Source organism: Acuticoccus yangtzensis, from assembly GCF_001927245.1.
In the GTDB taxonomy this organism is placed as follows: Bacteria; Pseudomonadota; Alphaproteobacteria; order Rhizobiales; family Amorphaceae; genus Acuticoccus; species Acuticoccus yangtzensis.
Genome location: NZ_MJUX01000002.1, coordinates 345,625 through 458,368 on the forward strand (window position 1 = coordinate 345,625; position 112,744 = coordinate 458,368).

107 protein-coding genes (2 of these 107 running past the window's edge) are annotated in these 112,744 nt (G+C 69.0%); 64 read left to right on the forward strand and 43 right to left on the reverse strand.

What is annotated here, in order from left to right; genetic code table 11:
• Positions 1–936 carry the start of a cadherin-like domain-containing protein gene (locus BIX52_RS07745; RefSeq protein WP_139312732.1) on the reverse strand. Its footprint begins 3,900 nt before the window's first position, so 936 of the gene's 4,836 nt are visible here — the first part of the coding sequence; its start codon is at positions 934–936; its stop codon lies off the left edge, out of view.
• A gap of 469 nt (positions 937–1,405) precedes the next feature.
• Between BIX52_RS07745 and BIX52_RS07750 the strand changes: the two genes are divergently transcribed.
• Both BIX52_RS07750 and queF read left to right on the forward strand, forming a co-directional pair.
• Positions 1,406–1,807 (forward strand): acyl-CoA thioesterase, encoded by a 402-nt coding sequence (locus tag BIX52_RS07750; protein ID WP_083550703.1) that lies wholly within the window; start codon positions 1,406–1,408, stop codon positions 1,805–1,807.
• Between the two features lie 27 nt (positions 1,808–1,834).
• On the forward strand, positions 1,835–2,302 hold the full coding sequence (gene queF / locus BIX52_RS07755; RefSeq protein ID WP_075220464.1) for a preQ(1) synthase: 468 nt from the start codon (positions 1,835–1,837) through the stop codon (positions 2,300–2,302).
• A 340-nt stretch (positions 2,303–2,642) separates the two neighbouring features.
• Here the strand turns inward: queF and BIX52_RS07760 are convergent, their stop codons facing one another.
• The 7 genes from BIX52_RS07760 to BIX52_RS07790 form a co-directional block, all read right to left on the reverse strand.
• A complete protein-coding gene (locus BIX52_RS07760) occupies positions 2,643–3,473 on the reverse strand; it encodes an ABC transporter ATP-binding protein (protein WP_075220465.1) in 831 nt (276 codons plus the stop codon).
• Complete coding sequence (locus BIX52_RS07765) at positions 3,470–4,306, reverse strand: ABC transporter ATP-binding protein (RefSeq protein WP_075220466.1); 837 nt, start codon at positions 4,304–4,306, stop codon at positions 3,470–3,472. Before BIX52_RS07765 ends, BIX52_RS07760 begins: the two co-directional genes overlap by 4 nt.
• Before the next feature lie 4 nt (positions 4,307–4,310).
• Entirely contained in the window at positions 4,311–5,228 is a 918-nt protein-coding gene (locus BIX52_RS07770; protein ID WP_075220467.1) for an ABC transporter permease subunit, read from the reverse strand.
• A gap of 13 nt (positions 5,229–5,241) precedes the next feature.
• A complete protein-coding gene (locus BIX52_RS07775; protein ID WP_075220468.1) occupies positions 5,242–6,249 on the reverse strand; it encodes an ABC transporter permease subunit in 1,008 nt (335 codons plus the stop codon).
• A 42-nt stretch (positions 6,250–6,291) separates the two neighbouring features.
• The gene (locus tag BIX52_RS07780; RefSeq protein WP_075220469.1) at positions 6,292–7,887 is read right to left on the reverse strand and encodes an ABC transporter substrate-binding protein; all 1,596 of its coding nucleotides are present in this window, start codon (positions 7,885–7,887) and stop codon (positions 6,292–6,294) included.
• Between the two features lie 197 nt (positions 7,888–8,084).
• A complete protein-coding gene (gene glgX, locus BIX52_RS07785; protein ID WP_075220766.1) occupies positions 8,085–10,286 on the reverse strand; it encodes a glycogen debranching protein GlgX in 2,202 nt (733 codons plus the stop codon).
• A 305-nt stretch (positions 10,287–10,591) separates the two neighbouring features.
• The gene (locus BIX52_RS07790; RefSeq protein ID WP_139312733.1) at positions 10,592–11,935 is read right to left on the reverse strand and encodes a calcium-binding protein; all 1,344 of its coding nucleotides are present in this window, start codon (positions 11,933–11,935) and stop codon (positions 10,592–10,594) included.
• A 25-nt stretch (positions 11,936–11,960) separates the two neighbouring features.
• On the opposite strand from BIX52_RS07790, the gene BIX52_RS07795 reads away from it, so the two are divergent.
• Together BIX52_RS07795 and BIX52_RS07800 are read left to right on the forward strand one after the other, a co-directional pair.
• Positions 11,961–12,326 (forward strand): hypothetical protein, encoded by a 366-nt coding sequence (locus BIX52_RS07795; RefSeq protein WP_139312734.1) that lies wholly within the window; start codon positions 11,961–11,963, stop codon positions 12,324–12,326.
• A gap of 529 nt (positions 12,327–12,855) precedes the next feature.
• On the forward strand, positions 12,856–13,128 hold the full coding sequence (locus tag BIX52_RS07800; RefSeq protein WP_075220472.1) for a hypothetical protein: 273 nt from the start codon (positions 12,856–12,858) through the stop codon (positions 13,126–13,128).
• A 96-nt stretch (positions 13,129–13,224) separates the two neighbouring features.
• Here BIX52_RS07800 and BIX52_RS07805 read toward each other — a convergent pair whose 3' ends face one another.
• The 3 genes from BIX52_RS07805 to BIX52_RS07815 form a co-directional block, all read right to left on the reverse strand.
• On the reverse strand, positions 13,225–15,084 hold the full coding sequence (locus tag BIX52_RS07805; protein WP_075220473.1) for a TRAP transporter permease: 1,860 nt from the start codon (positions 15,082–15,084) through the stop codon (positions 13,225–13,227).
• Between the two features lie 5 nt (positions 15,085–15,089).
• On the reverse strand, positions 15,090–16,064 hold the full coding sequence (locus BIX52_RS07810; RefSeq protein ID WP_075220474.1) for a TAXI family TRAP transporter solute-binding subunit: 975 nt from the start codon (positions 16,062–16,064) through the stop codon (positions 15,090–15,092).
• A 109-nt stretch (positions 16,065–16,173) separates the two neighbouring features.
• Complete coding sequence (locus BIX52_RS07815) at positions 16,174–17,400, reverse strand: CaiB/BaiF CoA transferase family protein (RefSeq protein WP_075220475.1); 1,227 nt, start codon at positions 17,398–17,400, stop codon at positions 16,174–16,176.
• A 271-nt stretch (positions 17,401–17,671) separates the two neighbouring features.
• Here BIX52_RS07815 and BIX52_RS07820 point away from each other — a divergent pair, with 271 nt between their 5' ends.
• The 14 genes from BIX52_RS07820 (at position 17,672) to BIX52_RS07885 (ending at position 31,182) form a co-directional block, all read left to right on the forward strand.
• On the forward strand, positions 17,672–18,883 hold the full coding sequence (locus BIX52_RS07820; protein ID WP_075220476.1) for an ABC transporter substrate-binding protein: 1,212 nt from the start codon (positions 17,672–17,674) through the stop codon (positions 18,881–18,883).
• A gap of 87 nt (positions 18,884–18,970) precedes the next feature.
• A complete protein-coding gene (locus BIX52_RS07825; RefSeq protein WP_075220477.1) occupies positions 18,971–19,747 on the forward strand; it encodes an SDR family NAD(P)-dependent oxidoreductase in 777 nt (258 codons plus the stop codon).
• Between the two features lie 9 nt (positions 19,748–19,756).
• On the forward strand, positions 19,757–20,713 hold the full coding sequence (locus BIX52_RS07830; RefSeq protein ID WP_075220478.1) for an NAD(P)-dependent oxidoreductase: 957 nt from the start codon (positions 19,757–19,759) through the stop codon (positions 20,711–20,713).
• Positions 20,710–21,612: a branched-chain amino acid ABC transporter permease gene (locus BIX52_RS07835; RefSeq protein WP_075220479.1), complete on the forward strand. Its 903-nt coding sequence runs from the start codon at positions 20,710–20,712 to the stop codon at positions 21,610–21,612. The genes BIX52_RS07830 and BIX52_RS07835 overlap by 4 nt, the downstream gene beginning before the upstream one ends.
• Positions 21,605–22,582 (forward strand): branched-chain amino acid ABC transporter permease, encoded by a 978-nt coding sequence (locus BIX52_RS07840; RefSeq protein WP_075220480.1) that lies wholly within the window; start codon positions 21,605–21,607, stop codon positions 22,580–22,582. The genes BIX52_RS07835 and BIX52_RS07840 overlap by 8 nt, the downstream gene beginning before the upstream one ends.
• On the forward strand, positions 22,579–23,397 hold the full coding sequence (locus BIX52_RS07845; RefSeq protein ID WP_075220481.1) for an ABC transporter ATP-binding protein: 819 nt from the start codon (positions 22,579–22,581) through the stop codon (positions 23,395–23,397). Before BIX52_RS07840 ends, BIX52_RS07845 begins: the two co-directional genes overlap by 4 nt.
• Entirely contained in the window at positions 23,390–24,124 is a 735-nt protein-coding gene (locus BIX52_RS07850; RefSeq protein WP_075220482.1) for an ABC transporter ATP-binding protein, read from the forward strand. The genes BIX52_RS07845 and BIX52_RS07850 overlap by 8 nt, the downstream gene beginning before the upstream one ends.
• 5 nt (positions 24,125–24,129) lie before the next feature.
• The gene (locus BIX52_RS07855) at positions 24,130–24,990 is read left to right on the forward strand and encodes an N-acyl homoserine lactonase family protein (protein ID WP_075220483.1); all 861 of its coding nucleotides are present in this window, start codon (positions 24,130–24,132) and stop codon (positions 24,988–24,990) included.
• Positions 24,991–25,059: 69 nt separating this feature from the next.
• Positions 25,060–25,695, forward strand: coding sequence for a GntR family transcriptional regulator (locus BIX52_RS07860; protein ID WP_075220767.1), 636 nt, complete (start codon positions 25,060–25,062; stop codon positions 25,693–25,695).
• Between the two features lie 79 nt (positions 25,696–25,774).
• The gene (locus BIX52_RS07865) at positions 25,775–26,353 is read left to right on the forward strand and encodes a cysteine hydrolase family protein (RefSeq protein ID WP_075220484.1); all 579 of its coding nucleotides are present in this window, start codon (positions 25,775–25,777) and stop codon (positions 26,351–26,353) included.
• A 212-nt stretch (positions 26,354–26,565) separates the two neighbouring features.
• Complete coding sequence (locus BIX52_RS07870; protein ID WP_075220485.1) at positions 26,566–27,786, forward strand: FAS1-like dehydratase domain-containing protein; 1,221 nt, start codon at positions 26,566–26,568, stop codon at positions 27,784–27,786.
• Between the two features lie 15 nt (positions 27,787–27,801).
• Positions 27,802–29,010 carry a CaiB/BaiF CoA transferase family protein gene (locus BIX52_RS07875; protein ID WP_075220486.1) on the forward strand — a complete coding sequence of 403 codons (1,209 nt, stop codon included), beginning with the start codon at positions 27,802–27,804 and terminating at the stop codon, positions 29,008–29,010.
• Positions 29,007–30,200 (forward strand): CaiB/BaiF CoA transferase family protein, encoded by a 1,194-nt coding sequence (locus BIX52_RS07880; RefSeq protein WP_075220487.1) that lies wholly within the window; start codon positions 29,007–29,009, stop codon positions 30,198–30,200. The genes BIX52_RS07875 and BIX52_RS07880 overlap by 4 nt, the downstream gene beginning before the upstream one ends.
• 106 nt (positions 30,201–30,306) lie before the next feature.
• Positions 30,307–31,182, forward strand: coding sequence for an HTD2 family dehydratase (locus BIX52_RS07885; protein WP_075220488.1), 876 nt, complete (start codon positions 30,307–30,309; stop codon positions 31,180–31,182).
• 90 nt (positions 31,183–31,272) lie between these two features.
• Here BIX52_RS07885 and BIX52_RS07890 read toward each other — a convergent pair whose 3' ends face one another.
• Together BIX52_RS07890 and BIX52_RS07895 are read right to left on the reverse strand one after the other, a co-directional pair.
• On the reverse strand, positions 31,273–31,998 hold the full coding sequence (locus BIX52_RS07890; protein ID WP_245803150.1) for a histidine utilization transcriptional repressor HutC: 726 nt from the start codon (positions 31,996–31,998) through the stop codon (positions 31,273–31,275).
• Between the two features lie 44 nt (positions 31,999–32,042).
• Complete coding sequence (locus BIX52_RS07895; protein ID WP_108676458.1) at positions 32,043–33,407, reverse strand: formimidoylglutamate deiminase; 1,365 nt, start codon at positions 33,405–33,407, stop codon at positions 32,043–32,045.
• Between the two features lie 51 nt (positions 33,408–33,458).
• On the opposite strand from BIX52_RS07895, the gene hutI reads away from it, so the two are divergent.
• Genes hutI through hutU form a run of 3 tightly spaced genes read left to right on the forward strand, consistent with a single transcriptional unit; the run spans position 33,459 to position 37,975 of the window.
• Positions 33,459–34,691 (forward strand): imidazolonepropionase, encoded by a 1,233-nt coding sequence (gene hutI, locus BIX52_RS07900; protein ID WP_075220769.1) that lies wholly within the window; start codon positions 33,459–33,461, stop codon positions 34,689–34,691.
• Positions 34,691–36,244 (forward strand): histidine ammonia-lyase, encoded by a 1,554-nt coding sequence (gene hutH / locus BIX52_RS07905; protein WP_075220490.1) that lies wholly within the window; start codon positions 34,691–34,693, stop codon positions 36,242–36,244. The genes hutI and hutH overlap by 1 nt, the downstream gene beginning before the upstream one ends.
• A 42-nt stretch (positions 36,245–36,286) precedes the next feature.
• Entirely contained in the window at positions 36,287–37,975 is a 1,689-nt protein-coding gene (hutU, locus tag BIX52_RS07910; protein ID WP_075220491.1) for a urocanate hydratase, read from the forward strand.
• An 18-nt stretch (positions 37,976–37,993) separates the two neighbouring features.
• On the opposite strand, the gene BIX52_RS07915 is transcribed toward hutU, so the two are convergent.
• Positions 37,994–39,004 (reverse strand): diaminopropionate ammonia-lyase, encoded by a 1,011-nt coding sequence (locus BIX52_RS07915; protein WP_075220492.1) that lies wholly within the window; start codon positions 39,002–39,004, stop codon positions 37,994–37,996.
• A 273-nt stretch (positions 39,005–39,277) separates the two neighbouring features.
• Here BIX52_RS07915 and BIX52_RS07920 point away from each other — a divergent pair, with 273 nt between their 5' ends.
• Genes BIX52_RS07920 through BIX52_RS07930 form a run of 3 tightly spaced genes read left to right on the forward strand, consistent with a single transcriptional unit; the run spans position 39,278 to position 41,978 of the window.
• Entirely contained in the window at positions 39,278–40,132 is an 855-nt protein-coding gene (locus BIX52_RS07920) for a transketolase (RefSeq protein ID WP_075220493.1), read from the forward strand.
• Between the two features lie 11 nt (positions 40,133–40,143).
• The gene (locus BIX52_RS07925; protein WP_075220770.1) at positions 40,144–41,166 is read left to right on the forward strand and encodes a transketolase family protein; all 1,023 of its coding nucleotides are present in this window, start codon (positions 40,144–40,146) and stop codon (positions 41,164–41,166) included.
• A 59-nt stretch (positions 41,167–41,225) separates the two neighbouring features.
• Positions 41,226–41,978, forward strand: coding sequence for an SDR family NAD(P)-dependent oxidoreductase (locus BIX52_RS07930; protein WP_075220494.1), 753 nt, complete (start codon positions 41,226–41,228; stop codon positions 41,976–41,978).
• A gap of 13 nt (positions 41,979–41,991) precedes the next feature.
• Here the strand turns inward: BIX52_RS07930 and BIX52_RS07935 are convergent, their stop codons facing one another.
• From BIX52_RS07935 to uxuA, 4 genes are all read right to left on the reverse strand, one after another.
• A complete protein-coding gene (locus tag BIX52_RS07935; protein WP_075220495.1) occupies positions 41,992–42,996 on the reverse strand; it encodes a LysR family transcriptional regulator in 1,005 nt (334 codons plus the stop codon).
• A gap of 130 nt (positions 42,997–43,126) precedes the next feature.
• Positions 43,127–44,110, reverse strand: a complete 984-nt coding sequence (locus tag BIX52_RS07940; RefSeq protein WP_075220496.1) for a DMT family transporter — start codon at positions 44,108–44,110, stop codon at positions 43,127–43,129.
• A gap of 199 nt (positions 44,111–44,309) precedes the next feature.
• Positions 44,310–45,773 carry a mannitol dehydrogenase family protein gene (locus tag BIX52_RS07945; RefSeq protein ID WP_075220497.1) on the reverse strand — a complete coding sequence of 488 codons (1,464 nt, stop codon included), beginning with the start codon at positions 45,771–45,773 and terminating at the stop codon, positions 44,310–44,312.
• On the reverse strand, positions 45,770–46,978 hold the full coding sequence (uxuA, locus tag BIX52_RS07950) for a mannonate dehydratase (protein WP_075220498.1): 1,209 nt from the start codon (positions 46,976–46,978) through the stop codon (positions 45,770–45,772). Before uxuA ends, BIX52_RS07945 begins: the two co-directional genes overlap by 4 nt.
• Before the next feature lie 99 nt (positions 46,979–47,077).
• Here uxuA and BIX52_RS07955 point away from each other — a divergent pair, with 99 nt between their 5' ends.
• From BIX52_RS07955 to BIX52_RS07995, 9 genes are all read left to right on the forward strand, one after another.
• The gene (locus BIX52_RS07955) at positions 47,078–47,827 is read left to right on the forward strand and encodes a GntR family transcriptional regulator (protein ID WP_075220499.1); all 750 of its coding nucleotides are present in this window, start codon (positions 47,078–47,080) and stop codon (positions 47,825–47,827) included.
• Positions 47,824–48,801: a TRAP transporter substrate-binding protein gene (locus BIX52_RS07960; RefSeq protein WP_075220500.1), complete on the forward strand. Its 978-nt coding sequence runs from the start codon at positions 47,824–47,826 to the stop codon at positions 48,799–48,801. The genes BIX52_RS07955 and BIX52_RS07960 overlap by 4 nt, the downstream gene beginning before the upstream one ends.
• Positions 48,802–48,889: 88 nt before the next feature.
• The gene (locus tag BIX52_RS07965; protein ID WP_075220501.1) at positions 48,890–49,399 is read left to right on the forward strand and encodes a TRAP transporter small permease; all 510 of its coding nucleotides are present in this window, start codon (positions 48,890–48,892) and stop codon (positions 49,397–49,399) included.
• Entirely contained in the window at positions 49,399–50,676 is a 1,278-nt protein-coding gene (locus BIX52_RS07970; RefSeq protein WP_075220502.1) for a TRAP transporter large permease, read from the forward strand. The genes BIX52_RS07965 and BIX52_RS07970 overlap by 1 nt, the downstream gene beginning before the upstream one ends.
• 11 nt (positions 50,677–50,687) lie before the next feature.
• The gene (locus tag BIX52_RS07975) at positions 50,688–51,731 is read left to right on the forward strand and encodes an L-idonate 5-dehydrogenase (RefSeq protein WP_075220503.1); all 1,044 of its coding nucleotides are present in this window, start codon (positions 50,688–50,690) and stop codon (positions 51,729–51,731) included.
• Positions 51,732–51,977: 246 nt separating this feature from the next.
• Positions 51,978–52,964, forward strand: coding sequence for a TAXI family TRAP transporter solute-binding subunit (locus tag BIX52_RS07980; RefSeq protein WP_075220504.1), 987 nt, complete (start codon positions 51,978–51,980; stop codon positions 52,962–52,964).
• Positions 52,965–53,286: 322 nt separating this feature from the next.
• The gene (locus BIX52_RS07985; RefSeq protein WP_245803151.1) at positions 53,287–55,587 is read left to right on the forward strand and encodes a TRAP transporter permease; all 2,301 of its coding nucleotides are present in this window, start codon (positions 53,287–53,289) and stop codon (positions 55,585–55,587) included.
• A complete protein-coding gene (locus BIX52_RS07990; protein ID WP_075220772.1) occupies positions 55,584–55,991 on the forward strand; it encodes a DUF1850 domain-containing protein in 408 nt (135 codons plus the stop codon). The genes BIX52_RS07985 and BIX52_RS07990 overlap by 4 nt, the downstream gene beginning before the upstream one ends.
• Before the next feature lie 357 nt (positions 55,992–56,348).
• Positions 56,349–57,029: a gamma-glutamylcyclotransferase gene (locus BIX52_RS07995; protein ID WP_075220505.1), complete on the forward strand. Its 681-nt coding sequence runs from the start codon at positions 56,349–56,351 to the stop codon at positions 57,027–57,029.
• Positions 57,030–57,328: 299 nt separating this feature from the next.
• On the opposite strand, the gene BIX52_RS08000 is transcribed toward BIX52_RS07995, so the two are convergent.
• The 8 genes from BIX52_RS08000 to BIX52_RS08035 all read right to left on the reverse strand — a co-directional run bounded on the left by BIX52_RS08000 (position 57,329) and on the right by BIX52_RS08035 (position 67,288).
• A complete protein-coding gene (locus tag BIX52_RS08000; protein ID WP_075220506.1) occupies positions 57,329–58,495 on the reverse strand; it encodes a M20 aminoacylase family protein in 1,167 nt (388 codons plus the stop codon).
• Position 58,496: 1 nt separating this feature from the next.
• A complete protein-coding gene (locus BIX52_RS08005) occupies positions 58,497–58,973 on the reverse strand; it encodes an L-2-amino-thiazoline-4-carboxylic acid hydrolase (RefSeq protein ID WP_075220773.1) in 477 nt (158 codons plus the stop codon).
• Between the two features lie 83 nt (positions 58,974–59,056).
• On the reverse strand, positions 59,057–60,358 hold the full coding sequence (locus BIX52_RS08010; protein WP_108676484.1) for an NAD(P)/FAD-dependent oxidoreductase: 1,302 nt from the start codon (positions 60,356–60,358) through the stop codon (positions 59,057–59,059).
• Positions 60,355–61,983 (reverse strand): aminotransferase class V-fold PLP-dependent enzyme, encoded by a 1,629-nt coding sequence (locus BIX52_RS08015; RefSeq protein WP_075220508.1) that lies wholly within the window; start codon positions 61,981–61,983, stop codon positions 60,355–60,357. Before BIX52_RS08015 ends, BIX52_RS08010 begins: the two co-directional genes overlap by 4 nt.
• Positions 61,984–61,991: 8 nt before the next feature.
• The gene (locus BIX52_RS08020; RefSeq protein ID WP_075220509.1) at positions 61,992–63,629 is read right to left on the reverse strand and encodes an ABC transporter ATP-binding protein; all 1,638 of its coding nucleotides are present in this window, start codon (positions 63,627–63,629) and stop codon (positions 61,992–61,994) included.
• Positions 63,626–64,504: an ABC transporter permease gene (locus BIX52_RS08025; protein ID WP_075220510.1), complete on the reverse strand. Its 879-nt coding sequence runs from the start codon at positions 64,502–64,504 to the stop codon at positions 63,626–63,628. The genes BIX52_RS08020 and BIX52_RS08025 overlap by 4 nt, the downstream gene beginning before the upstream one ends.
• Entirely contained in the window at positions 64,501–65,490 is a 990-nt protein-coding gene (locus BIX52_RS08030; protein WP_075220511.1) for an ABC transporter permease, read from the reverse strand. The genes BIX52_RS08025 and BIX52_RS08030 overlap by 4 nt, the downstream gene beginning before the upstream one ends.
• Before the next feature lie 208 nt (positions 65,491–65,698).
• The gene (locus BIX52_RS08035; protein ID WP_075220512.1) at positions 65,699–67,288 is read right to left on the reverse strand and encodes an ABC transporter substrate-binding protein; all 1,590 of its coding nucleotides are present in this window, start codon (positions 67,286–67,288) and stop codon (positions 65,699–65,701) included.
• Between the two features lie 205 nt (positions 67,289–67,493).
• Between BIX52_RS08035 and BIX52_RS08040 the strand changes: the two genes are divergently transcribed.
• The 3 genes from BIX52_RS08040 (at position 67,494) to BIX52_RS08050 (ending at position 69,748) form a co-directional block, all read left to right on the forward strand.
• Positions 67,494–68,243 carry an SDR family oxidoreductase gene (locus BIX52_RS08040; RefSeq protein WP_075220513.1) on the forward strand — a complete coding sequence of 250 codons (750 nt, stop codon included), beginning with the start codon at positions 67,494–67,496 and terminating at the stop codon, positions 68,241–68,243.
• 126 nt (positions 68,244–68,369) lie between these two features.
• Positions 68,370–69,239 carry a VOC family protein gene (locus BIX52_RS08045; protein WP_075220514.1) on the forward strand — a complete coding sequence of 290 codons (870 nt, stop codon included), beginning with the start codon at positions 68,370–68,372 and terminating at the stop codon, positions 69,237–69,239.
• Complete coding sequence (locus BIX52_RS08050) at positions 69,236–69,748, forward strand: Lrp/AsnC family transcriptional regulator (RefSeq protein WP_075220515.1); 513 nt, start codon at positions 69,236–69,238, stop codon at positions 69,746–69,748. The genes BIX52_RS08045 and BIX52_RS08050 overlap by 4 nt, the downstream gene beginning before the upstream one ends.
• Before the next feature lie 89 nt (positions 69,749–69,837).
• Here BIX52_RS08050 and BIX52_RS08055 read toward each other — a convergent pair whose 3' ends face one another.
• Together BIX52_RS08055 and BIX52_RS08060 are read right to left on the reverse strand one after the other, a co-directional pair.
• Positions 69,838–70,914 (reverse strand): serine hydrolase domain-containing protein, encoded by a 1,077-nt coding sequence (locus BIX52_RS08055; protein WP_211098161.1) that lies wholly within the window; start codon positions 70,912–70,914, stop codon positions 69,838–69,840.
• 153 nt (positions 70,915–71,067) lie between these two features.
• Entirely contained in the window at positions 71,068–71,313 is a 246-nt protein-coding gene (locus BIX52_RS08060) for a hypothetical protein (protein WP_139312735.1), read from the reverse strand.
• 458 nt (positions 71,314–71,771) lie between these two features.
• On the opposite strand from BIX52_RS08060, the gene BIX52_RS08065 reads away from it, so the two are divergent.
• Positions 71,772–72,704: a VOC family protein gene (locus tag BIX52_RS08065; protein WP_075220517.1), complete on the forward strand. Its 933-nt coding sequence runs from the start codon at positions 71,772–71,774 to the stop codon at positions 72,702–72,704.
• A complete protein-coding gene (locus tag BIX52_RS08070; protein ID WP_075220518.1) occupies positions 72,701–73,381 on the forward strand; it encodes an alpha/beta hydrolase in 681 nt (226 codons plus the stop codon). The genes BIX52_RS08065 and BIX52_RS08070 overlap by 4 nt, the downstream gene beginning before the upstream one ends.
• Positions 73,382–73,447: 66 nt before the next feature.
• On the opposite strand, the gene BIX52_RS08075 is transcribed toward BIX52_RS08070, so the two are convergent.
• Positions 73,448–74,338 (reverse strand): LysR family transcriptional regulator, encoded by an 891-nt coding sequence (locus BIX52_RS08075; protein WP_083660117.1) that lies wholly within the window; start codon positions 74,336–74,338, stop codon positions 73,448–73,450.
• 211 nt (positions 74,339–74,549) lie between these two features.
• Between BIX52_RS08075 and BIX52_RS08080 the strand changes: the two genes are divergently transcribed.
• Positions 74,550–75,518, forward strand: coding sequence for an alpha/beta hydrolase (locus BIX52_RS08080; protein WP_139312736.1), 969 nt, complete (start codon positions 74,550–74,552; stop codon positions 75,516–75,518).
• Between the two features lie 90 nt (positions 75,519–75,608).
• Here BIX52_RS08080 and BIX52_RS08085 read toward each other — a convergent pair whose 3' ends face one another.
• Positions 75,609–76,919, reverse strand: a complete 1,311-nt coding sequence (locus BIX52_RS08085; protein ID WP_075220520.1) for a calcium-binding protein — start codon at positions 76,917–76,919, stop codon at positions 75,609–75,611.
• Between the two features lie 329 nt (positions 76,920–77,248).
• Here BIX52_RS08085 and BIX52_RS08090 point away from each other — a divergent pair, with 329 nt between their 5' ends.
• From BIX52_RS08090 to BIX52_RS08110, 5 genes are all read left to right on the forward strand, one after another.
• Complete coding sequence (locus tag BIX52_RS08090) at positions 77,249–77,461, forward strand: hypothetical protein (RefSeq protein WP_075220521.1); 213 nt, start codon at positions 77,249–77,251, stop codon at positions 77,459–77,461.
• Between the two features lie 141 nt (positions 77,462–77,602).
• Positions 77,603–78,643, forward strand: coding sequence for a cyclase family protein (locus BIX52_RS08095; RefSeq protein ID WP_075220522.1), 1,041 nt, complete (start codon positions 77,603–77,605; stop codon positions 78,641–78,643).
• 11 nt (positions 78,644–78,654) lie between these two features.
• Positions 78,655–79,995, forward strand: a complete 1,341-nt coding sequence (locus BIX52_RS08100; RefSeq protein WP_075220523.1) for an acyclic terpene utilization AtuA family protein — start codon at positions 78,655–78,657, stop codon at positions 79,993–79,995.
• Between the two features lie 12 nt (positions 79,996–80,007).
• Positions 80,008–80,319, forward strand: a complete 312-nt coding sequence (locus tag BIX52_RS08105) for an AtuA-related protein (RefSeq protein ID WP_075220524.1) — start codon at positions 80,008–80,010, stop codon at positions 80,317–80,319.
• A gap of 115 nt (positions 80,320–80,434) precedes the next feature.
• Positions 80,435–82,117: a BCCT family transporter gene (locus BIX52_RS08110; RefSeq protein ID WP_083660118.1), complete on the forward strand. Its 1,683-nt coding sequence runs from the start codon at positions 80,435–80,437 to the stop codon at positions 82,115–82,117.
• 34 nt (positions 82,118–82,151) lie between these two features.
• Here the strand turns inward: BIX52_RS08110 and BIX52_RS08115 are convergent, their stop codons facing one another.
• Positions 82,152–82,982 carry a sulfotransferase family 2 domain-containing protein gene (locus BIX52_RS08115; RefSeq protein WP_075220525.1) on the reverse strand — a complete coding sequence of 277 codons (831 nt, stop codon included), beginning with the start codon at positions 82,980–82,982 and terminating at the stop codon, positions 82,152–82,154.
• A 127-nt stretch (positions 82,983–83,109) separates the two neighbouring features.
• Here BIX52_RS08115 and BIX52_RS08120 point away from each other — a divergent pair, with 127 nt between their 5' ends.
• Positions 83,110–83,640, forward strand: a complete 531-nt coding sequence (locus tag BIX52_RS08120; RefSeq protein WP_075220526.1) for a hypothetical protein — start codon at positions 83,110–83,112, stop codon at positions 83,638–83,640.
• Positions 83,641–83,726: 86 nt separating this feature from the next.
• On the opposite strand, the gene BIX52_RS08125 is transcribed toward BIX52_RS08120, so the two are convergent.
• Both BIX52_RS08125 and BIX52_RS08130 read right to left on the reverse strand, forming a co-directional pair.
• A complete protein-coding gene (locus BIX52_RS08125) occupies positions 83,727–83,990 on the reverse strand; it encodes a BQ00720 family protein (RefSeq protein WP_075220527.1) in 264 nt (87 codons plus the stop codon).
• A 5-nt stretch (positions 83,991–83,995) separates the two neighbouring features.
• Positions 83,996–84,445, reverse strand: coding sequence for an Hsp20 family protein (locus BIX52_RS08130; RefSeq protein ID WP_075220528.1), 450 nt, complete (start codon positions 84,443–84,445; stop codon positions 83,996–83,998).
• 322 nt (positions 84,446–84,767) lie between these two features.
• Between BIX52_RS08130 and rplS the strand changes: the two genes are divergently transcribed.
• Positions 84,768–85,145: a 50S ribosomal protein L19 gene (rplS, locus tag BIX52_RS08135; RefSeq protein WP_075220776.1), complete on the forward strand. Its 378-nt coding sequence runs from the start codon at positions 84,768–84,770 to the stop codon at positions 85,143–85,145.
• Positions 85,146–85,519: 374 nt separating this feature from the next.
• Positions 85,520–86,047 (forward strand): thermonuclease family protein, encoded by a 528-nt coding sequence (locus BIX52_RS08140; RefSeq protein WP_139312737.1) that lies wholly within the window; start codon positions 85,520–85,522, stop codon positions 86,045–86,047.
• Between the two features lie 124 nt (positions 86,048–86,171).
• Here the strand turns inward: BIX52_RS08140 and dapF are convergent, their stop codons facing one another.
• Both dapF and BIX52_RS08150 read right to left on the reverse strand, forming a co-directional pair.
• A complete protein-coding gene (gene dapF / locus BIX52_RS08145) occupies positions 86,172–87,038 on the reverse strand; it encodes a diaminopimelate epimerase (protein ID WP_083660139.1) in 867 nt (288 codons plus the stop codon).
• Between the two features lie 26 nt (positions 87,039–87,064).
• Positions 87,065–87,712 carry a L,D-transpeptidase family protein gene (locus tag BIX52_RS08150; RefSeq protein WP_139312738.1) on the reverse strand — a complete coding sequence of 216 codons (648 nt, stop codon included), beginning with the start codon at positions 87,710–87,712 and terminating at the stop codon, positions 87,065–87,067.
• Positions 87,713–87,842: 130 nt separating this feature from the next.
• Between BIX52_RS08150 and BIX52_RS08155 the strand changes: the two genes are divergently transcribed.
• Both BIX52_RS08155 and BIX52_RS08160 read left to right on the forward strand, forming a co-directional pair.
• Positions 87,843–88,541: a response regulator transcription factor gene (locus BIX52_RS08155; protein WP_075220532.1), complete on the forward strand. Its 699-nt coding sequence runs from the start codon at positions 87,843–87,845 to the stop codon at positions 88,539–88,541.
• A 44-nt stretch (positions 88,542–88,585) separates the two neighbouring features.
• Positions 88,586–89,005 (forward strand): Crp/Fnr family transcriptional regulator, encoded by a 420-nt coding sequence (locus tag BIX52_RS08160; RefSeq protein WP_157956217.1) that lies wholly within the window; start codon positions 88,586–88,588, stop codon positions 89,003–89,005.
• A 68-nt stretch (positions 89,006–89,073) separates the two neighbouring features.
• On the opposite strand, the gene BIX52_RS08165 is transcribed toward BIX52_RS08160, so the two are convergent.
• Complete coding sequence (locus tag BIX52_RS08165) at positions 89,074–91,008, reverse strand: diguanylate cyclase domain-containing protein (RefSeq protein WP_075220534.1); 1,935 nt, start codon at positions 91,006–91,008, stop codon at positions 89,074–89,076.
• Positions 91,009–91,472: 464 nt separating this feature from the next.
• Here BIX52_RS08165 and BIX52_RS08170 point away from each other — a divergent pair, with 464 nt between their 5' ends.
• Together BIX52_RS08170 and BIX52_RS08175 are read left to right on the forward strand one after the other, a co-directional pair.
• Positions 91,473–93,314 (forward strand): type I secretion system permease/ATPase, encoded by a 1,842-nt coding sequence (locus tag BIX52_RS08170; protein WP_075220535.1) that lies wholly within the window; start codon positions 91,473–91,475, stop codon positions 93,312–93,314.
• A 22-nt stretch (positions 93,315–93,336) separates the two neighbouring features.
• Entirely contained in the window at positions 93,337–94,671 is a 1,335-nt protein-coding gene (locus BIX52_RS08175) for an HlyD family type I secretion periplasmic adaptor subunit (protein ID WP_075220536.1), read from the forward strand.
• Between the two features lie 95 nt (positions 94,672–94,766).
• Here BIX52_RS08175 and BIX52_RS08180 read toward each other — a convergent pair whose 3' ends face one another.
• The 4 genes from BIX52_RS08180 to BIX52_RS08195 all read right to left on the reverse strand — a co-directional run bounded on the left by BIX52_RS08180 (position 94,767) and on the right by BIX52_RS08195 (position 99,551).
• Positions 94,767–96,578 (reverse strand): monovalent cation:proton antiporter-2 (CPA2) family protein, encoded by a 1,812-nt coding sequence (locus BIX52_RS08180; protein ID WP_075220537.1) that lies wholly within the window; start codon positions 96,576–96,578, stop codon positions 94,767–94,769.
• Positions 96,579–96,690: 112 nt separating this feature from the next.
• Positions 96,691–97,701, reverse strand: a complete 1,011-nt coding sequence (locus BIX52_RS08185) for a patatin-like phospholipase family protein (protein ID WP_075220538.1) — start codon at positions 97,699–97,701, stop codon at positions 96,691–96,693.
• Positions 97,702–97,742: 41 nt separating this feature from the next.
• Entirely contained in the window at positions 97,743–98,693 is a 951-nt protein-coding gene (locus BIX52_RS08190) for an endonuclease/exonuclease/phosphatase family protein (RefSeq protein WP_075220539.1), read from the reverse strand.
• Between the two features lie 81 nt (positions 98,694–98,774).
• Positions 98,775–99,551, reverse strand: a complete 777-nt coding sequence (locus BIX52_RS08195; protein WP_075220540.1) for a 3-hydroxybutyrate dehydrogenase — start codon at positions 99,549–99,551, stop codon at positions 98,775–98,777.
• A gap of 339 nt (positions 99,552–99,890) precedes the next feature.
• On the opposite strand from BIX52_RS08195, the gene ispG reads away from it, so the two are divergent.
• The 3 genes from ispG (at position 99,891) to BIX52_RS08210 (ending at position 101,910) form a co-directional block, all read left to right on the forward strand.
• Positions 99,891–101,138 (forward strand): flavodoxin-dependent (E)-4-hydroxy-3-methylbut-2-enyl-diphosphate synthase, encoded by a 1,248-nt coding sequence (ispG, locus tag BIX52_RS08200; protein WP_075220541.1) that lies wholly within the window; start codon positions 99,891–99,893, stop codon positions 101,136–101,138.
• A gap of 112 nt (positions 101,139–101,250) precedes the next feature.
• Positions 101,251–101,541, forward strand: a complete 291-nt coding sequence (locus BIX52_RS08205; RefSeq protein ID WP_075220542.1) for a 4a-hydroxytetrahydrobiopterin dehydratase — start codon at positions 101,251–101,253, stop codon at positions 101,539–101,541.
• A gap of 3 nt (positions 101,542–101,544) precedes the next feature.
• Positions 101,545–101,910, forward strand: a complete 366-nt coding sequence (locus tag BIX52_RS08210) for a YkvA family protein (protein WP_075220543.1) — start codon at positions 101,545–101,547, stop codon at positions 101,908–101,910.
• Positions 101,911–101,983: 73 nt separating this feature from the next.
• Here BIX52_RS08210 and BIX52_RS08215 read toward each other — a convergent pair whose 3' ends face one another.
• Positions 101,984–102,166, reverse strand: coding sequence for a DUF1127 domain-containing protein (locus tag BIX52_RS08215; RefSeq protein ID WP_075220777.1), 183 nt, complete (start codon positions 102,164–102,166; stop codon positions 101,984–101,986).
• A gap of 150 nt (positions 102,167–102,316) precedes the next feature.
• Between BIX52_RS08215 and BIX52_RS08220 the strand changes: the two genes are divergently transcribed.
• The 6 genes from BIX52_RS08220 to rplT all read left to right on the forward strand — a co-directional run bounded on the left by BIX52_RS08220 (position 102,317) and on the right by rplT (position 106,662).
• Positions 102,317–103,222 carry a LysR family transcriptional regulator gene (locus tag BIX52_RS08220; RefSeq protein WP_075220544.1) on the forward strand — a complete coding sequence of 302 codons (906 nt, stop codon included), beginning with the start codon at positions 102,317–102,319 and terminating at the stop codon, positions 103,220–103,222.
• Between the two features lie 381 nt (positions 103,223–103,603).
• On the forward strand, positions 103,604–104,104 hold the full coding sequence (locus tag BIX52_RS08225) for an invasion associated locus B family protein (RefSeq protein ID WP_075220545.1): 501 nt from the start codon (positions 103,604–103,606) through the stop codon (positions 104,102–104,104).
• 14 nt (positions 104,105–104,118) lie between these two features.
• Complete coding sequence (gene rlmN / locus BIX52_RS08230; protein WP_083660119.1) at positions 104,119–105,351, forward strand: dual-specificity RNA methyltransferase RlmN; 1,233 nt, start codon at positions 104,119–104,121, stop codon at positions 105,349–105,351.
• Between the two features lie 2 nt (positions 105,352–105,353).
• Positions 105,354–105,827 carry a hypothetical protein gene (locus BIX52_RS08235; protein WP_075220546.1) on the forward strand — a complete coding sequence of 158 codons (474 nt, stop codon included), beginning with the start codon at positions 105,354–105,356 and terminating at the stop codon, positions 105,825–105,827.
• A gap of 238 nt (positions 105,828–106,065) precedes the next feature.
• Positions 106,066–106,272, forward strand: a complete 207-nt coding sequence (gene rpmI / locus BIX52_RS08240) for a 50S ribosomal protein L35 (protein WP_075220547.1) — start codon at positions 106,066–106,068, stop codon at positions 106,270–106,272.
• 6 nt (positions 106,273–106,278) lie between these two features.
• Complete coding sequence (rplT, locus tag BIX52_RS08245; protein ID WP_075220548.1) at positions 106,279–106,662, forward strand: 50S ribosomal protein L20; 384 nt, start codon at positions 106,279–106,281, stop codon at positions 106,660–106,662.
• Positions 106,663–106,840: 178 nt separating this feature from the next.
• Here the strand turns inward: rplT and BIX52_RS08250 are convergent, their stop codons facing one another.
• Together BIX52_RS08250 and BIX52_RS08255 are read right to left on the reverse strand one after the other, a co-directional pair.
• A complete protein-coding gene (locus BIX52_RS08250; RefSeq protein ID WP_075220779.1) occupies positions 106,841–107,518 on the reverse strand; it encodes an SDR family NAD(P)-dependent oxidoreductase in 678 nt (225 codons plus the stop codon).
• A gap of 35 nt (positions 107,519–107,553) precedes the next feature.
• Positions 107,554–108,216 carry a sterol desaturase family protein gene (locus BIX52_RS08255; RefSeq protein ID WP_075220549.1) on the reverse strand — a complete coding sequence of 221 codons (663 nt, stop codon included), beginning with the start codon at positions 108,214–108,216 and terminating at the stop codon, positions 107,554–107,556.
• 223 nt (positions 108,217–108,439) lie between these two features.
• Between BIX52_RS08255 and pheS the strand changes: the two genes are divergently transcribed.
• The 4 genes from pheS to BIX52_RS08275 form a co-directional block, all read left to right on the forward strand.
• Positions 108,440–109,540: a phenylalanine--tRNA ligase subunit alpha gene (gene pheS, locus BIX52_RS08260; protein WP_075220550.1), complete on the forward strand. Its 1,101-nt coding sequence runs from the start codon at positions 108,440–108,442 to the stop codon at positions 109,538–109,540.
• A gap of 77 nt (positions 109,541–109,617) precedes the next feature.
• Positions 109,618–110,127 (forward strand): DUF922 domain-containing protein, encoded by a 510-nt coding sequence (locus BIX52_RS08265; RefSeq protein ID WP_157956218.1) that lies wholly within the window; start codon positions 109,618–109,620, stop codon positions 110,125–110,127.
• A gap of 36 nt (positions 110,128–110,163) precedes the next feature.
• On the forward strand, positions 110,164–112,560 hold the full coding sequence (gene pheT / locus BIX52_RS08270; protein WP_075220552.1) for a phenylalanine--tRNA ligase subunit beta: 2,397 nt from the start codon (positions 110,164–110,166) through the stop codon (positions 112,558–112,560).
• A 105-nt stretch (positions 112,561–112,665) separates the two neighbouring features.
• A protein-coding gene (locus tag BIX52_RS08275; protein ID WP_075220553.1) for a YggT family protein crosses the window boundary here: on the forward strand, positions 112,666–112,744 show its 5' portion. It continues 212 nt past the right edge of the window; 79 of the gene's 291 nt are visible here — the first part of the coding sequence; the start codon lies at positions 112,666–112,668; its stop codon lies off the right edge, out of view.

Sequence of the window (112,744 nt, forward strand, 5' to 3'; positions counted from 1 at the left end):
CTCCACGGCGACCAGCGTATCGTCGACCTCCGTCAGCACCGGCAGATCGTTCACGGCCCCAATCGGGAGCATGCCCTGCCAGTCCGGGTGCGTGGTCGTGTATTCGCCGTCGCTGGCGCTGACGCCGAAGAAGCGGGTATTGCGTGTCCCGCCCGCGGTCGGATCACCGCTTTCGTTAAAGAAGGTGATGGACTGCAGGAAGGCCTCATAGTCCGCGACCGAGTACTCGCCCGAGAGGGTGAGCGTGGTCCCGTTATAGGTCGGGTCGTAGGTGAAGACGATGTCGCCCTCGGCCGGCTGAACCGACATGCCGCTGGTGTCGTAGCCGAAGGTGTCCCCGGCCGGGGCGTGGCCGATGTTGGTGACGGTGAGCGAAGTCAGCGTCGTACTATCCGGATCGGTCAGCGTGAAATCGGCGAAGAGCGGGACGGGGGCGCCACCCTCCTGATAGCCCGGTACGTGGATATTGCCGGTGGTGTTGGTGATGACCGGGCCAGGGTCGACGACCTGGACCGCAATGACCACCGGCGCGTCGTCGACCGCATCGTTTGTCGAGTTGCCGTCCGTATCCACCACTTCCAGATTGAGGTTGCGGGTCGGAACCTCGTCCGTCGTCGCCGTGAACTCCAAGGCTTCGATGAGGGATTCGACGGTGGAGAGCGCGACGCCGGAATCGAGGTCGAAGGTCACGACCGTGGCGACTTGGCTCACGGTCCCGATCGTGCCGCCGTTGTAGACGATGTCCCCGCCCACCAGCGCGAAGAGGCTGTCAGCCGCGAAGGCGAGACTATCGCCGCCCGACACGCCGTAGACGACCAGTCTGTCGATCGAGGCTGTCCCGTCGAGGGTCAGTGTGACGTCGCTGTCGAGCCGGGTTGCGAAGCCGATGGGGGCGTTGAGCGTTTCGACGACGTCGGACAATTGGGGACCGGGCACGGGATCGACCTCACGAATTCGCGTTCTACGGGAAAAAACCAGCCCTCGGGGACCTGGCCGCGGCGACCGCCGGCGTTCGGGGATGACTCGTGAGATTCGCTAGCAAAATCCGACCAATGCACACGAACGTGAAGGTTAGATCCTATCAAGCTTGGCGAGCCGAACACATTTTTGTTCCAAAATTTCTCGCAATGTGGCGGACTTCAGGCGCCGCCCTTTGGCATTTCGGCAACACTTGCCATGATGTGAGACAGTCCCTCGCAGAGTTTTACGCCTCGACATCGCGCTTTACGTGTAGGGGCGACGTGTTGACTGGCGAGGCACACGCCATCTCTCGCGGACCAGCGAAAGGCAGATCGGCGCGCATGCCCGTTGCTCTGCGCCCGGCGGCGGCTAGGATCACGTTCGACACTTTCCGCCTCGCGCACCACGCCGACAGGCCCTCGAAGGCCCGACCCTCATGGACACGATGACCGAAACGCCGCCGCCCGGCTCGCCCGCCATCCGCACCATCGCCATGCCTGCCGACACCAATCCGGCGGGCGACATCTTCGGCGGCTGGCTGATGAGCCAGATGGACCTTGCGGCCGGCAATATCGCCGCGCTGACCGCGCGCGGGCGCACCGCGACCGTCGCCGTGGAGGCGATGAAGTTCCATCGTTCGGTGAAGGTGGGGGACGAGGTGTCGCTGTTCGCGGACCTGATGACGGTGGGGCGCACGTCGATGAAGATCCGCGTGGAAGCGTGGCGCCGCAGCCGCGACAGTGACGACAGCGAGCGCGTGACGGAGGCGACCTTCACCTTCGTGGCGCTGGATTCGGAAGGGCGCGCGCGCCCGGTCTATAACCAGCCGCGCGGCAAGGCGGAGTGACGCGCCCCGCGAGCGACGAGGTGTTCCGTGAGTGACGAGACGATCTATTCCGGCCTGACGCAGCTCGGCCGGGCGACGGCGCTGCCGCAGAGCCCCGAGGAGGCGGTGCTGGAGCGCGTCGCCAACCCCCAGGCGGGTGTGCGCTACACGGTGCGCTTCACGCAGCCGGAGTTCACCTCGCTGTGCCCGATGACAGGACAGCCGGACTTCGCGCATCTGGTGATCGACTACGTTCCGGCGGCGTGGCTGGTGGAGAGCAAATCGCTGAAGCTCTATCTCGGCGCCTTCCGCAACCACGGCGCCTTCCACGAGGACTGCACGGTGTCGATCGGCCTCAAGCTTGCGGAGCTCTTGCAGCCGGAATGGCTGCGGATCGGCGGCTACTGGTATCCGCGCGGCGGCATGCCGATCGACGTCTTCTACCAGACCGGCCCGGCTCCGGCCGACATCTGGATCCCCGACCAGGGCGTCCCGACCTACCGCGGCCGCGGCTGACGGAGGGACGGCCGACAGCGGAGCAGCGGCGTTCGCGGCTCTGGATCGCTGGATCGCTGGATCGCTGGATCGCGAGTCATCGGTCGGAGGGTGGCGGGGTCAAGGTTCCGCCCGGACCCGCGCACAGGCCGCCCTCTCGGGGGCGGGCGAGCACGGGGAGGACGGGGCCTTGACGCCGTCGCCCTCCGGCCCAGCCTTGATGCAGGTGTTCAGAGGGAGAGTGCTCTTCGCACTCTCACCTGAACGCCTGCCCGCTGGCGAAGCGGAGGGAGCGCGAGGGGGGAACACCCTCGCTGAGGCGCTTCCGCAAGCGGGTCGCTCCGGCCTTCAATGAGGCGGACTACCCCGCCGCCTTCGCCGCCAACCGCGCGCGGATCGAATCCACGTCGGCTCGCGGCGTCGCGGCGAAGAGGGTCTTCGTGTAGCTGTGCTCGGGGCCGGCGAAGATGGCGTCGCGGGAGCGGTGCTCGACGACCTCGCCGTAGTACATCACCATCACCTCGTCGGCGATGTAGCGCACGACCGACAGATCGTGGCTGACGAACACGTAGGTGAGGCCGAACTCGTCCTGCAGATCGCGCAGCAGGTTCAGGATCTGCGCCTGCACGGAGAGGTCCAGGGCGGACACCGGCTCGTCCAGCACCAGGAGTTGGGGGTTGAGGATCAGCGCCCGCGCGATGGCGATACGCTGCCGCTGCCCGCCGGAAAACATGTGCGGATAGCGATTATAGTGCACCGCCGACAGCCCCACCTTCACCAGCATGTCCATCGCGAGCTGGCGGCATTCGGCGGCGGACTTGGTCGTGTTCAGCACCAGCGGCTCGGTGATGATATTGCCCACCTTCTGGCGCGGGTTCAGCGAGCCGTAGGGGTTCTGGAACACCATCTGCACCTTGCGACGCTGCTCGGCGGTGACGCGCCCGGCGGTGATGTCGATCGGCATCCCGTCGATGGCGAGGGTGCCGGAGGTCGGCGGGTCGATCATCGCGATGATGCGCGCCAGGGTGGACTTGCCGCAGCCGCTCTCGCCGACGATGGCGAGAGTCTTGCCGCGCTCCAGGGTCAGGTCGATCCCCTTCAGCGCGTGCACGACGCGCGAGCGCCCGAACAGACCGCCGCCGACGTGATAGTCGCGCGTGACGCCGCGCACCTCGAGTGCCGGGACGCTCACGGCGCCACCTCCTCGCGGTAGTCGGCCACGGTCGGCAGGCGCACCCCGGTCGCGTTTTCGGGCAGCGCCGACAGGAGGGCGCGGGTGTAGGCGTTGCTCGGCCGCTCGAACAGGGTGAGCACGTCCGCCTCCTCCATCTTCTTGCCGTTATACTGCACGATCACGCGGTCCGCGGTCTCCGCCACCACGCCCATGTCGTGGGTGATGAGGATGAGCCCCATCCCCCGCTCGGCCTGCAGGCGCATGAGGAGGCTCAGGATCTGCTTCTGGATCGTCACGTCGAGCGCCGTGGTCGGCTCGTCGGCGATGAGGAGTTTCGGCTCGCAGGCGATGGCGATGGCGATCATCACCCGCTGGCACTGGCCGCCGGACATCTGGTGCGGGAACGACTTCAGCCGTTGGGCGGGCTCGGGGATGCCGACCGCCTCGAACAGCTCGATCGCCCGCTTGCGGCGCGCCCGTCCGCGAAGGGCGAGGTGCGTCGTAAGCACCTCCTCGATCTGAAATCCGACGGTGAAGCAGGGGTTGAGGCTCGCCACCGGCTCCTGGAAGATCATCGCGATCTCCTTGCCGATGATCGCCCGCCGCTCCCTCGCCCCCAGCGCCATCAGGTCGCGGCCCTCGAAGCGCATCGCGTCGGCGGTGACGGTTGCGGTCGGCGGCAACAGGCCCATCACGGCCAGCATGGCGACCGACTTGCCGGACCCCGACTCGCCGACGATGGCGAGCACCTCGCCCGCCTCCACCCGGTAGGACGCCCCGTCCAGCGCCTTGAAGGGGCCGGTGGAGGTGTCGAAGCTGACGGAGAGGTTCTCGATCTCGAGCAGCGCCATCGGCTCAGCTCCGCTTCAGCTTGGGGTCGAGCGCATCACGCAGCCCGTCGCCGACGAGGTTGATGGCGAGCACCGTGACGAGGATGGCGAGGCCCGGAAAGGTCACCACCCACCAGGCGCGCAGGATGAACTCGCGCGCCTCGGCCAGCATGGTCCCCCATTCGGGCGTCGGCGGCTGCGCGCCCATGCCGAGGAAGCCGAGCGCGGCCGCATCCAGAATGGCGTTGGAGAAGGACAGCGTCGCCTGGACGATCAGCGGCGCCAGGCAGTTGGGCAGCACCGTCTTGAACATCAGCCGGAGCCGCCCCGCCCCGACCACGCGCGCCGAGGTCACGTACTCGCGCCGCAGCTCCGAGATCACCGCCGCGCGCGTCAGCCGGGCGAAATGGGGCTGCAACACCAGGGCGATGGCGATCATCGCGTTGACGAGGCCGGGCCCCAGGATCGCCACCAGCACCAACGCCAGGAGCAGCGACGGGAAGGACAGGATGACGTCCATGATGCGCATCAGGAACACGTCGACCCAGCCGCGGAAGAAGCCGGCGACGAGGCCGATCAGCACCCCGCCGGTGACCGCGATGGACACCACCACCACGCCGACGAAAAGCGAGAAGCGGGCGCCGTGGATCAGCCGCGAAAGGATATCGCGGCCGAGCGCGTCGGTGCCGAGGAGGAAGGTGGTGGTTCCGCCGTCGGCCCAGAAGGGCGGCGTCAGGAGAGCGTCGCGGTACTGGTGATTGGGCGGATGGGGCGCGATGGCGGGCGCCAAAAGCGCCATCACCACCAGCGCGATGAAGAGCACGAGCCCCGCCACCGCGCCCTTGTTCTGCGCGAAATAGTGCCAGAACTCGGCCAGCACCTTGCCGCGCACGCTCCACGAGGAGAGCTGAACCTCGGCCTCCGCTCTGAGACGGTCGGTCATGGGGTCCCTTTCGTCACTGGTGGCGGATGCGCGGGTTGATCAACCCGTAGAGCAGGTCGACCACGAGGTTCACCAGCATGACGATGCCGGCGATCAGCACCAGCCCGCCCTGCACCACCGTGTAGTCGCGGCGCGAAATCGAATCGATCATCCACTTCCCGATCCCCGGCCACGAGAAGATCGACTCCGTCAGAATCGCCCCCGCAAAGAGGACGCCCACCTGGAGGCCGATGGTGGTGATCACCGGGATCATCGCGTTCCTCAGCGCATGCAGGCCGATCACCCGGCGCGGCGACATGCCCTTGGCGCGGGCGGTGCGCACATAGTCTTCCGCCAGCACCTCCAGCATCGCCGAGCGCGTCTGCCGGGCGATGACGGCGAGCGGTATGGTGCCGAGAACGATCGTCGGCAAGATGAGGTGCGAGACGGCCGACTTGAACGCCCCCGGTTCGCCCGACAACAGCGCGTCGATGGTCATGAACCCGGTGACGGACGGGAAGAAGTACATCAGCGAGATGCGGCCCGACACCGGCGTCCACCCGAGCACGCCCGAGAACAGGATGATGAGGAGCAGCCCCCACCAGAAGATCGGCATGGAGTAGCCGGTCAGCGCGACGCCCATCGCCGCCTGGTCGAAGACCGAGCCGCGCTTCACCGCCGCCAGGATGCCGGCCGGAATACCGATCGCGATGGCGAAGATCATCGCGAAGATGGAAAGCTCCAGCGTGGCCGGGAAGAGGTTGAGGAAGTCGTCCAGCACCGGACGCTTGGTGGAGAAGGAGACGCCGAAGTCGCCCTGCAGCATGTTGCCGACGTAGACGAGATATTGCTCCCAGATCGGCCTGTCGAAGCCGAACTGCACCATGAGCTGCTGGTAGCGTTCGGGCTGCACGCCGCGTTCACCCGCCAGCATCAGCACCGGGTCGCCCGGCAACGCGCGCGGGAAGAGGAAGGCCACCAGCGTGATGCCGATGAATGTCGGAATGATGAGGCCGAGCCGGCCGGCAATGAACTTCAGCATATGCCGAGGGTCGGGGGGCGGCGCACCGCCCCCCTCACCTGATTATTGGGCGAGGCTCACGCCGTCGAACCAGTGGCCGCCGAGCGGATCCATCACGTAGCCCTCCACCTTCGCGCTCATCGGCATGAAGACGACGGAGTGGGCGATGGTGGCCCAGGGCGCCTGCTCCTTGAAGATCACCTGCGCCTCTTCGTAGAGCTTCGCGCGCTCGGACTGCTCGGACAGTACCTTGGCTTCCTGGATCAGCGTGTTGAACTCCTCGTTGCACCACTGCGCGCGGTTGGCACCGCCGACGCCGTCACAGCCCAGCAGCACCGCGAGGAAGTTGTCCGGGTCGCCGTTGTCGCCGGTCCAGCCGAGCAGCACCGCTCCGTCCCGGTCCACCGCCTTCGAGCGGTCGAGGTACTCGCCCCACTCGTAGGAGACGATCTCGACGTCGACGCCGATCTCGGCGAAGTCGGACTGGATCACCTCGGCCATGCGGCGGGCGTTGGGGTTGTAGGGACGCTGCACCGGCATCGCCCAGATCTTCATGGAAAGGTCGGTGACGCCCGCTTCCTCCAGCATCGCCTTGGCGGCTTCGGGGTCGTGCGGGTCGTCCTCGATGGCGTCGTTATAGGACCACATCGTCGGCGGGATCGGGTTCTTGGCCGCCTCGCCCGCACCCTGGAACACGGTGTCGAGGATCGCCTGCTTGTCGATCGCCATGTTGAGGGCCTTGCGGACCTTCGGGTTGTCGAACGGCGCCTGCTGCGTGTTGTAGGCGAGGTAGCCGACGTTGAGGCCCTGCTGCTCCATCACGTTCAGGCTGTCGTTGGCCTGAAGCGCCTCGATGTCGGCCGGCGCCGGATAGGGGATCACGTGGCACTCGCCCGCTTCCAGCTTCTGGCGGCGCACGGCGGGGTCGATGGTGATGGCGAAGACGAGGTTCTTGATCGGCTGCTCGCCGCCCCAATAATCCGGGAAGGCCTGGTAGCGGATCACCGCGTCCTGCTGATAGCCGACGAACTGGAACGGCCCGGTGCCGATCGGCTGCTGGTTCAGCGCGGTCTGGTTGCCCGCCTCGGTCAGCGTGTCCGCATATTCGGCGGACATGATGGAGGCGAAATCCATCGCCATGTTGGCGATGAACGGCGCTTCCGGCCGGTTCAGCACGAACTTCACGGTATAATCGTCGACCTTGTCGATGCTCTTGATGAGGTCCGGCATCGACATGCCGTTGAAATATTCCCAGGAAATGCCGGGGGTGTACTCATACCAGGGGTCTTCCTGGTCCATCTGCCGGTTGAACGTGAAGAGCACGTCGTCCGCGTTGAACTCGCGCGTGGGCGTGAAATAATCGGTGGTGTGGAAGGCGACGCCCTGGCGCAGGTGGAAGGTGTATTCGGTGCCGTCGTCGGACACCTCCCAGCTCTCGGCGAGGCCCGGCTGCACTTCGGACGTGCCGCGCTTGAACTCGACGAGGCGGTTATAGATCGGCTTGGACGAGGCGTCGAAAGTGGTGCCGGCGGTGTAGGGCGCCGGGTCGAACCCTTCGGGCGAGCCCTCCGAGCAGTAGACGAGCGTCTGGCCGAAGGCCGTTCCGGACAAGAGGCAGGCGAGGGCCGTCGTTGCAAGTAGGGTTTTCGCTTGGCGCATTCTCAAGTCCCTCAATAAATGGCTCTTCCGCCCGTCAATGTGCGGTGCGGTGAAAGCGCAGAGGAACGGGATTCTTCGTGTAATGCAACAGTCAATCGAAAGCGCCCCGGCTGCGGCGAGACCACGCACCCGCGGCGCCGAGGCAGACACCGCACCACAAGCGGCGTCCGCCCCTCTCACACAGATGTGACCGTGTTCTATTCGAACGGCGACCGCATCGGGTCCAACCGTGTCAGCGCGTCCGCCACATGCTCGAACGAGCGGTCGGCCTCACCGCCGGACCGCGCCCCGCCCTCCGGCCGCAGCATCAAAAGCAGCAGCGAATGGGCCGTCACATCGTAGACCTGGCCGATGGCAAGGCGCGGCATGTCCGTCAGCTCCGGCCGGTTGGTGTCGACGAGGCAGACCCATTCCTTCCCGCCCGGCGCGTCCGGCAAGGTGAAGCGGACCACGTCCTCGTGCGCGTTCAGGATCAAGAGCAGCGTCGCATCCGTGCCGGGGCGGCGGATGCCCGTCTCCCGCGCCCTCCCGTCCAGCATCACGCCGAAGCAGCGCGCGCTGGCGTCGGCCCAATGCTCCTCGCCCATCTCGGTCCCGGAGGGCGTCATCCACGCCACGTCCTTCACGCCGAGCTCCGGGTCCTCCTGGCCGGTGAGGAAGCGCCCGCGCCGCAGCATCGGCAGCGCCTTGCGGATGGCGATCAGCCGCTGCGTGAACCGGGCGAGGTCCCAGCCCTCGGCGACCGCGCCTTCCCAGTCGAGCCACGAGGTCTCGTTGTCCTGGCAGTAGGCGTTGTTGTTGCCGCCTTGGGTCCGCGCGATCTCGTCGCCCGCGAGCAGCATCGGCGTCCCGCGTGACAGGATCAGCGTCGCCAGCAGGTTGCGCATCTGGCGGAAGCGCACGTCGTTGATGGCCGGATCGTCCGTCGGCCCCTCGACGCCGAAATTGCGCGACAGGTTGTGGCTGTGCCCGTCGCGATTGTCCTCGCCGTTCGCCTCGTTGTGCTTCTCGTCGTAGGAGACGAGATCGGCCAGCGTGAAGCCGTCGTGCGCGGTGATGAAGTTGACCGAGGCCCACGGCTTGCGGCCGCGCTTGTTGAACTTGTCGGCCGAGCCGGTCAGCCGCGCCGCGAGCTCGGGGATCTGCCCCTCGTCGCCCTTCCAGAAGGCGCGCACGGTGTCGCGGAACCGGTCGTTCCATTCCGCCCAGCCGGGCGCGAAGTTGCCGACCTGATAGCCGCCCGGCCCGCAGTCCCACGGCTCGGCGATCAGCTTCACCCCGGCCAGCAGCGGGTCCTGCCCCACCGCGTCGATGAAGCGACCCTCCTCCTCGAACCCGTGCGGCTCGCGCGCCAGAATGGTCGCAAGGTCGAAGCGGAAGCCGTCCACCCGCATCTCCAGCGCCCAATAGCGCAGCGAATCCATGACGAGCTGCAGCACGCGCCCGTTGGACAGGTTCACCGTGTTCCCGGTGCCGGTATCGTTGATGTAGTAGCGCTTGTTGTCGGGCAGCAGGCGATAATAGCTCGCGTTGTCGATGCCCTTGAAGGACAGCGTCGGCCCCTTCTCGTTGCCTTCCGGCGTGTGGTTGTAGACCACGTCCAGCACCACCTCGAGCCCGGCGCCGTGCAGCCGCGCCACCATCTCCTTGAACTCGGAGAAGGCGAAATCGGGCGAGGAGGCATAGCGCCGCTCGGGCGCGAAGAAGGCGAGCGTGTTGTAGCCCCAGTAGTTCGTCAGCCCCTTCTCGGTCAGGTAGCTGTCGTCCACGAAGGCGTGAACCGGCAGCAGCTCGATCGCCGTCACGCCGAGGCCCTGCGCATGGGCGATCGCCGCGGGCGTCGCGAGGCCCGAATAGGTGCCGCGCAGCGCTTCCGGAACACCGGTGTGGCGCTGCGTGAACCCTTTCACATGCGTCTCGTAAAGGACCGTATGCTCGAACGGGATGCGCGGCTGGCGGTCGCCGCCCCAGGTGAAGGCCGGGTCGATCACCCGCGCCTTCACCATGAAGGGCGCCGAATCGCGCTCGTCGAACGTCGTATCGTCGCCCGATTCCATCACGTAGCCGAACAGCGCCGGGTCCCATGTCAGCGTGCCGACGAGCTGCTTGGCATAGGGGTCCAGCAGCAGCTTGTTGGGGTTGAAGCGGTGGCCGTTCTGAGGCTCGTAGGGGCCGTGCACGCGGTAGCCGTAGACCGTGCCGGGGCGGGCGTCCGGCAGGTAGCCGTGCCACACCTCGTCGGTGAATTCCGGCAGGGTGATGCGCTCCAGCTCCACCTCGCCGCTGGCGTCGAACAGGCACAGCTCCACCTTCGTGGCGTTGGCCGAGAATATGGCGAAGTTGACGCCGAGACCGTCCCACGTGGCGCCGAGCGGCACCGGCCGCCCCTCGCGCAGCAGCGGCCCGCCATCGCGTGATGCGGGCGCCGTCGCGGCACCTGCTCGGGCCGCGCCGTCCGTGCCCGCCGTCCCGCCGCTGTTCTTTCCGATTTGAGCGTCCACCGCGAATGATCCAATGCTGAAGCGGTGGGCGTCATGCCGGTCACCGCAGGAGCGAAAACTCGTAACGGTGGCAGCGCGTTCCGATCCGCGCCCCGCCGCCCGGCGACACGCAATGTGCGCGACATCGGGCGGCCAGACCAGCCCCGCGTCCCGCGCCGATCAGGTCCGGCCGGGGGACGCGGCGTCCGCCCGGCCGGGTCCGATCAGATGTTGAAGGTGCGAACCGTCCCGTCGGCACGGACGATGTTGATCGTCTCGATCGTGTCGACATAAAGGTTCAACCCGGTCAGCGTACCGGCCGTGAAGCCGAGCGACTCGCCGAGCGCCAGCTCGTTCTCGACCGACGCCTGAAGACCCGCCGGAGAATCGTCGCTGAAGCGCAGCTCCAGCGTATCGCTGCCGTTGCCGCCATGGATGAAGTCGCCGGCAAGGCTCGACACCGACGTCACGTCATAGATGATCGTGTCGTTGTCATCGCCGCCGAAGATCTGCACGACGCCGCCGCCGTGACCGGCCGTCAGCGTGTCGTTGCCCGACCCGCCATCGACCAGACCACTACCGCCGAGGGTTATGGTGTCGTTGCCGGTGCCGCCGTCGATCAGCACCGCGTCACCGTCCACTGTGATCGTATCGTCTCCGGTCTCGCCGTAGATGTTCGTCGCGTTGCCGCCGACGGTGATCGTATCGGCGTCATCGCCCGCGCTGATCACCCCGGCGACGTTGCCGCCGACGGTGAGGCTGTCCATGCCCGTGCCGAGGGTCACCGCACCGCTATCGCCGCCGATCGTCACCGTATCGTTGCCGGAACCACCGTCGATCGCGCCGGCGATGCCTGCGACGTTCAAGGTATCGTCACCCGTCCCCAGCAGCACCGAGCCCGCGTTCCCCTCGAAGGTCACGGAGTCGTTGCCGTCCTCGATGTTGACGTCGGCGACCGTTGCGCCGGCCCGCACGACGACGGTGTCGTCGGAGTTGACACCGCCCCAGATGAGGCCGACCGTGGCGCCGTCGTCGATCTCCATGAACGAGGTTCCGGCGCCGTTATAATCGAGCACCGCCAGATTGGCGCCGCCCGTGACGAACGTCGAATTCTCGGCGTCCATGATGGTCACGTTGGCGGCATCGGCGTCGACGATGTTGTTATAGGGCGACGTGGTGGCGTCGAAGCTGTAGGTGGTCCACGACCCGTTCCCGTAGTCCAACGTGATGCGCTGCGCGTCGCCCAGCGAGATGCCGAGCGTCGTCAGCGTGGACGGTCGGGCAGAGTTCGTGTCCGCCACGTTGAGCTCGTCGACGAGGTTTTGCAGCGTCGCCGCGTCCAGCGTCGTCGTGTCGATGATGAGCGCGTCGGACGCGGCCTGACCCGTGCCGCTGGCCGCGGCGCCGGACCCTGCGTTGCTGGTCGAGGTGCTGACGGCCTGCTGAACCACCGGCGCCTCGGTCGTGAGCTTCGGTGTGTCGGCAGAGCGGTAGTCCGCCGAAATGCCGAACAGGGTCAGCATGTTCTGCTGCGCGTTATAGAGCGTGCTCGCCATGTCGTCGATCATGGCGATGCGTTGATCGAGCGCGTTGATGGTCGCCTCGCTGACCTGCGGAGCGACGACCGTCGTCGCCGTCGAGCTGTCCGCCGTCGCCGCCGAGGAGGCTGGCTCCGACGATGCGCCGGGAGATGTGATCGAGGCCGTGGCGGTCGACGTCGACGGCTCGAGCACCGTGGTTATCCCCGAAAGGTCCGACGAGAGCCCCGACAGCTCGGTCGTAACGTTCTGGAGCAAGCTGCCCCCGGTGACGGCGGTTGCGACGCTGGTCGTGGCGTTCGCCGCCGCGACGGAGCCCCGCCGGATGGCGTTCGTGCTCCGCTCGTTCACCGCGGACGTCGCAGTCCCCGCCGCCAAAGCCTTCAGCGCCGTCACATTGCGCGATGCGGTGGCCTTATAGGCGACCATCGACGCTCGGACGTTCATCAAATTCACGGACACAGGCATACTCCACACGGTTCATCGCTCGGACTTCGTGGTGCAACAAGCCGGAACCTCGTCCTTGGGTTGCTGCCGGAACGCGGCAAGCTGCTATCCGGCGTGGGCCGGGTCATGCATGCGCCGCTGCACCAGAACGCCTTATGCCCGAGCGCCGCACCGCGGTCGGGTACGCAAAGGGATGGCCCGGCCGCTCCTGCGAGCGTTCCCCCTCCTTTCGGATCGGGGACACGAGCCGGAAGTGCGCCCGCCGCGCCGCCCGGCCGGGTGCACCGTCATTGCGGGACGACCATCGCCGCAACGCCGCAACGTGGCGGACCGGCGGCGTGGAGGCGCGGCCGGATCCGCTGATCCGCAGCGTGGCGGCGCGGCCACGCTCGTCCGCCGCATGCGCAACGCGGATTGACCTCCCGCCGCCCAACCCCACCTTGCCGCCAAGGCCGAAATACAGAGGGCCGGGCCGAACGGGACGGACAAGGAGAGGAGCGGGCGTGGAAGAATTTCTTCAGGTGCTGGGGACGATCGGGCTCGTCTTCCTGGTGGTGGTCGGCGCGCTGGCCGGGCTGATCGCCTCGGGCGCCGAGGGCGGGCGCAACAAGGTCCGCAACGTGGCCATCGGCATCGTCGGCGCGGTGGTGCTGCCCTTCATCGTCGCGCTGCTGGCGACCGGCGTGCTCGCCGCCGGCGGCCTTCTCTTGATGATCGTGATCGCCCTCATCGGCGCCGCGGTCGTCCTTGCCGTCGCACGCATGCTGTTCCGCTGAGCCGCGGCGGCGCCCCTCAAGGCGCCCGCCACCCCGTTAAACGAGCCCACACCGCCGCCGGGCCGCTCATACGAGCCGCACCCGGCGGCGGGTGGCTCATGCCAGCCGCACCCGGCGGCGGGTGCCGAGCGTCCGCGCCATGACGAGAAGCGCCAGGCCCGCGAACGGCGCCACCGGATTCGGCCAAACCGCAAGACCGATCGCCGACAGGTAAAGCACGAGGTCGACCGCCCGCGCGCCCGTCAGCCGCGCCCCCGAAAGCACACCCGGTATCGCCGCCACCAGCACCAGGCCGGACGCCACCGCATCGGCCACCGCAACAGGCCCGCCGCGCATCGTCATGCCGGGATAGAGGAGCAGCATGAACGGCACCACGTAGGTGACCGCGCCGAGCCGCACCGCCTCCATCGCCGTCGCCAGCCAGCCCGTGTTGGCGATCCCCGCCCCGACGAACACCGCCACGCACACAGGCGGCGTGATCACCGAGATCGTCGCGAAATAGAACACGAAGAGATGCGCCGCCAGCGGGTCGATGCCGATGCGGATCATCGCCGGGGCCAGCACCGCCGCCACCAGCACATAGGCCGCCGTGGTCGGCAGCCCCATGCCCATGACGAGGCACACCAGCGCCACGATCAGCGCCACCAGCACCGCCGAGTCCCCCGCCAGCGACACGATCATCGACGACAAGGTGACGCCGATCCCGGTGAGGTTGATCATCGCCACCAGGATCTGCGCCCCGGCGAGCAGCACGCCGATGATGACGAGGCCCTTGCCCGCGTCGGTGAAGCCGGCCAGCACGCGCCGCGCCATCTCGCGCGGCGGCAGGCGCATCGCCTGCGTCGCCACGAAGGCGATCAGCAGCCCGGCGATGCCGTAGAACGCCGCCGTGGTGATCGACCGGCCGATCAGGATGCCGCCGATCAGCCCGCCCAGCGCCGCCACGATCGGCAGCACCCTGCGCGGCGCGCCGATCGTCCCCCACGCCGGCAGCTCGTCGGCCGGAACCAGCGCCAGGTCCCGCTTCACGGCGACGATGTGGACCGTGACGAACACCGAGAGATAGAAGAGCAGCGCCGGGATCAGCGCCGCCAGCATCACCGTCACGTAGGAGACGCCGAGGATTTCGGCCATCACGAAGGCGGCGGCGCCCATGATCGGCGGGGCGATCTGCCCGCCGGTCGACGCGACCGCCTCCACCGCCGCCGCGAAGGGCCGCGGATAGCCGAGACGGATCATCATCGGGATGGTGAAGTTGCCCGTGGTGGCGACGTTGGCGACCGCCGAGCCGGAAATCATCCCGAAGAGGCCCGACGCGATGGTAGCGATCTTCGCCGCGCCGCCCGGCTGGCGTCCGCCCAGGCGCATGGCGAGGTCCATGAAGGTCTGCCCGCCGCCGGTGTGAAGCAGCAGCGCGCCGAAGAGGACGAAGGTGGCGACCACCGTCGCCGCCACCCCCGTCAGCATGCCCCACACGCCGAGGTCGCCCAGAAACAGCGTCTCGGTGACGAAGGCGGTGTCGAAACCGCGGTGGCCGAGCGGGGCCGGCAGCAGGTGGCCGAAGAGCGCGTAGCCGAGCCCCGCCGCCACCATCGCCGGGAAGACGATGCCCACCGTGCGCCGCCCGAACTCCAGCACCGCCACAACGAGGCCGAGCGTCAACGCCTTGTCGAGCGTGGTCGCCCACGGGAGCGCGGCCATGATCGTCTCGTAATTGACGACGATGTAGCCCGCCGCGGCCATCGTGAGGCCGACGAGGCAAAGGTCGATCGCGACGCCGAGAGGGCGCCACGGCTTGCCCTCCCCCAGCGGATAAAGCGCCGCCCCCAGGGCGATCACCAGCGCCAGAAATACGGCACGCTGGATCATCCCCTCATAGGGGCCGGCCGCGGCGGTGTAGAAGACGAAGGCCCCGACCAGGAGGGCAAGGCCCGTCTGCACGCGCTCCAGAGTCATCCCGTCTACTCGGCTTTGAGCTTCGCCGGGATCGCGATCCCAGCCTCCTCATAGTAGCGCGCCGCCCCCGGATGCAGCGGGATGGTGCCATATTGCATCGTCAACGCGCCGAGATCGGCGTCCTTCAGGGTGGAGAGGGCGGCCGCCTGCGCGTCCACGTTCTCCATCACCGTCTTGACGATCTGGTAGGCCACCTCGTCGTCCATCGTCGACGGCGCGCCGACACCGACGCCGAAGCTCCACGTGGTGTAGGCGGGCACCCCGTCCGACGCGCCGGCGGGAACGTCGACCACGGAAATGTCCGGCATGTCGGCGCGGATCTTGTCGGCCTGCTCGGGCGTCAGCCCCAGAATCGCGATGTCGGTGAAGGTGGCGATGTCCATGGTCGACGCGTCGACCTTGTTGCCGGTGCCGGACTTCACGTAGCCCGCGAGGCGGTTGTCCTTGATCGCGTCGGCCATGTCGGTGGTGGAGCCGCGCACATAGTCGGCGGTGAGGCCGAGCGTGTCGAACACGGCTTCCGTCGTGGTCTCGGTGGCCGAACCGCGGATGCCGGGGTTGAAGCGCATCCCCTTCAGCCCCTCCAGCGAGGTGACGCCGCTGTCGGTGCGCACCACCACGTTCTGCGGCGCGCCGGTGTAGATCCACAAGAGCCGCAGGTCCTGCGCCCGGCCCTCGAACTCGTGCGTTCCGGCGAAGGCGTGCTGGGCGACGTTGGAGGTGATGATGCCGAGGTCCATCTGGCCGCGCTCCATGCGGCGGATGTTGTCGACCGCGGCGCCCGTTTCCACCACGTTGGCGCGGATCCCGTCCGTCTTCTCGTTCAGAAGCTGGCCGACGGCGACGATGTAGCCATAATGGCTCGACGAGGCCGAGGTGGAGCCGAACAACAGGTTCGCCTCCTGCGCGGCGGCCGGTTCGGCGGCCCCCATGGCCACCACAGCGGCACCGGCGATGATCGTCAGGACGTTCTTTTTCATAGGTCCCTCCCCTTCATTTTTGTTGTCGTTTCAGCCGCGGAGGACGTTGCCTCGCGAAGGCCGGGGTGGTCGCCGCAGCATTCCGCGGCAACCCTTGCGTAGGCGGCTCTTATTGCGCCGCCTTCATGGGCCGCGCCCACAGCTCCGCGCCGGGGTCGGCGACGCGCGCCGCACCGCTGGCGACCAGTCGCGCGGCCTCCGCCTCACCATAGCCGAGGCGGCTCAGGATCGCGCGGGTATGTTCGCCCAGAAGCGGCGGCGGCAGGCCGGGCTCGGCCTCGCCCGCCGCAGCGGGAAGCGGCAGATCGGGCGCCGCGAAGTCGTAACCCGCGAAGGCGAAATCGGTAAATTTGGGCGGCGTCGTGGCCTGCGGCGCGCTCAGCACGCGGTCGGCGGACAGCACCTCGGTGTAGCCCGCCCCGGCGGCCGACAGGCGGGCGGCCAGCGCATCGTAGCTGAGGGCCGCGACGGCGGCGCGCACGGTGGCCTCCACCTCCTCGCGGCGGCGGCGGCGCTGGCGCAGCGTCGCCAGCTCGGGATCCTCCGTCAGCCCCGCCGCGCGCACGAAGCGCGCCCAATGGTCGTCGGTCAGCATCACGAGGTAGATCCACCGCCCGTCCGCCGTCTCGTAGGCGCCGTAGCCGGGGATCGAGAATTCCGGCGACGGCTCCGTCTCCGGCCGGCCCAGAAGCTGCGATTTCAGCTGCACGCCGACGAGATCGCGCGCCGCCACGTGGAGCCCCGTCTCGTAGAGGCCGAGTTCCAGGTTGCGGCGGCCGGGTTCGTCGTTCCCCGCCAGGAGCGCACCCAGGATGGCGATCACCGCGTAAGACCCGGCGAACTGGTCGTGATAGGACGGGCCGAGCCGCGACGGGCGCCCGTCGATCCGGTTGGAGTACATCACCCCCGTCGCCGCCTCGGCGATCGGGTTGGAGGCGGGCTCGTCGGCGAGCGGCCCTTCGCCATAGCCTTTGATGTGGCAGTAGACGACTGCCGGGTTGGCCGCCGCCGCCCGCTCGTAGGTGAGGCCGAGCCGCCGCGCCGCACCGGGCGACATGTTGTGCAGCACGATGTCGGCGCCGGCGAGAAGCCGGTCCAAAATCGCCTGTCCCTCGTCGTTGCGCAGGTCCAGGCACAGGCTTTCCTTGCCGCGGCTATAGGCGATGTATGTGCCGCTGGGGCCGCCGCGCACCAGCCCCCGCGTGGTGTCGCCGCCGGGCGCTTCGATCTTGATGACGGTGGCGCCGAGCTGGCTGAGGATGTGCGCGGCGAACGGCGCGGCGATCATGCTGCCGAGTTCGACCACGGTGCGGCCGGCGAGGATTCCAGGCGCCATGGAGCGTCTCCTATTCGTTTCGCATAAAATGCATTATCCAAAATCCGACGCAAGCGTTTCTGTTGGAGCAGCACCCGTCATCGCACTCAGAAACCGCACTCCCCGCCATCTGCGCCCATGTTGATCGCCTAAATCGGGTGGACCGCTCCGACCGGCGGCTCCGCCAACCACCGTGCCACCTCCACTCACAGATGCATGATGCATTATTTGGTTGACGGGAGCCGCGAACCGCCGATAGCCTGGCGGAAAATAAAACTGGGAGGATTTGACCATGGGACTGCGAAGCGGAACACCACTGCGGCTGTCAGCCGCCATGATCGCCCTGATCACCGGCACGAACCTCGCCGCCGCTCAGGACCCCGGCATCGACACGGCCAACAAGACCGTCACCGTCGGCGCCTTCACCCCCATCACCGGGCCGGTCCCGTTCTACGCCATCCTCACCCACGCGGCGGACGCCTTCTACCGCAACCTCAACGAAAACGGCGGCATCGACGGCTGGACCGTCAACTACGTCACCAAGGACGACGGCTACGAGCCCGCCCGCAGCGTCGCCGTCACCCGCCAGATGGTGGACGATGACGGCATCTTCGCCCTCTCCGCCGCCGTCGGCACCGCCACCAACGTCGCCGTCATCCCCTACGCCAAGGAGGCCGGGCTGCCGATGATCAGCCCCATCGGCGGCGCCAGCCAGTTCTTCGCCGAGCCGAACATCTTCCCGCTCCTGCCCGACTATGGCTGGTCCGCCGCCTCCAACGTGGACTACGCCGTCAACGACCTCGGCCTGCAGAAAGTCGCCCTCCTGTGGGAGAACGACGAGCTCGGCCGCTCCGCCAAACGCGGCTTCGACGCGGTGATGGCCGACCTCAAGCTCGAGCCGGCCGCCTCCGTCTCCTTCGACGTGAAGACCACCAACTTCGCCCCGCAGATCCGCCGCATCGCCAACTCCGGCGCCGAGGCGGTGATCCTGTTCGGCTCCAACGCCAACCTCGCCGCGGCGCTGAAGGCGGCCGACCTGCAGGGCGTCGAAACCACCTGGTTCGCGCCCTTCTTCGCGGCCGATCCGTCCACCTACCGCCTCGCGGGCGATCTGCTGGACGGCGTCTACTTCTCCTCCTGGCTGATGCCCGTCGCCGCCGACGACCCCAACGTCGCCGCCTACCGCGAGTCCATCGCCGAACATTATCCGGACGATCCGGTCGGCGTGTTCGGCCTCAACGGGTGGAGCAACGCCGCCCTCTTCGCCGCGGGCTTCAAGGCGCTGCTCGACAGCGGCAACGAGCTGACGCGCGAGAACCTCGTCGCCGCCATGGACACCCTCTCCGACGCCGCCGTCGGCGGGGCGCGCGGCGTCTCCTTCAAACCGGGCGACCACCGCGGCACCCGGCAGGAAGGCATCATCCAGGCGAAAGACGCCGACTTCGTGCTCGTGAAGGACTTCCGCCCCTACCCGGCCGTGGTCTTCGACGCCCCCGCCGACTGAGCGCGCACCGCCGCAAAGCGCCCACCTTTGCGAACCCGTCCATCGGCGCCCCTTCTGCGGGGCGCCACCACACTTGCGGAGTCCCCCATGACGCTCCACCCCTTGAGCGCGCCCCCGCGCCTCGAAGGACAGGTCGCGCTCGTTACCGGCGCGGCCGGCGGCATCGGCCGCGCCACGGCACTGACCCTGGCCGAAGCCGGCGCCACCGTGATCGCCACCGACATCGTCGACACCGCCGACTATGGTGCCGCCGGATCGGGCGCCCCCAACGCCGGCGGCACCATCCACTACCGCCGCTACGACGTCACCTCCGCCGCCGAGACCGAGGCGCTGATCGCCGACGTCAGCGAGACGCACGGCGGCATCGACATCCTCATCCTGTGCGCCGGCACCATCTCCCACCGCCCGCTCACCGAGGCGAGCGACGACGAGTGGCAGGCCATGCTCGCCGTCAACCTCTTCGGCGTCGTCAACCCGGTGCGCGCCGTGTTCCCGAAGATGCAGGCGCGCGGCTACGGCAAGATCGTCGCCCTCGGCTCCATCGCCGCCAAGATCGGCGGCGTCGCGTCCGGCCCCGCCTACGTCGCCGCCAAGTCCGCCGTCCACGGCCTCATGAAGTGGGTCGCCAAGGCGGGCGCGTCCTCCGGCGTCTATGCCAGCGTCGTCGCCCCCGGCCCGGTGGAAACGCCGATGTGGCAGACCGTCACCCAGCGCGCCGCCCCCTCCGCCAACGGCAACGTGCCCCTCGGCCGCTACGGCCAGCCCGAAGACATCGCCCAGGCGATCCTCTTCCTCTCCTCCCCGCAATCCAACTGGATCACCGGCACCGTTCTCGACGTGAACGGCGGCATGTTGATGGACTGAGGTGCGATCATGACCACCCCGACGAGCCCCACCCCGAACACCCCCCTCGCGATCGGCTTCATCGGCCTCGGCGTCATGGGCGGGCCGATGTGCCGCAACGTCGCCACCAAACACCCCGGACCCGTCACCGCCTTCGACCTGTCGGCCGACGCCCTCGCCGCGCTGTCGGACACCAAGGCCGCGCCCGCCGGCAGCATCGAAGACCTCGCCGCCGCGGCGGACGTCATCTTCCTGTCGCTCCCCGGCGGGCCGCAGGTGGAGGCCGTCGCGCTCGGCCCCGTCGCCGCCGCCGCGCGTGCCGGTGCGATCGTGGTCGACCTCTCCACCACCACCGTCGCCGCCGCGCGCACCGTCGCCGCCGGCCTCGCCGAACGCGGCGTCCTCTTCGCCGACGCCCCGGTCGCGCGCACCAGAGAGGCGGCGCAGAAGGGCGCCCTCTCCATCATGGTCGGCGCGTCGCCCGCCGTGTTCGAGACGATCTCCCCGCTGCTCGCCTACATGGCGACCGACATCACCCACGGCGGCGACGTCGGCGCAGGCCAGGTGCTGAAGCTCGTCAACAATATGCTGGTGTTCCAGAACACCGTGGCCGTCGCCGAGATGATGGTGCTGGCCGAGCGCGCCGGCGTCTCCGGCGCGGTCATGCTGGAAGCGGTCTCCAAAGGCTCCGGCGACAGCTTCGTCCTGCGCAACCACGCCGCCAAGGCGATGCTGCCGCGCGACTTCCCGGCCCGCTCCTTCCCGCCCGAGTACGTGCTGAAGGACATCTCCTACGTGTTCGACCTCGCGGCCGGCACCGGGACCGCCCTCCCCTCCGCCGCCGCCGCCCGCCGCTACTACGAAGCCGCCGCCGCCACCGACCTTTCCGGCCGCTACTTCCCCGGCGTCATCCGCCTCGTCGAAAACGACACCTTCGCGGACACAGCGCCACCATCAGAGGCGCCCAACTCAGAGGCGGCGGAATGAACGCCGTCCTCGACAGCCTCGCCTTCGACCTCTTCCCGCTCGTCTGGTCGGGCATCGTCACCGGCTGCCTCTATGCGCTGGGCGCGCTCGGCCTCGTGATGATCTTCAAATGCTCGCGCGTGGTGAACTTCAGTCACGGCAACGTCGCGGGGTTCGCTGCCTTCCTCGTCTACGGCTTCACGTCGGGGCTGCTGCTGGCCGTCTCCTGGGGCGTCGCGGTGCTGCTGGCGGCGGTCTTCATCGTCGCCATCGCCTTCCTCACCTACGCGCTGATCTCGCCCCTCATCCAGACGTCGGACCTCACCGCCACCATCGCCACGCTCGGCGTCGGCCTCATCGTCCAGGGCGCGACGCTGCTCCTGTTCGGGGCCGACATCGTCAGCCTGGACCTGCCGGTGCCGCGCTTCGCCACCTCCGTGCTCGGCCTTCGGATCACCGGCTACGACCTCACCGTGCTTTCGGTCGCCGTCGTCACCATCGGCGCGCTGTTCCTCGTCATCGACTTCACCAAACTCGGCATCGCCTTCCGCGCCATCTCGTCGAACGCCTTCGCGGCGGAGGTCTGCGGCCTCAACCTCGCCCGCGTACAGGTGTTCGCATGGTCGGTCGCGGCGGGGCTCGGCGTCATCGGCGCGCTTCTCATCGTGCCCACCACCTTCCTCAGCGCCACCACCGTCGCCGCCTTCATGCTGCAGGCATTCGCCGCGGCGGTGATCGGCGGGTTCGCCAGCCTTCCGGGCAGTCTGATCGGCGGAATCCTGATCGGCATCCTCATGAACCTCTTCACCTTCTACGTGTCGCCGGAATACGCCTCCACCTTCCTGCTCGTCGTCATCCTGGCGGCGCTCAACGTGTTCCCGAACGGCATCCTGGCGCCGGTGCGGGGCAGCCGTGTCTGACGCGCTCGCCTCCCCCGCCGCCGCCCTCCCGGTGCCGCCCGGCCGCGTCCTCGCGCGCGGCGCCACGGTGCTCCTGGTGATGGGCCTCGCCGCCCTCCCCTTCGCGGTGCAGGGCTCGTGGATCTACGCCCTCGGCATCACCTTCGCCAACGCCGTCGCCGTGCTCTCGGTCAGCGTCCTCGTGCGCTATGGCGGCGAGGTGTCCATCGGCCACGGCTTCTTCGCAGCGGTCGGCGCCTACACGGTGGCCATCATGGAGCAGCGCCTCGGCGTGTCGCTCCTCGTGTCGCTGCCCGTCGGCGTGGCGCTCGGCGTCGTCAGCGGCATCGCCTTCGCCTGGCCGTCGCGCAACATCTCCGGCATCTACCTCGCCGTCTCCACCATGGCGCTCGCCCTCGCTCTGCCGGAGCTGATCAACAACGCCGCCTCCTTCACCGGCGGCTACCAGGGGCTCTACGTCGCCGAGCCGCTCGTCCCCGGCCTCTCCATGAGCCTGCAGCGCTACTACGTGCCGCTCGCCGCCCTCGTGCTGGTCGCGCTGGCGCTCGGCCAGTTCCGCCGCTCGCGCCAGGGTATGGCGATGCTCCTGGTGCGCACCCACCCCGCCGCAGCCGACGCCTTCGGCACGCCGCGCGTGTGGGCCCGCGTCGCCGTCATGGGGATCAGCTGCGGTGTCGCCGCGCTCGCCGGGTGCGTGCTCGCCTTCGCCAGCTCCACCGTGTCGCCCAGCGGCTTCACCTTGTGGACGTCCATCTTCTTCCTCGTCGGCTCGGTGGTCAGCGTCTACGGCCTCAGCCTGCCGCGCGCCCTCGTCGGCGGTGCCTTCCTCACCCTGGTGCCGCAGCTTCTGTCGGCGTCCGGAGCGTGGATCCCGGTGATGTACGGCGTCGCGCTGCTGGCGGTCATTCTCGCCGGCCACTTCCTGCCGCGCCTGTCCGCCCGCATTCGCCGACAGGGAGGGACCGCATGAGCCTCGCCAGCATCGCGCCAGCCAGCGTCACCCCCGCCGGCACCAACCCAGCACCGGCGCTGACCGGCCAGGGCGTCGCCCTCGCCTTCGGCGGCATCAAGGTGCTCCAGGGGCTCGACGTCACCTTCCGCGCCGGCGAAATCACCGGCCTCATCGGCCCCAACGGCGCCGGCAAGACCAGCCTCTTCAACTGCCTCACCGGCGCCTACCGGCCGACCGGCGGCACCATCCACTACGGCACCGCGCCGCTGGACGGCCTCTCCCCCGCCGAGCGCGCCCGCAAAGGCATCGTCCGCTCGTTCCAGACCGTCGCCTTGTGCCCCGACCTCACCGTCGCCGAAAACGTCATGATGGGCCTCGCCCGCGACTACCGGGCCGGGTGGGCGAGCGCCTTCCTCCCCCTCGCCCGCGGCCGCCGCGAACGCGCCGCCATGATGGACGGCGCCATGGCCGCCCTCACCACGCTCGGCCTGGAGCGCACCGCGTCGGCCTATCCCGGCGCGCTTCCCCCCGGCACCCAGCGCCTCGTCGAGATCGCCCGCGCCATCGCCGGCAAGCCGTCCGTGCTGCTGCTCGACGAGCCCGCCGCCGGCCTCAACACCGCCGAAACGCGCGAACTCACCCGCGCGCTCCGCCGCCTCGCCGCGCCGGACCTCGTCATGGTCGTCGTCGAGCACGACATGGACCTCGTGATGTCGATCTGCGACCGCATCACCGTCCTCAACTTCGGCACCATCGTCGCATCCGGCGCGCCGGACGCCATCCGCCGCGACCCCGACGTTCAGCGCATCTACCTGGGGACCGAGGATGACTGATCTCCTGCGCATCGACCACCTGTCCGTGTTCTACGGCGCCGCCGCGCAGGCCGTGGAGGACGTCTCGTTCAGCGTCCCCGGCAACGCGGTGGTGGCGCTGCTGGGCGCCAACGGGGCGGGCAAGTCGTCCATCATGAAGGCGGTCGCGGGGCTCATCCCCGGTCGCGGCGCCATCACCTTCGACGGCGCGCGGATCGACGGCACCACCACCCGCGCCCGCGTCGCCCGCGGCATCGTCTACGTGCCGGAGGGACGCGCCGTCGTCGGGGACCTCACCGTGCGCGAAAACCTCGTCCTCGGCGGCTACACCGTGCCCGGTCCCGCCCGGCGCAGCCGCATGGAGATGGTGCTGGACCTCTTTCCCGAGATCGCCGGCAAAGCGAACGGCGGCGCCTGGCGCTTGTCGGGCGGAGAGCAGCAGATGCTCGCCATCGGCCGCGGGCTTATGGCCGGGCCGCGGCTCCTGCTGCTGGACGAGCCGTCCCTCGGCCTCGCCCCTCTCCTCGTGCGCCGGGTCTTCGACAGGCTCGCCACCATCCGCGCCGAGAGCGGCCTCGCCATCCTCCTGGTGGAGCAGAACCTTGCCATGACCATGCGCCTTGCCGACGAGATCCACTTCCTGCGCGGCGGCCGCCTGATCGGCCACAAACGCACCGACGAGCTGCGCGACGGTGCCGCCCGCCAGCATGCCGTCGACACCTTCCTGGGCGCGGCGGCGGCGGAGTGAGCACGATGACACACACCCAAAACGGCGATTGGGAGATCCACGCCATCCGCTACGCCGTCAACCCGACGCGCACCCGCGGCCAGAACTTCATCCTCGAAGCCAGCCCCGCCGAGCCGCTCACCCTGGACTTCTACTCCTGGGTGCTCATGCGCGGCGACGAGGTGATCGTCGTCGATACCGGAATGGACCCCGCCAAGGCGGAGCACCACGGCCACACCATGCTGGTCAATCCGGTGGATGCGCTGCGTTCCCTCGGCGTCGACCCGGAGGCGGTCACCACCGTGATCCTCACCCACGCCCACTACGACCATACCGGCCACCTGAACGCCTTCCCCAACGCCCAATTCCACATGCAGGCCGAGGAGATGGCCTTCATCACCGGCCCGTTCATGGCCCGCCCCTGGTTCCGCCGCGCCTACGAGGTGGACGAGATCCTCACCCTGGTGGAGCTTCTCCACGCAGGACGCCTGACGCTCCACGGGCGCGAGGAGACGATTGCGGACGGAGTCACCGTCCACTGGGTCGGCGGCCACACGGCGGGGCAGGAGATCATCACCGTCGCCACCAGCCGCGGCACCGTCGTCCTAGCCTCCGACGCGCTGCATTATTACGAGGAATATGAGCGCGGCGTCCCCTTCGCCATCGTCGTCAGCTCGGCCGACATGATCGCCGCCCACGACACCATCCGCCGGCTGGCGGCGAGCGACGACCACGTGGTGCCCGCACACGACCCGCGCGTGGCCGAACTCTACCCCCCGTCGCGCCCCGACCTCGCCGGGCAGGTGATGCGGCTCGACCTGCCGCCCGCCCTCTCGCTCACGCCGTCATCCACCCCGGCGGCCCCCGGCAAAGGATGGGCCGCGTGATGATGCTCAATTGCGCAACCACGGTCCCTTCGGGCAATGACGATCATGCTTCAGAAGGACCAAGAACGCATGATGCATCAAACCAAGGAGGAGCGGGTCGCGGACTATCTGCGCGAGGGGATCATCTCCGGCCGCCTTCCGCGCGGGTCGAAGCTGAAGCAGGCCGAAATCGCGGCGGTGATCGGCACCAGCATCACCCCGGTGCGCGAGGCGATCAAACTCTTGGAGGCGGAGGGCTTCGTCCACGCCTCGTCCCACAAGGGCGCGATCGTCGCCGAATTCGACATCAACGCGACCGAAGAGATCGTCGACCTCAGGGTGATCATGGAGTGCCGCCTTGCGCTGAAGGCCATGGCGCGCCTGACCGAGGCGCAGATCGCCGAACTCGTCGCCCTGCAGAAGGAGCTGGAGGCGGCGACCGCGCGGGCCGACAAGGACGCGGTGCGCGGCATCAACTACCGCTTCCACGAGCTGATCTACATGGCCGCCGATCTGCCGATGACCTTGCGGTTCACCCGCACGCTCTGGGCCCGCTACCCGTTCGACCTCATCAACAAGGTGGAAAGCCGCATCGACCGCGCGTCGGACGAGCACCGGGCGATGCTCTCGGCCATCATCTCGCGCGACGAGGCGGCTCTCATCGCCGCGCTGCGCACCCACATCCGCGCCGGCTGGGAGGAGTTCAAGGCAAGCTACAAGCCCTGAGGGGCGCTTGCCGGCTCCATCCGGGCGCAGCGGCCACCACCGGCCGTCCCCTCTGCCGCCCCGATCTATGGAGCCTTCAATGACGACCAATTCGATCCTGCTCGTCATGGACATGATGAACGACCTCGTCCACCCGGAAGGAATGGGCGCGGCCACCTACGCCGTCCAATGCCGCGAGCGCGGCGTCTATGCCGCCACCGCCACCGCGATCGCCCGCGCCCGCGCCGCCGGGATCATGGTCGGCTACGTGCGCGTCGGCTTCTCGCCGTCCTATGCGGAGTGTCCGCCGGGCTCGCCGGTGTTCTCCAAGGCGCGTGACAACGGCGTCTTCACCCTCGGCACCTGGGGCACGGAGGTCTTCGCCGACTTCGCGCCGCAGGAGGGCGACCCCGACATCGTCAAGCACCGCGTCAGCCCGTTCTACGGCACCAAGCTGGAGCCGCTGCTGCGCGCGCGCTCCATCGGCCGGCTGATCCTCACGGGCGTCTCCACAAACGGCGTGGTGTCGGCGGCGGTGCGCGAGGGGCACGACCGGGACTACGCCTGCGTCATCCTCGAGGACTGCTGCGCCGGGGCGACCGCCGAAGAGCACGAACACGCGATGTCCGGCCTCAAACGCTACGCCACGGTGACCACCGCGGACGCATTCCCCACCTGATAATGCATCATTATTGCGGTCGGCGCGTACAAATCGACCGTTAGCCGGCCAAAACACGCCTGGTACGCCGAACGGACCCGTTGACCCGCCCTACAAAGAATGCATTCTATATCAAACGCTGAATTTCGGGACCGGACGCTCGGCAGGCGCACACGACGCCGCCGCCCGGCCCCCTCCCCCAGAACAAACCGCCTCTCACCCAGGAGCACGCCTTGAGCACCTTCGACACCATCGAAAAGCCGAAACACGACGTCGGCGGCGCCCCCGCCGAGGGCCTGATCACCGACGAGGCGATCGCCAAGGCGCGCGACATGATCGGCCTGCAGCTCCGCCCCGAGGGCCCCTACCTGCAGGACGCAACGCCCGACACACTGCGCAACTGGTGCAACGGCATCGGCGACCTCAACCCGCTCTACCGCGACCTCGAATATGGCCGCCTCAGCCGCTACGGGACCCAGCTCGCCCACCCCATGTTCCCGATGGCCTTCGGCTGGATCGGCCGCACCCGCTGGGGCCTTCCCGGCGTCCACGGCTTCTACGCCGGCAACGACTGGGAACTCTTCCGCCACATCCGCCCCGGCGACCGCATCAGCGCCATCGAACGCGTCGTCGGCGTCGAAGTGAAGGAGTCGAAGTTCTCCGGCCGGCTCGTGCTGCAATATGTCGAGGCGAGCTACACCAACCAGCGCGGCGAACTCGTCGCCCGCGCGCTCGGCACCTGCACCCGGCACGAGCGCAAGGCCGCCCGCGATGCCGGCAAGTACAAGGACATCAAGACCCACGAATACACGCCCGAAGACTACGACAAGATCGATGAGGCGATCATGCGCGAGGATGAGCGCATGCGCGGCGCCAACGTGCGCTACTTCGAGGACGTGACCGAGGGCGAGACGCTGGACCCCATCGTGCGCGGGCCGCTGTCTCTGATGGACACCATGGGCTTCCTCGTCGGCTGCGGGCGCGGCCACACCCACGGCGTCGTCTTCAAGGCGGCGATGAAACACCCCGGCCACTTCTTCCGTAACCCGGAAGCGGGCGGCGGCATCGAGTACACCGGCATCGGCCACCACCGCGAATCGACCGCCAAAGAGGTCGGCGTCCCCGGCGTCTACGACTACGGCCCGCAGCGGTCGTCGTGGATGGCCTCGCTGGTGACCAACTGGATGGGCGACGCCGCCTTCCTGAAGCGCGTGCGCACCGAGATGCGCCGATTCAACACCATGGGCGACTGTACCTGGTGCAAGGGCAAGGTGGTGAAGAAGTACATCAAGGACCGCCACGCCCTCGTCGACCTCGAAATCTGGGGCGAGAACCAGCGCGGCGAGATCACCACGCCGGGCCTTGCCACCGTGGTGCTGCCGTCGCGCGATCCCAGCATCCCCGTCCACTTCGACGGGTCGGGCCTCGACCTCGACCTTCCCGTCGTGCGCTGAACCCGAGGACCCGCCATGACGACCGATGATACGAACGGCCCCCTCCACGGCCTCAAGGTGGTCGAGCACGCGCGCGGTGTCGCCGCGGCCTATGCGGGGCGGCTGCTGGCGGCGATGGGCGCCGAGGTCGTCATGGTGGAGCCGCCGGAGGGCACACCGCTGCGCCGCGAACCACCCTTCCTCGACACCGAGGAGGAGTGGAGCGCGCTCTTCACCTACCTCGCGGCGGGCAAGGACAGCGTCGTCGCCGACCTCGCCAGCGCTTCCGGCCACGCCACGCTGACGGCCCTCCTCGACGCGGCCGACATCTTCATCGACGACACGCCGCTTGCCGAACGGGATGCCCTGCGGCTCGGTGCGGCGACCTTGGCGGCGGCGCATCCGCGGCTGATCCACACCTCGGTGCTCCCCTTCGGCGCCACCGGCCCGAAGGCGGGGTGGGCCGGCGAGGAGATCAACCTCATCCACGCGTCCGGCGAGGGCTACCTCCTCCCCAACGGCCTCACCGCGGACCTCTTCCCGGACCGCCCACCGCTGAAGATCGCAGGACATTTTGCTGAGATGCAGGGCGGCGTCACCGCCGTCTTCGCCGTCCTCTCCGCGCTCTGGGCGGGCGGCGGTGCGGGCGCCACCGGCGGCGGGCGCACCGTCGACGTCTCGGTGCAGGACGCCAACGTCGCCATCGGCGCCTTCGCCGTGCAGCGGTACGGCGACGGGTCGATCGAGCACCGCCACGAGCGCAAGTTCCGCTACGGCGGCGTGATCGAATGCGCCGACGGCTACGTCGAACTCCTCACGCTGGAAGAGCGGCAATGGGACGGCCTCGTCGAGCTGATGGGCCGTCCCGCCTGGGCGAGCGACCCGGCGATGGCGAGCGCCGCCGCCCGCAGCGCCGCCGGGGAGACGATCAACGCCCACATCCGCGCCTTCGCGGCGGGCGAGCGCGCGGCCGACCTCGTCGCACGGGCACAGCGCCTCGGCGTGCCGATGGCGCCCTACAACACGCCGGACGGCGTCCTCGCCGACCCGCACGTGGCCGCCCGCGGCCTGTTCGCTCCGGTCGACGTCCCCGGCGTCGGCGCACTGCCGATCCAGGCCGCGCCCTTCCGCTTCGGCCCCGCCCCGCTCGCCGCGCCGCACGGTCCGCCGGAGCTCGGCGCCGCCACCTCCCGCCTCGCGGCCACCGCCATCGCCGCAGCAGACGCACGAAAGGTCACCGCATGAGGCCGCTCGAAGGCATCCGCATCGCCGATTTCACGGTTCACGCGGCCGGCCCCTTCTCCACCCACATGCTCGCCATGATGGGCGCCGAATGCATCAAGATCGAGACCGCGCTCAGGCCCGACATCTTCCGCAAGCCGCACACGGTCTACGGCCGCGCCGGGGCGGCCACGTTCGACCAGGTGTCGGCGGGCAAGCTCTCCGTGCGCCTCAACCTCAAGACCGCCGAAGGGATCCTCCTCGCCAAGCGCCTCGTCGCGGTGTCGGACGTCGCCGCCGAAAGTTTTCGCGCCGGCGTCATGGAGCGCCTCGGCCTCGGCTACGACGCGCTGAAGGCCGTGAAGAACGACATCGTCATGGTGTCCATCTCCTCCTCCGGCCAGACCGGCCCCGACTCCCATTTCGCCGGCTACGCCCCGCTGTTCGGCGCATGGGGCGGCCTCGGCTTCATGAGCGGCTATCCGGACGGCCCGCCGCTGGAAATGCGGCACGTGATGGACCATTCGGTCGGCATGAACGCCGCCGCCGCGACGGTGGCCGCGCTGCACCAGCGCCGCCGCACCGGGCGCGGCGCCCATGTGGACGTCGCAGCGCGCGAGGTCGCCTCCTCGCTGATCGGCGAGGCGATGATGGCCGCCGCCGCCGGGGTCGAGCCCGCCCGCCTCGGCAACGATGACCACCGCCGCGCCCCGCACGGTGTCTATGCCACGGTGGAGGCGGACCGCTGGCTCACAGTCTCCGTCGGCAGCCAGGCCGAGTGGCACGGCCTCCTCAGCGTCATCGGCCGGACCGACCTCCTTCGCGCCCCGCAATACGAGACCGGCGCCGACCGCCACGCCAACCGCGAGGCGCTCGGCCGCCTCGTCGCCGCATGGGCCGCCACGCAGGAGGCGGGCGCCGCGGCGGAGGCCCTGCAACGCGCTGGCGTTCCCGCCCACGTCTCGGTCACCGCGAGCGAGATCGCCGCCGACCCGCACATGCGCGCCCGCGGCGCCATCGTCGACGTGACCGAGACCGGCGGCACGGTGCGCGCGGCGGTGGGTCGCCCCGCCCGCTTCTCGTCCGCCGACGCGCCCGCCTTCGCCCGCGGCACCCCCGGCCTCGGCGAGCACGAGGACTACGTCTATGGCGAGCTCCTCGGCCTCGGCCGCGCGGCGATCGACGATCTCGTCGCCCGCCAGATCATCCACTGAGGCGCATCCCGCGCCCGATCGCACGCCAAGCCTCCAAGAACGCAGCAATTTCGCGCCCTCTCCCGTCCGGTGGAGCGCGAAGGGCTCCAAGCGACAGGTACGAACCGTGACCGCCACACTCTCCGACACCGCCGACCATAGCGACGCCATCGGCCGCACCCAGTCCCGCACCGAAATCATCGCTCCGGCCAAGGTGGACGCGCTGGCGGCCACGCTGGACCTTCCGCCGGTCGCCCTCCCCGGCGCCTCTCTGCCGCCCGGCTGGCACTGGATGTTCTTCAACCCCTTCGTGCGCCGCAGCGAGATCGGCGCCGACGGCCACCCCAAACGCGGCGGCTTCCTGCCGGACGTCGCGTTGCCGCGCCGGATGTGGGCCGGCGGACGCCTGACCTTCCACGCGCCCTTGCCGGTCGGCGCCATGGCGACCCGCGACAGCACCATCATGGACGTCGTCACCAAGGACGGGCGCAGCGGCCGGCTCGTCTTCGTGACGGTGCGGCACATCGTCAGTGCGGACGGCGTGGTCGCGATCGAGGAGCAGCAGGACATCGTCTACCGCGAGGCGGCGGCCCCCGGCACATCGGCCCCCAAGCCCGCCCCGGCTCCCAAACCCGCCCCGGCTCCCGAAGGCGCCGCCTGGTCCGAGGAAATCACCCCCGACCCCGTCCTTCTCTTCCGCTACTCGGCGCTGACCTCCAACGGCCACCGCATCCACTACGACAAGCCCTATGCGACCGGCGAGGAGGGCTACCCCGACCTCATCGTCCATGGTCCGCTGATCGCGACGCTCCTCCAGGGCCTCGCGGCGCGCGCGATGCCGGACCGCCGCCTCGCCACCTTCGCCTTCCGCGGCATGTCGCCCCTTTTCGCAGGCGCCCCCTTCCACATCGAGGCGGCGGCGGAGGGGGACGGCCTCGCGCTGTGGGCACGCGGCCCCGAATGCGGCCTCGGCATGAAGGCCGAGGCGACCTTCGCGGCCTGACCCTGCGCGGCCTGAGCCTGCCCGGCGCGGCCGGGCCGACGCACCGGCCTCGAAGGATCGCGTTCCGGCCGGGACGCTCTCCCAGCAGGCTCAAATCGTCAGGCGCATTCGGTAGCCGGGTGCGAAGACGGTGCGCACCACGGTGATCGCGCTGTCACCCAGGCGCGTCACGCGATCTTCCACGAACACCGGCGTGCCGGCCGCGCATCCGAGCCGCGCGGCCTCCTCCGCCGTGGCCGCGCCCGCCGAAAGGCCGATCTCCCCGGTGCTGAAGGGGACATTGCGCACCAGCCACTCGTTGACGCTGACGGCGCTGAAATCCGTCGTCGCCGCGGCCGGGACGGCGGCGAGGGACACCCAGCGGTCCTCGAGCGCGAAGGGCGCGGCATCGCTGAGGTGCAGGCTCGTCACATGCAGCGCCTCGGCCCCTGCGGCAAGGCCAAGGCTCGCCGCCACCGCGTCCGGCGGCTCTTGCGCCCGCTGTTCCAAAACGTGATGGCCGTAGCGCGCCCCGCGCCGCTCCACCAGATGCCGCACCACCGGAATGCCGATGCTGGCGCGGCTCTCAGGCAGGTGGCGCACGCGCGTCCCGGCGCGGCGCTTGCGCTCCAGAATCCCCTGGTCGGCCAGCGCCCTCAACGCGCGGTTCACCGTGTTGCGCGAGCAGCCGAACTCTGCGGCGAGCTCCGCCTCGCTGGGGATGATGCCGCCGAGGCGCCACTCCCCGTCCGCGATGCGGCGCGTCACCTCCGCCACGACCGCCGTCCACGTGCGCAACCCTGTCCCCGGCGCATCGTCCGCGATCGCGTCCGCCACCGCGGCTACCTTTCGGCCGCCGTGCGAAGGGCCGGGCTGGCGCATCACGCGTCCGCCAGCAGCCGCCGCACGGTCGCCGCGTAGCGCGCCGTCACCGCCGCGCGGGCGATGTGCCGACCGCCAGTGACCACCTTACGCCCCGCGCTCCACACGCCGTCGATCCGGTCGCCCCGCGCGAACACGAACGCGTCGAGGATCATGTCGCGCGCCACGCCGACGAGGTCCGGCGCCCCGGCGTCCAGCGCCACGAAGTCGGCCCAGGCGCCGGGGCGGATGGCGCCGGTGCGCCGCCCCGCCGCCTGCGCCCCGCCGGCCAGCGCGCCCTCATACAGAACGCGCCCCGTGGTTCGCTCGCGCGTCGCCACCACCGCCCGCGCCCGGTCGCGCAGCCGCTGGCTATATTCCAGCGTGCGCAGTTCCTCGGCCACCGCGATGCGGATGTTGGAATCGGTGCCGACACCGAACCGCCCGCCCGCCGCGAGGTAGCGCGCCCCGTCGAAGATGCCGTCGCCGAGGCTGGATTCCGTCACCGGGCACAGCCCCGCCACCGCGCCGGACGCGGCCAGCGCCTCGGTCTCGTCCGGCGTCATCTGCGTGGAGTGGATGAGGCACCACCGCGCGTCCGCACCCAGCCGGTCCAGGGTCAGCGTGATCGGCCGCGCCCCGTAGGCTGCCTCGACCTCCTCCACCTCGGCCACCTGCTCGGCCACGTGCATGTGAACCGGCGCATCCGGCCGCAGCGCCGCCATCGCCGCGATCGTCTCCGGCGGAACCGCCCGCAGCGAGTGTGCCGAGAGGCCGATCCGCGCATCGCCCAGCGGCGCCAATGCGGTCTCCGCGCCCTCCAGCAGCGCCCCGTAGGCGTCGAAGTCGTTGCCGAAGCGCTGCTGGCCGCCCGTGAGAGCCCGCCCGTCGCACCCGCCATGCTGATAGAGCACCGGAATCAGCGTCAGACCGATCCCCGTCGTCGCCGCCGACGCCGCGACCCGCTCCGACATCTCGGCGAGGTTCTCATACGCCGCACCGCCCGGCGCGTGGTGCAGATAGTGGAACTCGCACACCGAGGCGAAACCGCCCTCCAGCATCTCCACCTGCGCGAAGGCGGTGATCGCCTCCACGTCGTCCGGCGTCAGCGCGTCCAGAAAGCGGTACATCAGCTTGCGCCAGGTCCAGAAGGAGTCGCTGGCGGACGGGCCGCGCGCCTCCGTCAGCCCCGCCATCGCCCGTTGAAAGGCGTGGCTATGGAGGTTCGCCACGGCCGGGAGCAGCACGTCCACCCGTTCCGCCCCCCCGGACGCTTCGGCACCCGGCGCGACCCCGGCGATCCGCCCGTCCGCGCCGATCGTCACGGCCACGTTCCCGGCCCACCCGTCCGGCAACAAGGCCGTCTCGGCAAACAACTCTGTCACGGCGGTGCTCTCCCCCCTTGCGCGGCGAATATGTTTACACATAATGACGTTATATCCGCGCAAATCAATCCGGGACTTGCCGTGACCAGACAGCTTTTCACCCACCTCACCCTGGCCACCATGGCCCCCGGCGCGCCCGACTATGGCCTCACCCCGGACGCCGTCATCGCCGTTGAGGAGGGCCGCATCGCCTTCGCCGGCCCGCGCGCCGCCCTCCCCGCCTCCCTGGCGAACGCTCCGGCGACGGACTGCGGCGGCCGTCTCGCCACCCCCGCCCTCATCGACTGCCACACCCACGTCGTCTTCGGCGGCGACCGCGCGCGCGAGTTCGAGATGAGGTTGAAGGGCGCCACTTATCAGGAGATCTCGGCGGCGGGCGGCGGCATTGTCTCCACCGTCACCGCCACCCGCGCCCTCTCGGTGGACGACCTCGTCGCCGCCGCCCTGCCGCGGGTCGACGCATTGATCGCCGAGGGTGTCGCCGCCATCGAGATCAAGTCCGGCTACGGCCTCACGGTGGAGGACGAGGTGAAGATGCTGGCCGCCGCCGCCCGCATCGGCGAGGTGCGCCAGGTGCGCGTCCACAAGAGCTTCCTCGGCGCCCACGCCGTGCCGGCTGACTATGCCGGCGCCAAGGATGCCTACATCGACGAGGTCTGCATCCCCGCCCTCACCGCGGCGCACGAGGCGGGGCTCGTCGACAGCGTCGACGGGTTCTGCGAAGGCATCGCCTTCTCACGCGCCCAGATCGCCCGCGTGTTCGACCATGCCGCCGCGCTCGGCCTCCCCGTGCGCCTCCATGCCGAGCAGTTGTCCGACCTCGGCGGCGCCGCCCTCGCCGCGTCCTATGGCGCGCTGTCTGCAGACCACCTGGAATATCTGAGCGCGGACGGGATCGCCGCCATGGCCGCGGCCGGCACCGTCGCCGTGCTCCTTCCCGGCGCCTTCTACACGCTGCACGAAACGCGCAAGCCGCCGGTGGACGCGCTGCGCGAAGCGGGCGTCCCCATCGCCGTCGCCACCGACTGCAACCCCGGCACCAGCCCGATGACCTCGCTGCTGCTCGCCATGAACATGTCCGCCACCCTCTTCGGACTGACGCCGGAGGAGGCGCTCGCCGGGGCCACCCGCAACGCCGCCACCGCCCTCGGCCTGACCGACTGCGGCACACTGGAGGCGGGCAAGCGCGCCGACATCGCGCTGTGGAACATCGCCCACCCGGCCGAGCTCACCTACCGCATCGGCTTCAACCCGCTTCACCGCCGCATCTTCGGGGGCCTTTGATGACCACGCTCACCCTGACCCCCGGCGCGGCTACCCTCGCCGATCTCGAGGCCGTCTACCGGGGCGGCGCCGCCATCCGCCTCGACGTCGCCGCCGACGAGGCGATCGCCGCCGCCGCCCGCGCCATCGCCGAGGCCGCCGCCGGCAGCGAGGCGATCTACGGCGTCAACACCGGCTTCGGCAAACTCGCCCACGTGCGCATCGCCCCGGACCAGACCGAGACGCTGCAGCGCAACCTCATCCTCTCCCACTGCGCCGGCGTCGGCGAGGCGATGCCCGTCCCCATCCTGCGGCTGATGATGGCGCTGAAGCTCCTCTCCCTCGGCCGCGGCGCATCCGGCGTGCGGCTGGACGTCGTGCGGCTCATCGAGGCGATGCTGGACCGCGGCGTCCATCCCGTCGTTCCGTGCCAGGGTTCCGTCGGCGCGTCCGGCGACCTCGCCCCCCTCGCCCACATGACGGCGGTGATGATCGGCGAAGGCACCGCCGTCTTCGCCGGTGAGGCGATGCCCGGCGCCGACGCGCTCGCCGCCGCCGGTCTCACGCCGATCACCCTCGGCCCCAAGGAGGGCCTCGCCCTCATCAACGGTACGCAGTTCTCCACCGCCTACGCGCTGGCCGGGCTGTTCGAGGCGTGGCGCCTCGCCGAAGCCGCCCTCGTCACCTCGGCGATGACGACCGACGCCATCATGGGCTCCACCGCGCCGCTTCTGCCCGAGATCCACGACCTGCGCGGCCACCCCGGCCAGATCGAGGCCGCCGCGGCGATCCGCGATCTGATGGCCGGGTCCGCCATCCGCGAGAGCCACCGCGACGGGGACCAGCGCGTGCAGGACCCCTATTGCATCCGCTGCCAGCCGCAGGTGACGGGCGCCTGCATGGACCTGCTGCGCCAGGCGGCGCGCACCCTCGTCATCGAGGCGAACGCGGCGACGGACAATCCGCTCGTCCTCGCCCACACCGGGCGGATCGTCTCCGGCGGCAACTTCCACGCCGAGCCGGTGGGCTTCGCCGCCGACCAGATCGCGCTCGCGGTGGCCGAGATCGGCGCCATCGCCCAGCGCCGCGTCGCGCTGATGGTCGACCCGGTTCTCTCCTTCAACCTGCCGCCCTTCCTGACGCCGGACCCCGGCCTCAACTCCGGCTTCATGATCGCCGAAGTCACCACCGCGGCGCTGATGAGCGAGAACAAGCACCTCGCCGCGCCCTGCACCATCGATTCCACGCCTACCAGCGCCAACCAGGAGGACCACGTGTCGATGGCCGCCCACGGCGCGCGTCGGCTGATGCGCATGGTGGACAACCTCACCCACATCCTCGGCGTCGAGCTTCTGTGCGCCGCGCAGGGAATCGAATTTCGCGCCCCGCTGACGACGAGCACGCCGCTGATGTCCGTCCTCGCCGCGCTGCGGACCGAGATTCCGGCGCTCAAGGCCGACCGCGTCCTCGCCCCGGACATGGCGCGCGCCGCCGCGCTCATCGCCGGGCGCTCGCTGCTGACGGACGCCGCCGTCGGCCCCCTCATCACCCTGGCCGACCGCCAGCCCCGCTGATCTTCAACGCACCAAACCCCGCGCGATGCCGGAGGAATCCCGATGACGAGCCGCCTCACCAACACCCGCTCCGTGCGCGCCCCGCGCGGGACCGAGATCACCGCCAAGAGCTGGCTGACCGAAGCGCCCATGCGCATGCTGATGAACAACCTCGATGCCGAGGTGGCCGAGAACCCGGCCGAACTCGTCGTCTATGGCGGCATCGGCCGGGCGGCGCGCACGTGGAACGACTTCGACCGCATCACCGCCGCGCTGCGCGACCTCGAAGCGGACGAGACGCTGCTCGTCCAGTCCGGCAAGCCGGTCGGCATCTTCCGCACCCACGCCGACGCGCCGCGGGTGCTGATCGCCAACTCCAACATCGTCCCGCACTGGGCCAATTGGGCGCATTTCAACGAGCTCGACCGCAAGGGGCTCATGATGTACGGCCAGATGACGGCCGGATCGTGGATCTATATCGGCGCCCAGGGCATCGTTCAGGGCACCTACGAGACCTTCGTGGAGGCCGGCCGCCAGCACTATGGCGGTGACCTCAAAGGCAAGTGGATCCTCACCGGCGGCCTCGGCGGCATGGGCGGCGCGCAGCCTCTGGCCGCCGTCATGGCCGGTGCCTGCTGCCTCGCCGTCGAGTGTGACGAAAGCCGGGCCGACTTCCGCATCCGCACCCGCTATTGCGACGAGAAGACCCATTCGCTGGACGACGCGCTGGCGATGATCGACCGCTGGACCAAGGCCGGCGAGGCGAAATCCGTCGCCCTGATCGGCAACGCCGCCGACGTCTTCCCCGAGCTCGTCGCCCGCATGAAGGCCGGGACGCTCCCCAACGGCCGGCCCGACATCGTGACCGACCAGACCTCCGCCCACGACCCCGTCCACGGCTACCTGCCGCAGGGCTGGACCGTGGCCGAGTGGCGCGCCAAGCAAGAGAGCGACCCCGCCGCCGTGGAGGCCGCCGCCCGCGCCTCGATGAAGGTCCACGTCGCCGCAATGGTGGACTTCTGGAACGCCGGTGTGCCGACGCTCGATTACGGCAACAACATCCGCCAGGTCGCCAAGGAAGAGGGGCTGGACAACGCCTTCGCCTTCCCCGGCTTCGTCCCGGCCTATATCCGCCCGCTCTTCTGCCGCGGCGTCGGCCCGTTCCGCTGGGCCGCGCTGTCGGGCGATCCGGAGGACATCTACCGCACCGACGCCAAGGTGAAGGATCTGCTGCCGGACAACGCCCACCTCCACAATTGGCTGGACATGGCGCGCGAGCGGATCAGCTTCCAAGGGCTTCCGGCGCGCATCTGCTGGGTCGGTCTCGGCGACCGCCACCGCCTCGGCCTCGCCTTCAACGAGATGGTGGCGAGCGGCGAACTGAAGGCGCCCGTCGTCATCGGCCGCGACCACCTCGATTCCGGCTCCGTCGCCTCGCCCAACCGCGAGACCGAGGCGATGAAGGACGGTTCGGACGCGGTGTCCGACTGGCCGCTTCTGAACGCGCTCCTCAACACCGCGTCAGGCGCCACATGGGTCAGTCTGCACCACGGCGGCGGCGTCGGCATGGGCTTCTCGCAGCACGCTGGCATGGTCATCTGCGCCGACGGCACGGCCGATGCCGCCCGCCGGCTGGAGCGCGTCCTGTGGAACGACCCCGCGACCGGCGTCATGCGCCATGCGGACGCGGGCTACGAGGAGGCGCGCGACTGCGCCATCGCCAACGGCCTGCGCCTTCCGGGCATCCTCTAACCGGCGGGAACGGGGGGCTCAGGCCCCCTCGGGCCCCTCCGACACGATGACGAGGCAGCGCGCGTCCGCAGGAAGCGCCATCGCCTTCAGCGCGGCAAGGCCCGCCGCGCCCGACGGCGTGGTCGGGATGCCGTGGCGCGCCAAGTCCTCCGCCGCCTCCGCCGCGCCCGCGTCGCTCACCGTCACGAAGTCGCTCGCGTCCTCGCGCAGCGTCTCGAACGCCAGCAGCGAGGCGTCCTTGCAGTCGAGCCGGCCCATGGTGGAGACCGGCCCGGCCGCATGCACCAGGTGCCCCGCCGCCATGCTCAGCTTCAGGCACGGCGCGGCTTCCGGCTCCACCACGATGATCTCGGGCGTCCCGCCCCAGTTGAGGCGCACATGCCGCGCCACCGCCGCCGCCAATCCTCCGACGCCCGCCTGAAGCAGGATGTGCGTCGGCCACGCCTCCATTTCGGCGAACGCGGCGCGGCACTCCTCCGCCAGCACCGTGTAGCCCTCCATGATCAGCGCCGGACGCTCCACATTGCCTTCCCACGACCCGTCGGCCAGCAGGATCCAGCCGTTGCGCTTCGCCTCTGCCGTCGCCGCGGCGATGCTGGCCTCATAGTCGCCCGGAACGCGTATCACGTCCGCGCCCTTGGCGTGAATACGCTTGGCGAACGCCTCCGGCACCGTATCCGACAGGACGATGACCGAGCGCGCCCCGAACAGCCCCGCCCCCGCCGCCACCGACAGGCCGTGGTTGCCCGCGCTGGCGGTGATGAACGTCGTCCCCGCCGCCACATGCCGCGCGGCCGGCGAGAAGAGGTCGGTGGTGCCCGCCTCGCCGGCGATGATCTGCGCCACCGCATAGGCCCCGCCCAGCGCCTTGAAGCTGCCGAGCCGCATGCGCCGGCTCTCGTCTTTGACGAAGATGTGCGCGGCCCCGGTCTCGGCCGCCAGCGCGTCGACCCGGCGCAGCGGCGTCGGCGCATAGACCGGGCAGGCCGACAGCAGCGCAAGCGGGCGGTCGGCAGATGCAATGAACATGGCGCCATCCTCGGCGTTTCGGCCTATCGCTCCGTGACCGGCGGCCGGGCAAAGGCGGCCCGACCGGCCTGTCACGCCCGCCCAATATGGCCGACGGGCCGCACAAGTACATGGCGCGCCGTCCCGTTCCTCATTTTCAGGCCTTTCCACGGCGCCGACCTGCGGCCCATCATCCTTTAGCCCACCTTCATAAGTCTTTTCGTTTCGTTGAAAGCCTGCCGCCACCTCGCATGCTAGGTCAGCCGCCACATGACAACTTCGAGGGGAACACCGATGCGGCCGGACGCACGCCTCGGCGCCATCGCCAACATGTCGCTGGAACGGCGGGCATGGAACATCCGCCACAAGGCGCTTCGCATGGGTGAGGTGCAGGGCCAGGGCTATATCGGCCAGGCCCTCGGCATCGCCGACGTGCTCGCCGCCAGCTATTTCCACGCGCTGGACTACCGGCCCGAAGATCCCGAGTGGGAGGGCCGCGACCGCTTCCTCCTGTCGATCGGCCACTACGCCATCGCCCTCTACGCGGTGCTCATGGAGGCCGGCATCCTCCCCGAGGAGGAGCTCGAAACCTACGGCATGGACGACAGCCGCATGCCGATGTCCGGCATGGCCTCCTACACGCCGGGGATGGAGATCACCGGCGGCTCGCTGGGCCAGGGCCTCGGCATCGCGGTCGGCATGGCGATGGGGCTGAAGCGCAAGGGGAACGGCGCCTTCGTCTACAACCTCATGTCGGACGGCGAGCTCGGCGAAGGCTCCACCTGGGAGGCGGCGATGTCGGCCGTGCAGCACGGCCTCGGCAACCTCATCAACCTCGTAGATTTCAACGACCAGCAGGCGGACGGCAAGTCCACCGCGGCACTCGCCCGCGTGCCGGAAGAGGCCAAGTGGGTGGCCTTCGGCTGGCACACTCAGCGGGTCGACGGCAACGACATGGCCGCCGTCGTCGGCGCCTTGGACAGGGCTCGCGCCGCCTCCGGGGACCGGCCGCGCGTCATCATCTTCGACACGACGATGTGCAAGGGCGTCGATTTCCTGGAAACGCGCGAGATCACCCACTTCGTGCGCGTGGAGCCGGACGAATGGGCCAAGGCGCGCGCCGTGCTGGACGAGGGCATGCCGCAGTGACCCTCGCCTCGATGAAGCGCAAATACGAGCCGCGGACACCGGCCGCCCGCGGCGACGGGCTGACCACGTCCGCCATGATCGCCTCCCTGGCGGCGGAGGGCTACGACACCGTAGCCGCCCCCTTCGGCCACGCTCTGGTCGACCTCGCCCGCAAAAACGAGCGTATCGTCGGCCTCTCGGCGGACCTCTCGAAATATACCGACCTGCACGTTTTCGCGCAGGCGATGCCGGACCGGTTCTACCAGATGGGGATGGCCGAGCAGGTGCTGATCTCCGCCGCCGCCGGGCTGGCGCGCGAGGGATTCCTTCCGTTCGCCACCACCTATGCCGTGTTCGCCTCGCGCCGCGCCTACGACTTCATCGCCATGGCCGTCGCCGAGGAGAACCTGCCGGTCAAGATCGTCTGCGCCCTGCCCGGCCTGACGACCGGCTACGGCCCCAGCCACCAGGCCACCGAAGACCTCGCGATCTTCCGCGGCCTTCCCAACATGACGATCATCGACCCCTGCTGCGCCGACGATATCGCCGGCATGGTGCCCGCCATGGCCGCGCACGACGGGCCGGTCTACGCCCGCCTGCTGCGCGGCAAGGTCCCGCGCGTTCTGACGCGCCACAAGCCGGACTACAAGTTCCAGCTCGGCAAGGCGCAGCTCATCCGCGAAGGGGGTGACGTCCTCATCGTCTCCACCGGCTTCATGACCATGCGCGCGCTGGACGCGGCCGAGGCGCTCGCCGCCGACAAGGTGGACGCCGCCGTGCTGCACGTGCCGACCGTGAAGCCGCTCGACACCGCCACGATCCTCGCCGAAGCCGGCAAGGGCGGGCGGCTGGTGGTGACGGCCGAGAACCACAGCATCGTCGGTGGCCTCGGCGAGGCCGTTGCGGCGACCTTGATGCGCAGCGGTGTCACGCCGCGCTTCCGCATGATCGCGCTGCCCGACGCCTTCCTCGAAGCCGGCGCGCTGCCGACGCTGCACGACATGTACGGACTGTCCGTGGCCAAGGTCGCCGAGCGGATCCGCGGCTGGCTCTGAGCCGCCGCAGGATCCGCACGCACCGCCACATTCGACCCGCAACAACAGGAGCTTGGGCCATGGGCCTGCTTGATGGGAAAACCGCCGTCATCACGGGTGCCGCCTCACCCCGTGGTCTCGGCAAGGCGACGGCGAAGCTGTTCGCCGAACACGGCGCCACCGTCGCCATACTCGACCTCGACCAGGACGCGGCACAGGCGGCCGCCGCCGATCTCGGCAACTCCCACCGCGGCCTCGCCTGCGACGTGACGGACAAGGCCGCCTGCGAGGCCGCCATCGCCACGCTTCATCAGGCCTGGGGACGGATCGACATTCTCGTCAACAACGCCGGCATCACCCAGCCCTTGAAGCTGATGGAGATCGCCCCCGAGAACTACGACGCGGTGCTCGACGTGAACCTGCGCGGCACGCTCTACATGTCGCAGTCTGCCGTTCCGTTCATGCGCGCCCGCCGGTCCGGCGCGGTGGTGAACCTGTCGTCGGTATCCGCCCAGCGCGGCGGCGGCATCTTCGGCGGGCCGCATTATTCGGCGGCGAAGGCGGGCATCCTCGGCCTGACGAAGGCGATGGCGCGCGAGCTGGCGCCGGACCGGGTGCGCGTCAACGCCATCTGCCCCGGCTTCATCGCCACCGACATCACAAGCGGCAAGCTGACCGACGCGATGAAGGCCGACATCCTCGCCGGCATCCCCATGGGCCGCGTCGGCGAGGCGGCGGACGTCGCCGGGTGCGCACTCTTCCTGGCCTCCGACCTCTCGGCCTATTGCACCGGAACCGAGGTCGATGTGAACGGCGGCTCGCTGATCCACTGAGCCACACGGCGCGTCAGTCGGGCGGCTCGACGAGGGGCTGCGTGACGCCTTGGAGCGTGACGGCCGGTGGTTCGGCCTGCTTGAAGGCGCAGCCCCGGCGCATCAGCAGCGCCCGCACCGTCGCCTCGTGCGCCGCGCACGCCTCGCCGATCCACGCCGCGAACCGTTTGACGATGCGCCGCGCATGGTGCCGCGGCGGGCACACCAGCCAATAGGCCGGGTATTGCACTGCGCCGAAGACGGGTGCGAAGGGCACCAGCTCGCCACGCTCCAGCTCGCCGAGGCACAGGTTGGCGCTGTCGAGGGCGATGCCGCCGCTCTGTTTGGCCATCTCGATCGACATGGACGAGCGGTCGAACAGGAAGGGGTAGGAGAGATCGCCGATGGCGATCCCGTTGCCCGCCAGCCAGATGTCCCAGCGGTAGAGCGACTTCACGCTGTCGATCAGCCGGGCATGGGCGAGCTGCTCCACGGGGTCGGCCGAAACGTCGCGAAGCCGCGCCAGATAGTCCGGGCTGCACAGGGGAAGCACGATGTCCCCCATGATCGGCGTGACGGAGAGGCCGGTCCAGTCGCCGTGACCGTAGCGCAGGTCGAAGTCGGTCGCCTCGGTGTCGAAATTGGTGAAGTCGGGCGTGGCGTCGATGCGGATGGCCCATTCGGCGTTGTCGGCCGAAAAGGCGGCGATGCGCGGCCCCAGCCAGCGCACGCCGAAGCTCGGCGTCACCCGCACGGTGAGGCTGCGCATGTGCCGCTGGCGCAGGATAGCGCTTCTCGCATTGCGCAACGCGCCGAAGGCTTGCGTCGTCGTTCGGAACAGGCGGTCACCGTCCGCGGTGAGGACGAGGCGGCGTTTCTCGCGCCGGAAGAGGCGGACGCCGAACTGTGTTTCGAGCGTCTTGAGCTGCTGGCTGACGGCGGAGGGCGAGACCGCCAGCTCGTGCGCCGCTAGGGTGACGGAGCCGAGCCGCGCCACCGCCTCGAAATGGTGCATGGCCTTGAGGTTGATGTCGTGCATCGCCGCCCCGCCTGCGCACCGTTCAGTTCAGCTACACGTTGAGTTTAGCTGATGCGATGCTGGCGGCCAAGCGACCGACCGCGCGGGTGTTGAGTTGAGCTTAACGGCCTCTTGAGGAAGGCTAATGAGGTCAGTCGCAGTCGTCGTGGTGGCGCGTCTCGGTCGCGCGGCAGCCGTAGCCGAGCCGGCGGAACAGGCTGACGCGCAGCGCGAAGGTATGACCCATGCGCGTCTTGGTGGAGAGCACCGGGGTGTTGAGGGAGACGTCCGTCGTCGCCTCGCGCTTCAGGATGTAGACGCCGGACGCGACGATGACGGCGACGCCGACATAGGTCTGCCAGGCCGGCCACTCGCCGAACAGGAGGGCGCCGAAGAGGATGCCCCAGATCATCTGCGAATATTGCATCGGCGCGACGAGGATGGCCGAGCCCCGCGCATAGGCCGAGACCATCAGCGTCATGCCGCAGAGGATGAGGACGGCGGTGAGGCCGAAGGCGGCGAGGTGGATCAGCTCCACGTCGACGTAGACGAAGGGGAGCGCGAAGGCGGTGACGGTGAGGTTGGTGAGCATCGGGTAGAGGACCATGACGACGACCTGCTCGTCGTTGGAGATCTTGCGCACGATGACGGCGTTGAGGGCCGCGGCGAAGGCGGCGCAGAGCGCGGCGACGTGGCCGCCGCTGATCGGGCTCGCCCCAGGCCGCAGCACGATGAGAACGCCGATGAGGCCGACGAGGACGGCGAGGCCGCGGCGCAGGCGGATGCGCTCCCCCAGCAGCGGCACGGCGAAGAGGGTGATGAGGAGCGGCGTGGCGAAGATGAAGGAGTAGGCTTCGGACAGCGGCAGAACCGCGAAGGCGTAGAAGGCGCAGCAGGCCGACAGCGTGCCGCTGACGCTGCGCAGCGCGACCCACCACGGGTGCACAGGGCGCAGGCTCTTGGGGGACGGATCGCCGATCAGGTAGAGCGTGATGACCGGGAAGCCGAGCAGCGCGCTGAAGAAGACGATCTGGATCGACGAGAAGGTGCCGCCGAGTTCTTTTACGATGACGTCGTGGGTGGAGTAGATCGCGTAGGCGGCGAGGCCGAGGAGCGCGGCGGCGCTGTCTTTCATGTCGTCCCGGTCCTTCGCTGGCGCACCTTTTCAGCCATGCGTCCGGGTGCGCGCCGTGTCCACCCGGTGGGGGGTGGATCGGCTGGGTTTGTTCCCCGCTAAGCGCGCCGGGGCGGAGCCGATGCAACACCGGAGGCGGGTGCCGCCGGTGGCCGGGGGTGGGGGCGCCGGGCAGAACCGGCGCGCCCTGTTGCTGTGGTCAGAGGTGCGCCGCCTCGTGGGCGATCGCGGCGGGCATCCCCTCGGCCAGCATTCGGGCGAGGCGCGACGTGACCGCGGCGCGGAAGTCCGCGCTGGCGGCGAGGTCGGCCGGAACAAGGCCGGGGAGCGCCAGGACGTGAGCGGCGATGCCTGCCGCGTCGCCCGACGGCGCGGCGAGGGCGGCCTCGCGCGGGTCGCGCAGGGCGTAGGCCTCTCCGTTGTCGTGGCGGCCCAGCGTGTAACGGAGCCAGGCGGCGGCGGCGAAGGCGAAGGCGTCCAGCGGTTGGCCGCGCCGCAGCGCCTCGGCGGCGGGAGCGAAGATGCGCTGCGGCATCTTCTCGGTCCCGTCCATGGCGATCTGATAGGTCTGGTGCGCCAGATGCGGGTTGGCGAACCGCGCCAGAAGCTCCTCCGCGTAGGCCGCGAGATCGACACCGGGGACCGGCGGCAAGATGGCCGCAGCGGCGCCGAGATGACGGCGGATCAGCGCGGTGAGGCCCGCGTCCTGCATCACGTCGCGCACGAAGGCGTGGCCGGCGAGGAAGCCGGAATAGGCCAGCATCGAATGCGCGCCGTTCAGCATCCGAAGCTTCATGTCCTCGTAGGGGCCGACGTCGGCGACGAAGATGGCGCCCGCCGCCTCCCAGGCCGGGCGGCCGGTGGGGAAGGTGTCCTCGATCACCCATTGGGTGAACGCTTCGGTCTCCACCGCGGCGGCGTCGTGCCGGCCGGTCAGCTCCTCAGCCAGCGCCAAGGTGGCCTCGGTGCGGGCGGGGGTGATGCGGTCGACCATGGTGGACGGGAAGGCGACCTCGGCGGCGATGAAGTCCGCCAGATCCGGCGCGGCGCGGCGGGCGAAGTCCACCAAGAGGCCCCGTACGACGCGGCCGTTGTGGGGGAGATTGTCGCAGCACAGGACGGTGAAGGGCGGCACACCGGCGGCGCGGCGGCGGCCGAGCGCCCAGACGAGAAGCCCCGCTACGCCGACGGGCGCGTCCGGCGCGGAGAGGTCGGCGGCGATGGCGGGGTGGGAGGGGTCCACCCCGCCGCTCGCCCGGTCGACGCCATAGCCCTTCTCGGTGACGGTGAGGCTGACGATGCGGGTCGACGGCGCCACGAGGGCGGCGAGCACCCGCTCACGGTCCGTCTTCAGCGCCAGCGCGGCGGCGAGCGCACCGACGATGCGGGCGCGGGTGCCCGCGGCACTGCGCTCGACGAGGGTGTAGAGACCGTTCTGCGGCGTCAGCTCCTCGGCGACGCTGGTCGAGCGCAGGCTGACGCCGGCGATGGCCCAATCGCCACCGGAGGCGGCCAGCGCATCGTCCGTCGCCACCGCCTGGTGCGCCTTGTGGAAGGCGCCGAGGCCGAGGTGGACGATGCCGACACCGTGCGCCGCGCGGTCGTACCCCGGCACGGCGACGGACGCGGGAAGGCCCGCGGCGGAGGTGAGCCGGGCCGTCATGCCGAAATGCGCGGCTGAAGCGCGCGCATCACGCCGCGCAGCTCGGCAAGGCCCTTCAGGCGGCCGATGGACGGGTAGCCCGGCTGCGCGCGGCGGCCGAGATCGTCCAGAATGTCCTGGCCGTGGTCGGGGCGGAAGGGGATCGACCAGTCGGCCCGGCCCGCCTTCTTGCGGCGCGCTTCTTCGGTCAGCACCGCCTCGATCAGCGCCACCATGTCGGTGTCGCCGCCGAGATGCTCGGCCTCGTAGAAGGAGCCGCGCATCGCAGGTGTTTCGCGCTTCACGTTGCGCAGGTGCAGGAAGTGAACACGGTCGCCGAGGCGTTCCATCATGCCCGGCAGGTCGTTGTCCGGCCGCGCGCCGAGCGAGCCGGAGCACAGCGTGATGCCGTTGGCGGGGCTCGGCACAGCGTCCATCACCGCCTTGTAGTGCGCCTCGGTGGACATGACGCGCGGCAGGCCGAGCAGCGGGAAGGGCGGATCGTCCGGGTGGCAGCAGAGGCGCAGGCCCAGCTCCTCGGCGGTCGGCACCACCTCGGCGAGGAAGTCGACCAGGTGGGCGCGCAGCGTCTCCTCCGGCATCGTCGCATATTCGGCGAGGTGGCCGCGCACGTCCTCCAGCGACATGGTCTCGGCCGCGCCCGGCAGGCCGAAGACCACGTTGCCTGTGAGCTGTTCGCGCGCCTCGTCCGACATGCCCGCGAAGCGTTCGGCGGCGGCGGCCTTCAGGTCGTCGTCGTAGTCGTCCACCGCGGCGGGGCGCTGGAGGATGTGGAGGTCGAACGCGGCGAAGTCGGTCAGGTCGAAGCGCATGCAGGTGGCGCCGGAGGGCAGGCGCCATGCGAGGTCGGTGCGCGTCCAGTCCAGCACCGGCATGAAATTGTAGCAGATCGTCTCGATGCCGGCTGCGGCGAGGTGGTGCATCGACTGCCGGTAGGCTTCGATGTGGGCGCGCCAGTCGCCCTGCTGCTTCTTGATGTCCTCGGAGACGGGCAGGCTCTCCACCACGTCCCAGGCGAGGCCGGAGGGCGCGCCGTCCACCATGGTGCCGATCTCGCGCTGGCGCTGGGCGATCTCCTCGGGGGTCCAGACGGTGCCGGTGGGGACGTGGTGCAGCGCGGAGACGACGCCCTCCACACCGGCCTGCAACACATCGTCGATGGACACGCGGTCGCGCGGCCCGAACCAGCGCCATGTCTGCTTCATCGTGAACTCCCGTTTGGCTCGGCGTCGTCTTACCAGCTATGCATCGTTGCCGACTAGTATGGAAGTATGGTAACGCCCGCCTCGTCTTGAGGAGAGGCGATGCTCGCCGACATTGGACCCTTCTGGGCGCTGGACCCCGCACTGCCGATCTCGCCGCAGATCCACCGGATCTTGCGCGAACGGGTGATCCTTGGGGACTTGCCGCCCGGCGATAAATTGTCCGAGACCGAAACCGCGGCGCACTACAAGGTGAGCCGCCAGCCGGTGCGTGAGGCGTTCATCAAGCTCGCCGAAGAAGGGTTGATGGAGATCCGCCCGCAGCGCGGGTCGATCGTCACCAAGATCGCCGTGACCGCGGTGCACGATGCGCGCTTCCTGCGCGAGGCGGTGGAGGCGGACATCGTGCGTCTCGTCGCCAGCCGCGCCGATCCCGCCCTGGTGCGCGAATTGCGGCAGCAGATCGGCCTGCAGCGCGAGGTGGCGGCGAGTGCGCCTGCGCGCTTCATCCATCTCGACGAGACGTTTCACCGCACCCTGGCGGAGGGTGCGGGAAAAGGCGGCGCCTGGCGCGTGATCCAGGGCCTGAAGGCGCAGATGGACCGGGTGCGCTATCTTGCCCTCGGCCAGTTTCCGCTGAACCGCCTTATTCATCAACACATTGCCATCGTCGATCAGATCGAGCGCGGCGATGTGGCGGGCGCGGAGGGGGCGATCCGCACCCATCTGCGCGAAGTGCTTCGGGACCTGCCGGAGATACTCCGCAGCCACCCGGAACTGTTCGACGGCGTGCCGGACGGGGCGTTCCCCGAGCCGGTCAATGCGCCCTATTCTGGAGGAGGAAATCCATGACGTTCAACACGACCCTGAAGAGCCTCGCCGCGGCGCTCGTCGCCGCCACGATGCTGACCGGCCCCGCGCTCGCGCAGGAGAAGACGCTCCAGCTCGGCCACCTCGCCAACGAGGACAACCCTTGGCACAAGGCATCGCTGAAGTTCGCCGAAGAGCTGTCGAGCCTGACCGACGGGCGGATCACCGTCGAGGTGTTCCCGAACGAGTCGCTGGGCAAGGAAATCGACCTCATCAACGGCATGCAGCTCGGCACCGTCGACATGACGATCACCGGCGAGTCGCTGCAGAACTGGGCGCCGATGGCCGCCCTTCTCGCCGTGCCCTACGCCTACCGCTCGATCGAGCACATGGACGAGGTGGCGAGCGGCGAGATCGGTGACGCAATCGAAGCGGAGATCATCGAGCGGGCGCAGATCCGGCCGATCGCCTATTTCGCCCGCGGCCCGCGCGAGCTGACGTCCAACCGCCCGATCACCACGCCGGCCGATCTGCAGGGCCTGAAGATGCGCGTTCCCAACGTGCCGCTCTTCGTGGACGTGTGGTCGGCGCTGGGCGCGCAGCCGGGCCCGATGGCGTTCTCCGAAGTGTTCACCTCGCTGCAGAACGGCACGATCGAGGCGCAGGAGAACCCGCTCGCCCTCATCCGCTCGGCGAGCTTCAACGAGGTGCAGAGCCACGTGAATCTGACGGACCACGTCCGCTCGTGGATCTACCTGACCATCTCCGAGCTGACCTGGAGCCAGTTGTCCGAGGAAGACCAGGCGGCGGTGATGGAAGCGGCGTCGCGCGCGCAGGAATATGAGCGCGGCCTGTTCGAGCAGTCGCTGGCCGACGACCGGGCCTACCTGGAAGAGCACGGCATGACCTTCGTCGAGGTCGACGGTGCGGCTTTCCAGGCGGCGGCGAAGGACGCGGTCCTCGCCAACGTCAACGACGAGATCAAGCCGATCGTCGAGCAGCTCTTCGGCGAATAAGACGGCCACCGCGCCGTGACGGCAGGCCGGCCTTCGGGCGGGCCTGCCGCGTCGGGCGCCCGCGTCCGCCCCGCTTCCGGGAGACACCATGAAGCTCATCTCTCACATCATCGGCGCGTTCGTCGCCGTGGCGCGGATCGGCGCCGGGCTCGCCTTCGTGGTGCTGATCGCCGCGGTGCTGTTGCAGGTGGCGGGCCGCCTGTCCGGCTCCGGCCCGGTCTGGACCGAGGAGTTGACGCGCTACGCCCTCCTCTACCTCGTCGCCTTCGGGGCAGGCCTCGCCTTCCGCTCCGGCGACCTCGTGAACGTGGACGTGATTTCGGAATCGCTGCCCGGCCGCCTGCCGTGGATCCTGCGCCTGTTCTCGGCCATCGCCACGGCCGGCCTCGCCGTCACGCTGCTCGCCGGGGCGTGGCGCTATACGATGATCGGGCGGATGCAGACCTCGCCCGCGCTCGGCATCCCCATGCACTACGTCCATTTCACCGTGTGGCTGCTTCTGGCGCTTTTGGCGCTGTTCGCGGTGCTGCGCATCGTCGGCATGCTGGCCGGCACCGAGACCGGCGCCCCGCGCGATGCCGCCGAGGACCTTTCCTGATGGACGTCGCCATTCTCTTCGCCGTGTTCATCGGCGGTCTCGTCGTCGGCATTCCGGTGGCGGTGACCCTCGGCCTCTCCTCGCTCGCTTATCTTCTCTATTCGGGCATGCCCGTCGTCGTCATGCCGCAGAAGATGTATGCGGGCATGGACGTCTTCGTGCTCCTCTCCATTCCGGGCTTCATCCTGGCCGGCAATCTGATGAACCGCGGCGGCATCACGCAGCGCATCATCCGCTTCGCCAATGCGCTGGTGGGGTGGATCCGCGGCGGCCTCGGCCTCACCAACATCGCCGCGTCGATGCTGTTCGGCGGCATCACCGGCACAGCGGTGGCCGATGCCGCGTCGATCGGCGGGGTGATGATCCCCGGCATGAAGAAGGCGGGCTATCCGGCGGACTTCTCCGCCGCGGTCACCGCCGCATCGTCCACGGTTGGGCCGATCATCCCGCCGTCGGTGCCGATGATCATCGTCGGCGCGCTGTCGGGCATCTCGGTCGGGCAGATGTTCCTGGCGGGCGCGGTGCCGGGCATCCTGATGGGCCTCGCCATGATGGTGACGTGCGCCATCATCTCGGTGCGCCGGAAGTTCCCGCATCAGCCGTGGCAGGGGATGGGCGAGGTCGCCCGCTCCTTCGGCGGCGCCGTGTGGGCGCTGGCGATGACCTTCCTCATCATCTACGGCCTCCTCTCCGGCTTCTCGACGCCGACCGAGACCGCCATCATCGCCTCGGTCTACGCCTTCGTGGTGGGCGCCTTCATCTACCGTGAGCTGCCGCTGAGGGAGGTGCCGAAGATCGTCATCGACAGCGCGGTTTCCGCGGCGGGCATCCTGGCGCTGGTGGGGTTCGCCAACGTGTTCGGGTGGATCCTGGTGTCCGAGCGCATCCCGCAGATGATCGCCGACGGGGTGCTGTCGATCACCGACAACAAGTTCATGGTGATCCTCCTCATCAACCTGCTCCTTCTCTTCGTGGGCATGTTCATGGAGACCATCGCGGCGCTGATCATCCTGTTCGTGCCGCTGCTCTCGCTCGCCACCGCGGTGGGCATCGAGCCGTTGCACTTCGCCACCTTCGCGGTGCTGAACCTCATGATCGGCCTCACCACCCCGCCGGTGGGGGTGTGCCTCTTCGTGTGTTCCAACATCGCGCGGCTTCCGCTGGCCCCGGTTGTCGTGGCAATCCTTCCCTTCCTTGTGACGAACATCCTCGTCCTGTTGGCGGTGTCCTACTTCCCGCCGCTGGCGACCTGGCTGCCGTCCGTCCTCACGCCGTAGGAGCGGCTTTCATGGAAACGCGCGTGTGCCGGCTGTACGGCCAGAACGATATCCGCATCGAGACCGAGGAGGTGGCGGGGCCGGGTCCCGGCGAGGCGCTGGTGGCGGTCGCCGCGGGCGGCATCTGCGGCTCGGACCTGCACTATTTCCAGGACGGCGGGTTCGGGCCGATCCGCGTGCGCGAGCCGATCATCCTCGGCCACGAGGCGTCGGGCGTGATCGTCGACGTGGGCGCCGGGGTGACCGGTCTCGCGGCGGGTGACCGGGTGGCGCTGAACCCCAGCCGCCCGTGCGGCGAATGCGTCTATTGCGAGGCGGGTCTGCCGATCCACTGCCTCGCCATGCGCTTCAACGGCTCGGCGATGCGCCTGCCGCACGAGCAGGGCCTCTTCCGCGACCGCATCGTGGTGGGCGCGGCGCAGTGCGTGAAGGTCGGCGGCGACGTGACGATGGCCGAGGCCGCATGTTCGGAGCCGCTGGCGGTGTGCCTGCACGCCCGGAGCAATGCCGGCGAGCTGGAAGGCAAGCGCGTTCTGGTGACGGGTGCGGGGCCGATCGGCGTCCTGTGCGCGGCGGTCGCGCGCGAGGCGGGCGCCAGCGAGGTCGTCGTGACGGACCTCCAGGACATCCCGCTACAAGCCGCCGCGGCGATGGGCGCGACGCGCACGATCAACGTCGCCCGCGACGGGGCGGAGATGGACACCTACGCGGCCGACAAGGGCACCTTCGACACCGTGTTCGAATGTTCGGCCGCGGCGCCCGCGGTGCGGACGGCGATCAGCTGCGTGCGTCCGCGCGGAACGATCGTCCAGGTCGGCGTGACGGGCGATCTGCCGATCCCGATCAACATGCTCGTCTCCAAGGAACTCCGCTATCAGGGCACGCAGCGCTTTCATGCCGAGTTCGCCCAGGCGGTGGAGATGATCTCGTCCCGGCGGATCGACCTTGCGCCGATGATTTCGTCCAGCGTGCCGCTCGAGGAGGCGACCGATGCGTTCGCGCTGGCGGGCAACCGCGCCAAGGCGGTGAAGGTGCATCTGACCTTCGCGGCCTGACCGGCTCGCGGCCGGGTTCGCCGGTCCCCGTCGCCGGGCGAGCGCTGGCGGCGGGGCCGCGCCCTTCACGCGGCGGCGGGGCGGCGGGTGATGGCCAATCTGTCGCAGCGTCGCGAGCCGGATTCGGCAATTTGCGAAAGCCGCGAACGCGATAGGCCGTGACAGAGGCCCGCCCATAGCTGATAGAATGTGGCAGAGAACACTTGAGCGGCCTGCACAAAGGCCCGATTGAGAGGACCCCAGGACATGCCCACCACGTCCACCCACCGCACGCTTCTGCGCCGTCCGCTGCGCACCGCGCTGGCCGCTGCCGCCGCGCTCGCCCTCGCCGGAACCGCCCTGCCCGCCAAGGCGCAGGACTTCATCGGCATCCTCACCGGCGGCACCTCCGGCGTCTATTATCCGATGGGCGTCGCCATCTCGAACATCTATGGCGAGACGATCGAAGGCTCGCGCCCCTCGGTGCAGTCGACCAAGGCGTCGGTCGAGAACCTGAACCTGTTGCAGCAGGGCCGCGGCGAACTCGCCTTCACGCTGGGTGACAGCCTGGCGCTCGCCTGGCAGGGCGATGCGGAAGCCGGCTTCCCGCGCAAGCTCGACAAGCTGCGCGGCCTCGCGGCGATCTACCCGAACTTCGTGCAGATCGTGGCGTCCGAGGAGTCGGGCATCACCTCGCTCGAGGACCTGAAGGGCAAGCGCCTGTCGGTCGGCGCACCGAAGTCGGGCACCGAGCTGAACGCGCGCAAGATCCTCGCCGCCGCGGGCATGAGCTACGACGATCTCGCCAAGGTGGAATATCTGCCCTTCGCCGAGTCGGTGGAGCTGATCAAGAACCGCCAGCTCGATGCGACGCTGCAGTCCGCGGGCCTCGGCGTGGCCTCGATCCGCGACCTCGCGACCTCGGTGCCGATCACCGTGGTGCCGGTTTCGGCCGAGGTCGTGGCCGCTGCGGGCTCGCCCTTCGTGGAGCAGACGATCCCCGCCGGGACCTATGACGGTCAGGACGAAGACGTGCCGACCGCTGCGGTGCTCAACTACCTCGTCACCCACGACGGCGTGTCCGACGATCTCGCCTATGCGATGACGAAGTCGATCTTCGAAAACCTGGACAAGCTGGTGGCGGCGCACGCCGCGGCCAAGGCGATCACGCTGGAAGGTGCGGCCGACGGCATGCCTCTGCCGCTGCATCCGGGCGCCGAGCGCTACCTGAAGGAAGCCGGCGTCATCGACTGACCCGGCCGCGCCGCCGCTCCGGCCACGGCCCTCGCCGGCCGCGGCCACGGCCCTCGCCGACCGAGGCCTGGGGCGGCATCGCTGACATTCAGCCGCCTGCGGCTGCGGGCGGCGCTCTCTCCCCCGCCCGCAACCCGCGGACAGCGTCACCGGCGATAAGGCGCCCACGGACGCGGGCGGCGTTCCGACCAACGAGCCGCCCGTTCTTGCGGGCGGCGTTTTATTCCAACATGCCGGCTGTTCGCGCGGTCGGCGCTTCCTGCGACATGTCGTCCGGCCAGCCGCGGCAGGCCGGCGCGCCCTTTTTGCGCAAGGTGTGGTGATGGACGAGCGGACCCCCCATCCTGAGATGGCCGGGCAGGCCGAACTGCAAAATCCCGAGCACGGCCTGCCGGAGAGTTTCGGCACCGGCTGGGCGGGGCACGTCCTGTTCTGGATCGCCGTCGCCTTCTCGCTGTTCCAGATCATCACCGCGTTCGGCGTCCCGCTGGACCGGCCGCTGCTGGACGGCGCGCTGGGTGTCGCGATCACGCCGATGCGCCTCGCCTGGGCGGGGCTGGCGCTGTGGGCCGCTTGGGCGGCGATCGGTGCCGCCAAGGGACGCAGTGCCGCCCGCGCGGCTGCGGCCATCCTCATCCTCGCCGCCGTCGCCGCGCTGATCGACGGGTTTTCCGGCACGCTGCCGAGCCAGGTGGTGCGGGCGCTGCACGTCGGCTTCCTCGGCCTCGTCGCCGGCGGCATGCTGGCCAACCACCGCGCGCGGACGGGTCCGGGGCGGTTCCTCGCCTGGGCCGCGGGGGCGGTGGCGTTCGGCGTCGGCCTCTATCAGTGGGCGTTCTACGAGCCGCTCTTGATCCGCGCGGGCTATCCGACCGAGCTCGACCTCGTGGTCGGGGCGGCGGCCATCGTCATCCTGTTCGCCTTCGTGTGGCGCATCATGGGGCCGGCGCTCGTCATCGTCGCGGGCCTGTTCCTCGCCTACTGCCTGTTCGGCCAATATCTGCCGGCACCGTTCAACCACCGCGGCTATCCGTTCGAGCAGGTGGTGGAGCACATGGCCTACGGCACCGAGGGCATCTACGGCGTCGCGACCTACGTCTCGGCGACCTACATCTTCCTCTTCATCCTCTTCGGCGCCTTCCTGGAGCGGGCGGGGATGATCCAGCTCTTCACCGACATCGCCATGGGGCTGTTCGGCGGGGCGCGCGGCGGCCCGGCCAAGGTGGCCGTCTTCTCCTCGGCGCTGATGGGCACGATCTCGGGCTCCGGCGTCGCCAACGTGGTGTCGACGGGGCAGTTCACCATCCCGCTGATGAAGCGGTTCGGCTATCGCGCGGCCTTCGCGGGCGGCGTTGAGTCCACCGCGTCGATGGGCGGGCAGATCATGCCGCCGGTGATGGGTGCGGTCGCCTTCATCATGGCCGAGACGCTGGACGTCGCCTACGTGGAGGTCGTCAAAGCGGCGATCATCCCGGCGGTGCTCTACTACGCGTCGGCCTTCCTGGCGGTGCATCTGGAGGCGGGCAAGCGCGGCCTTTCCGGCCTGCCGCGGACCGAGCTTCCCAGCGCCGGCCAGGCGGTGCGCGAGAAGTGGCACCTCATCCTGCCGCTGGCCGCTCTCGTCTATCTCCTCTTCGCGGGCTACACGCCGCTGTTCGCCGGCTCCATCGGCCTCGCCCTGACGGCGCTGCTGATTCTGGCCGGATCGGTGGCGCTCGGCATCACCGCGCAGGCGGTGCGGATCCTCTTCTGGGTCGCGGTCGGGCTGATGGCGGCGGCGGCGATGTGGCTCGGCGTCACCCTGGTGCTCGGCCTCGTCCTCGTCGTCGCGCTGATCTCCACGCTGACGCGCGGCGGGCGCGAGACGTTGACCGCCTGCCGCCAGGCGCTGGCGGACGGGGCGCGGCAGGCGCTGCCGGTGGGTCTCGCCTGCGCCTCCGTGGGCATCGTCATCGGCACCATGACGCTGACCGGCATCGGCACGATCTTCGGGAGCTGGGTGGTGTCGGTGGGTCAGGATTCGCTGATCCTGTCGCTGGTTCTGACGATGATCGTCAGCCTGCTTCTCGGCATGGGGATCCCGACGATCCCGAACTACATCATCACCTCGTCTCTGGCCGCGCCGGCGCTGCTCGAACTCGGCGTGCCGCTGATCGTCAGCCACATGTTCGTGTTCTATTTCGGCATCATGGCGGACCTGACGCCGCCGGTGGCGCTCGCGTGTTTCGCGGCCTCGCCCATCGCCAAGGAGAACGGCTTCAAGATCTCGCTGCAGGCGATGAAGATCGCGCTGCCGGGCTTCGTGATCCCCTACATGGCGGTCTATGACCCGGCGCTGATGATCCAGGCGACCGGCGGCGCGTCCGGTGTCGGCTTCTGGCTGGACGTCGTCTACATGCTGGTGAAGGCGGGGCTGGCGGTCGGCCTTTGGGGCGCGGCGGCGATCGGCTACTTGCGCGGGCCGATGGCGGGGTGGGAGCGTCTCCTCGCCGTCGCCGCAGCCGGGGCGCTGGTGGTGGCGAGCCCGGTGACGGACCCGATCGGGTTCGGCCTCGCGGCGCTCGTCATCGGCGTTCACTGGTGGCGCGTGCGCAGCGCCTCCGGGCCCGTTCCGGCCGCATGAGCCTATGCCTCGCCGCCGGGGCGTTGACGGTGTCGCTGATGGCGGACCGGGTGACGTTGGCGTGGATGCACTCGGTGGAGAAGATCCGCTGGGAGGAGACGTGGGCGCAGGAGCCGGGCGGTCTGCGGCTGGTTGAGGGCCGCGTGAAGGGATCCGGCGCGGGGATGGACCCGCCGCCCGAAGCGCATCTCAAGGACGGGTGGTGGCGCTGGGCGCCCGACGTTCCGCCGCTGGGCGAGGTGGTGCTGCGCCGCTCCGGCGCCACCGCGGACTGGGAGGTGTGCCCGGTTGCGGCGAAGGAGTCGGCCTCGGCGACGGGGTCGGCGGCGGCGTGCAGGGCGATCGGCGACCTCGTCCCGGCCGATGCGGATCCGGTGCGGCTGATCCCCTGCCCCGGCGATTGACCGCGCACGCGCGCGGCACCAGACTCTAAGACGCGGCCCGAACGGCGCACGTTCGCGGCCTTCGGAGCAGCTTTTTCGCGTTCGATCGAGCGCGGGGCTCTCGGTGCCGAGCGGAGGATCACGATGGACGGCAGGGACGACGCGCGACCGGCCGGCACAGGTGCCGCGCAGGCGGGTTCGGGACGCGCGAACAGGGTCGGCGAGACGGCGCGGGGAAATCCGTTCGGGCCTGATCCGGCGGCCCCTTCTGATCCGGCACCGTCTGATTCGGCAGCGTCTGCTCCGCCGCGGGCCGCTGTCGCGCACGCGCAAGAGCCGGACGCCAAGCAGGCGCTGGCCGACGCCGCAGAGGGCACGATGACGGCGCTCCCGGCGCTGACCCTCACGCGCGACCACCTCGCCCGCGTCCCTGCGCAGGCGGATGCGGACGGGGCGCGTCCCGTCCCGCTGCCGGACGAGGCGTTCTATGACGGTGTGGCGGCGGACATCCTGGGCGCGCTGCCGGAGGGGGCGCCGCTTTGGGTCTTCGCGATCGGTTCGCTGTTGTGGAATCCGCGGTTCGAGGTGGGTGAGACGCGTCCGGCCTTGGTGAAGGGCTGGCGGCGCGCCTTCTGCCTCGGCCCCACGCTGTGGCGGCGGGGCAATCCGGCGGCGCCGGGGCGGATGCTGTCGCTGGACCGCGGCGGCGAGTGCTGGGGCGTGGCGCTGGAGATGGCCTCGCCGGACCGTCACGCCGCACTGGTGGCGCTTCTGAAGACCGAGCCGCCGACGCCGCCCACGTGGGTGCGCGCGGAGACAGAGGCCGGCCCGGTGGACGCCATCGCCTTCACCGCCGACACCGCCTACGCGCTCTATTCGCCGGAGCCGCACGAGGACGAGTTGGCGGACATCCTCGCCCGCGCCTCCGGCTCGGTCGGAACGATGGCGGAATACGTCCTCTACACGGTGGAGGAACTGCACAAGGCCGGCGTCTACGACCCTTATCTGTGGCGCCTGCAGGAAAAGCTGGCCGAGCGCCTGGCGGAGGCGGGCGACTGATCCGGGCGACTGATCCGGGTGCTTAAACGCGGCGGATCATTTGGAGGACTGTGGCGGGGTCAAGCCTTCGACCGGACCCACGCGCAGGCCGCCTCTTGGGGGCGGGCGAGCATGGGGAGGATCGGGGGCTTGATGCCGCCGCAGTCCTCCGCAGCCTTAAAGCAGGTGTTCAGAGGGAAGGTGCTCTTCGCACCTTCACCTGAACGCCTGCCCGCTGGCGAAGCGGGGGGAGCGCGAGGGGGGAACGCCCTCGCTGAGGCGCTGCCCCCCGGCGCAACGCGGGCGCAGTCTTTCGCCGACTAAGCCGCCAAACGCTGGCGCACGAGGCTGGTCCAGTAGGAGCAGCCGTAGGCGATGGCGTCGTCGTTGAAGTCGTAGAGCGGGTGGTGAAGCCCGGCGGAGGGGCCGTTGCCGATGTTGATGAGAGCGCCGGGTACCGCGTTCAGCATGAAGGCGAAGTCTTCGCCGCCGAGGGTCTGGGGCATGTCGCGGAAGACGTTCTCGGCGCCGGCCACAGCCTCGGCGGCGTCGGCGGCGAGGCCGGTCTCGCGCTCGTGGTTCACGGTGACGGGGTAGTGGCGGGTGTAGTCCAGCGTGCCCACGGCGCCGAAAGCGGCGGCGATGTGGTCGACCATCGCGCCCAGCCGCTGCTCGATCATGTCGCGCACCTCTTCGCGGAGGGTACGCACGGTGCCGGTCATCTCCACCTTCTGCGGGATGACGTTGAAGGCGTTGCCGGCCTCGATGGTGCAGACGGAGACGACGGCGCTGTCGATCGGGTCGAGGTTGCGCGAGGTGAGCGTCTGCACGCCTTGCAGAAGCGCCCCGGCGATGGGCAGCGGGTCGATCGTCTCATTCGGCCGCGCCGCGTGGCCGCCGCGCCCGGCGATGGTGATCTTCAGCTCGTCCACCGACCCCATGATCGGGCCGGAATTGATGGTGAACTGGCCGATGGGAAGGTTCGGCCGGTTGTGCATGCCGTAGACCTCGTCGCACGGCCAGCGCGTGAACAGCCCGTCCTCGATCATCGCGCGGGCCCCCGCGCCGCCCTCCTCGGCGGGCTGGAAGATGACGATCACGGTGCCGTCGAAGGCGCGGCTTTCCGCCAAGTGGCGGGCAGCGCCGAGGAGCATGGTGGTGTGGCCGTCATGGCCGCAGGCGTGCATCTTGCCGGGCACCAGGGAGGCGTAGGGTTTGCCGGTCTCCTCCAGAATGGGGAGGGCGTCCATGTCGGCGCGCAGGCCGATCATGCGGCCCGCCCCGCCGTTGCGGCCGCGGATGACGCCGACCACGCCGGTGCGGCCGATGCCCTCGACCACCTCGTCCACGCCCGCCTTGCGCAGCGCCTCGGCGACGTTGGCGGCGGCGCGGTTCACCTCGTAGAGGAGTTCGGGGTTCTGGTGCATGTCGCGCCGGAAGGCGGTCAGCTCGGCGATGTCTTTCGCGACCCAGTTTTCGACCGGCATCTCAGGCGTCCTTCTTCATGCGGTAGCGAAAGTCGCAGTGGGAGGCGCCCTTCATGATGGTCTGGGTGCGGGTCATCTCGATGTCCGGGTTGTAGCCGATGCAGAAGTCGCCATCGCGATTGCACGACAGGAGGTGGCCGATGTCGCCGAGGCCCATGTCCCGGTACATTTCGGCGTAGCGGCAGCGCACGACGTTGAAGTCCATCTTGTCCTCGGACATTTCGATGGTTTCGATGCGCAGCGCATCCTCGCGGGTCCAGTTGGGCTGGATGGCGGCGAAGTCGGTGAGGTCGGGGGCATGGCCGAGTTCGGCGGCGAGCATCTGCCCCTGCTCGATGGCCGATTTGGAGCATGCGGCGCCGATGACGGCCTCCGCCTCGGCGCGGCCGGAGCGTTCGGTGACGATGTCGAGCACGTGTTTGAGGATCATCGCCTCGATGCGGCGGCGCAGGAGGATGGGCACGTCGTTGAGGCCCATGGTGGGCCCGGTGTCGTCGCCCATCCTGGCGGCGCCGCTCTCGGCGCCGGTGGGCGGGGCCTCGCCGGTGCGCGGTGTCTCGGTCATTCGTGATATTCCTGGTGGTCCTTGCGCTTCAGCCACGCGAGGTATGTGGGGGCGACGCGGCGCACGAGGCCGTGGGCAGCGAAGGGCTGCGGTTCCGTGACCGGCAGCGCCAGCTCGTCGACGGGCCGGCCGACGGCGGCGCGGGCGAGTTCGCGGCCGAGCGAGGTGCCGAGGGCGACGCCGCGCCCGTTGCAGCCGGCCCAGGCCCAGCCGTCCGGCCCCAGGCTGTGGACGCGCGGGAAGCGGTCCCAGTTCATGCCGATATAGCCGGACCAGACGTGCGTCATCCTCGGCACGCCGAGGTCGGGGAAGGCTTCGGCGAGGCTGCGGGCGGCCTTGGCGCGCACCCGCGCCTCGACATTGTGGGCGCCCATGACGGCGCCGCCGGTGATGATGCGGTTGCGCGCGTCGTAGCGGAAGAAGCGCAGGTCGCCTCTGGTGTCGGACACGGCCTCGCGGCCGGGCATGATCTTGCCGCGCAGATTATCGCCCACCGGCTCGGTCGCCATCTGCCAGGAGAGGACGGGCACGAGGGAGTGGGCGATGCGCGGGGCCAGGCCGGGCGCCAGCTCTCCCGTGTAGGCGTTGGTGGCGAGGATGAGGGCGCGGGCCTTCACGGTGCCCGACGCGGTGCGCACCACCCATGTGGCGCCTTCGCGGGCGAAGGACTGGACGGGCGACTGCTCGAAGATGGTCGCGCCCAGTCCCTCGGCGGCTTTGGCCATGCCGCGCGCGAGGGCCAGCGGATTGATGTGCCCGCCGGTGGGGTTGTACATGCCGCCGTACCAGAAGTCGGAGCCGAGGATCTCGGCCGTTTCGGCGGCGGTCTTCAGCGTGGCGGGGAAGCCGTAACGCTGCCACGCGGCAACGCGCTTTTCCGACAGCTTGACCCGGCCGGGGCTGTGGGCGGGCTGGAACCAGCCGTTCTGCTCGGCCTCGGCGTCCATGCCAAACTCGCGCACGAGGTCGAACAGCACGGAGGCGGAGTTGCCGATGAGCTGGACCATGCGCTCGCCCGCGGCGCCGTAGCGTTTCACCCAGACGTCAGGCTCGGCAGCGGTGAGGATGGGGATCACCTGGCCGTTGTTGCGGCCGGATGCGCCCCACCCTGCGGCCTTGCCCTCCACCACGGTCACGGCGTGACCGGCACGCGCCGCCTCGATCGCCGCCGACAGGCCGGTGAAGCCTGCCCCGATGATGACGAGGTCGGTCTCGTGCGTGCCCTTCAGCGGGGCGGTCGGTGTGCGTGCGGGGGCGGTGTCGGCCCAGAGCGAGGGGGGGAAGTCGACGGCCATCAGAGCGCCTCTTCCAGCGAGGGGCTGGCAGCCTCGTGGGGGAGCCAGAACCAGCGCAGCGCCTCCTCGTCGGCGGGGAGCGCGGCGGGCTCGGCTGCGGGCATCGTCGCGGCGGCATCGGCCAGGCGGTGCGCTTCGGCGAGGCAGCCGGCGAAGTCGGGCAGCGGGCAGGACAGCCGCGCGGCGCCGGACCACAGGGCCGAGAGCGCTTCGGGCGGCGCATCGTCCACCGGGGCCAGCGCCCGCCAGACACCGCCGGCGACGTCGAGCCGGTAGTGGGGCAACAGGTCGAAGCCACGCTCCGCGATGAAGCGAATCGCGGCGGCGATGGTGTCGACGTCCGCGTCCTCGAAGAACCAGTTCACGCCGAGGCGGGCCCAGCCGGGGCGGAAGGCGGTGTGGCCCTCGTGGACGGCGGCCTCGTGGCGGGCCGTGGTGGCTGCGTCGATGCACAGGAGGGCGTGGCCGTAGGGACCGGCGCAGGAGCAGCCGCCGCGGGCCTGGATGCCGAACAGGTCGTTGAGCAGCGCAACCACGTAGTTGTGGTGCAAGAGCCGCCCGCGCACGCGGATGTTGAACGAGAAGATGCCGAGCCGCGGCACATTGCGGGGGCCGAGAAGCTCGACACCGGGGATCGCCCGCAGCGCGTCCTCCAGGCGGCGGGCGAGAGCGGTCTCGCGCTCCTCCACGGCGGCCTCGTCCATGTCGCGCTTGAGCTGCAGCACCATCCCGGCGCGGATGTTGTCGACGATGGCCGGTGTGCCGCCCTCCTCGCGGTGCTCCGCGTCGGTGACGTAGCGGTGGCCCTCGGCGGTGACGTAGCTGACCGTGCCGCCGCCGGTGAGGGTCGGGCGGGCGGTGGCGAACAGGCGCCGGTCGGCGATGAGGACGCCGGACGCGCCGGGGCCGCCCGGATATTTGTGCGGCGACAGGGCGGCGGCGTCGATCCGGTCGCCGGCGCCGGGCGCGGTCTCGGCGAGGCGCACGGGAACGTAGGGCGCGGCGGCGGCGAAGTCGGCCACGCACCAGCCGCCGAACTCGTGCATCAGCTTGGCGATGGCGCGCAAATCGGTGCGGATGCCGGTGACGTTGGACGCGGCGGAGAAGGCGCCGATCTTCAGCGCGGCGCCGCGGTGCGCCTCCAGCTTGCGGGCGAGGGTGGCGAGGCAGATGCCGCCCTCCGCGTCGAGCGGGACGCGCACAAGGGTGGCGCCGCTCTCGCGCCACGGCAGGTCGTTGGAGTGGTGCTCGTAGGGGCCGACGAAGACGACGGCCCCCTCGCCCAGCCCCTGCAAGGCGAAGGCGCGGACGAGCTTGTCCACCGCCCCGGTGGCGCCGGAGCCGGTGAAGATCACCGCATGCCCGGCCTCCGCGTCCACCGCCTCGCGCACGGCCTGGCGGGCCATCTCGCGAAGCTGCGTGGTGCGGCGCCCGGCGAAGGAGGTCTCGGTGTGGGTGTTGCCGTAGAAGGGCAGCACGTGGTCGCGGATCGCGTCCTCGATGAAGGAGAGGGCGCGGCCGGAGGCGACATAGTCGGCATAGAGCATCGCGCGCGGGCCGAAGGGGCCGGGGATGGCGGCCCCCTCACCGATCAGAGCGCGGCGGATATCATGGAAACTGACTGACATGACGGGTCTCAGGCGGCCTCGGTGGTGAGCACCGGCGGGGTCCAATGGCGTCCCGGAATCGAGGACAGGAGCTTTTGCGTGTAGGGATGCTGCGGGTTGGCGAAGACGTCGGCGGTGGCGCCCTGTTCGACGATCTCGCCGTTCTGCATGACGATGATGCGGTCGCAGAGCTGCGCAGCCACGCGCAGGTCGTGGGTGACGAAGAGCAGCGACAGGTTGAGCCGGTCGCGCAGCTCGGCGAGGAGCTTCAGCACCTGGGCCTGGACGCTGACGTCGAGCGCGGAGACCGGCTCGTCGGCGACGATGATCTTCGGCTCCATCGACAATGCGCGGGCGATGCCGATGCGCTGGCGCTGGCCGCCGGAGAATTCGTGCGGGAAGCGGGTGGCGGCGGCGGGCGACAGCTCGACGAGTTCGAGCAGGCGGCGCGCGTCGGCATGGGCCTTCTTGCGCGGCGTGCCGTGGACGATGGGCCCCTGGGCGATGAGGTCGACCACACGCTTGCGCGGGTTGAGCGAGGCCATCGGGTCCTGAAAGACCATCTGGATGTGCTTGCGCATGGCGCGCAGTTCGCGCGGCGAAGCGGCGAGGATGTCGGTGCCGTCCACCTCCACCTTGCCGGAGTCGCATTCGAGCAGCCGGGTGACGATGCGTGAGACGGTGGTCTTGCCGGACCCGCTTTCGCCGACGACGCCGAGCGTTTCGCCCTGGCGCAGCGTGAAGCTGAGGTCTTTGACGGCTGCGACGGCCTTGCGCTTGCCCGACAAGAGGCCGCCGCGCGCCGCGAAGGTCTTGCGCAGCCCTTCCGCCTTCAGCACCACGGGGGCGGAGGAGAGCGGCTTGGCGGGCGGCGGGATGAGCGCCGGAACCGCGCCGATGAGCGCCTTCGTGTAGGGGTGCTGCGGGTTGTTGAGGACCGTCTTGGCCGGCCCGTGCTCGACGAGCTGGCCCATCCTGAGGACGGCCACCTTGTCGGCGATCTCGGCCACCACGCCGAAATCGTGGGTGATGAAGAGGATACCGGCCTGCTCCTCCACCTGCAGCTCGCGGATGAGCTTCAGGATCTGGAGCTGCGTCGTCACGTCGAGCGCGGTGGTGGGCTCGTCGGCGATGATGAGCTTGGGCGACAGCAGCAGCGCCATGGCGATCATCACGCGCTGGCGCTGGCCGCCTGAAACCTGGTGCGGATAGGCGTTGTAGGCCGAGCGCGGGTCCGGGAGCTGGACGCGCTCCAGCATGTCGAGCGCGCGGGCGCGGCGGGCCTTGCGGCCGAGGCGGGTGTGCAGCCGCAGCACCTCGTCGAGCTGCCAGCCGACGGTCTTCTGCGGGTTCAGCGCCGTCATCGGCTCCTGGAAGATCATCGCGATGTCGCGACCGCGGATGTCCCGCATCTGGCGCGGCGTCTTCGCCAGAAGGTCCTCGCCCATGAAGCGGATGGAGCCGGCCGCCACATGGACGTGCGGCTCGGGCAAGAGGCGCATGACGGCGCCGGCCGAGAGCGACTTGCCGGACCCGGATTCGCCGACGAGGCAGACGATCTCGCCCGGTTCGACGGTGAGGTTCAGGTCTTCGAGCGCGAACGGCCGGTCGGCGCCCTTGGGCAGCGCGATGCGAAGGCCGGAAATGTCGAGAACGGGCTGGCTCATCGCTTTTTCTGCCTCGGGTTCAGGGCGTCGTTGAGGCCTTCGCCGAGCAACGAGAAGGACAGGACGGTGAGGACGATGGCGATACCGGGAATGACGGCGCAGTAAGGTGCGGTCCGAAGCACCGAGCGGCCCTGGCCGATCATGTTGCCCCAGCTCGCATAGTTCGGGTCGCCGAGGCCGAGGAAGGCGAGCGCGCTTTCCAGCAGGATCGCCAGCGCCATGATGACCGACGCGTAGACGACGATCGGCGGCAGCGCGTTGGGCATGATCTCGCGGAAGATGATCGACGTGTTGGAGACGCCGAGATTGCGCGCGGCGTCGACGAATTCGCGGCCCCGCAGCGCCATGAACTCGGCGCGCACCATGCGGGCGGGCGCGGTCCAGGAGACGATGCCGATGGCCACCGTGATCCACTCGATCTGCGAGCCCATGATGGCGACGAGAGTGAGGAGGAGCACGAAGTTCGGAATGGTCTGGAAGGCTTCGGTGACGCGCATCAGAACGTCGTCGACCCAGCCGCCGAAATAGCCGGCGATGGCGCCGATGAGGACGCCGATGCCGATGGCGACCAGCGTCGCCACCACGCCGATGAGGAGCGAGATGCGCGCGCCGTAGAAGATGCCGGACATCACGTCCCGGCCGAGCTGGTCGGTGCCGAGCGGGGTGGCCCAGTCGGTGAAGGGGGGCGTCAGCGGTGCGCCGGCGCGGCGCAGCGGGTCGCCGGGCTCGACGATCCCCGCCGTCAGCGCCAGGATGACGACGACGGTGAAGATGACGAGGCCGAGGAGCGCGGCGCGGTTGCGGCTGTAGCGGCGCCAGAAGACGACGAGGCGCGGCGGCTCGGCGGGCGCGAGTTCGGTGCTCTGCAGGCTCATGCGAGTTCGATCCGGCTGTCGAGGCGGGCGTAGAGGAGGTCGGTGAGGAAGTTCACGACGACGACGATGATGGAGCAGAGGAAGATGATGCCCATCAGCGTGTTCATGTCGCGCTGAACCACCGACTGCGAGGCGAGCTGACCGAGGCCCGGCAGGGTGAAGATGGTCTCCACCACCACCGACCCGCCGAGCACGGTGGAGAATTGCAGGCCGAGAAGGGTGACCACCGGCAGCAGCGCGTTGCGCATGATGTGGTGGACCATGAGCCGGGTTTCGCCCGCGCCCTTGGCCTTGGCGGTGCGCACATAGTCGAGGTCGGCGACCTCCAGCACGGAGGCGCGCATCAGGCGCAGGTAGAACGAGAGGTAGATGAGCGACAGCGCCGCCGTGGGCATCACGAGGTGGAGCGCGACGTCAACATAGTGGTCCCAGCCGGTATAGAACCCGGCGACGGTCTTGATCCCGCCGACCGGCAGCCAGCCGAGCTTCACCGAGAAGAGGTAGATCATCAAAAGCGACAGGAAGAAGCTCGGCGTCGCGTAGAAGATGAGGCCGAGCGTGGAGATGACGTTGTCGGTCAGCGAGTAGACGCGGCGGGCGGCGATGGCGCCGAGCAGGATGCCGATGGAGAAGGCCAGGGTGAGCGAGGTCGCCATCAGGAGGAGGGTGACGCCGAGCCGCTCGAACAGGATGGCGGACACGGGCTGCTCGTAGACGAAGGACCAGCCGAGATCGAAGGTGATGAGCTTGCCCATGTAGGTGAGGAGTTGGACGTACACCGGCTGGTCCAGCCCATATTCGGCGCGCATCCGCTCGATATAGGCGGCATCCGCGCCGCCCATGTCGCCGACGAGGGCGTCCACGGTGTCGCCGGGGGCGAGCTTCAGGAGCAGGAAGGTGCCGACCATGATCAACAGGACCACCGGCACGGCCTGGAGCAGGCGGCGCAGCGCGTAGCCGAGGACCGGGGGAAAGGCTGGCTTCATCAATTCAGATCCAAAGAGACGGGCTGTGACGGTTCAGCGGCGTCCGACGCGGACGATACGGCGCAGGCGGCCGGGGCGGCGCGCATTGGGTGGCACGGCAAGGCGTGCGGCCCCAGGGCTGCACGAAGATCGCGCCGCGGCGGGCGGGCCCGGCGCGGCGGAGGCGAGGTGGCGGGGCGCACCGGACGGCATGCCCCGCCGTTAGGGCTTAGTCGTCGATCCAGAGATCGTACCAGCTGGAGGAGTTCCAGCGCGGCGTGTTGTGGTGGTTCTTCAGCACCTTGTTGGTGACCGAGATGAAGGGATGCTCGATCGCGAAGATCACCGGCAGCTCTTCCATCGAGAGGCGCTGGAGCTCGTGGTACATCTCGGCGCGCTTCTCCGGGTCGAGCTCGGAGGCGGCGGCGTCGATGAGCTGGTCGACCTCGTCGCTCTGCCAGCCGAACTGGTTGGTCCAGGGCGAGCCTTCCGGCTGACCGGAGCGCAGCCACACCGTGGTCGACACGGCCGGGTCCGACCGGAACTGGTGCCAGCCGTTGGCGGTGTCGAAGTCATGGTCGCGGTAGACGCCGGCGAGGAAGCCGGGCGCGTCGTTCTGGAGAATCTCCACGTCGATGTCGATCTCGGACATCGCCTGACGGAAATATTCGGCCCAGAGCTGCGTGTACTCGCCCCACGGCGCCGGACGGTGACGCAGGTGGAAGCGGAAGCCGTCCTCCTGCACCGGGTAGCCGGCCTCGTCGAGCATCGTCTTGGCGAGCTCGGGATCGTAGGGGTAGGTCGGCACGTCGTCGGTATAGTTGGCGCCGCCGGTGGACGGGATCAGGCCGCGGCCGGGCTTGGCGTAGCCGCGCATGATCGTCTCGATCGCGTAGTCGATGTCGAGGCCGTGGTAGATGGCCTTGCGCACGTCGAGGTCCGCGAGGATCGGGTTGCGGTGATTGAACTCGACCGTGGAGTGGGCGACGTTGTTCTCGTAACCCTTCGTGCCGACGTCGAAGCGGGGATCGTCACGCAGGCGGGCGATGTCGGCCAGCGAGATGCCGATGAACCCGGACTCGTGGACCTCGCCCGCCTCGATCGCCGCGGCGGCCGCCGAGGTGTCCTCGATGAAGCGCCAGACGATACGGTCGAGGTAGGGGTACTCTTCGCCGCGCCAATAGTCGTCGTTGCGCTCGGCGATCACGTACTGGCCGCGCTGATACTCGACGAACTTGAACGGGCCGGTGCCGACGGGCGCGGTGTTGTACTCGCTGCGCATGATGTCCGTGCCCTCGAAGAGGTGCTTGGGCACGGGGTGGCCGAGGTCCGGCATCGCCGCAACGAAGAGCTGAAGCGGCATCGGCTTGGAATATTTGAACACCGCGGTGTGCGGGTCCGGGCAGTCCACCGCCTCGAGGTTCGCCTGCAGCGACGAGGAGTAGTTGAGGAGCTTCTTCCACATCTCCATCGCCGTGAAGGAGACGTCGTCGCAGGTGAAGGGCTCGCCGTCGTGCCAGTTGACGCCTTCACGCAGCTTCAGCGTGATTTCGAGACCGTCTTCGGAGGACGACCACTCGGTGGCGAGCACCGGAACGTAGCCGTCATAGGACAGGTCGATCAGCGGCTCGATGATCTTGCCCGTGATATAGTAGACGCCGGTGGACGCCCGGAGCGCGGGGTTGAGGATCCGCTGCTCGCCCTTCATCTGTATGATGGCGGTGCCGCCGCGCTGAACGTCCTGCGCCATGGCGGCGCCGGCCGACAGCGCCCCCGCAGCGGCCAGGGCCAGGCCCAGATTTCGCACACTCGTCGTCATAAGTTTCGATTCTCCCGCTTGCTGCCGTCTGCGCGGCAAAGCGTCCCGATTTTAGGGGTGGCGTCGTCTTAGTGCAAAATAGCGCGGAGCCGCGCCGCTATGTCAATCCCCGTTCTATATACCGCGCTGGAATTGAAAGATTTTTCTAGGATCCGGTTCCCGCTTGGGATATGCATCCGGTAAAGCAAGAAGGATACCGGTTGCCATGTCTCTCGCGCCTCCCCTCGTGACACCGCGAACCGTCTGGATCACGGGGGCCGGCTCCGGCATCGGTGCCGCCATGGCGCGGGCCTTCGCCGCCGCCGGTGACAGGGTCGCCCTCACCGGCCGCAGCCGCGACTCCCTGGACGAGGTCGCCGCCTCGCTGCCGGACCCGTCCCGCACGCTGGTGATGCCGGGCGACGTGACCGACCGTGAGGGAATGGCGAAGACCGCCGCCGAGGTCGCCGCCTGGAGCAAAGGCCAGGGCGGCAACGGGATCGACGTCCTGTGCAACAATGCCGGCCTCAACATTCCGAAGCGCAGCTGGGCCGAGCTCGACTGGGAGAGCTGGGACCAGGTGATCGCGGTCAACGTCACCGGCGCGCTGAACGTGATCGCCGCGTGCCTGCCGGTGATGCGGGCGGAGGGCGGCGGGGTGATGATCCACACCTCGTCCTGGGCCGGGCGTTTCCATTCAGAGCGCGGCGGCGTCGCCTATGGCGCGTCAAAGCATGCGCTGAGCGACATCTCGGCCAGCCTGAACGATCAGGAGGGGCGGAACGGCATCCGCTCCACGGCGCTGTGCCCGGCCGAGGTGGCGACCCCCCTCCTCGCCAAGCGCCCCGGCTTCGACACCTCCACCCTGGCGGCGATGATCCAGCCCGAGGACATGGCCGCCACCGCGCTCTACGTCGCCGGGATGAACCCCGGCGTGGCGGTGCACGAGATCGTCCTCGCCCCCGTCCGCCGCTGAGCCGTGAGCCGCTGAACCCTCCGCCGCTCACCCGTCCGCCGCTGAAACGTCCGGCGGCGGGCCCTGGCCCCGGCGGACACCGCCCCACCGAACACCACCTGAACGATGCCTGATAAGGAGAGCCTCATGTCCGCCGCGTCCCATCCCGTGAAGGGCATCGACCATTGCTTCGCCTTGGTGAGCGACCTGGACGATTCGGTCCGCCGCTACGAGGCGCTGGGCTTCACCCTGTCGCCGCGCGGGCTGCATTCCGTCTCCAAGGGAACGGCCAACCACACCATCATGTTCCCGGACGATTATTTCGAGCTCCTGGGCGTGCTGCAGGCGACCGAGCTGAACGCGATGCGCCGGACGATGCTGGCCGAGAAGGGCGAGGGGCTGCACGCCATCGCCTGCCGGATCGACGATGCGGCGGCCGCGGCCGAGGCGCTGGGCGAACGCGGCATCGCCACCGAGGGGCTGGGCAGCTTCTCCCGCCCCGTCCCGCTGCCGGGCGGCGGCACCGGCGAGGCCGCCTTCTCCACCGTCGCCTTCACCGCGGACGAGGTGCCGCGCGGCATGGTCTTCATGTGCCAGCACAAGACGCCCGAAACGGTGTGGCTGCCGGAGCTTTTCAACCACCCCAACACCGCCAGCGGCCTCGCCGCCATCCTCACCGTGTCGGACGATCCGGCGGGCGACGCGGCGGGCTTTGCGCGGCTGTGGGCGGCGGGCGCGGTGTCGGAGGCGGACGGCATCTTCACCGTGGCGACCGGCGCGAATTCGGCCGACCTCCTGGTGATGGCGCCGGAGCGGATGGCCGCGCTCTATCCCGGCATCGACCTCAGCGGCACGGCCAAGGGCGCCTTCACTTCCATGCGGCTGAAGGTGGGCGACATCGGCGCCGCGGCGGGTTGCCTCGCCGCGGCCGGCGTCATGGCGCATCAGACCGCGCTCGGCATCGCGGTGGACCCGGCGGACGCGTGCGGCCTCGTCGTGGAGTTCGCCGCGCCATGACGGAAACGCGGCCGCGCAAGACCGGCACCAAACCCGCCGAGACCATCACCTTCGACGAGATCGACCAGAAGATCCTGGCGATGTTGCAGGAGGACAGCGACGTGGCCGTCACCGTGATCGCCGAGGCGGTGGGGCTGTCGGCGACGCCCTGCTGGCGGCGCATCAAGCGCATGGAGGAGGCCGGGCTCATCAAGCGCCGCGTGGTGCTGGTGGACCAGGAGCGGGCCAACGTGCCGCTGACCGTCTTCATCGGCGTCAGCACCCCGCGGCACGAGACGGCCTGGCTGACGCGCTTCCGCGAGCTGATCGACGAGATCCCCGAGGTGCTGGAGGCCTACCGGCTGACGGGGACGGTGGACTATATCCTGAAGGTCGTCGTGCCGGACATGGCGAGCTACGACGCGGTCTACAAGAAGATGATCGACACGCTGGAATTCCGCATGGTGAATTCCATGATCTCGATGGAGGAACTGAAGTTCACCACCGCGGTGCCGACCAAGTATATCTGAAGGCGCCCCGGCCCGCCGGCGATGGATCGGGCGGGCGCCGACCGAACCGCCGCCCCCATCCCCGCCGACCTCGGGCCGGCGGCCTTGCCTCAGGCGTCCAGCGCCGGGATGATGTCGTCCTCCAAGAGGCGGTTCAAGTCACCGACGTGGCCGCCGGTGCGGGCCGGGCGCGTGGGATCTGAGGTCACGGCGACGGTCAGCTCCAGCGCCGGGACGATGTAGATCATCTGCCCGCCGAACCCCCGCGCATAGGCCGCCGCCGCACCGCCGAAATCCCGCAGGAACCAGCCGAGGCCGTAGGCGTCGCCCGAGAAGGGGGAGCGCGTGACGGGGGTCAGCGCGCGGCTGATCCACTCTTCCGACACCACGCGGCTGCCGTCCACCTCGCCGTTCAGCCGCACCATCTCGCCGATGCGGGCCATGGCGGCGGGGGTCAGCGCCATGTTGTTGCCGCCGAAATAGCGGCCCTGCGGGTCGCGGGTCCACGCGGGGATGGTGATCCCGAGCGGGTCGCCCAGCCAGTCACGCGCCAGGGCGAGGAGGCTCGCCCCGCCCGTCTCGGCCAGCACGGCGCCGAGGACGTGGTAAGTGCCGGTGGAATATTGGAACGCTTCGCCGGGGGCCGCCACCATCGGCCGGGTGAGCGCGAAGCGGACCCAGTCGGCGCTTTGCACCCACGGCCCGTAGTTCGGTCCGGACGTACCCTCGAGCCCGGCCTGCATGGTGAGGAGGTCGGCGACGGTGATGTCCTTCACCCGCGGGTCCGCCGCGTCCGGCACCAGGCCGGGGGCGAGTTCGCCGAGGGTGGCCTCGGTACCGGGGATGATCCCGCGGTCGACGGCGATGCCGGTCAACAGCGCCACGATGGACTTCGACACGGATTTGACGTTGGCCGCCCGGTCGAGCGGGGGACCGGCGAAGCGCCGGGCGAAACGGGTCTCGCCGCGGTGGACGATGGTGATCGAATGGAGCTGGTCGAGCGCGGCGCCCGCGGTGGCGACCGGGTCGAAGGGATCGGCCTCGTCGGCCCCGGCGGCAAATGCCGTGCCGGGAAGGGCGGCGGAGGCGAGCAGCGCGGCGAGGACGGAACGGCGGTCCGGTGCGGCCCGCGTCATGGCGCCGGTGGGGTGTGCGTCATCCGCGGCGGACGGGGCGGCGTGAATCATGTCGGACCTTCCAGTGAACGCGCAAAGGCTTGCCTCGTCATGTGGAACGACGGGCCGGGCGCGTCCACCGTCCGCGGTGGCGCCGTCATACCGCCAATCGCCGCAGGGTTCGGTGCCAGAGGGCGCGGTGCGGTGCGGTGCGACGCCGTGCGGTCAGACGATGATTCCCTCCGCCACCAGGTCGAGCACCGCCTTGGGGCCACGCGCGGGGCGGGCGGGCGGCGCCTCGCGGCGGACCACTTCGGCGGGTGCGGGCGCGGGTGCCACTGCCGCCCACCGCACCGGCTCTTTGCGGGCCCCCACCGCGACGGGCTCGAACTCCACGTCGACGATGGTGGTGCGCGCCGGACGCTCGATGGTACTCGCATTGTGCGGGTCGCGGGTCAGACTGCTCGTCACGCTGGGCATGTTCTTCGATCCCCATCCCGGTCCGAGGACGCACGCCATCCTGTCCGCACGCCGCATGGCGCGCCGATGACCCCGCCGCCGCAGCAGCGGGCAGCCCCCGAATTGTGTTGACGTTTCAGCCGCCGGCTTGGCGACCGATGTGTAACCTAAACTGAGCGACAAGCTGCGCCGATGCAATGGCCGGACGCGCGTTCGGCGCGGGCCGGCCTGTCCGGGTGGGCGTCCGGCCTATCCCAAAGGCGATGAAACGCGCCGAAACGTGCGGGAAACTGGCCCGAGGCTGACCATTAGGCTATGGTTTTGCGATGACGGATATGCCGCAACCCTGGGGTGTCGGGCGACCGCCGAGGATCGGTCCGGCATACCTCGGTATCTCTTGCGGCACGCGCGGCAGGCTTCGATGACTGACGCAGCGCAGCCCCGTGAGGCGGGACAGGCGGGAGACGATCATGAATGCGATAGCCGGGCTGCACCACGTGACGGCCATCTGCGGTGCGCCGCAGACCAACCTTGACTTTTATGTGCGTGCGCTGGGCCAGCGGCTTGTCAAGCGCACGGTGAATTTCGACGATCCGGGCACCTATCACTTCTACTATGGCGACCATGTGGGGACGCCGGGCACGATCCTGACCTTCTTCCCCTTCGCCAATGCCGGTGCCGGCCGCCCCGGTCCGGGCATGGCCTGCGCGGTGGCCTACGAGGTGTCGCCGGCCGGGTTCGACGCGGCGGCCGCACGGCTTGCGGCGCACCACGCCCCGGGCGCCGCCGTGGGGGAACGCTTCGGCCAGCGGGTCCTGTCGCTTGTGGACCCGGACGGGATGACGGTCGAAATCGTCGAAACCGGCGGGGCGGGCGGGGCGGGTGACGTGCCGCATTTCTTCCACTCGGTGACGCTTTGCCTCGCCGCGCCGGAGCCGACGGCGCGGTTGTTGACCGACGTCTTCGGCTACCGCGCCGCGGGCGAGGCGACGGAGGCGGACGGCGCGACGCGTCTGCGCTTCGTCAGCGGTGCGGAGGACGCCGAGCACGGCGCGGTGGTCGACCTCGAGGTTCCAGTGACGCGGCGGTCCGGAGTGTCGGGGGCGGGGACGATCCACCATGTCGCCTTCCGCGCCGGCACCGACGCGGAGCAGGTGGAATGGCAGCAGCGCATCGCCGCGGCGGGCTTCGACGTGACGCCGGTGATCGACCGGCAATATTTCAACGCGGTCTATTTCCGCGAGCCGGGGGGCGTGTTGTTCGAGATCGCCACCGACCCGCCGGGTTTCGCAACCGACGAGCCGGTGGAGACGCTGGGCGAGGCGCTGAAACTTCCCGCGCAGTACGAACCCCATCGCGCGCGCATCGAGGCGGTTCTGCCGCCGGTGACGGTGCCGGCATGAAGGCGGCGGCGGATCCGCACGCGGCCGGGCGCCTCGCCACCTTCGGCCCGGCGGCGGGGCGGGCGCGGCGCGCGGTGATCGGCCTCCACGGCCGCGGTGCCGGGGCGGACGACATGGGCGGTCTCGTTACCAGCCTCGGCTTCCCGGACATTGCAGTCTACGCCCCCGAGGCGGCGGGCCTCTCCTGGTGGCCGACGAGCTTTCTCGCCCCAGCGGATGCCATGGAGCCGTTCGTCCTGTCCGCCCTGGCGGCTGTGGACCGGGCCGTCGACGCGGCCACCGAGGACGGCTACGACCGCGCGCAGCTCACCCTGATCGGCTTCAGCCAAGGCGGGTGCCTGGCACTCGAATATACGGCGCGGCGTGGCGCGGTGGCCTCGGCCGTGTTCGGCCTCTCCGCCGGGCTGATCGGCACCGCCGATGCCGCCGGCCCGCCGGACGACGCGCTCTACGGCCACACGCCCAAGGCGTTCGACTACGAGGCCGACCTTTCCGGCCTGCCGATGCGCGTCAGCGTGCACGAGCGCGACCCGCACATTCCGCTGGCCCGCTCCCGCGAGAGTGTGCGGGTGCTGGAGCGGCTCGACGCCGAGGCGACGTTGCATGTCGCCCGCGGCGCCGGGCATGGGCTGACCGAAGCGGATGTGGCCGCCCTGCGCGCCGCCCTCAACGGCTGACGCACCCGCGTCGCGGCGGGCGGGTTGCGAGGCGAGGGGTGCGGATCCGCCCTCATCCCGGCGCCCTCAGTCCGGCGCGCCCGACACGGCGAGTTCCACGAAACGGCGCACGGCGGGGGCCGTCTCCTCCGTGCGCCATGCGAGAACGAGGTGGATCGAGGAAGCCGGCGCATCGGTGATCGTCAGGCAGCGCACCGCGGACGTGCATGCCGCGCGCGCCGCCTCGGGGACGATCGCGACGCCCATCCCGGCACCCACCAGCGCCATGATGGTGTGAAAATGAGGCGGCGCGTGGGTGAGACGGGGCATGAACCCCGCGGCCTCGCACATCGCGGTGATGCGGGCGTGGGTGAGTTGATCGGCGCAGGACGACTGCACGATGAGGTCCTCCCCCTCCACCGCCGCGAGGGGGGCCGCGGCCGCCTCCGCCAGCCGATGCCCCGCCGGAACCGCAAGAACGAACGCCTCTCGCGCCAGGAGATGATGGGCGACGCCCGTCCGATCCAGCGGCGGGCGGGTCACGGCGACGTCGACGCGGCGCTCGATGAGCGCCTGCTGCAGGGCCGCCAACCCCATCTCCTGAAGGTCCAGCACGACGCCCGGCCGCTCCGCCCGGAAGCGCTGCAGCAGAGCGGGCAACACCGAAAACGTCGCCGCATGGATGAAGCCGACGCAGACATGCCCCGTCGCCCCGGCGTGGAGCCGGCGCACCTCGGTGAGGGCCCGCTCCAGCTCGGCGGCGATGCGGTAGGCATGGCGCAAGAAGAGGTCGCCGGCGGGCGTGAGCGCCACCCGCCGCTGGGTCCGCTCCAGAAGCTGCACCTGCAACCGCTCCTCGAGCTGCATGATCTGCCGGCTGAGGGCGGGTTGGGCGATGTTGAGCTGCTCTGCGGCTTTGCCGAAATGCAGTGTCTCGGCGACTTGGATGAACGAGAGAATGAGACGGTTCTCGATCATATAAATGTCTTGGGCGACATAAAATTACCGCAAATAGAAATAGGCCAATTTGAAGTTGGACCGTACCATTTTTCCGATCGAAAACGATAGCGCGGCGCCGCGCCACGGCCACAGTTCGTTCCATTTGCAGCCGCGGCGCCACGGCGAAGGTGACGGCACGGGACGGGTGGGCCACAATGAGATATCAAGACGCGACCGCCGAGGAAATTTCGTGACGCTGCCAGTCGAGACGCGGGAGGCCGCCCCCGCCGGGGAGCATGCCCCTGCCCCGCTTCACCCGCAAATGGCCGACGCGCTGGCCCGCAATGCCGCTCTGCAGCCGCCGGGTCAGAGCCGCGACAGCTTGCCGGTCGCCGAGATCAGGCGGATCTTCGAGGAGGCGCGCGCGGTCTTCAACCAGCCGCAGGTGCCCGTCCAGTTGGTCGAAGAGCGCACGATCCTCACGCGCCACGGCGACATCCGCTGCAAGCTCTATCGGCCGGAGGGCGGCGGGGCGGACCTACCGCTCATCGTCTATGCCCACGGCGGCGGCTGGATGCTGGGCTCGGTCGACAGCCATGACGGACTGACCCGCCTCCTCTGCCGCGAGAGCGGGGCGGCGGTGCTGTCGGTGGATTATCCGCGCGCCCCCGAAACGCCGCCTCTGACGATGGTCGAGGTGCTGTGCGACGTGGCGGCGGCGGCCGTGGAGGATGCGCCCGCCGGGATCGTCCTGGCCGGAGATTCGGCAGGTGCGCACCTCGCGGTGTTGACCGCGCTGGCGCTGCCGCCGGCGACGCGGTCTTCCCTGAAGGGCGTCATCTCGTTCTACGGCGTCCTCAGCCGGCGGCTGGATCTGCCGTCCTTCGCCACCTATCGCGACGAGGCCTACGGTCTCAGCACCGAGCGGATGGGTTTTTATTGGGCGCAGCTTCTGACCCATCACGACGGTGATCCGGACCGTGTCGATCCGGCGCTGCAGGACCTGTCCGGATTGCCGCCGCTGCTTCTCGTCGCCGCCGAGTGCGATGTTCTGCGCGATACCACCACGCTCTTTGCCGAGCGAGCGGCGGCGGCGGGCGTACCTGTCACCGCCACGACGAAGACGGGCATGGCGCACGCCTTCCTGGCCTATGGCGGCATCGTCGAGGAAGCCGCCCGGACCGCCGCGGAGGCCGGGGCCTTCCTGCGGCGGCTTTGAGATGCGGCCGCCACGTGCGGCGGCCGACTCTTCAGATCGTACGATCGTCTCGGGTCAGACGATCTGCCCGGGTCAGACGATCTGCCCGGGTCAGACGATCTGAATGTCTTCGGCGGTGAGGTTCGGCGCACCGTCGAACGAGGCGATGAACACGGCAGCCTCCTCGCCGGACCCGTCGACATCGAGATAAAGACGGCCGGCGCCGGTCTGGTAGACGAGCGTCGCCTCGTCCGTCATCCCACCATTCGGGTTGACGTCGAGGAGGAAGGTCTCCCCGAGGATCACGTCGATCGGGTCGTCGTAGAGATCGGCGTCGACCAGCACCGTGTCGATGCCCTCCTGGAAATCGGAGACCACGTCCGGTGCGCCGGGGGCGTTCTGCGAGAAGATGAACGTGTCCGCACCGGCCCCGCCGAAGAGGAGGTCGATGCCGGCGCCACCGTCCAGCTCGTCATTGCCGCTGCCGCCTTCCAGCGTGTCGCGACCCTCGTCGCCGAACAGGAAGTCGCCGGCATTGCCGCCGAAGAGGTGGTCGCGATTGGTGCCGCCGCGCAAGAGGTCCGAACCCGCCTGGCCGAACAGCTCGTCGCCGCCTTTGCCGCCGAACAGCGTGTCGGATTCGCCGCCGCCCATAAGCGTGTCGGCGCCGCCGTTGCCGTTCAGCTCGTCGGTGCCGTAGCGGCCGCCCGTCAGCATGTCGTCGCCGCGTCCGCCGAGGATGCTGTCGTCGCCGTTGCCGCCGTCGATCATGTCGTCGCCGCCGCTGGCGTCGATGGTGTCGTCACCGCCGTTGCCCATGATCGTCTCGTCGGCACCACCGCCGACGACGTCGTCCGCATCGCCGGTGAGGTTCAGCGTGGTGACGTTCATGAGGGTGTCGTCGTCGCCCACCGTGTCGATCGCGCTGCCGACGATGAGATTGACGATCACGCCGCCGCCGCCGCCGATCGCGTCCTCGCGGCCGTAGTCGACGAAGGGCGCGTCCAGCGTATCGTCGCCGGCGTGGCCGATGACGGCGATGTCCGGGTCGGTGGTGGTGATGCTGTCGTCCAGAAGGGAACCGACGATCCCGGCCATGAAGGTGGTGTCGACGAAGTCCGCATCGCCGTGCGTATCGTTGACGATCCCGTTGTCGAGGTCGGCGTTGATATCGCCGTTGCCGCCTTCCAGGTCGTAGCGCAGGTAACCACGGTTGTTCGTGGTCCACTCGAAGATGTCGTTACCGGCACCGCCGATGGCGATGTTGCCTTCGATGAGCGTGTCGTCTCCGGCATTGCCCGCCAGATAGTCGTAGCCGCCATTGCCAACGAGAGTGTCGTCTCCAGGGCGTCCAGCGATGATGTCATCCGCGCGTGTGCCTTCGATCAGCTCGGAGGCGGATGTTCCGATCAATTTCGCCATGATTTCACTCCCAACATGTTGAGAGCCGGTAAAATGCGACGCGGAAAGACCCTGTCCAGGGCTTCGATTCAGAAATATTTTCCATTTAACGTTCGTTGCGATTGTTCAAAATTTATATGCGACGGCCGGCACGAATTGGTTCCATGGACGGCAGAATTTCAAACTAGATTGAAGCTTTGCTGCTAAGCCGGTGTCGCAGCGCGCTCCGGCAGTGGCGTCATGGAAGGCGACCACAATCAAGATTTGTGATCCATTTGATGAGAAACATTCGTTTGAGCGAACATTAGGGCGCACCTAGGTCTTGGCCAGTCCTCGAACTGGAGACGATCATGACCTCTATCGAAACCACTCCCGCCCGGCCGCATGCCGAGCGTCATTCCACTGGGCTCCTCGCCCTCGTGGCCGTCGTCCTCGGCCTGATGGCCGTTTCGGTCGGCTTCGGCGAACCGCAGAATCCGGACCGCGGCAGCCGTCCGGATCAAGAGATCTGGGCCGGCAACAGCGCCCACCTTCCGGAGCTCTACCCGCAGCGTCCCCGCTGACGCCGCCGGTGGCTCCGTGGCCCGGACGGGCACCGCGTCTCAGCCTTACGGCGGACGCGGTGCCCGTTTCGGCAAGCACGGCGCCGCGAATGGTGTTAAACCTCACCGTAAAGCCGGGTAACACGGCACGGGAGGATGACCATGGACAACCCACGATGGGTGCGGCGGCCTGAGGGCGCCAACTGGGGCGAGTTCAGCCCCGACGATCAGCTCGGCCGGCTGAACCTCATCACCGCAGAGAAGGTGCTGCAGGGCGTCGCCGAAGTGCGCGAAGGGCGCGTCTTCTCGCTGAGCCTGCCGCTCGATTATCCGGGCGGGAACGCTCTCAATCCGCGGCGCCATCCGCCGGTGCTGCGTCCCACGCTGCGCGACGGCAATCCGAACTACAACTGCGTGGTGGGCGACAACAGCGACGTCGTCTGCGACGATCTCGCGATCATTCACCTGCAATATTCCACCCAGTGGGACGCCCTCTGCCACGTCGGCTCGCAGTTCGACGCCGACGGCGACGGCGTGCCCGAGAAGGTCTACTATAACGGCTTCCGGGGCGGGGAAGACATCGTCGGCCCCGCGGCGCTGGAAGATTGCGGTCCCGGCGGCGGCTCGGCGACGGGCAGCACATCCGCCGCGAGGAAGCTCGGCATCGAGGGGATGGCCGCGCACGGCGTGCAGGGGCGCGGCGTGATGATCGACCTGCGCGCCCATTTCGGCGACGCGCGGCGCCTCGTCACCTATGCCGACATCGCCGCGGTGATGGAGGCGGACGCGGTGACCGTTGAGCCGGGCGACATGGTGTGCCTGCACACCGGATTTGCCCAGCGCGTGCTGGAGATGAAGGGCGCGCCCGACCCGGACCTGCTGCACGACATGTGCGCCGCGCTGGACGGACGGGATCAGGCGCTGCTGGACTGGGTGTCCGCCAGCGGCCTGTCGGTTCTGATCGCCGACAATTATGCCGTGGAGGGCCTCCCGGCGAACGAGTCGCACCCCGGCTGCGCACGGATGCCGCTGCACGAGCACTGCCTGTTCAAGAACGGCATTCACCTCGGCGAACTGTGGCATCTGACGCCGCTGGCCGAGTGGCTGCGGGCGGCGGGGCGCTCTCGCTTCCTTCTCACGGCGCCGCCGCTGCGGCTGCCGGGCGCGGTCGGCAGCCCGGCGAACCCCATCGCCACGGTCTGACGGGGCGGGCCATGGCCGACAGTCTTCGTATCGGCGCCGGGGCGGGCTTCTCCGGCGACCGGATCGACCCGGCGGTCGAGCTCGCTGAAAAGGGCGGGCTCGATTACCTGGTGTTCGAGTGTCTGGCGGAGCGCACCATCGCGCTGGCCCAGGGCGTGCGCCATGCCGACCCCGAGCGCGGCTACGACCCGCTGCTTCACGCCCGCATGCGCGCCGTGCTGCCGGCGTGCGTGGCGGGCGGGGTGCGCATCGTCACCAACATGGGCGCGGCGAACCCGGTGGCCGCCGCCTCCGCCATCCGCGCGATCGCCCGCGACATAGGCCTGGCGCCGCGCGTCGCCGCCGTCACCGGCGACGATGTGCTGGAGGCGCTGACGGCGCTGGACCCCGAGCTCGTGGAGCTCGGCGTGCCGCTGTCGGCGCTGGGGGAGCGGGTGATGTCGGCCAACGCCTATCTCGGCGCGGGGCCCATCGTCGAGGCGCTCGGCATGGGAGCGGACATCGTCGTCACTGGGCGCGCGGCGGACCCGGCGCTCTTCATGGCCCCGGCGATCCATCATTTCGGCTGGGCGATCGACGATTGGACCCGCCTCGGCCGCGCCACCCTGGCCGGGCACCTCCTGGAATGCGGCGCGCAGATCACCGGCGGCTACTTCGCCGACCCCGGCCACAAGGACGTGCCGGACCTTGCGCGCATCGGCTTCCCCATCGGCGTGATCGACGCCGACGGGGGCCTCACCATCGAGAAGGTGGCGGGGTCCGGCGGGCGCATCGACGCGGCGACGGTGACCGAGCAGCTCCTCTACGAGGTGCACGACCCGGCCGCCTACCTGCAGCCGGACGTGGCGGCCGACTTCTCCGGCGTCACGGTGACGCCGATCGGCCGGGACCGGGTGCGCGTCGAGGGGGCGGACGGACGGCCGAAGAGCGGACTTTTGAAGGTGTCGGTCGGCTACCACGACGGCTTCATCGGCGAGGGGCAGATCTCCTATGCCGGGCCGGGCGCGGAGGCGCGCGGCCGTCTGGCGCTGGACATCCTGGCCGAGCGCATGGGTGTCGCGGGGATCGACTGCGGCGAGGTGCGCGGCGACATCATCGGCGTCGACAGCGTGTTCGAGGCGGGGCCGCCGCGGCGCTCGGCGGGCGAGCTTGCGGAGGTGCGCATCCGCTTTGCCGCGCGCACCGGCGACCGGCGCGCGGCCGAGAGGATCGGCGAAGAGGTGGACGCCATGTATCTGTGCGGTCCGGCCGGCGGCGGCGGCGTCACCCGCTCGGTGCGCGAGGTGGTGGCGATCGCCTCCGCCTTCATGCCCGAGGACCGGGTGGAGCCGCGCGTCGCGCTGGTGAATTGAGAGGGCGGACGGATGCGGCTTCACGATTTGGCGCACGCGCGGGCGGGCGACAAGGGCAACACCTCGAACATCTCGCTGATCGCCTACGACAAGGCGGACTTCGCACGGCTCGAGGCGGCGGTGACGGCGGAGCGGGTGAAGGCCCATTTCGGCGCGCTGGTGACGGGCGAGGTGGTGCGGTATGCGCTGCCGCAACTCGGCGCGCTCAACTTCGTCATGTCGGGCGCGCTGCGCGGCGGCGTCACCCGCTCGCTGGCGCAGGACGCCCACGGCAAGTGCCTTTCGGGCGTGCTCTTGGCGATGGAGATCGACGGGGCGGGCTGACGCGCCGCCGCCGGCTTGCGCGGGGCGCCGCCGCGCGCCCCTGAATTGAAGATGAACAATTCTCCACTGTCGCCGTTGCCCCTCAGGACATCACTGTAATGAGGGGGGCGATAGCTTGATCCCGCAAGAACGATTTTGGATCTTTCCAAAAGTCGATCGACCTGTTTTCATCACGTCGGCCGCGCTCATCGTCGGCTTCATCGTGTTCGGCGCGTTGTTCAGCGACCTTGCCAACACCGTCTTCACGACTGCTCAGGATATCCTCGCCGGCTATCTCGGCTGGTCGCTGATCATCCTCGTCAACGCTCTGTTGATCTTCGTCGTCTTCATGGCGCTCGGCCCGTTCGGCGACATCCGCCTGGGCCGGATGGACGACGAGCCGGAATATTCGCTGTTCTCGTGGACGGCGATGCTGTTCAGCGCGGGCATCGGCATCGGCCTCGTCTACTGGGGCGTGGCCGAGCCGATGTACCACTTCTTCGCTCCACCCCACGCCACGCCGGAGACCGCGCAGGCGGCCAAGGAGGCGATGGCGATCTCCTTCATGCACTGGGGCTTCCACGCCTGGGCGATCTACGCGGTGGTGGCTCTGGCGCTCGCCTACTATCACTTCCGCAAGGGTCTGCCGCTCGCCGTCCGCTCGGCGCTCTACCCGCTGATCGGCGACCGCATCTATGGCCCGTGGGGTCAGCTCGTCGACATCCTGGCCGTGTTCGGCACCATGTTCGGCATCGTCACCTCGCTCGGCCTCGGCGCCACGCAGGTGAATGCCGGGCTGGCGGACGTGTTCGGCATCCCCAACAACACCTTCGTGCAAATCCTCATCATCGCGGCGATCACCGCGTTCGCGACCCTCTCGGTCGTGGCGGGGCTCGACGGCGGGATCAAGCGGCTGTCCAACATCAACATCGTGCTGACGCTGGTGCTGCTCGCCTTCATGGTGATCGTCGGCCCGACGCTGTTCATCTTCGACAGCTTCGTCGAGAGCTACGGCTATTACGTCTCCCGCCTGTTCGACCTCGGAACGTGGTCCGAGGCGTGGACGAGCGGCAACGAGGCGGGCAACTGGCAGGACAGTTGGACGATCTTCTATTGGGCGTGGTGGGTGAGCTGGGCGCCCTTCGTCGGCGTGTTCATCGCGCGGATCAGCAAGGGCCGCACGGTGCGCGAGTTCATCCTGGGCGTGATGGTGCTGCCGTGCTCGATCATGTTCTTCTGGTTCACCGCGTTCGGCGGAACGGCGATTTCGCTGTCCCTGGCAGGTGACCCCAGCCTGATCGAGGCGACCCGCGCCGACTATGCGCAGACGATGTTCGCGCTTCTCGACCGCTTCCCGCTGGCCAGCCTCACGTCAGTCTTCACCACGGTGCTGATCGTGATGTGGTTCGTCACCTCGTCCGACTCCGGCAGCTTCGTCATCGACATGCTGACGGCGGGCGGCGATCCGGATCCGCCGACCATCCAGCGCATCTTCTGGGCGGTGTCGGAGGGGTGCGTGGCGGCGGTGCTGCTGCTGGCCGGCGGGCTCGACGCGCTGCAGGCGGCCGCGATCATCGCCGGGTTCCCGTTCGCGGTGGTGCTGGCCTTCATCGCCGTCGGACTGGTGCGGGCGCTGCGATGGGACGACCTGATGGTGCACCGCCACCGCCAGAGGTTCCGCGACGACAGCGAGGCGGAGCACAACTTCAACTCCGGCGTGCACGACGCCTATATGGCGCTGTCCAATGGAGGCGAGGCGGCAGAACCGTCAATTACCGAGCGGTTCGGCGGCGGCGACCGCAAGGAGGCCGCCGAGTAGGACGGCGAAGGGCGGGGTCATCACCCCGCCCTTTTCAATGGCCGTAGAGGTGGCCGTAGCGGGCGAAGTCGGCGGCGTAGGTCTCGCGGATCAAGGGCCGCGTGCGCTCGTTGATGAACACCTTCGAGGACGGGAACTTGCCGTTGGCGAAGGCGCCGCGCGCGATGGGCACGGTCTCGCCGTTTTCGGCGAACATCGCCGTGCGCCGCTCGGTCACCTGGTGGTGGTGGCGCGACTCGCCCAGGGCAGCCATGTCGACGTCCTTGATCCCGTCCTGACCGCTGAGGGCGCCGACCCAATCGGCGAACTTCTCGATCGGGATGACCTCCTGCACAAAGTCCTCTTCCCCGGCGACGAACTGGGGCGAGATGTGCTGGTTGATCGAGTGCGGCTCCTTGGCCTCGGCCTCCTTCACCATTTCCAGGTGGTCGATGAAGGAGAGACCCGGCTCGGTGGGCTTGCCGTGCGCCTCCAGCCAGGCGTTCACGAGGCCCCAATGATCCTGCGTCCAGTGGTGGCGGCGCTCGAGGATGGCGCCGCGCTCGGCGAGGACGAGGAAGGAGGACGGGGCACGGGCCATCGGATCGCGCACGACCTTGATGACCTTGTGCGTTCCGGCCTTCAGCGCGTCGGCGAGTTCACGGCGGTAGAACTTGCGCTTCTTGAAGACCTGGCCCTCATAGTCGTGGATCCAGTTCGAGTAGGCGAGCGCCTCGTCGAGCAGGCCGAGCTGGGCGAAGAACCACTTGACGACCGTGGTGCAGCCCGACTTCTGGCTCCAGAAAATGATGTAGGGGAAGGACGGGTCGTAGAGCGGCGGACGGATCCTGACACAGTCCGGCAGTTTGGAAGGCCTGAAGAGCATGTACCCACTGACTTTGACGCGCTGACTTGTGTAGTGCGATGGCTGACGCACATTGTCTCTGCCGGGGTTTGGCCGCAACTGCATTGCGGCGCAAGTGCCCCGGTCATTAAACGTGGCTTGACTGCTGGTGACCCTGTTCGACCCTCTGATCGCCCTGGCCCGCGTGGATGCGCTCGTCGGGATCCCCTTCGCCGCCGCTATTGCGGGGATTGCCCTTTATCGCCGCAAGCGTCCGTTGACGTTCGCGCGGCTGGTGGAGGTCGGCCTTCCCGCGGTGCTCCTCGTGATGATGGCGATCAGATATGCGCTGATGGCCCCCTTCGTCGCGGCCTTTCCGGAGCGCATTCTGGGGACGGGGGACATCGGCGGGGTCGGTCTGGCGGGGCTGTTCGTGGCGACGTCGGTGATCGGCTTCCTGTCGTGGAACGGCGGGGTCTACCGCAAGCTGGGGGCGACCCTGGTTCTCTTGGGGCTGGCCGTGGGCGATCTTGTGCTGACCCTGACCGCGTTCGAGCCGCCGCTGGCGACATGGATCGACGCCTATGCGGGGCTTGCCGTGGCGGTGTTCGCGGTGATGCTAGGGGTGCACAACTGGGCCCACCGTTCGGCGACGCCCTCGCCGCTCGGCGGAGCGCAGCAGCCGCCGCTGGATTATTGACCGGGCGCCCTCGCCCCGTTGCGGAGCGGGGCGCGATGCCGGATGAGAAAAAGGCCGGCCCCTTTCGGAGCCGGCCTTTGTGATCTCTAGTGAACGCTCACCGTGGTGAGGTTGTTTTCTGCGGCGTTGGCCAGGATCGCCTGGGGCGTGTCGGCCAGGACGATCGGTGTCCCGTCGGCCGAGAGGAGGGCCCAGAGGCGTTGTCCCGGCTCCATCGAGGGAGCTTGGGGGAACAGTTCATTCACTTCCTCGGAGAGGAAAGTGCGGACGTAGGCGACGTGTCCGGTTCCGAGCGAGGCCAGCGTCTGCGGGCTGATGTCGCGCTTTTCGGTCTCGTATGTCTCACGCATCGTACTCAACTCCTGGGTTCCAGTGCCTGGTCCTGGGCACTGATTTCGATCGTCCGAACGGTCCGCTCAGGCTCCGGCCGCACCAGGTCGATGGCGAGAAGGCCATCGGCAAGCGCCGCGCTCAGGATCTCGATCCCCTCAGCCAGTACGAACGCCCGCTGGAACTGGCGGGCTGCAATCCCCCGGTGGAGGAAGTGACGTTCCCGGTCCGCTTCCGGCGACTGGGCTCCGCGGATGACGAGCTGGTTGTCCTCGACTGTCACCGAGAGCTGATCGCGCGAGAAGCCGGCCACGGCCAGCGTAATGCGCAGGAAGTCGCCCTTCGGCCCTTTGATCCGCTCGATGTTGTAGGGCGGATAGCCGTCGCTTCCACTTTTGGTCACGCGGTCGAGAACGCGCTCTATATCTTCGAAGCCCAGGAGAAGCGGGCTTGATAAGGGTGTCATACGGGTCATCCATCAGTCCTTGTACCAAGCGACCGGGGAGGGGCCCGGACGCGGCGCCCCTCCAGGGTTGATATTTGGTCCTTCCGCCGCTTCACGCAAGACAGCATTGGGTGACCCCCTCGTCATATCGCAGCCCCGCGAGGGCGATTGACGCGGCCGGTGAGCCGGCGTAGGGAGGCGGGGCAGGCTCATGGCGGGCGGCTGCGGGGCAGATTCATTGCGATCAGCCCTCGACAAAGCCGTTCGGAGTCACTATTCACGCCGTCTGGCAATCCTTCGGGCGAAATGACTTTCAGCGCGCCGCATGCGCGGCGCGACGGGACACGACGACATGAACATCATCGACGAGCTCAATCGTGAGCAGATGGCGGCGATCGAGGAAAAGCGGAAGCTTCCTCCTTTTCAGGCCGGCGACACCGTGCGCGTCAATGTGCGCGTGACGGAAGGGACCCGCACCCGCGTGCAGGCCTATGAGGGCGTGTGCATCGCCCGCTCCGGCGCCGGGCTGAACGAGAGCTTCACCGTCCGCAAACTCTCCTATGGCGAAGGCGTCGAGCGCGTCTTCCCGGTCTACTCGCCGATGGTCGAGTCGGTCGACGTGGTGCGCCGCGGTAAGGTCCGCCGCGCGAAGCTCTACTACCTGCGTGGCCGCACCGGTAAGGCCGCCCGCATCGTCGAGCGCAAAGAGAAGCGCGCCGCGACCGCGTAAGGCTCCGGCGACCGGTGGTGCGTCGCGACTTTCCAAAAGCGCCGGCACCGCGCCATCGAACGAGTACGACCCGCAAGAGCCGCCGCTCACCCGGCGGCTTTCTGCTTCCTCTCGGCATCATGGTCGCCGCCGTACTCTTGTGCGGCGGCCTTTTGGCGTTTGTGATGCGCTCGCTGGAGGATCTTCCCGGCCGGACCGCCCTGGAGAATGCCTCCGCCGCCGCCACCAGTCCCGGCGCGTCACGCGGCCCGGTGGTGATCGGATCGCCTCCCGCAGCCCCGGCCCCTTCCAGAGCGGCACCGTCGGCCGGCGCGGCCCGCGGGACAGCGCCCAGCGGCAGCGCCGGCGCGGCCGGATCCGGCCAAGGCGAGGGCGTGCGCTATGTCGAAGGGGCGGGCATCGCCGCCGCACGGCCGACGGGTCCGCTGGTGCGGGCCGAGTCGCAGGCGCCAGAGCCGCCGCCCGCGGAGGAGCCGACATTCGCCACCACCGCCGAACAGGCGGGCGAGCGGCCGAACCAGTATAAGCTCGTGATCATCCAGAGCGCCGGTGAGATCGACGTGCGCGAGCATATGATCCGCCTCGCCCACATCGAGGCACCGGGGGCGGACGAAGTCTGCACCGCCGAGGCGGGGCGCCAGTGGCCGTGCGGCGCAAGGGCCCGCACCGCGCTGCGCCGCCTGGTCCGCCGCCGCGCGATAAACTGCTTCGAGGACACCGAGAACGCGGTCCCCGGCGCACCGCTGCCGGCGGATTGCGAGGTCGCGGGGATCAACCTGTCCGAATGGCTGGTCGAATATGGCTGGGCGCGCCCGGCCGCCGACGCGCCGCGGAAATTCGAGCAGCTCTACAACATGGCGCAGGTGAATAAGCGCGGCCTGTTCCAGCCCAACGGCCGCTGAGGCAACCGCTGGGGGCACCGCCCCCTTGCCCTTGCTCGAAGCCACTCACTTCCGGGTGTCGGGTCCCCTCCCCTGCCGTTGCGCCGCCTCCGCTGGAGGGCGGCCCGTGGCGGCGCCCGCGCCGTCAGCCGCGGACGGGCTCGGGATCGCGCAGGAAGGTGGCACCGCTGAGGACGCCGGTCCAGTCCACCTCATAGGGGCCGGTCATGACGATCTGCCCGGCGGCCAGCGTGATGGTCAGCGGCCCGCCCGGAAGCTCCACCACCACCTCGGAGGCGAGACGCCCGAGATGATGCCCCACGGCGGCGATCGCGCAGGCGGCGGTGCCACAGGCGCGCGTCGGCCCGACGCCGCGCTCGTGCACCAGCGCGCGGACCCGGTCCGGCGCCTCGATTTCAACAAATGAGATATTCGCGCGGGCGGGGAAGGCCGGGTGGCATTCCAGCATAGGCCCCACCTTCGCCAGCGGCACCGCCTCCAGCGACGGCACGAAGAAGACCGCATGGGGGTTGCCGACATTGACGCAGGCGGCCGGGCCGAGCGCGGCGAGCTCGGGTTCCGCGAAGGTCAGCGCCTGCGCATCACCGCCGGCGGCCTTCTCCGGCGCCAACGGGATGTCGGCGGCGGCGAAGCGCGGGCGGCCCATGTCGACGGAGATGCGCCCGCCGCTCGCCCGCCAGGCGCGCATCGTCCCGCCCTTGGAGGCGATCAGCACCTCCGGCGCGTCCTTCTCGTCCAGCAGGATGGCGGCGACGCAGCGCGCGGCGTTGCCACAGGATTCCACCTCGCTCCCGTCCGCGTTGATGATGCGCATCAGCGCGTCCTCGCCGGCGGGCGGCGGGGCGATGATGATGAACTGGTCGAACCCCACCCCCGACGCACGGTCGCCGAGGGCGCGCACGTCCGCCGTGGCGGGCTCGAACGCCCGATCGCGCGCGTCGACGACGATGAAGTCGTTGCCGAGGCCGTTCATCTTGCGGAAGGGTGTCATCACGAAAGGGCTCATCGAAAAAGGGCTCAGCGGTGCCGGACGCGGGGCGGACGGCCGCGCGCCCCGGCGGCGGGGCGTTGCGGCACACCGATCAGATAGGGACCCAGCGGCACCATTGCGCGGTGCCACGCCGCGGCGGGGAATGCAAGGCAGCCCTCCGTCGGCGTCATCGCCGGGCGGGCGATGTGGAGGAAAATGGCCGAGCCTCCCCGCTGCACCCGCGGGCTCTGGTTGTGGTCGGTGATGACGACGACGTCGTAGAGCGCGTCGCCCCGCGCCAGCGCCTCGTGCGACATGGAGGCCGGGCGCTTCACATAGCGGTTATAGAGGCCGTGGCCGGGCGCGTCGCACCACCCGTCGGCCGCCCGCACCGGCCGCCAGGGAAGCGGCAGTGGCGGCCGCGCCGGGACTGCCGGGCGGCCGCGGACGAGCGCCGCGCGGGGCACCATGCGGCAGCGCGGGGTCGCCCCGTCGCCCTCGCGCTTGAAGGTGGCGACGGCGGAGCGGCCCATCGCGGCTCTGATCGTGCGCCCGGCTGCGGTGACGAGGACTTCGGCCGGGTGTCCGGGGCGCGGCATCACCAGCGCGGGGCGTCGCGGCCAGCCGGTGCGGCGGCCGCCCGTTGCCACGGCGCGCCGCGCCAGACCTGGAACCGGCGCGAAACGATCACACATCACGCAAGGTCACGGCGCAGCAGAGATGGAAAATCCCCGTTTGCTGGGGCAAGATTCGTGATGGGTGACACATACGGGCCCTCGTTCAACGCGTACTTTAGGGACCGCAACACCAACTTGGGAGGGCGAGTTGAACAAGAGGACGATCCTGATCATCGACGACGACGAGGACCTGCGCGAAGGGCTGAGCGAGCAGATCGGCTTCTACGACGAGTTCGCGGTGATCACCGCCGATACGGCGCAGAAGGGCGTGGCGGCGGCCAAGACGGGGGACATCGCGCTCGCCATCGTCGACGTGGGTCTGCCGGATCTCGACGGGCGCGAGGCGGTGCGGCTGATGCGCAATGCCGGCTTCAAGGCCCCCGTCATCATGCTGACCGGACACACGACCGACGCCGACACCATCGTCGGCCTGGAGGCGGGCGCCAACGATTATGTGACGAAGCCGTTCAGGTTCGCGGTGCTTCTGGCGCGCATCCGCGCCCATCTGCGCCAGTTCGACCAGAGCGAGGACGCGACCTTCGCGATCGGTCCCTACTCTTTCAAACCCTCGGTCAAAGTGCTTATGGAGGGGGACGGCCGGCGCATCCGCCTGACGGAAAAAGAGACGGCGATCCTGAAGTTTCTCTACCGTGCCGGCGAAAAACCTGTCACTCGGGATATTCTCCTGCACGAGGTGTGGGGGTACAACTCTGGGGTGACGACCCACACGCTGGAGACGCATATCTACCGCCTGCGCCAGAAGATCGAGAAGAACCCCGCGTCCGCCGAACTCCTGGTGACGGAAGCGGGCGGCTACAAGCTCATGCCACGGGCGGTGACTGCTTAACCGTGAGTCTCGCCCGTCACATGGCGGTGATGCGGAACGCGCCGATGCTGAAGTCTCTGGGTGAAGAGGCTTTGAAGCTCCTCGCGTTCGGCAGCTTGCCGCGGTCCTACAAGCCAAGGCAGGCCCTGTTCGAGGCGGGGGACGATGCCGAAGGTGCCATCCTGATCCTGGGCGGGCAGCTTCGTCTCGTCCCCGCAGCGATCGGCGGAGCGCCGCGCGTCGTCGGTGTCGGCCACCTGATCGACGAGCTTGCGCTGATCGTGCCGGCCCAGCGCAGCATGTCCGCCGTCGCGCAGACCACCGTCGAGGTGCTGGAGCTCCCGCGGGACCAGATGATGCGGATCCTCGAAGAATATCCGGACGCGGCGAACATGCTGCGCGAACGCCTCGCCAAACGCACGATGGCGTTGATCGACGAGGTCAACGCCCTGCGCGACAGGATGGACGGTCCGCCGCGCGATTGACGCCGCGCGCGCGAACGCGCCGGCCAAGCGCGCCCGGCCGCCGTCTCCGCGCCGCCCGGCCTGTTCCGTCAACCGGCGAGGGAGTGGGAGGCCGCCGGCGCCGCCAGAAGGCGCTCCTTGAAGCGCTCCAGCGGCATCGCGTCGCCGAAGTGGGTGCCCTGGGCGTAGCGCACGTCGTACGCGGCCACGCGCTGCACATCGAGCGACGTCGCCACCGCCAGCGCGGACACCATCAACCCCCGTTGCCGCGCCGCCTCGATGAGGGCGCGCAAGACGAGGTCGCCCGCCCCCGTTTCGGCACTGCGGATCGCATCGAGCGGCAGCTTGACGTGGCGCAGCGGCAGGCTGCCGGGGCTGAGCAGCGCCCCCGCCGCCTGCTGCGCCCGCTGCACGACGCCGACACCGCTCGACAGAAGATCGAGGAAGCGCGTGCGCAGCGGCCAGGTGAGGCTCGGGCGCGGGTCACCGTCGAGCTGCAGCCGCAGCCGTCCGCCCGAACGGCTGAGGATCGCGCGCGCTTCGTCCAGCCCGTCCAGCACTTCCGCGGCGTGAAGGTGGGCGCTGCGCAGCGGCAGGATGCAGACGGGCAGCCTGTCGCATCCGGCCGCGAGGCTCTCGAGATCGCGGACCATCAGCTCCACCACCGCGGCACCCACCTGCGGCAACAGGCTTTGCTCCTCCTCCTCGCCGATGAGGGAGAGGTCGGCGAGGCGTTCCTCGTCGCGCCAGCGTGCGGCGACGTCCATCGCCACGACGGCGCCCGTCTTCACGTCGACGATCGGCTGGTAGAGGTTCACGAAGGCGCCCGCCTTGAGGGCGCGGCGGATCCTCTTGCGCCGCTCGCTGCGCCCCTCGTGCTCGCGCTGCAAGGCGGTATCGTAGCGCGTGGCGCCGAGGGAGCGGTCGCTCTTGGCGTGGAACAGCGCCATGTCGGCGGCGCGGTAGAGCTCGCCCGAACTGTCCGCGTCGGACGGGAAGGCGGCCGCGCCGATCGACAGGTTCACGGTCATCGGCATCCCGCGATATTCGAACGCCACGTTGCGCACGTTGGCGAAGCGCTCGACGAGATTGTGCAGTTCGTCCGCGTTGCCGAGGTCAGGGATGACGATGGCGAACTCGTCTCCGCCGAGGCGGGCGAGCAGATCGCCGCCCCTGAGATTGGCCGACAGCGTGCGCGCCACCGCCCGCAGCGCCTCGTCCCCGGCCTCGTGGCCGTGCACGTCGTTGATGGTCTTGAAATGGTCGAGGTCGACGAGCATCAGGCCGACGCTACGCTGATTGCGGGCGGCTGCCGCGATGTCATGGTCGATGCGCTGCTGCCAGTGGAAGCGGTTCGGCACGCTGGTCAGGCTGTCGATGTTGGCCGCCGACCAGAGGCGCACCTGCGTTTCGCGCTCCTCGGTCACGTCCTGCAGGATGCCGTAGACGGTGTCGCTGCCGTTGTCTTTGAGGGCGACGTAGCCGATGGAGCGCACGATGCGGCGCTGCCCGTCCGCCCGCAGCATGGGCAGGACGTAGCTGTAGCCGGCCCGGTGCTCCTTGGCGCGCTTCAGGTTGGAGCGCACGATCTCCCGCACGTCCGGCTCGTAGAAGGCGATGGCGTCGTCCATGGTGAGCCGCTGGCCGGGGGCGAGACCGTGGATGCGGTAGGCGTCGTCGGACAAGGTGAGGCGGCCGGTCGCGATCTCGAGCTGCCAGAAGCCGATGCCGGAAATGTTGTCGAGCGCGTCGTTGGCGGCGGCGGTGAGCACGTGGTCGCGCTCGTCGAGGCCCTGCATCTCCTCGTTCAGCTTCTTGGACTCGCGCAGGAGGTCGAAGACGGTTTCGGCGCTGAGGAGGGCGCGTGCCTTGTCGCCGTCCTCGTCTTCGGCGCGCATGAGGAGGATCGGATCGTCCTCGTAGCGGCGGTCGCACAGACCGAGCCAGGGCGTATCGTCGAGCGGGATGCGGCCGATCTCGCTCTCCGGCACGGCGCCGTAGCGGGCGGTGGCGTCGGCGATCAAGGCGAGGGTTTCGGCGTCGACATCGCGTTCAGCGAAAGTCCCAGCCGAGACTCGTGTGCCATCATGGGGCCAGATGAGGATGATGTCGCGCAGATTGCCAGCCCACTGAGCAAGGTGTATCAGGCGGGTTTTCTGCTGCAGAGTTTTCAAAGCTGGACCCCAGGGGATTGCGGCGTGCAGGAGCAGGACGCCCTCGTGGCGGACGTCCCGGTCGGCTGGAACGCACCTGCCCCAAAAGTTCGCGCGTCACAACATTCTGAAAAGGCTTGTGCCATACACCATGCTCTATAGCGCAAAAGTGCACGGCCCATGACATCGACCCTCCTGCTTCGTAAAAATGCCATTTACGAAGATGTAGAAGCAGTGAATGCCCGCTGCCCTGGCGCTGTGCTGGCCGTCACTGTAGGGTCGCCGCGGCGACCCAATATTCTGTCTGTATGGTACTGTGAGGGGCAAGACGCCCAATGACGTCGAACATTCTAGCCAATGCGATCGCGGCGACACGACGCACCTTCATCTCGGTGGCAGCGTTCAGTTGCGTGGTGAACATTTTGATGCTCACCGGGCCGCTGTTCATGCTGCAGATCTATGATCGCGTGTTGACGAGCCGTTCGGTGCCGACTCTGGTCGCGCTCACGGGGCTCGTCGTCGGCATCTATCTTTTCATGGGCATCATCGACCTGGTGCGCTACCGGATCCTGACACGGATCGGCCACCGTTTCGACGAGGCGGTGGGGCGCTCGGCCTTCCTGGCGCAGGTGTCGGCTCCGGTGCAGGCCGGTCCCTTGGCCGCCAAGACAGAGCCGGTGCGCGATGTCGACCAGTTGCGCCAATTTTTTTCCTCGACCGGTGTCACGGCCCTCTTCGACATGCCGTGGATGCCCATTTATATCGGCATCGTCTTCGCCATTCATCCGTGGCTCGGTCTTCTCGCTCTTCTGGGCGCCGTGGTCCTCTTCACCATCGCCTATGCGACCGACCGGGTCGCGCGGCCGGCCATGAAGGTCAGCGGTGAATTTTCCACACAGCGCAATGCCGTTGTGAACTCCGGCCGGCGCAATGCTGAAGTGCTGCACGGCATGGGCATGATGAACGCCGTCGGCACACAGTGGGACAAGGTCAACGACAAGTTCCTGGCCGCCAACGCCAAGGCGGCGGACATCGTCGGCCTGTCGACGGTGGCGTCCAAGATCTTCCGCCTGTTCCTGCAGTCGGCGGTTCTGGCGCTGGGCGCCTACCTCGCCATTCAGCAGATCATTTCGCCGGGCGCGATGATCGCCTCGTCCATCATCATGGCGCGCGGCCTGCAGCCGGTGGAACTGGCGGTGCAGAACTGGCGCGGCATGCTGGCCGCGCAGCAGGCCTATCGCCGTCTGAAGCAGCTTTTCGACCGGCCGCAGCCCATCGAGGCGATCGACCTTCCCGCGCCGCGGCGCGACCTCACCGTCGACGGTGTGACCGTGCTGCCGCCCGGCACCCGCACGCCGACCCTCGTCGACATCCGCTTCCAGGTGAAGGCGGGGACGGCGCTCGGCATCATCGGCCAGTCCGGCTCGGGCAAGTCCACCCTGGCGCGCGCCCTCGTCAACGTGTGGCCGACGGTGCGCGGCTCCATCAACCTCGATGGTGCGCCGCTGCCGCAGTGGAAGCCGGAGGTTCTCGGCCGCCACCTCGGCTATCTGCCGCAGGACGTGGAGCTGTTCGAGGGAACGATCGCCGAGAACATCGCCCGCTTCGACCCCAATGCGGAGGACGAGAAGGTCATCGCCGCGGCCAAGATCGCCGGCTGTCACGACCTGATCTTGTCCTTCAAGGACGGCTATTCGACCCAGATCGGCGACCAGGGCGCGACGCTGTCGGCCGGTCAGCGGCAACGGGTCGCGTTGGCCCGCGCGCTCTACAATGATCCCTTCATGGTCGTTCTCGATGAGCCGAACTCCAACCTCGACGGCTATGGCGACTCGGCCCTGAACAGGGCGATCACCATCTGCAAGCAGCGCGGGGCGATCATCATCGTCGTGGCGCACCGGCCCTCGGCGCTGTCGGCGACGGACAAGCTGTGCCTCATCGAAAACGGGCGCATGGCCGACTTCGGCGACCGCGACGAGGTGCTGAAGAAGGTGATGCGGCGCGAGAAGGTCGACAACGTGCGCGTCCCGGCGCAGCTTCAAGGCAAGCGCGGGCCGGCCCAGCCGCAAAAGCCGCAGGGCTCCGGCGAGGACGACGGCGACACGATCGCCGCTGACGGGCCGCAGGCGGCCTCTACGGCGCAGGCCCCGGCCTCCGCCGCCACCAAGAACGCTTAAGTCTCGCAGACGGTTGAAACCCATGGCTCTTCCGACCAAGCAAATCGCCGCCCCGCAGAAGCCGAAATTCTCGTCCTCCATCCGCGCCTACGTGCTCGGCGGGACCGTCGCCTGCGCCACGCTGATCGTCGGCTTCGGCGGCTGGGCGGCCACGGCCGAGCTCGCCTCCGCCGTCGTCTCCACCGGGCGCGTGGTGGTCGCCACCAACGTCAAGCAGGTGCAGCACCCGGACGGCGGCATCGTCGGCGAGATCATGGTGGCCGACGGCGACCGCGTCCAAGCCGGCGACCTCCTTCTCAGGCTGGACGAGACGCTGGTCGCCGCCAACCGCGCGTTGTTGGACGGGCAGATCGTCGCCATGGAGGCGCGCCTCGCCCGGCTCCAGGCCGAGCGGGAGGACGATCCGTCGATCACCCCGTCCGATGAACTCGCCTCCCGTCTCGACGATCCCTTGGTGCAACGCGCCATGGAGTCGGAGAACAAGGTGTTCATGGCCCGCAAGGAGACGATCAAAGGCCAGGTGGACCGGCTGACCGAGCGCACCAAGCAGCTCGAACAGCAGATCGAAGGTCTGACCGCCCAGCGCCAGGCGAAAGAGGACGAGATCGCCCTCATCGACGAGGAGCTCGAGGTTCTCGGCGGGCTCTACGACCGCGGCCGCACCACGCGCGACAAGATCGTCAACCTGAAGCGCAACCGGACCCGATTGGAAGGTGAGCGCGGCGAGCTGACATCGCAGATCGCCATGGCGCAAGGCCGCATCAACGAGACCGAGCTGGAGGTCCTGCAGCTCACCATCGACCAGCGCGAGAAGACCTTCGCCGAGATCACCGAGATCGAGCCGGAGCTCGCCAACCTGAAGGAACGCCGCGTCGCCGCCGACTTCCAGTTGAAGCGCATGGACATCCGCTCGCCCTCCAACGGCACGGTGTTCGAGCTCGGCGTCCACACCGTCGGCGGCGTGGTGCAGCCGGCTCAGACGATCATGCAGATCGTCCCGCAGGCGGACCAGCTCGTGATCGAGTCGCGCATCGCCCCGGCGGACATCGACGAGGTCGTGGTCGGCCAGCACGCCACCGTGGTGCTGTCCGCGTTCGACCATCGCACCACGCCGCAGCTCAACGGCGAGGTCACCTTCGTCGCCGCCGAGGCGAGCTTCGACGAGGTGTTGAACGTCACCTACTATCTGGTGCGCACCTCGCTCGCCGAGCACGAGCTGGACCGGCTGGACGACGGCCTGGTGCTGATGCCCGGCATGCCCGCCGAGGTCTACATCTCCACCGGCGGGCAAACCGTGGTGCAGTATCTCGTGAAGCCGCTGTCCGAGCAGATCCGCCGCGCCTGGCGCGAGACCTGATCGCGCCCCGGCGACGTCACACCCGGCGGACATCGCGCCCGGGCGAACATCCCGCGCCAAGCGGCGCGCTGCAGCACGAACGAACGCCGCCGGGTCTACTCGGCGGCTTCTTTTTTGGGTGGGGCCGTGGGCGGCGCGTCGCCGTCGTCGCCGGGCGCGAGGCGGGTGAAGGGCTCGGGCGTGACCTCTTTCCACTTGCGGTGACCTTCCACCAGGCCCTCGATCCGCTGGAAGTCGAGCCGGTCGCTGTCCAGCTTTCGCACCCGCTCCTCGGTCTCACCGGCAACGGTCGCCTCCATGCCGAGCGCAACCAGCGCGTCCCGGCCGAAGCGGATCGCCGAATCGAGTGTCTCGCGGCGCTGATAGGCGATCCCGAGATCGAGGAGGTTGAGGGCATGGCGCCTGTCGAAGGCGCGCGCGAACACCTTCACTTCCGGAAACTGGGCGTGGATCACCTCGACGATGGCGTTCGTGCGCTCGGCCGGGGAGGTGCAGACGGCGATGAGCTGGCAGCGCTCGGCGCCGACCGAACGCAGCACGTCGAGCCGGTGCCCCTCACCGTAGAAGACGCGGCTGCCGAAGCGCCGCGCCTCGGTCACGCGCTCGGCATCGTTGTCGAGGATGATGGGCCGGTAGCCGCCGGCGAGGAACATCTGCGAGACGAGCTGGCCGAAGCGGCCGAAGCCGATGATGAGGACGTCGCCCACCGCATCCTCGAAGGTTTCGGTCAGCGTGGCGACGGGCTTCGGCGGGATCAGCCGCGGCGCCAGGAAGCGGATCAGGAACGGCGTCGTCACCATCGACAGTGTGGCGATGGCGATGAGGAGGCTCGCATCGTCGGACGAGATCACCCCGCGCGTGGCGGCGGCGGTGTAGAGGACGAAGCCGAACTCGCCGCCTTGGGAGAGCAGGAGGCCGGTCTTGGTGGCGGTCGCATGGTCACGCCCGAAGAGCCGCACCAGGCCGTAGATCATCGCCGCCTTGAAGACGATCATGGAGACGAGGCCGCCGAGGATGATCTGCCAGCGCTCCATCACCAGGCCGAGGTCGATCGTCATGCCGACGGCGAGGAAGAAGAGGCCGAGGAGCAGGCCGCGGAAGGGCTCGATGTCGGCTTCCAGCTCGTGCCGGTAGTTGCTTTCGGCCAGCAGCACCCCGGCGAGGAAGGCGCCCATGGCCATGGAGAGGCCGACCGACATCATGGTTGTTGCGGCGGCGAGCACCACGAGGAGGGCCGCGGCGGTCATGATCTCGGTGCCGCCGAAGCGGGCGAGCAGCCGGAACATCGGCGACAGCAGATAGTGGCCGACGAGGATGATGCCGCCGAGCGCCGTCAACGCGGTGACGATGGAGAAGGCGACCTCGTCCCCTTCCATCGTCTCACCCGGCGCCAAGAGCGCGACGATGAGGAGCAGCGGGACGATGGCGAGGTCCTGCATGAGAAGGATGGCGAAGGAGGTCTGGCCGTAGGCCATGCGCATCGCCCCGCGCTCTTCGATGAGCTGCATGGCGAGCGCGGTGGAGGAGAGCGACAGGCCGAGCCCGGCGACGAGCGCGGTGTTGAAGCTGTTCCCGAGGAGCAGCGGATAGATCATGATGAGGCCGGCGCACAGCACCACCTGCAACAGGCCGAGCCCGAAGATGTCCTTGCGCATCGCCCAAAGGCGGCCGGGGTTCAGCTCCAGCCCGATGAGGAAGAGCAGGAAGACCACGCCCAGCTCGGCGAATTGGACGATCTCCTCCGGCTCGCGCGTGATGCCGATGACCGAGGGGCCGAGCAGCATTCCGGCGAAAAGATAGCCGAGCACCGAGCCGAGGCCGAGGCGCTTGAAGATCGGCACGAAGAGCACCGCGGCGCCGAGGAAAGCGAGCACGGTGAGGTAGGCGGGTGTCGGGTCGCCATGCATGGAGCAGCCCTTTCGGCGGCGGCTGAGAATAGCCCGGCGGGGCGGTTCGCGCGAGGGGGATGACGTCGTCGTGGTTCGCCGGGTACGGGTCGGCGCGGGAGGGCCCGCTCGGTCAGGCGATCTCGCTGGCGAGGTCGATGGAATCGCGCACGCCGATATCCTCGTAGTGGCGCTCGAGCCATTGGCCGGCGGCGCGCTGGCCGATGGCGTTGAGGTGCCGCAGGAAGGCCCACTCGCCATTCAGCTTGGAGGACGACGACAGCGGGTTCAGCTCCTCGCTGGCGATCCGGTGGACGCGCACGCGCATATATTCGTTCGGGTCCAGCTTGCCGTCTTCGATCAGCCGGGTGACGAAGCGCACCGCCCTCAGCTCGCGCAGCAGCGAGGCGTTGAAGGTGATCTCGTTGACCCGGTTGACGATGTCGCGCGCGGTCACCGGGGTGTCGACCCGCTCGATCGGGTTGATCTGGACGATGACGCAATCGGCGACGTCGGTGTTGTAGAACAGCGGGTAGAGGGGCGGGTTACCCATGAAGCCGCCGTCCCAATAGGGCACACCGTCGATGAAGACCGGCGTGAAAAGCTCCGGAACGCACGCGGAGGCCAGCAGCGCCTCGATCGTCAGCTCGGTATGGCTGAAGATGCGTGCCTTGCCGGTGTGGACGTTGGTCGCGGCGACGAAGAGCTTGATCTCCTCGCAGGCCGCCACCGCATCGAGGTCCACATAACGCTCGATGATCGGCCTCAGCGGGTTGATGTCGAGCGGATTGGCGAGCGCCGGGGAGACCATGCGCGAGGCGAGGTCGAAGGCGAGGTAGGTCGGCGAGGAATCGAGGCTCCAGTTGCCGAACAGGCGGTCGAAGAAGGTGCGCTGGAAGGGCGAGAAGCGGGCCGCCTCGGCAACGTCGCGCCAGAAGGCATCGAGCCTTGCGACCGCTTCGGCCGGCCCGCCTTTGACGTAGCCCGACACGAGCACGGCGGCGTTCATGGCGCCGGCCGACGTGCCGGTGACGCCGCACAGGTCCACCTTCTCGCTTTCCATCAGTGCGGTGAGGACGCCCCAGGTAAACGCCCCGTGCGCGCCGCCGCCCTGGAGGGCCAGGTTGATCTTCTTGCGGTTCATCTCAATTCCCCCGGCCGCTCCCGCCGGAGGCGTGAGAGGCGTCAATAGTCCTCGATGGCGAAGCGGATCATCACGGCGAGATGGTCCGAGCCCGGCCCCTCGATGCGCTCGACCTGGGCGATCGCGATGCCGGACGTCAGGATGTTGTCGATCGGCAACCCAACGTAGGGTCGCCACGCGGGATTGACAGCGTCCAGCAGCCATGTCGGGCCGATCCCCGTCGTCGGGAGCGTGCGCGTCAGCGAGGCATAGCGCTGGACCGTGGTGCTCCACGGCGCTGCGTTGAAGTCCCCGGCGAGGATGGCGGCGCCGCCGGTGGCGCGCAGGGTGGCCAGCTCCGCGAAGCTGCCGGTCCACTGGCCGAACGGCCAAGGCCAGTCGAGGTGGTGGGCGCCGATGGTGAGGACGTCGTTGCCGATGATGACGGCGGCGCGCATGAAGTTGGCGCGCCCGCTGCACACCGGCGGGTCCACGAAGGGCAGCTTGGAGAGGATCACGAGGCCGGACGCACGCAGCGAATCGGCATCGCAGGTGGCGTAATAGGGGTAGGCGGCGAAGCGCGGATCACGCTCGGCCTCCTGCTCGAACAGGCGGCGCGGCATCTCCTGCAGCACGGCGAAGTCGGGATTGGCCTTGTTGATGAGGTCGATCGCCTCGCTGAGGCGGATGCGGGTGTTGAACTGCAGCAGCGTATGGGTCTCGCCGCGCACCTCGTGAAGGCTGGTGTCGGCGATCATGTAGCGCGCGGTCATGGCCCCGGCGATGACGGAGCCGACGAGGATGACGGCGGCCATGATCCGGCCGATGCCGGGACCGGAGAGAAGGCGCACCAGGGCGAGCACCGCCGTGACCACGGCGAGGTGGGCGCGGAAATGGGACAGGCTGTCGAACGCTGGATGCAGCGCGCCGAGAAAACCGAGGGCGATGGCGAGGCCGCCGAGAAGAGCGCCGAGGTCGAAGCCCCAGCGCCACAGTCTGATCAGGAACCGCATTCAGCGTGTCAGCCGTCCGATAGAGGTCGAGGTAGGGTGCCGGCGGGTGGCGCGTCGTGCCGCCCGCCACGCGATGGTCAATCAGGCCGTCCAGCCGCCGTCCATGGAGATGAGCGTACCGGTGATCGACTCGGCCCCATCGCTGCACAGATAAAGCGCCAGTGACGCCACCTGTTCCACGGTGACGAACTTCTTCGTCGGCTGGGCGGCCAGGAGGACGTCGCGCTTCACCTCCTCCTCGGTCATGCCGCGGGACTTGGCGGTGTCGGGGATCTGCTTTTCCACCAGCGGGGTCCAGACATAGCCGGGGCAGATCGCGTTCACGGTGATGTTGTTCTCGGCCACTTCCAGGGCGACGGTCTTCGTCAGCCCGGCGATGCCGTGCTTGGCGGCGACGTAGGCGGCCTTGAACGGCGATGCGACCTTGGCGTGGGCCGATGCGGTGTTGACGATGCGGCCCCAACCGGCCTCCTTCATCAGCGGCACGGCGTGTTTGCAGGCGTGGAAGGCGGACGAGAGGTTGATGGCGATGATCGCATCCCACTTCTCGTCCGGGAACTCCTCGATCGGCGAGACGTACTGGATGCCGGCATTGTTGATGAGGATGTCGACCGAGCCGAGTTCGGCCTTGGCGGTGGCGATCATCTCGGCGATCTCGGCCGGCTTCGTCATGTCGGCGGCGCTGTAGACGGCTTTGACGCCGAGACCTTCGAGGCCCTTGCGCTCGAACTCGATCTCTTCGGGCTTGCCGAAGCCGTTGATCATGACGTTGACGCCCTCGGCGGCCAGCGCCTTGGCATAGGCGAGGCCAATGCCGGAGGTGGAGCCTGTGATGACGGCGGATTTGCCTTTGAGCATGATGGTCTCCTTGCACCGCGCTCGTCGGCTGCGCGGGCGGCGGTGCGTCGGTCGGCGCCGGGGCGGCGCAGGCGGGTTATGGCGGCGTCATCGGGCGGTGCCGCGGTCCGCGTCCCACCATTGCCGGGGGTCGTGGTCCGCCGCCGCCTTGCCCGCCGTCGGGTTGTGGTGAAAGGTAACGACTTCGCTGCACCGCACAAGGCCATAAGCTGCAGCTATTCCGGCGAAATGTCGCGAATGCCGGAATGTGACATGATCGTCATGCGTGTGTGCGATGGGAGCGGTTTGCCGGGCGCGGCGCAACGCCGTATATGCCGCTTGGAGCGCATCGGAGGCCCCATGAACATCGTCAGCCCCATCGCACGGTCGGGTCCGGCAGAGCGGCGGCGGTCTATCCCCGTCGACGTCGGCGGGGTAACCGTCGGCGGCGGCGCGCCGATCGCCGTGCAGTCGATGACCAACACCGACACGGCCGACATCGACGCCACCGTGAACCAGGTGGCCGAGCTCGCCGCGGCGGGATCGGAACTCGTGCGCATCACCGTGGACCGCGACGAATCGGCGGCCGCGGTGCCGCACATCCGCGACCGGCTGGCCGCGCGCGGCGTGACCGTGCCGCTGGTCGGCGACTTCCACTATATCGGCCACCAGTTGCTGGCCGATCACCCGGCGTGTGCCGAGGCGCTGGCCAAATATCGCATCAATCCCGGCAATGTCGGCTTCAAGGCCAAGCGGGACATGCGCTTCTCGCAGATCATCGAGATGGCGTGCCGTTACGACAAGCCGGTGCGCATCGGCGTAAACTGGGGCTCGCTGGACCAGGACCTGTTGACGACGCTGATGGACGAGAACAAGGCGTCGGCGACGCCCATCTCGGCCGCGGCGGTGCTGCGCGAATCGATGGTGCGATCGGGCATCTCCTCGGCGGATCGCGCGGTGGAGCTGGGGCTCGGCGCGGACAAGATCCTGATTTCGGCCAAGGTGTCGGACGTTCAAGAGCTGATCGCGGTCTACCGCGACCTCGCCGCGCGGTGCGATTATGCGCTGCACCTCGGCCTGACCGAGGCGGGTATGGGGTCGAAGGGTATTGTCGCCTCGTCGGCCGCGCTCGGCATTTTGCTGCAGGAGGGGATCGGCGACACCATCCGCATCTCGCTGACGCCTGAGCCGGGCGGCGACCGCACGCTCGAGGTGAAGGTCGCGCAAGAGCTGCTGCAGACGATGGGTTTCCGCGCCTTCCTGCCGGTCGTCTCTGCCTGCCCCGGCTGCGGCCGCACCACGTCGACGGTGTTCCAGGAGCTGGCGCAGGACATCCAGTCCTACATCGGCAGCCAGATGCCGGTGTGGAAGGAGAGCCATCCGGGCGTCGAGGCGATGAAGGTCGCGGTGATGGGCTGCATCGTCAACGGGCCGGGCGAGTCCAAGCACGCCGATATCGGCATCTCGCTGCCGGGGACGGGCGAGCTGCCGGCTGCGCCCGTCTATATCGACGGCGAAAAGGCGATGACGCTGCGCGGCGCGGACATCGCCGGCGAGTTCAAGAAGGTGGTCGAGGATTACGTCGCCCGCCGCTACGCCCCGCGCTGAGCCGGTCGGAGCCGCTCCCTCCTCTCGGCTCTGCTCCCTGTTGGATCCGCCCCCTGTTGGATCAGCCCACAGCCCGCCCTACCTAGGGGTGACGCTGACAAGGGGGCGCGCCATGGAAGGCTCGGTCGATCTTTCCGGCCTCACCGGCTGGACGCTGGAAGAGGGTGGAGCCGCCATCCTGACGCGGCTGAAGTTCAAGTCCTTCAACGAGGCTTTCGGCTTCATGGCGCGGGTCGCCCTGTCGGCGGAGAAGATGGACCACCACCCGGAGTGGTCGAATGTCTATAACCGCGTGTCGATCCGCCTGACCACGCACGATGCGGGCGGGCTGACCGAGAAGGACGTCCGCCTGGCGCGGGTGATCGACCGTGCGGCGGCCGCGGCCGAGCGCGAGGGGGTGTGAGCCATGGACCACGTGAGAACCGGCGAGATCCTCGGCCCGGAGGCCGAAGCGGGGTTTGATGCCAACGAGGCGAAGGTACGCCGCAAGTTCTGGCCGACCTTGAAGAAGGCCGCGCGGCACATCCCGTTCTCGCGCGACGTCGTCGCCGCCTACTATTGCGCGATGGACCCCGACGTGCCGTTCCGCGTGCGCGCGACGCTGCTGGGCGCCCTCGCCTATTTCGTGACGCCGATCGACGCGGTGCCGGATTTTCTCCTCGGCATCGGTTTCGGCGACGACATGGCGGTGCTGATGGGGGCGATCACGCTGGTCGCGAGCCACATCACCGACCGCCACCGCGAGAAGGCCAAGGCGGCGCTGGAGGACTGAGGCCCTCCCTCGCCGCCGGTTTCGTCCCGCGCGCCGTCTTCGTTGCGGGCCCGGGCTTCGGCGGGGGCGCCGTTTACCAGCCGCTGCCGATGGTGAGGCGCTGCGGTGGCACGTCCCAGGCCGCGCGGCCGGCTTCCGCACGCGCCTCTGCGGCGCTGACGCCGATGTCGCGCAGCATGTGGTCGTCGAGCTGCTCCAAATGGCGGCGCTCGGTCCAAATGTCGAGCCACAGCGCGGCGAGGCGCACGGACCTCATCCAATCGATCCGAACCCGGCTGAAATGCGAAAGAACCTGTTCCACTGGCCATCCTCCTCTTGCAGGCCATTGCGTGGAATTGATTTGCGTCCGCGGCTTCGATAAGTAAAACGAAACGTCCTGATCCTTTTGATCACAGGTTTTGATGCTATGATGCGGACGCTGGATCTCGCCGCGCTGCGGAGCTTCCTCGCCATCGTCGAGCATGGCGGGGTGACGCGGGCGGCCAAACGGCTGAACCTCACCCAGTCTGCGGTCTCCATGCAGTTGAAGCGGCTGGAGGAAGGGCTCGGCCACACTCTGCTGGACCGGGCGCGCAAAGGGATGACGCCCACCGCCGCCGGGGAGCAACTGGCCTCCTATGCACGGCGCATGCTGGACCTCAACGACGAGGCGTTGGCGCGGCTCACCGAGCCGTCCTTTCAGGGCGATCTCACCCTGGGGGCGCCGCACGACGTCGTCTACCCGCACATCCCCGAGGTGCTGCGGCTCTTCGCGCGCACCTATCCGCGCGTGAGGGTGCAGCTTCAATCGTCCTATACCAGCGTGTTGAAGGACCAGTTCGCGCGCGGCGAGGTGGACGTCATCCTCACCACCGAGATGACGCCGGACGCGGGCGCGGAAATCCTGCAGCAGGGGCCGCTGGTGTGGATCGGCTCGCCGGGCGGCCAGGCCTACCGCCACCGCCCGGTGCCGCTCGCCTTCGAGAACGGCTGCATTTTCCGCCCATGGGTGCAGCGCGCGCTGGACGATGCGGACATCCCGTGGGTGATGGCGGTGGAATCGCTCTCCATCCGCACCGTGGAGGCGACGGTGGCCGCCGATTTCGCCGTCCATGCGGGGATCGACAACACGCTGCCGCCGCAGCTCGCCGAGATCGACCACGGTGGCACGTTGCCGCCGCTCCCCACCACCTACATCGCCATGTACGTGGCGGACGGCCCGAACGGCGGCCTGGCGCAGAAGCTCGCCGAGGTCATCCGCGATCTGTGGCAGGGCGGTCCGCGCGTCGACCTTTCGGCCCAGCGGATCGAGCCGCCGCTTGCTGCGGAGTGAGACGAGCGGCGTGCGCCCGGCCGCCGCGCCCGCGTGGGACGGCCGAGGCGCCTCGTCGTCACGGCCGTGGGGCGGCTTCTTCACGGCCGTGGGGCGGCTTGGCATCAGCGTCGCAAAGGGGCGGGGCGAGCCTCGCCCCAGTCCGGCGCTAGGCGTAATCGTTATTCCAGACAGGCGGCGATGCGGCGCAAACTCGCCCGGCGGCGTTCACCCTCCCTTCAAGGGTCGTGCCGCAGAGTGAGGGACTGTGCCCCCCACTCCACGGTCAAGAACGTTGAATCATGGCCAACAGGTAATGACGCGGGGCTTGACCCCACCGCGCGACACCTGAAATGGGTTTCGCGTGTGCCTCGACGGACCTAAGGACAAGGACTTTCCCGAATGCGGTCGATCGCAGCCCTCATCCTCATCCTTTTCCCCTTAGCTGCCAGCGCCCAGGCGCCGACGCCGACGCTTCTCGAACAGTACAATGACTGGGAAGCCTATCGGTACGAGAATGGCGGCAAGGTGACGTGCTATATCCTGTCCAAACCCAAGACCCTCGCCCCTTCGAACCGCAACCATGGCGACGTCTTCTTCTTCCTGACGAGCCGCCCCGCGGACGATGTCAGCAACGAAGTCAGCGTGCTGGTCGGCTATCCCTTCGCCGCCGACTCCACCGTGACGGTGGATGTTGACGGAACCGCCTATTCGCTGTTCACGAAAGACGACGGCGCATGGGTTGAATCTCCGGCCGACGAACAACAACTTGTGGCGTCGATGCGGGCCGGCAGCCGGATGACCGTCAAAGGTCAGTCGGCGCGTGGTACGGAAACCACCTACACCTTCTCGCTGTCCGGCGTGACGGCGGCGTCCAATCGCATTTCGCAGAGCTGCAACTGACGATAAAGGCACCGATGGCCAATCTCGCCCTTCTGAAACGTCGCAACGCGCCGCAGCCGGTCACGCCGGAGGTGCGAGCGCTCGACGTTGCGGGTGAGCCGCAGCTCATCGGTGCCTCGCGCGAGGAGCTGGCGGGTCATCTCGCCGCCGTCGGCGTACCGCGCCATCAGATCGCCATGCGCGTCGCCCAGCTCTGGCACTGGCTCTATGTGCGCGGGGTGGACGATCTTTCGGCGATGACCAACGTCGCCGCCCCGGTGCGTGAGGCTCTGGCGGCACGGCTCCCCGTCGGCAGCGCCGAAATGGTGGAGGACCAGATCTCCACCGACGGCACCCGCAAGTGGCTGCTGCGCTTCCCCGCCAAGGGCGCCGGCCGCCCTGTCGAGGTCGAGACCGTCTACATCCCCGAGGAGAACCGCGGCACCCTGTGCGTCTCCTCGCAGGTCGGCTGCACGCTGAACTGCACCTTCTGCCACACCGGCACGCAGCGCATGGTGCGCAACCTGACGGCGGGCGAGATCGTCGAGCAGGTGGTGTTCGCGCGCCGCCGTCTGGGCGACTTCGTGGGCGCCGAGCGCGCCGCCAACGGGCCGCTCGAAGGGCGGATGATCTCCAACGTCGTGCTGATGGGCATGGGCGAGCCGCTCTACAATTTCGACGGCGTGAAGGCCGCCATGGCCGTCGTCTCGGACGGTGACGGGCTGAGCCTCTCCAAGCGGCGCATCACCCTCTCCACCTCCGGCGTGGTGCCGATGATTTCCCGCGTCGGCGACGAGATGGGCGTCCTCCTCGCCATCTCGCTGCACGCCGTGCGCGACGAGCTGCGGGACGTTCTGGTCCCGCTGAACCGCAAATATCCGCTGGCGCAGTTGATGGACGCGTGCCGCAATTATCCCGGCCTCTCCAACGCGCGGCGCATCACGTTCGAGTACGTGATGCTGAAGGGCGTGAACGACAGCCTGGAGGATGCGCGGGCGCTGGTGGAGCTGATCAAGGGCATTCCGGCCAAGATCAACCTCATCCCGTTCAACTCGTGGCCCGGCTCCGACTACGAGTGCTCGGACTGGGACCAGATCGAGGCCTTCGCCGACATCGTCAACCGCGCGGGCTATGCCTCGCCGGTCAGGACGCCGCGCGGGCAGGACATTCTGGCCGCCTGCGGTCAGCTCAAGTCCGCGTCGGAGAAGATGTCCGCGCGCGAGAGGCGGGCGAACGAGACGGCGGCGGCCGCCGCTGCGGCGGAATAGCCATGTTCGCGATCTGGGGGCTCACCGCTCAGATCATCATGATCTCCATCGCAATCCCGACCGCGTGCCTTGCCGGGTCCGCGGTGGCGACGTTGGTGGTGCTCGGCATCGACCCCGCCACCCTGGGCGCGACGGATTGGCCGCAGCTCATCAATCTCTCCATCATCATCATCACGATGACGTTCGGCGTGCTGTTCTCCGCCTTCTGGCCTGCGCTGATCGCCGCCACGGTGACCGAGGGCTTCAAGGTCCGCAGCCTGATCGCACATATGATCAGCGGCGGGGTGGTCGGCCTGGTGCGCGCTGTGCCGCTGGGGGCGACGATGGCGGGCGAGGCACCGCCGATGGACACCGCCGCGGTTCAACTCTCCGTCGCCTGCGGGGCGATCGGCGGGCTGGTCTACTGGGCGATTGCCGGACGCAACGCCGGCAACTGGCTGGAAATGCCTTGGTTCGAGGAGCGCCGCTGGCGCTAGGGGTTCGAGGAGCGCCGCTGGCGCTAGGGTTCGAGGAGCACCGCTGGCGCTAGGGGTTCGAGGGCGCTGCTGGCGCTGAGGAGCCGGACCCCAATTGATGGTTGCGCATCGGCCGCCGAGCGGTTATATCGCGCGCTCTACCCGAAAAGGTCGCCCGGCCACGCTCGGTCTCACCGCCGAGCCCGCTCGTTTGAGCGTTCGTGGGGCATGCCGAGGCGACCATGAGACGGAGTTTGAAATGCCCAAGTTGAAGACCAAGTCGGGCGCGAAGAAGCGCTTCAAAGTCACCGCCAGCGGCAAGATCAAAGTGGGTCAGGTCGGCAAGCGTCACGGGATGATCAAGCGATCGACGAAGTTCATTCGTCAGGCGCGCGGCACGACGACGCTGTCGCCGGCCGACTCGAAGGTCGTCCTGAAGAAGTTCATGCCGTACGCGAGGGGCTGAGTTTAAATGGCACACGTTAAGCGCGGCGTTACCGCCCACGCCAAGCACAAGAAGGTCCTGAAGCAGGCGAAGGGGTATTACGGTCGCCGTAAGAACACCATTCGCGTCGCCAAGCAGGCCGTCGAAAAGGCGAACCAGTACGCTTATCGCGACCGCAAGGTCCGCAAGCGTGAATTCCGTGCCCTCTGGGTGCAGCGCATCAACGCCGCTGTGCGTCCGCTGGGCCTCACCTATTCGCGCCTGATCGACGGTCTGAACAAGGCCGAGATCGACATCGACCGCAAGGTTCTCGCCGACCTCGCCATGAACGAGCCGGCCGCTTTCGCCGCGATCGTCGAGCAGGCCCGCGCCGCCCTCCCGGCCGAGCAGCAGGGCACCGCCGCGGCCTGATTTGGCCTGACCCGGTCGGCACCCGCCGACCCTGATGGATACCGAAAGCCGGCCCCTTCCGACGAGGGGGCCGGCTTTTTCGCGTCCTGCGCTCGGCCGCGGAGGCAGCGCTCATCAGGGAATCGGGCTTACCAAGGGATCGGGCTCACCAGGGGACCGCGCTCGCCAGGGAACCGCATCACCAGGGGATCGGGTCGCCCTTCCAGTCGAAGAAGCCGCCGGTGTCCCGCGGCGTCAGCGCATCGATCACCGCGAGGAGGTTGGCCGCGGCGGCGTCCGGCGGCACCGTGTCATAGCGGTCCTGATAATCGGCGGTGAAGCGGGTGGCGACGGTGCCGGGGTGGAGCGCCACCAGGATCGCATCGCGCCGCGAGCGGGCGAGCTCCACGGCGGCGGTGCGCACCACCTGGTTCACCGCCGCCTTGGCGGTGCGGTAGCTTGTCCAGCCGCCCAGCCGATTGTCGCCGATGGAGCCGACCCGCGCCGACAGCACCGCAACCACCGTGCGCCCCTCTCGGGCGATCAACGGCCAGGCGTGCTTCAGCACCATAGCGGGGCCGATGGTGTTGAGGTCGAACTGCCGCCGCATCGCATCCGGCGTGACGGCGCGGATGCTCTTCTCGGGCGCCGCCCCGTCGATGACGAGGGCGCCGGTGGCGATGATGATGCAATCGAAGAACCCGCCGAGCGCCCCGATGTGGGCGGCAACGCTGGCCTCGTCGGTGACGTCCAGCCCGTCCGCGCTCCGGGACAGGCGGGTGACCGCAGCGCCCCTCGCCTCCAGCGCCGCGGCGAGGGCGGCGCCGATCCCGCCGCTGGCGCCCACCACGAGCGCGCGGGCGGGCCAGCCGCTCACGGACGCGCCCTCCTGCGGCGCGGGCGCGGCGAAGCTCAGGCGGCGGCCTTCGGGCGGCCCTTCCATGTGGTGCGGAAGGCGACGTCCCAGATCGAGGTGGTGACGCCGTAATTCACCGTCTCGTCGCGGTGGTGGTGGATCGCGTGGTGGCGCTTCAGGTGCGCCGCGTAGGCCCACTTCATCGGCATGAAATGGCAGGCCGAATGGGTGAACTCGTAGAGCAGGTAGCCGATTTGGATGCCCGCGGTGAAGGCGAGGCCGAGCGGCAGCGCCGGCTCGAACCCGGCGTAGGCGAAGACGCCCCAGAAGAAGAAGACGCCGAACAGCGACGGCCAGGTGAAGAATTTCAGCATGTGCAGGCCATCCTCGCGGAAGCGCGACGGCTTGTTGTGGTGCGCCCGGTGGCCGGGGAAGCACTTGCGGACCGCCTTCAGCACCGGCTGTTCGGGCTCCCAATGCAGGACGAAGCGGTGAAGCAGATATTCGAGGAACGTCCAGTAGAAGACGCCGGCCGCGAACACGCCGACGAGCAGGAGCGGCGCGATGCCGAGGCTCAGGGCGACGGCGAAATAGACCACGGTCAGGGCCATGACGCCGCAAAAGACGGCGGTCAGGCCCTCGGCTTTGATCATGGCCACCGGCCCCATCTGGCCGGGGATGGGCGCGGGCGTACCGGAAGGCTGCGTGGCGTCGGTCATGCGGACCCCCAAAATCGGATCACAACTGTCGTCTCTTGCCCGGCTTTCACACGTCGTGCAAGCGAGGCGGGACGTTTGCCAGGGTTGCCCTGAGCGAAGCTTTGTGAAAGTCGTGATGCACTTCGGCAACGTTTACAAGACAATGTCGCCGGTGCGTCAACCCGCCAAGACAACACTTGATGCCGTTTGATAGTGTCCCTGCAACCCAAGGATCGCCTGACCGATGAATGCCGTCATCAGCCCTGACAATCTGGACGAGATCGAGGCCGGGATCGAGGCTCAGATCAACGCCGCAGGCGATGAGGCCGCGCTGGAATCCGTGCGCGTCGCCACCCTCGGCAAGAAGGGCAGCCTGTCCGAGCAGATGAAGACGCTCGGCAAGATGAGCCCCGAAGAGCGCCAGGTGATGGGCCCGGCCCTCAACGGCTTGAAGGCGCGCGTCACCGAGCAGATCGCCGCCCGGCGCGAGGCGCTGAAGGCCGCCGCGCTGGAGGCTCAGCTCGTCGCCGAGCGGATCGACGTGACGCTCGACCCGCGCCAGACCGGCATCGGCCGCGGGCGCATCCACCCGATCAGCCAGGTGTGGGACGAACTGTCCGCGATCTTCGCCGACCTCGGCTTCCGCATCGCCGAAGGGCCGGACATCGAGACCGACGACTTCAACTTCACCAAACTGAACTTCCCCGAGGGCCATCCCGCGCGGGACATGCACGACACCTTCTTCCTGCCCGAGCGCGAGGACGGCACGCGGCGCCTGCTGCGCACGCACACGAGCCCGGTGCAGATCCGCACGATGCTGAAGGACAAGCCGCCCATCCGCATCATCGCTCCGGGGCGGACCTATCGCTGCGACTCCGACCAGACCCACACGCCGATGTTCCATCAGGTCGAGGGCCTCGTCGTCGACAAGGAGAGCCACGTCGGGCACCTGAAATGGGTGCTGACGGAGTTCTGCCGCGCCTTCTTCGAGGTGGAGGACGCGTCGATGCGCTTCCGCCCGTCCTTCTTCCCGTTCACCGAGCCGTCATACGAAGTCGATATCAGGTGCCGCCGGTCCAAGGACGGCATCGAGCTCGGCGTCGGGGACGACTGGTTGGAAATCCTCGGGTCCGGGATGGTGCATCCGAACGTGCTGGCCAATTGCGGCCTCGATCCCGACGTCTACCAGGGCTTCGCCTGGGGCATGGGGATCGACCGCATTGCGATGCTGAAATATGGCATGCCGGACCTGCGCGACCTATTTGAGGGCGACTCGCGGTGGCTCACCCACTATGGCTTCGCTCCGCTCGACCGTCCGTCTTTGGCAGGAGGCCTCTCTCGGTGAAGTTCTTGGCGGCCGTTGTCGCGTTCACATCGGTCGCCTTGGTCGCCGGGTGCTCCACACCGCCGACGGATGTCCGCGTGTCCACCTACAAGGTCTCGGGCAATTCGCTGTCGGCGCTGGAACGGTCGCTTCAGGTTCACGGCCCGTCCGTGCCCGGAAGCCATGGCCGTGCCTTCGCCGCGGTGGAGACGACCTTCCTTCACAACTTCGAGACCGTGGAGACGAGCGGGCGCTGCCGGTTCACCCGGCGCGGCCGTGTCGGCCTTCGGTCCGAGGTGATTCTTCCCGAATGGCGCCAGCGTGCAAGCGCCGACCCAGATTTGCGCGCAAAATGGGACGTGATCTCGCAGTACGCGGTGATTCACGAATCCGGCCACATCAAGATTTCCCAGAAGTACGCCCGCGTTCTAGAGTCTGCTTATAAAAACGCCTCCGCGCCTACATGCGAGGCATTGGAAGCTCAAATGGTAGACACTATAAGGCCAATCGCAGCGGCGCACGTTGCGGAGCAGGAAGAGTTCGATAGAACGGACCCGCCTCGCTTCCAGCGCTACCTGCGTCGGTACGGGTATACGGCCGGCAGCTAACCGCCCTCTAAGACCTCTCTCGCGAGACCCGCGAACATGAAGTTCACTTTGTCCTGGTTGAAGGACCATCTCGAAACGGATGCGTCCCTCGAAACCATTATTGATCAATTGACCGCAATCGGCCTCGAGGTCGAAGGCGTCGAAGATCGTGCGGCTGCGCTTGCCCCGTTCAGGATCGCCCGCGTGCTCACGGCGGACCAGCACCCCAATGCCGACCGGCTGCGGGTGCTGACCGTCGATCCGGGCGACGGCAGCAAGGTTCAGGTCGTCTGCGGCGCGCCGAACGCGCGGGCGGGGCTCGTCGGCGTGTTCGCCGCGCCCGGCACCCACGTTCCGGGCACCGGTGTCGACCTCGCGGTCGGCTCCATCCGCGGCGTCGAAAGCCACGGCATGATGCTGTCCGAGCGCGAGATGGGCCTGTCCGACGAGCACGACGGCATCGTCGATCTGCCGCAGGACGCTCCCGTCGGCACGCCTTACGTGGCGTGGGCCGATGTCGGCGACCCCGTGGTCGAGATCGGCGTGACGCCGAACCGGGCCGACTGCCTCGGCATCCGCGGCATCGCGCGCGATCTCGCCGCCGCGGGCCTCGGCACGCTGAAGCCGCTGACGGTGGCCGACTTCGCCGTGGACGGGTCCGCCGCGCCCGCCGTCACCATCGACGCGCCGGATCTGTGCCCCGCGTTCGGGCTGCGGCTGATCGAAGGCGTCGCCAACGGCGCCTCGCCGGAGTGGATGCAGCGCCGCCTGCGCTCCATCGGTCTGCGCCCGATCAACGCTCTGGTGGACGTCACCAACTACCTCACCTACGACGTCGGCCGCCCGCTGCACGTGTTCGACGCGGACAAGGTGTCGGGCGACCTCGTGGTCCGCCGCGGCGCCGGCGAGGAGTTCGAGGCGCTGGACGGCCGCTTCTACAAGGTGACGGACGCCATGTGCGTCATCGCCGACAGCAACGGTGTGGAATCGCTCGCCGGCATCATGGGCGGCGAAGCGTCCGGCTCGTCCGAGGCGACGACGCGGGTGCTGGTGGAATCGGCCCTGTGGGAGCCGATCAACATTGCCCGCACCGGCCGCACCTTGGGCATCCATTCAGACGCGCGCCACCGGTTCGAGCGCGGCGTAGACCCCGCCTTCATGCTGCCCGGCCTCGACTATGCGACGGCGATGATCCTCTCCATGTGCGGCGGCAAGGCCGGCCCGGTGACCGTCGCCGGCACCGTGCCGGACGCGAAGCGCACCATCGCCTTCCCGCCGGCCGAGGTGATGCGCCTCTCCGGCCTCGAGGTCGACGAGGCCAAGCAGGCCGAAGTGCTGGACCGCCTCGGCTTCACCGTCGACACCTCCGCGAGCCCCTGGGCGGTCACGACGCCCTCCTGGCGCGCGGATGTCGAGGGCAAGGCGGACCTGGTGGAGGAGATCGTGCGCATCGTCGGCATCGACGATGTGGAGCCGACGCCGCTGGTACGCACCGACCCCGTGGCACCCAAGGTGCTGACCACGCTGCAGCAGCGCGTCGCCACCGTGCGCCGCGCCCTGGCGACGCAGGGGATGACAGAGGCGGTCACGTGGTCCTTCGTCAGCCACGAGGACGCTGTGGCGTTCGGCGGCGGCTCACAGGCGCTGCGCCTCGCCAATCCGATCGCCGAGGCGCTGTCGGACATGCGGCCGAGCCTGCTCGCCGGGCTGGTGCGCGCCGTCACGCGCAACGTGAACCGCGGCCACCCGGACCTTGCGCTGTTCGAGGTGGGCCAAGTGTTCGCAGGCGACGAGCCGGCGGACCAGACGACGCAGGCCGCGGGCGTGCGCCAGGGCCGCAACACCGCCGCCGGTGTCGGCCGCCACTGGGACGGTGACGAGACCGCCGACGCCTTCGACGCCAAGGCCGATATCCTGGCCGCGCTGACCGCCATCGGCGGCCCGGCCGACCGCTGCGAGATCACCCGCGACGCGCCGGCCTACTACCACCCCGGACGGTCCGGCACGCTGCGGCTCGGCCCCAACGTGCTCGGCCATTTCGGCGAGCTTCACCCGGCTGTGCTCGCCGGGATGGACGCGCCCGAGCGCCTCGTCGCCTTCGAGCTGACGCTGGAGAAAGTGCCGGAGCCGCGCCGCAACGCGACGAAGAAGCCGAACTTCAGCGCCTCCGACCTGATGCCGGTGCGGCGCGACTTCGCCTTCCTCGTCTCCGAGGACATCGACGCGCGGGCGATCACCAAGGCCGCGCGCGGCGCGCGCAAGGACCTCGTGTCCGACGTGGCGGTGTTCGACGTCTACCGCGGCACGGGCGTGCCGGAGGGGCAGAAGTCGGTGGCGGTCGAGGCGACGCTTCAGCCGAGCGGCAAGACGCTGACCGACGACGACATCGAGAAGGTGTCGGCGGACATCATCGCCGCCGTGGCGAAGGCGACGGGCGCCACCTTGCGCGCCTGAGGCTTGCCCGATCAGCGAGGTGGACGGCCTGCGCCGCTCCGCCTCGCTTGCAGCGCGCGCCCATCACCTTTACCTGTGCCCCGGACGGAAACCTAAAGGCGACCAATGGCCTCCATTCTAGAGCTGCTGCTGACGATCATCGGGATCTACAAGTGGATCATCATCGCGTCGGCCATCTTCTCAT

Bases quoted from the DNA above. Each gene is read 5' to 3' on its own strand.
- BIX52_RS07750 (WP_083550703.1), top strand. From the start codon at position 1,406: ATGACCGAAACGCCGCCGCCCGGCTCGCCCGCCATCCGCACCATCGCC.
- BIX52_RS07765 (WP_075220466.1), bottom strand. From the start codon at position 4,306: ATGGCGCTGCTCGAGATCGAGAACCTCTCCGTCAGCTTCGACACCTCC.
- BIX52_RS07770 (WP_075220467.1), bottom strand. From the start codon at position 5,228: ATGACCGACCGTCTCAGAGCGGAGGCCGAGGTTCAGCTCTCCTCGTGG.
- BIX52_RS07775 (WP_075220468.1), bottom strand. From the start codon at position 6,249: ATGCTGAAGTTCATTGCCGGCCGGCTCGGCCTCATCATTCCGACATTC.
- BIX52_RS07780 (WP_075220469.1), bottom strand. From the start codon at position 7,887: ATGCGCCAAGCGAAAACCCTACTTGCAACGACGGCCCTCGCCTGCCTC.
- BIX52_RS07790 (WP_139312733.1), bottom strand. From the start codon at position 11,935: ATGATCGACGACATGGCGAGCACGCTCTATAACGCGCAGCAGAACATG.
- BIX52_RS07795 (WP_139312734.1), top strand. From the start codon at position 11,961: ATGGTCGCCTCGCTGACCTGCGGAGCGACGACCGTCGTCGCCGTCGAG.
- BIX52_RS07805 (WP_075220473.1), bottom strand. From the start codon at position 15,084: ATGACTCTGGAGCGCGTGCAGACGGGCCTTGCCCTCCTGGTCGGGGCC.
- BIX52_RS07810 (WP_075220474.1), bottom strand. From the start codon at position 16,064: ATGAAAAAGAACGTCCTGACGATCATCGCCGGTGCCGCTGTGGTGGCC.
- BIX52_RS07815 (WP_075220475.1), bottom strand. From the start codon at position 17,400: ATGGCGCCTGGAATCCTCGCCGGCCGCACCGTGGTCGAACTCGGCAGC.
- BIX52_RS07820 (WP_075220476.1), top strand. From the start codon at position 17,672: ATGGGACTGCGAAGCGGAACACCACTGCGGCTGTCAGCCGCCATGATC.
- BIX52_RS07825 (WP_075220477.1), top strand. From the start codon at position 18,971: ATGACGCTCCACCCCTTGAGCGCGCCCCCGCGCCTCGAAGGACAGGTC.
- BIX52_RS07830 (WP_075220478.1), top strand. From the start codon at position 19,757: ATGACCACCCCGACGAGCCCCACCCCGAACACCCCCCTCGCGATCGGC.
- BIX52_RS07835 (WP_075220479.1), top strand. From the start codon at position 20,710: ATGAACGCCGTCCTCGACAGCCTCGCCTTCGACCTCTTCCCGCTCGTC.
- BIX52_RS07845 (WP_075220481.1), top strand. From the start codon at position 22,579: ATGAGCCTCGCCAGCATCGCGCCAGCCAGCGTCACCCCCGCCGGCACC.
- BIX52_RS07850 (WP_075220482.1), top strand. From the start codon at position 23,390: ATGACTGATCTCCTGCGCATCGACCACCTGTCCGTGTTCTACGGCGCC.
- BIX52_RS07855 (WP_075220483.1), top strand. From the start codon at position 24,130: ATGACACACACCCAAAACGGCGATTGGGAGATCCACGCCATCCGCTAC.
- BIX52_RS07860 (WP_075220767.1), top strand. From the start codon at position 25,060: ATGATGCATCAAACCAAGGAGGAGCGGGTCGCGGACTATCTGCGCGAG.
- BIX52_RS07865 (WP_075220484.1), top strand. From the start codon at position 25,775: ATGACGACCAATTCGATCCTGCTCGTCATGGACATGATGAACGACCTC.
- BIX52_RS07875 (WP_075220486.1), top strand. From the start codon at position 27,802: ATGACGACCGATGATACGAACGGCCCCCTCCACGGCCTCAAGGTGGTC.
- BIX52_RS07880 (WP_075220487.1), top strand. From the start codon at position 29,007: ATGAGGCCGCTCGAAGGCATCCGCATCGCCGATTTCACGGTTCACGCG.
- hutH (WP_075220490.1), top strand. From the start codon at position 34,691: ATGACCACGCTCACCCTGACCCCCGGCGCGGCTACCCTCGCCGATCTC.
- hutU (WP_075220491.1), top strand. From the start codon at position 36,287: ATGACGAGCCGCCTCACCAACACCCGCTCCGTGCGCGCCCCGCGCGGG.
- BIX52_RS07915 (WP_075220492.1), bottom strand. From the start codon at position 39,004: ATGTTCATTGCATCTGCCGACCGCCCGCTTGCGCTGCTGTCGGCCTGC.
- BIX52_RS07920 (WP_075220493.1), top strand. From the start codon at position 39,278: ATGCGGCCGGACGCACGCCTCGGCGCCATCGCCAACATGTCGCTGGAA.
- BIX52_RS07925 (WP_075220770.1), top strand. From the start codon at position 40,144: ATGAAGCGCAAATACGAGCCGCGGACACCGGCCGCCCGCGGCGACGGG.
- BIX52_RS07930 (WP_075220494.1), top strand. From the start codon at position 41,226: ATGGGCCTGCTTGATGGGAAAACCGCCGTCATCACGGGTGCCGCCTCA.
- BIX52_RS07935 (WP_075220495.1), bottom strand. From the start codon at position 42,996: ATGCACGACATCAACCTCAAGGCCATGCACCATTTCGAGGCGGTGGCG.
- BIX52_RS07940 (WP_075220496.1), bottom strand. From the start codon at position 44,110: ATGAAAGACAGCGCCGCCGCGCTCCTCGGCCTCGCCGCCTACGCGATC.
- BIX52_RS07945 (WP_075220497.1), bottom strand. From the start codon at position 45,773: ATGACGGCCCGGCTCACCTCCGCCGCGGGCCTTCCCGCGTCCGTCGCC.
- uxuA (WP_075220498.1), bottom strand. From the start codon at position 46,978: ATGAAGCAGACATGGCGCTGGTTCGGGCCGCGCGACCGCGTGTCCATC.
- BIX52_RS07955 (WP_075220499.1), top strand. From the start codon at position 47,078: ATGCTCGCCGACATTGGACCCTTCTGGGCGCTGGACCCCGCACTGCCG.
- BIX52_RS07960 (WP_075220500.1), top strand. From the start codon at position 47,824: ATGACGTTCAACACGACCCTGAAGAGCCTCGCCGCGGCGCTCGTCGCC.
- BIX52_RS07965 (WP_075220501.1), top strand. From the start codon at position 48,890: ATGAAGCTCATCTCTCACATCATCGGCGCGTTCGTCGCCGTGGCGCGG.
- BIX52_RS07970 (WP_075220502.1), top strand. From the start codon at position 49,399: ATGGACGTCGCCATTCTCTTCGCCGTGTTCATCGGCGGTCTCGTCGTC.
- BIX52_RS07975 (WP_075220503.1), top strand. From the start codon at position 50,688: ATGGAAACGCGCGTGTGCCGGCTGTACGGCCAGAACGATATCCGCATC.
- BIX52_RS07980 (WP_075220504.1), top strand. From the start codon at position 51,978: ATGCCCACCACGTCCACCCACCGCACGCTTCTGCGCCGTCCGCTGCGC.
- BIX52_RS07985 (WP_245803151.1), top strand. From the start codon at position 53,287: ATGGACGAGCGGACCCCCCATCCTGAGATGGCCGGGCAGGCCGAACTG.
- BIX52_RS07990 (WP_075220772.1), top strand. From the start codon at position 55,584: ATGAGCCTATGCCTCGCCGCCGGGGCGTTGACGGTGTCGCTGATGGCG.
- BIX52_RS07995 (WP_075220505.1), top strand. From the start codon at position 56,349: ATGACGGCGCTCCCGGCGCTGACCCTCACGCGCGACCACCTCGCCCGC.
- BIX52_RS08000 (WP_075220506.1), bottom strand. From the start codon at position 58,495: ATGCCGGTCGAAAACTGGGTCGCGAAAGACATCGCCGAGCTGACCGCC.
- BIX52_RS08005 (WP_075220773.1), bottom strand. From the start codon at position 58,973: ATGGGCCTCAACGACGTGCCCATCCTCCTGCGCCGCCGCATCGAGGCG.
- BIX52_RS08015 (WP_075220508.1), bottom strand. From the start codon at position 61,983: ATGTCAGTCAGTTTCCATGATATCCGCCGCGCTCTGATCGGTGAGGGG.
- BIX52_RS08020 (WP_075220509.1), bottom strand. From the start codon at position 63,629: ATGAGCCAGCCCGTTCTCGACATTTCCGGCCTTCGCATCGCGCTGCCC.
- BIX52_RS08025 (WP_075220510.1), bottom strand. From the start codon at position 64,504: ATGAGCCTGCAGAGCACCGAACTCGCGCCCGCCGAGCCGCCGCGCCTC.
- BIX52_RS08030 (WP_075220511.1), bottom strand. From the start codon at position 65,490: ATGAAGCCAGCCTTTCCCCCGGTCCTCGGCTACGCGCTGCGCCGCCTG.
- BIX52_RS08035 (WP_075220512.1), bottom strand. From the start codon at position 67,288: ATGACGACGAGTGTGCGAAATCTGGGCCTGGCCCTGGCCGCTGCGGGG.
- BIX52_RS08040 (WP_075220513.1), top strand. From the start codon at position 67,494: ATGTCTCTCGCGCCTCCCCTCGTGACACCGCGAACCGTCTGGATCACG.
- BIX52_RS08045 (WP_075220514.1), top strand. From the start codon at position 68,370: ATGTCCGCCGCGTCCCATCCCGTGAAGGGCATCGACCATTGCTTCGCC.
- BIX52_RS08050 (WP_075220515.1), top strand. From the start codon at position 69,236: ATGACGGAAACGCGGCCGCGCAAGACCGGCACCAAACCCGCCGAGACC.
- BIX52_RS08055 (WP_211098161.1), bottom strand. From the start codon at position 70,914: ATGATTCACGCCGCCCCGTCCGCCGCGGATGACGCACACCCCACCGGC.
- BIX52_RS08065 (WP_075220517.1), top strand. From the start codon at position 71,772: ATGAATGCGATAGCCGGGCTGCACCACGTGACGGCCATCTGCGGTGCG.
- BIX52_RS08070 (WP_075220518.1), top strand. From the start codon at position 72,701: ATGAAGGCGGCGGCGGATCCGCACGCGGCCGGGCGCCTCGCCACCTTC.
- BIX52_RS08075 (WP_083660117.1), bottom strand. From the start codon at position 74,338: ATGATCGAGAACCGTCTCATTCTCTCGTTCATCCAAGTCGCCGAGACA.
- BIX52_RS08085 (WP_075220520.1), bottom strand. From the start codon at position 76,919: ATGGCGAAATTGATCGGAACATCCGCCTCCGAGCTGATCGAAGGCACA.
- BIX52_RS08090 (WP_075220521.1), top strand. From the start codon at position 77,249: ATGACCTCTATCGAAACCACTCCCGCCCGGCCGCATGCCGAGCGTCAT.
- BIX52_RS08095 (WP_075220522.1), top strand. From the start codon at position 77,603: ATGGACAACCCACGATGGGTGCGGCGGCCTGAGGGCGCCAACTGGGGC.
- BIX52_RS08100 (WP_075220523.1), top strand. From the start codon at position 78,655: ATGGCCGACAGTCTTCGTATCGGCGCCGGGGCGGGCTTCTCCGGCGAC.
- BIX52_RS08105 (WP_075220524.1), top strand. From the start codon at position 80,008: ATGCGGCTTCACGATTTGGCGCACGCGCGGGCGGGCGACAAGGGCAAC.
- BIX52_RS08115 (WP_075220525.1), bottom strand. From the start codon at position 82,982: ATGCTCTTCAGGCCTTCCAAACTGCCGGACTGTGTCAGGATCCGTCCG.
- BIX52_RS08125 (WP_075220527.1), bottom strand. From the start codon at position 83,990: ATGCGTGAGACATACGAGACCGAAAAGCGCGACATCAGCCCGCAGACG.
- BIX52_RS08130 (WP_075220528.1), bottom strand. From the start codon at position 84,445: ATGACCCGTATGACACCCTTATCAAGCCCGCTTCTCCTGGGCTTCGAA.
- rplS (WP_075220776.1), top strand. From the start codon at position 84,768: ATGAACATCATCGACGAGCTCAATCGTGAGCAGATGGCGGCGATCGAG.
- dapF (WP_083660139.1), bottom strand. From the start codon at position 87,038: ATGACACCCTTCCGCAAGATGAACGGCCTCGGCAACGACTTCATCGTC.
- BIX52_RS08150 (WP_139312738.1), bottom strand. From the start codon at position 87,712: ATGTGTGATCGTTTCGCGCCGGTTCCAGGTCTGGCGCGGCGCGCCGTG.
- BIX52_RS08160 (WP_157956217.1), top strand. From the start codon at position 88,586: ATGCTGAAGTCTCTGGGTGAAGAGGCTTTGAAGCTCCTCGCGTTCGGC.
- BIX52_RS08170 (WP_075220535.1), top strand. From the start codon at position 91,473: ATGACGTCGAACATTCTAGCCAATGCGATCGCGGCGACACGACGCACC.
- BIX52_RS08175 (WP_075220536.1), top strand. From the start codon at position 93,337: ATGGCTCTTCCGACCAAGCAAATCGCCGCCCCGCAGAAGCCGAAATTC.
- BIX52_RS08180 (WP_075220537.1), bottom strand. From the start codon at position 96,578: ATGCATGGCGACCCGACACCCGCCTACCTCACCGTGCTCGCTTTCCTC.
- BIX52_RS08185 (WP_075220538.1), bottom strand. From the start codon at position 97,701: ATGAACCGCAAGAAGATCAACCTGGCCCTCCAGGGCGGCGGCGCGCAC.
- BIX52_RS08190 (WP_075220539.1), bottom strand. From the start codon at position 98,693: ATGCGGTTCCTGATCAGACTGTGGCGCTGGGGCTTCGACCTCGGCGCT.
- BIX52_RS08195 (WP_075220540.1), bottom strand. From the start codon at position 99,551: ATGCTCAAAGGCAAATCCGCCGTCATCACAGGCTCCACCTCCGGCATT.
- ispG (WP_075220541.1), top strand. From the start codon at position 99,891: ATGAACATCGTCAGCCCCATCGCACGGTCGGGTCCGGCAGAGCGGCGG.
- BIX52_RS08205 (WP_075220542.1), top strand. From the start codon at position 101,251: ATGGAAGGCTCGGTCGATCTTTCCGGCCTCACCGGCTGGACGCTGGAA.
- BIX52_RS08210 (WP_075220543.1), top strand. From the start codon at position 101,545: ATGGACCACGTGAGAACCGGCGAGATCCTCGGCCCGGAGGCCGAAGCG.
- BIX52_RS08215 (WP_075220777.1), bottom strand. From the start codon at position 102,166: ATGAGGTCCGTGCGCCTCGCCGCGCTGTGGCTCGACATTTGGACCGAG.
- BIX52_RS08220 (WP_075220544.1), top strand. From the start codon at position 102,317: ATGATGCGGACGCTGGATCTCGCCGCGCTGCGGAGCTTCCTCGCCATC.
- BIX52_RS08225 (WP_075220545.1), top strand. From the start codon at position 103,604: ATGCGGTCGATCGCAGCCCTCATCCTCATCCTTTTCCCCTTAGCTGCC.
- rlmN (WP_083660119.1), top strand. From the start codon at position 104,119: ATGGCCAATCTCGCCCTTCTGAAACGTCGCAACGCGCCGCAGCCGGTC.
- BIX52_RS08235 (WP_075220546.1), top strand. From the start codon at position 105,354: ATGTTCGCGATCTGGGGGCTCACCGCTCAGATCATCATGATCTCCATC.
- rpmI (WP_075220547.1), top strand. From the start codon at position 106,066: ATGCCCAAGTTGAAGACCAAGTCGGGCGCGAAGAAGCGCTTCAAAGTC.
- rplT (WP_075220548.1), top strand. From the start codon at position 106,279: ATGGCACACGTTAAGCGCGGCGTTACCGCCCACGCCAAGCACAAGAAG.
- BIX52_RS08255 (WP_075220549.1), bottom strand. From the start codon at position 108,216: ATGACCGACGCCACGCAGCCTTCCGGTACGCCCGCGCCCATCCCCGGC.
- pheS (WP_075220550.1), top strand. From the start codon at position 108,440: ATGAATGCCGTCATCAGCCCTGACAATCTGGACGAGATCGAGGCCGGG.
- pheT (WP_075220552.1), top strand. From the start codon at position 110,164: ATGAAGTTCACTTTGTCCTGGTTGAAGGACCATCTCGAAACGGATGCG.